Annotated in this window: 105 protein-coding genes and 1 pseudogene (2 of these 106 only partly in view); 54 read left to right on the plus strand and 52 right to left on the minus strand. The window is 60.6% G+C overall.

Annotated features, from left to right (window positions below):
- On the minus strand, window positions 1–2,988 hold the 5' portion of the coding sequence (locus tag Q668_RS04300) for an efflux RND transporter permease subunit (RefSeq protein ID WP_022988377.1). Its footprint begins 123 nt before the window's first position; the window shows 2,988 of its 3,111 coding nt (coding positions 1–2,988); the start codon lies at window positions 2,986–2,988; its stop codon lies beyond the left edge, outside the window.
- A complete protein-coding gene (locus Q668_RS04305) occupies window positions 2,988–4,160 on the minus strand; it encodes an efflux RND transporter periplasmic adaptor subunit (RefSeq protein ID WP_022988378.1) in 1,173 nt (390 codons plus the stop codon). Before Q668_RS04305 ends, Q668_RS04300 begins: the two co-directional genes overlap by 1 nt.
- Before the next feature lie 126 nt (window positions 4,161–4,286).
- Between Q668_RS04305 and Q668_RS04310 the strand changes: the two genes are divergently transcribed.
- Window positions 4,287–4,886, plus strand: coding sequence for a TetR family transcriptional regulator (locus Q668_RS04310; protein ID WP_022988379.1), 600 nt, complete (start codon window positions 4,287–4,289; stop codon window positions 4,884–4,886).
- Here the strand turns inward: Q668_RS04310 and Q668_RS04315 are convergent, their stop codons facing one another.
- Complete coding sequence (locus Q668_RS04315) at window positions 4,887–6,725, minus strand: SLC13 family permease (protein ID WP_022988380.1); 1,839 nt, start codon at window positions 6,723–6,725, stop codon at window positions 4,887–4,889.
- Window positions 6,726–6,995: 270 nt separating this feature from the next.
- Between Q668_RS04315 and Q668_RS04320 the strand changes: the two genes are divergently transcribed.
- Window positions 6,996–8,384 carry a sigma-54-dependent transcriptional regulator gene (locus Q668_RS04320; RefSeq protein WP_022988381.1) on the plus strand — a complete coding sequence of 463 codons (1,389 nt, stop codon included), beginning with the start codon at window positions 6,996–6,998 and terminating at the stop codon, window positions 8,382–8,384.
- Entirely contained in the window at window positions 8,381–9,487 is a 1,107-nt protein-coding gene (locus Q668_RS04325; protein ID WP_022988382.1) for a transporter, read from the plus strand. The genes Q668_RS04320 and Q668_RS04325 overlap by 4 nt, the downstream gene beginning before the upstream one ends.
- 7 nt (window positions 9,488–9,494) lie before the next feature.
- Here the strand turns inward: Q668_RS04325 and Q668_RS04330 are convergent, their stop codons facing one another.
- The 5 genes from Q668_RS04330 to Q668_RS04350 form a co-directional block, all read right to left on the minus strand.
- A complete protein-coding gene (locus tag Q668_RS04330) occupies window positions 9,495–9,968 on the minus strand; it encodes a hypothetical protein (RefSeq protein ID WP_022988383.1) in 474 nt (157 codons plus the stop codon).
- A 4-nt stretch (window positions 9,969–9,972) separates the two neighbouring features.
- Entirely contained in the window at window positions 9,973–10,665 is a 693-nt protein-coding gene (locus tag Q668_RS04335) for a C39 family peptidase (RefSeq protein WP_022988384.1), read from the minus strand.
- 14 nt (window positions 10,666–10,679) lie between these two features.
- Window positions 10,680–11,018, minus strand: coding sequence for a hypothetical protein (locus tag Q668_RS04340; RefSeq protein WP_036219135.1), 339 nt, complete (start codon window positions 11,016–11,018; stop codon window positions 10,680–10,682).
- A gap of 53 nt (window positions 11,019–11,071) precedes the next feature.
- Complete coding sequence (locus tag Q668_RS04345; protein WP_022988386.1) at window positions 11,072–12,007, minus strand: hypothetical protein; 936 nt, start codon at window positions 12,005–12,007, stop codon at window positions 11,072–11,074.
- A 384-nt stretch (window positions 12,008–12,391) separates the two neighbouring features.
- Entirely contained in the window at window positions 12,392–13,984 is a 1,593-nt protein-coding gene (locus Q668_RS04350; RefSeq protein WP_022988387.1) for an isocitrate lyase, read from the minus strand.
- A gap of 343 nt (window positions 13,985–14,327) precedes the next feature.
- Here Q668_RS04350 and Q668_RS04355 point away from each other — a divergent pair, with 343 nt between their 5' ends.
- Genes Q668_RS04355 through Q668_RS04365 form a run of 3 tightly spaced genes read left to right on the plus strand, consistent with a single transcriptional unit; the run spans window position 14,328 to window position 16,550 of the window.
- The gene (locus tag Q668_RS04355; RefSeq protein WP_227498278.1) at window positions 14,328–15,800 is read left to right on the plus strand and encodes a DUF1538 domain-containing protein; all 1,473 of its coding nucleotides are present in this window, start codon (window positions 14,328–14,330) and stop codon (window positions 15,798–15,800) included.
- Window positions 15,797–16,147: a P-II family nitrogen regulator gene (locus Q668_RS04360; protein WP_022988389.1), complete on the plus strand. Its 351-nt coding sequence runs from the start codon at window positions 15,797–15,799 to the stop codon at window positions 16,145–16,147. The genes Q668_RS04355 and Q668_RS04360 overlap by 4 nt, the downstream gene beginning before the upstream one ends.
- A 13-nt stretch (window positions 16,148–16,160) precedes the next feature.
- On the plus strand, window positions 16,161–16,550 hold the full coding sequence (locus Q668_RS04365) for a CBS domain-containing protein (protein WP_022988390.1): 390 nt from the start codon (window positions 16,161–16,163) through the stop codon (window positions 16,548–16,550).
- Window positions 16,551–16,562: 12 nt separating this feature from the next.
- Here Q668_RS04365 and Q668_RS04370 read toward each other — a convergent pair whose 3' ends face one another.
- Together Q668_RS04370 and dauA are read right to left on the minus strand one after the other, a co-directional pair.
- Window positions 16,563–18,509 (minus strand): CASTOR/POLLUX-related putative ion channel, encoded by a 1,947-nt coding sequence (locus Q668_RS04370; protein WP_022988391.1) that lies wholly within the window; start codon window positions 18,507–18,509, stop codon window positions 16,563–16,565.
- 44 nt (window positions 18,510–18,553) lie between these two features.
- A complete protein-coding gene (gene dauA, locus Q668_RS04375; protein ID WP_022988392.1) occupies window positions 18,554–20,284 on the minus strand; it encodes a C4-dicarboxylic acid transporter DauA in 1,731 nt (576 codons plus the stop codon).
- A gap of 100 nt (window positions 20,285–20,384) precedes the next feature.
- Between dauA and Q668_RS04380 the strand changes: the two genes are divergently transcribed.
- From Q668_RS04380 to Q668_RS04390, 3 genes are read left to right on the plus strand one after another with little or no spacing between them, the layout of a single operon-like run.
- Window positions 20,385–20,573 (plus strand): hypothetical protein, encoded by a 189-nt coding sequence (locus tag Q668_RS04380; protein WP_022988393.1) that lies wholly within the window; start codon window positions 20,385–20,387, stop codon window positions 20,571–20,573.
- Window positions 20,574–20,595: 22 nt separating this feature from the next.
- The gene (locus Q668_RS04385; RefSeq protein ID WP_022988394.1) at window positions 20,596–21,591 is read left to right on the plus strand and encodes a ChaN family lipoprotein; all 996 of its coding nucleotides are present in this window, start codon (window positions 20,596–20,598) and stop codon (window positions 21,589–21,591) included.
- A 15-nt stretch (window positions 21,592–21,606) separates the two neighbouring features.
- Window positions 21,607–22,317 (plus strand): SIMPL domain-containing protein, encoded by a 711-nt coding sequence (locus tag Q668_RS04390; protein ID WP_022988395.1) that lies wholly within the window; start codon window positions 21,607–21,609, stop codon window positions 22,315–22,317.
- Between the two features lie 5 nt (window positions 22,318–22,322).
- Here Q668_RS04390 and Q668_RS04395 read toward each other — a convergent pair whose 3' ends face one another.
- Window positions 22,323–23,390 carry a beta-N-acetylglucosaminidase domain-containing protein gene (locus tag Q668_RS04395; protein WP_022988396.1) on the minus strand — a complete coding sequence of 356 codons (1,068 nt, stop codon included), beginning with the start codon at window positions 23,388–23,390 and terminating at the stop codon, window positions 22,323–22,325.
- Between the two features lie 214 nt (window positions 23,391–23,604).
- Here Q668_RS04395 and Q668_RS17750 point away from each other — a divergent pair.
- The 6 genes and pseudogenes from Q668_RS17750 to Q668_RS04420 form a co-directional block, all read left to right on the plus strand.
- Window positions 23,605–23,688 (plus strand): annotated as a pseudogene (locus Q668_RS17750) (ATPase); the annotation flags it as partial.
- A 184-nt stretch (window positions 23,689–23,872) separates the two neighbouring features.
- Complete coding sequence (locus tag Q668_RS04400) at window positions 23,873–24,949, plus strand: TRAP transporter substrate-binding protein (protein WP_022988398.1); 1,077 nt, start codon at window positions 23,873–23,875, stop codon at window positions 24,947–24,949.
- Window positions 24,950–25,054: 105 nt separating this feature from the next.
- Entirely contained in the window at window positions 25,055–25,600 is a 546-nt protein-coding gene (locus Q668_RS04405) for a TRAP transporter small permease subunit (RefSeq protein ID WP_022988399.1), read from the plus strand.
- A complete protein-coding gene (locus Q668_RS04410) occupies window positions 25,597–26,892 on the plus strand; it encodes a TRAP transporter large permease (protein ID WP_022988400.1) in 1,296 nt (431 codons plus the stop codon). Before Q668_RS04405 ends, Q668_RS04410 begins: the two co-directional genes overlap by 4 nt.
- A gap of 176 nt (window positions 26,893–27,068) precedes the next feature.
- Window positions 27,069–28,388: an SAM-dependent methyltransferase gene (locus tag Q668_RS04415; protein ID WP_022988401.1), complete on the plus strand. Its 1,320-nt coding sequence runs from the start codon at window positions 27,069–27,071 to the stop codon at window positions 28,386–28,388.
- Complete coding sequence (locus tag Q668_RS04420; RefSeq protein ID WP_022988402.1) at window positions 28,388–29,512, plus strand: NAD(P)/FAD-dependent oxidoreductase; 1,125 nt, start codon at window positions 28,388–28,390, stop codon at window positions 29,510–29,512. Before Q668_RS04415 ends, Q668_RS04420 begins: the two co-directional genes overlap by 1 nt.
- A gap of 91 nt (window positions 29,513–29,603) precedes the next feature.
- Here Q668_RS04420 and Q668_RS04425 read toward each other — a convergent pair whose 3' ends face one another.
- The 4 genes from Q668_RS04425 to Q668_RS04440 form a co-directional block, all read right to left on the minus strand.
- Window positions 29,604–30,572 carry a porin gene (locus tag Q668_RS04425; protein WP_022988403.1) on the minus strand — a complete coding sequence of 323 codons (969 nt, stop codon included), beginning with the start codon at window positions 30,570–30,572 and terminating at the stop codon, window positions 29,604–29,606.
- 34 nt (window positions 30,573–30,606) lie between these two features.
- On the minus strand, window positions 30,607–31,251 hold the full coding sequence (locus tag Q668_RS04430) for a DUF2057 domain-containing protein (protein ID WP_227498279.1): 645 nt from the start codon (window positions 31,249–31,251) through the stop codon (window positions 30,607–30,609).
- A 171-nt stretch (window positions 31,252–31,422) separates the two neighbouring features.
- Window positions 31,423–33,099 (minus strand): choice-of-anchor I family protein, encoded by a 1,677-nt coding sequence (locus tag Q668_RS04435; RefSeq protein WP_022988405.1) that lies wholly within the window; start codon window positions 33,097–33,099, stop codon window positions 31,423–31,425.
- Between the two features lie 154 nt (window positions 33,100–33,253).
- Window positions 33,254–33,727, minus strand: a complete 474-nt coding sequence (locus tag Q668_RS04440; protein WP_022988406.1) for a Dps family protein — start codon at window positions 33,725–33,727, stop codon at window positions 33,254–33,256.
- A gap of 224 nt (window positions 33,728–33,951) precedes the next feature.
- Here Q668_RS04440 and Q668_RS04445 point away from each other — a divergent pair, with 224 nt between their 5' ends.
- Complete coding sequence (locus Q668_RS04445) at window positions 33,952–34,227, plus strand: DUF2061 domain-containing protein (protein WP_022988407.1); 276 nt, start codon at window positions 33,952–33,954, stop codon at window positions 34,225–34,227.
- Between the two features lie 36 nt (window positions 34,228–34,263).
- Here Q668_RS04445 and Q668_RS04450 read toward each other — a convergent pair whose 3' ends face one another.
- Window positions 34,264–35,703 (minus strand): dihydrolipoyl dehydrogenase, encoded by a 1,440-nt coding sequence (locus tag Q668_RS04450; RefSeq protein ID WP_022988408.1) that lies wholly within the window; start codon window positions 35,701–35,703, stop codon window positions 34,264–34,266.
- 182 nt (window positions 35,704–35,885) lie between these two features.
- Between Q668_RS04450 and Q668_RS04455 the strand changes: the two genes are divergently transcribed.
- Entirely contained in the window at window positions 35,886–36,557 is a 672-nt protein-coding gene (locus Q668_RS04455) for a LysE family translocator (protein ID WP_022988409.1), read from the plus strand.
- Here Q668_RS04455 and Q668_RS04460 read toward each other — a convergent pair.
- A complete protein-coding gene (locus Q668_RS04460; protein ID WP_022988410.1) occupies window positions 36,502–37,554 on the minus strand; it encodes a 3-deoxy-7-phosphoheptulonate synthase in 1,053 nt (350 codons plus the stop codon). The genes Q668_RS04455 and Q668_RS04460 overlap by 56 nt on opposite strands.
- Window positions 37,555–37,920: 366 nt before the next feature.
- Here Q668_RS04460 and Q668_RS04465 point away from each other — a divergent pair, with 366 nt between their 5' ends.
- Entirely contained in the window at window positions 37,921–38,715 is a 795-nt protein-coding gene (locus Q668_RS04465) for a secretin N-terminal domain-containing protein (RefSeq protein ID WP_052009669.1), read from the plus strand.
- On the opposite strand, the gene Q668_RS04470 is transcribed toward Q668_RS04465, so the two are convergent.
- Together Q668_RS04470 and Q668_RS04475 are read right to left on the minus strand one after the other, a co-directional pair.
- Window positions 38,716–39,219 (minus strand): DnaJ domain-containing protein, encoded by a 504-nt coding sequence (locus Q668_RS04470; protein WP_022988412.1) that lies wholly within the window; start codon window positions 39,217–39,219, stop codon window positions 38,716–38,718.
- Between the two features lie 2 nt (window positions 39,220–39,221).
- Window positions 39,222–39,998, minus strand: a complete 777-nt coding sequence (locus Q668_RS04475) for an IclR family transcriptional regulator (RefSeq protein WP_022988413.1) — start codon at window positions 39,996–39,998, stop codon at window positions 39,222–39,224.
- A gap of 196 nt (window positions 39,999–40,194) precedes the next feature.
- Here Q668_RS04475 and Q668_RS04480 point away from each other — a divergent pair, with 196 nt between their 5' ends.
- The 4 genes from Q668_RS04480 to Q668_RS04495 all read left to right on the plus strand — a co-directional run bounded on the left by Q668_RS04480 (window position 40,195) and on the right by Q668_RS04495 (window position 48,929).
- Window positions 40,195–41,337 (plus strand): efflux RND transporter periplasmic adaptor subunit, encoded by a 1,143-nt coding sequence (locus Q668_RS04480; RefSeq protein ID WP_273132492.1) that lies wholly within the window; start codon window positions 40,195–40,197, stop codon window positions 41,335–41,337.
- 12 nt (window positions 41,338–41,349) lie between these two features.
- Window positions 41,350–44,460, plus strand: coding sequence for an efflux RND transporter permease subunit (locus tag Q668_RS04485; RefSeq protein ID WP_022988414.1), 3,111 nt, complete (start codon window positions 41,350–41,352; stop codon window positions 44,458–44,460).
- A gap of 291 nt (window positions 44,461–44,751) precedes the next feature.
- Window positions 44,752–45,849 (plus strand): efflux RND transporter periplasmic adaptor subunit, encoded by a 1,098-nt coding sequence (locus Q668_RS04490; RefSeq protein ID WP_022988415.1) that lies wholly within the window; start codon window positions 44,752–44,754, stop codon window positions 45,847–45,849.
- Window positions 45,849–48,929, plus strand: a complete 3,081-nt coding sequence (locus Q668_RS04495; RefSeq protein ID WP_022988416.1) for an efflux RND transporter permease subunit — start codon at window positions 45,849–45,851, stop codon at window positions 48,927–48,929. Before Q668_RS04490 ends, Q668_RS04495 begins: the two co-directional genes overlap by 1 nt.
- Here the strand turns inward: Q668_RS04495 and Q668_RS04500 are convergent.
- Window positions 48,899–49,855 carry an AraC family transcriptional regulator gene (locus Q668_RS04500; protein WP_022988417.1) on the minus strand — a complete coding sequence of 319 codons (957 nt, stop codon included), beginning with the start codon at window positions 49,853–49,855 and terminating at the stop codon, window positions 48,899–48,901. The two genes, Q668_RS04495 and Q668_RS04500, sit on opposite strands and share 31 nt — an antisense overlap.
- Before the next feature lie 155 nt (window positions 49,856–50,010).
- Between Q668_RS04500 and Q668_RS04505 the strand changes: the two genes are divergently transcribed.
- From Q668_RS04505 to Q668_RS04520, 4 genes are all read left to right on the plus strand, one after another.
- Window positions 50,011–50,322, plus strand: a complete 312-nt coding sequence (locus Q668_RS04505) for a DUF3301 domain-containing protein (RefSeq protein WP_022988418.1) — start codon at window positions 50,011–50,013, stop codon at window positions 50,320–50,322.
- A gap of 135 nt (window positions 50,323–50,457) precedes the next feature.
- The gene (locus Q668_RS04510) at window positions 50,458–51,777 is read left to right on the plus strand and encodes a substrate-binding domain-containing protein (protein ID WP_022988419.1); all 1,320 of its coding nucleotides are present in this window, start codon (window positions 50,458–50,460) and stop codon (window positions 51,775–51,777) included.
- Window positions 51,778–51,822: 45 nt separating this feature from the next.
- Window positions 51,823–53,118, plus strand: a complete 1,296-nt coding sequence (locus tag Q668_RS04515) for a pyridoxal phosphate-dependent aminotransferase (protein WP_022988420.1) — start codon at window positions 51,823–51,825, stop codon at window positions 53,116–53,118.
- Window positions 53,119–53,166: 48 nt separating this feature from the next.
- Window positions 53,167–53,991, plus strand: a complete 825-nt coding sequence (locus Q668_RS04520; RefSeq protein WP_022988421.1) for an inositol monophosphatase family protein — start codon at window positions 53,167–53,169, stop codon at window positions 53,989–53,991.
- A 485-nt stretch (window positions 53,992–54,476) separates the two neighbouring features.
- Here the strand turns inward: Q668_RS04520 and slmA are convergent, their stop codons facing one another.
- The 9 genes from slmA to Q668_RS04565 form a co-directional block, all read right to left on the minus strand.
- The gene (gene slmA, locus Q668_RS04525; protein WP_036219146.1) at window positions 54,477–55,064 is read right to left on the minus strand and encodes a nucleoid occlusion factor SlmA; all 588 of its coding nucleotides are present in this window, start codon (window positions 55,062–55,064) and stop codon (window positions 54,477–54,479) included.
- Between the two features lie 236 nt (window positions 55,065–55,300).
- Entirely contained in the window at window positions 55,301–56,110 is an 810-nt protein-coding gene (locus Q668_RS04530; protein WP_022988423.1) for a thiazole synthase, read from the minus strand.
- A 58-nt stretch (window positions 56,111–56,168) separates the two neighbouring features.
- Complete coding sequence (gene thiS / locus Q668_RS04535; protein ID WP_036219231.1) at window positions 56,169–56,369, minus strand: sulfur carrier protein ThiS; 201 nt, start codon at window positions 56,367–56,369, stop codon at window positions 56,169–56,171.
- A 17-nt stretch (window positions 56,370–56,386) separates the two neighbouring features.
- On the minus strand, window positions 56,387–56,785 hold the full coding sequence (locus Q668_RS04540; RefSeq protein WP_022988425.1) for a DUF423 domain-containing protein: 399 nt from the start codon (window positions 56,783–56,785) through the stop codon (window positions 56,387–56,389).
- A complete protein-coding gene (locus tag Q668_RS04545) occupies window positions 56,772–57,575 on the minus strand; it encodes a symmetrical bis(5'-nucleosyl)-tetraphosphatase (RefSeq protein WP_022988426.1) in 804 nt (267 codons plus the stop codon). Before Q668_RS04545 ends, Q668_RS04540 begins: the two co-directional genes overlap by 14 nt.
- On the minus strand, window positions 57,568–58,398 hold the full coding sequence (gene rsmA / locus Q668_RS04550) for a 16S rRNA (adenine(1518)-N(6)/adenine(1519)-N(6))-dimethyltransferase RsmA (protein ID WP_022988427.1): 831 nt from the start codon (window positions 58,396–58,398) through the stop codon (window positions 57,568–57,570). Before rsmA ends, Q668_RS04545 begins: the two co-directional genes overlap by 8 nt.
- Window positions 58,395–59,405: a 4-hydroxythreonine-4-phosphate dehydrogenase PdxA gene (gene pdxA, locus Q668_RS04555; RefSeq protein ID WP_022988428.1), complete on the minus strand. Its 1,011-nt coding sequence runs from the start codon at window positions 59,403–59,405 to the stop codon at window positions 58,395–58,397. The genes rsmA and pdxA overlap by 4 nt, the downstream gene beginning before the upstream one ends.
- Window positions 59,402–60,745 (minus strand): peptidylprolyl isomerase, encoded by a 1,344-nt coding sequence (locus Q668_RS04560; protein WP_022988429.1) that lies wholly within the window; start codon window positions 60,743–60,745, stop codon window positions 59,402–59,404. Before Q668_RS04560 ends, pdxA begins: the two co-directional genes overlap by 4 nt.
- Before the next feature lie 69 nt (window positions 60,746–60,814).
- Entirely contained in the window at window positions 60,815–63,136 is a 2,322-nt protein-coding gene (locus Q668_RS04565; RefSeq protein WP_036219234.1) for an LPS-assembly protein LptD, read from the minus strand.
- Between the two features lie 240 nt (window positions 63,137–63,376).
- Between Q668_RS04565 and Q668_RS04570 the strand changes: the two genes are divergently transcribed.
- The 8 genes from Q668_RS04570 (at window position 63,377) to trpC (ending at window position 70,902) form a co-directional block, all read left to right on the plus strand.
- On the plus strand, window positions 63,377–64,423 hold the full coding sequence (locus Q668_RS04570; RefSeq protein ID WP_022988431.1) for an aminoglycoside phosphotransferase family protein: 1,047 nt from the start codon (window positions 63,377–63,379) through the stop codon (window positions 64,421–64,423).
- Entirely contained in the window at window positions 64,420–65,094 is a 675-nt protein-coding gene (gene murU / locus Q668_RS04575) for an N-acetylmuramate alpha-1-phosphate uridylyltransferase MurU (RefSeq protein WP_022988432.1), read from the plus strand. Before Q668_RS04570 ends, murU begins: the two co-directional genes overlap by 4 nt.
- Window positions 65,095–65,188: 94 nt before the next feature.
- Window positions 65,189–65,875 carry a ribulose-phosphate 3-epimerase gene (rpe, locus tag Q668_RS04580; protein WP_022988433.1) on the plus strand — a complete coding sequence of 229 codons (687 nt, stop codon included), beginning with the start codon at window positions 65,189–65,191 and terminating at the stop codon, window positions 65,873–65,875.
- A complete protein-coding gene (locus tag Q668_RS04585; protein ID WP_022988434.1) occupies window positions 65,872–66,552 on the plus strand; it encodes a phosphoglycolate phosphatase in 681 nt (226 codons plus the stop codon). The genes rpe and Q668_RS04585 overlap by 4 nt, the downstream gene beginning before the upstream one ends.
- Before the next feature lie 236 nt (window positions 66,553–66,788).
- Complete coding sequence (gene trpE, locus Q668_RS04590; RefSeq protein ID WP_022988435.1) at window positions 66,789–68,276, plus strand: anthranilate synthase component I; 1,488 nt, start codon at window positions 66,789–66,791, stop codon at window positions 68,274–68,276.
- Window positions 68,277–68,292: 16 nt separating this feature from the next.
- The gene (locus Q668_RS04595) at window positions 68,293–68,871 is read left to right on the plus strand and encodes an aminodeoxychorismate/anthranilate synthase component II (protein WP_022988436.1); all 579 of its coding nucleotides are present in this window, start codon (window positions 68,293–68,295) and stop codon (window positions 68,869–68,871) included.
- Window positions 68,872–68,887: 16 nt separating this feature from the next.
- Window positions 68,888–69,916, plus strand: coding sequence for an anthranilate phosphoribosyltransferase (trpD, locus tag Q668_RS04600; protein ID WP_022988437.1), 1,029 nt, complete (start codon window positions 68,888–68,890; stop codon window positions 69,914–69,916).
- Window positions 69,917–70,080: 164 nt separating this feature from the next.
- On the plus strand, window positions 70,081–70,902 hold the full coding sequence (trpC, locus tag Q668_RS04605; protein ID WP_036219150.1) for an indole-3-glycerol phosphate synthase TrpC: 822 nt from the start codon (window positions 70,081–70,083) through the stop codon (window positions 70,900–70,902).
- A 133-nt stretch (window positions 70,903–71,035) separates the two neighbouring features.
- Here trpC and Q668_RS04610 read toward each other — a convergent pair whose 3' ends face one another.
- The 5 genes from Q668_RS04610 to Q668_RS04630 form a co-directional block, all read right to left on the minus strand.
- Entirely contained in the window at window positions 71,036–71,647 is a 612-nt protein-coding gene (locus tag Q668_RS04610; protein ID WP_022988439.1) for a DUF4202 domain-containing protein, read from the minus strand.
- Between the two features lie 63 nt (window positions 71,648–71,710).
- Complete coding sequence (locus Q668_RS04615) at window positions 71,711–72,328, minus strand: glutathione S-transferase family protein (protein ID WP_022988440.1); 618 nt, start codon at window positions 72,326–72,328, stop codon at window positions 71,711–71,713.
- A 77-nt stretch (window positions 72,329–72,405) separates the two neighbouring features.
- Complete coding sequence (locus Q668_RS04620) at window positions 72,406–73,146, minus strand: alpha/beta fold hydrolase (RefSeq protein ID WP_022988441.1); 741 nt, start codon at window positions 73,144–73,146, stop codon at window positions 72,406–72,408.
- A gap of 1 nt (window position 73,147) precedes the next feature.
- Window positions 73,148–74,248, minus strand: coding sequence for a M14 family zinc carboxypeptidase (locus tag Q668_RS04625; RefSeq protein ID WP_022988442.1), 1,101 nt, complete (start codon window positions 74,246–74,248; stop codon window positions 73,148–73,150).
- A gap of 82 nt (window positions 74,249–74,330) precedes the next feature.
- Window positions 74,331–75,308 (minus strand): META domain-containing protein, encoded by a 978-nt coding sequence (locus Q668_RS04630; protein ID WP_022988443.1) that lies wholly within the window; start codon window positions 75,306–75,308, stop codon window positions 74,331–74,333.
- Between the two features lie 150 nt (window positions 75,309–75,458).
- On the opposite strand from Q668_RS04630, the gene Q668_RS04635 reads away from it, so the two are divergent.
- The 6 genes from Q668_RS04635 to modC all read left to right on the plus strand — a co-directional run bounded on the left by Q668_RS04635 (window position 75,459) and on the right by modC (window position 80,217).
- A complete protein-coding gene (locus Q668_RS04635; RefSeq protein WP_022988444.1) occupies window positions 75,459–76,196 on the plus strand; it encodes a glutathione S-transferase family protein in 738 nt (245 codons plus the stop codon).
- 108 nt (window positions 76,197–76,304) lie between these two features.
- Window positions 76,305–76,541, plus strand: a complete 237-nt coding sequence (locus Q668_RS17420) for a hypothetical protein (RefSeq protein ID WP_227498281.1) — start codon at window positions 76,305–76,307, stop codon at window positions 76,539–76,541.
- A gap of 240 nt (window positions 76,542–76,781) precedes the next feature.
- Entirely contained in the window at window positions 76,782–77,714 is a 933-nt protein-coding gene (locus Q668_RS04645) for an alpha/beta hydrolase (protein ID WP_022988446.1), read from the plus strand.
- On the plus strand, window positions 77,648–78,451 hold the full coding sequence (gene modA / locus Q668_RS04650; protein ID WP_036219152.1) for a molybdate ABC transporter substrate-binding protein: 804 nt from the start codon (window positions 77,648–77,650) through the stop codon (window positions 78,449–78,451). Before Q668_RS04645 ends, modA begins: the two co-directional genes overlap by 67 nt.
- A gap of 15 nt (window positions 78,452–78,466) precedes the next feature.
- Entirely contained in the window at window positions 78,467–79,144 is a 678-nt protein-coding gene (modB, locus tag Q668_RS04655) for a molybdate ABC transporter permease subunit (RefSeq protein WP_022988448.1), read from the plus strand.
- Window positions 79,141–80,217: a molybdenum ABC transporter ATP-binding protein gene (gene modC, locus Q668_RS04660; RefSeq protein ID WP_022988449.1), complete on the plus strand. Its 1,077-nt coding sequence runs from the start codon at window positions 79,141–79,143 to the stop codon at window positions 80,215–80,217. The genes modB and modC overlap by 4 nt, the downstream gene beginning before the upstream one ends.
- Before the next feature lie 2 nt (window positions 80,218–80,219).
- Here modC and crp read toward each other — a convergent pair whose 3' ends face one another.
- Window positions 80,220–80,861: a cAMP-activated global transcriptional regulator CRP gene (crp, locus tag Q668_RS04665; protein WP_022988450.1), complete on the minus strand. Its 642-nt coding sequence runs from the start codon at window positions 80,859–80,861 to the stop codon at window positions 80,220–80,222.
- 172 nt (window positions 80,862–81,033) lie between these two features.
- Between crp and Q668_RS04670 the strand changes: the two genes are divergently transcribed.
- The 3 genes from Q668_RS04670 to Q668_RS04680 all read left to right on the plus strand — a co-directional run bounded on the left by Q668_RS04670 (window position 81,034) and on the right by Q668_RS04680 (window position 83,343).
- On the plus strand, window positions 81,034–81,456 hold the full coding sequence (locus Q668_RS04670) for an OsmC family protein (protein WP_022988451.1): 423 nt from the start codon (window positions 81,034–81,036) through the stop codon (window positions 81,454–81,456).
- A 99-nt stretch (window positions 81,457–81,555) separates the two neighbouring features.
- Window positions 81,556–82,347 carry an adenosylmethionine decarboxylase gene (gene speD, locus Q668_RS04675; RefSeq protein WP_022988452.1) on the plus strand — a complete coding sequence of 264 codons (792 nt, stop codon included), beginning with the start codon at window positions 81,556–81,558 and terminating at the stop codon, window positions 82,345–82,347.
- A gap of 138 nt (window positions 82,348–82,485) precedes the next feature.
- A complete protein-coding gene (locus tag Q668_RS04680) occupies window positions 82,486–83,343 on the plus strand; it encodes a pirin family protein (RefSeq protein WP_022988453.1) in 858 nt (285 codons plus the stop codon).
- A 3-nt stretch (window positions 83,344–83,346) separates the two neighbouring features.
- On the opposite strand, the gene Q668_RS04685 is transcribed toward Q668_RS04680, so the two are convergent.
- A complete protein-coding gene (locus tag Q668_RS04685) occupies window positions 83,347–84,213 on the minus strand; it encodes a phosphoribulokinase (RefSeq protein WP_022988454.1) in 867 nt (288 codons plus the stop codon).
- Window positions 84,214–84,231: 18 nt separating this feature from the next.
- The gene (locus Q668_RS04690) at window positions 84,232–87,984 is read right to left on the minus strand and encodes a DUF1631 family protein (RefSeq protein ID WP_022988455.1); all 3,753 of its coding nucleotides are present in this window, start codon (window positions 87,982–87,984) and stop codon (window positions 84,232–84,234) included.
- A gap of 92 nt (window positions 87,985–88,076) precedes the next feature.
- Here Q668_RS04690 and Q668_RS04695 point away from each other — a divergent pair, with 92 nt between their 5' ends.
- A complete protein-coding gene (locus Q668_RS04695; protein ID WP_022988456.1) occupies window positions 88,077–89,147 on the plus strand; it encodes an aminopeptidase in 1,071 nt (356 codons plus the stop codon).
- On the opposite strand, the gene argA is transcribed toward Q668_RS04695, so the two are convergent.
- The 7 genes from argA to coaBC all read right to left on the minus strand — a co-directional run bounded on the left by argA (window position 89,121) and on the right by coaBC (window position 98,245).
- Window positions 89,121–90,428, minus strand: a complete 1,308-nt coding sequence (gene argA, locus Q668_RS04700) for an amino-acid N-acetyltransferase (protein ID WP_036219239.1) — start codon at window positions 90,426–90,428, stop codon at window positions 89,121–89,123. The two genes, Q668_RS04695 and argA, sit on opposite strands and share 27 nt — an antisense overlap.
- Window positions 90,429–90,442: 14 nt before the next feature.
- Window positions 90,443–91,612, minus strand: coding sequence for an acetylornithine deacetylase (gene argE, locus Q668_RS04705; protein WP_022988458.1), 1,170 nt, complete (start codon window positions 91,610–91,612; stop codon window positions 90,443–90,445).
- A gap of 23 nt (window positions 91,613–91,635) precedes the next feature.
- Window positions 91,636–92,880 carry a hypothetical protein gene (locus Q668_RS04710; RefSeq protein WP_022988459.1) on the minus strand — a complete coding sequence of 415 codons (1,245 nt, stop codon included), beginning with the start codon at window positions 92,878–92,880 and terminating at the stop codon, window positions 91,636–91,638.
- 26 nt (window positions 92,881–92,906) lie between these two features.
- Window positions 92,907–93,803: an acetylglutamate kinase gene (gene argB, locus Q668_RS04715; RefSeq protein ID WP_022988460.1), complete on the minus strand. Its 897-nt coding sequence runs from the start codon at window positions 93,801–93,803 to the stop codon at window positions 92,907–92,909.
- A gap of 39 nt (window positions 93,804–93,842) precedes the next feature.
- A complete protein-coding gene (locus tag Q668_RS17670) occupies window positions 93,843–96,476 on the minus strand; it encodes a phosphomannomutase/phosphoglucomutase (protein WP_022988461.1) in 2,634 nt (877 codons plus the stop codon).
- Between the two features lie 96 nt (window positions 96,477–96,572).
- Window positions 96,573–97,034 (minus strand): dUTP diphosphatase, encoded by a 462-nt coding sequence (gene dut / locus Q668_RS04725; protein WP_022988462.1) that lies wholly within the window; start codon window positions 97,032–97,034, stop codon window positions 96,573–96,575.
- Window positions 97,031–98,245: a bifunctional phosphopantothenoylcysteine decarboxylase/phosphopantothenate--cysteine ligase CoaBC gene (coaBC, locus tag Q668_RS04730; RefSeq protein WP_022988463.1), complete on the minus strand. Its 1,215-nt coding sequence runs from the start codon at window positions 98,243–98,245 to the stop codon at window positions 97,031–97,033. Before coaBC ends, dut begins: the two co-directional genes overlap by 4 nt.
- A gap of 179 nt (window positions 98,246–98,424) precedes the next feature.
- Here coaBC and radC point away from each other — a divergent pair, with 179 nt between their 5' ends.
- The 3 genes from radC to rpmG all read left to right on the plus strand — a co-directional run bounded on the left by radC (window position 98,425) and on the right by rpmG (window position 99,721).
- Window positions 98,425–99,099 (plus strand): RadC family protein, encoded by a 675-nt coding sequence (gene radC, locus Q668_RS04735; protein WP_011786974.1) that lies wholly within the window; start codon window positions 98,425–98,427, stop codon window positions 99,097–99,099.
- A 218-nt stretch (window positions 99,100–99,317) separates the two neighbouring features.
- The gene (rpmB, locus tag Q668_RS04740; RefSeq protein WP_011786975.1) at window positions 99,318–99,554 is read left to right on the plus strand and encodes a 50S ribosomal protein L28; all 237 of its coding nucleotides are present in this window, start codon (window positions 99,318–99,320) and stop codon (window positions 99,552–99,554) included.
- Window positions 99,555–99,565: 11 nt separating this feature from the next.
- Window positions 99,566–99,721, plus strand: a complete 156-nt coding sequence (gene rpmG / locus Q668_RS04745) for a 50S ribosomal protein L33 (RefSeq protein ID WP_008173465.1) — start codon at window positions 99,566–99,568, stop codon at window positions 99,719–99,721.
- A gap of 66 nt (window positions 99,722–99,787) precedes the next feature.
- On the opposite strand, the gene Q668_RS04750 is transcribed toward rpmG, so the two are convergent.
- From Q668_RS04750 to Q668_RS04760, 3 genes are all read right to left on the minus strand, one after another.
- Window positions 99,788–100,648, minus strand: a complete 861-nt coding sequence (locus Q668_RS04750; RefSeq protein WP_022988464.1) for an endonuclease/exonuclease/phosphatase family protein — start codon at window positions 100,646–100,648, stop codon at window positions 99,788–99,790.
- A 64-nt stretch (window positions 100,649–100,712) separates the two neighbouring features.
- Complete coding sequence (locus Q668_RS04755; protein WP_022988465.1) at window positions 100,713–101,348, minus strand: thiol:disulfide interchange protein DsbA/DsbL; 636 nt, start codon at window positions 101,346–101,348, stop codon at window positions 100,713–100,715.
- Window positions 101,349–101,502: 154 nt separating this feature from the next.
- Window positions 101,503–102,111 (minus strand): c-type cytochrome, encoded by a 609-nt coding sequence (locus Q668_RS04760; RefSeq protein ID WP_036219153.1) that lies wholly within the window; start codon window positions 102,109–102,111, stop codon window positions 101,503–101,505.
- A 181-nt stretch (window positions 102,112–102,292) separates the two neighbouring features.
- Here Q668_RS04760 and yihA point away from each other — a divergent pair, with 181 nt between their 5' ends.
- The gene (gene yihA, locus Q668_RS04765) at window positions 102,293–102,937 is read left to right on the plus strand and encodes a ribosome biogenesis GTP-binding protein YihA/YsxC (RefSeq protein WP_022988467.1); all 645 of its coding nucleotides are present in this window, start codon (window positions 102,293–102,295) and stop codon (window positions 102,935–102,937) included.
- Between the two features lie 185 nt (window positions 102,938–103,122).
- Here yihA and Q668_RS04770 read toward each other — a convergent pair whose 3' ends face one another.
- A complete protein-coding gene (locus Q668_RS04770) occupies window positions 103,123–103,785 on the minus strand; it encodes a TetR/AcrR family transcriptional regulator (RefSeq protein ID WP_022988468.1) in 663 nt (220 codons plus the stop codon).
- Window positions 103,786–103,959: 174 nt separating this feature from the next.
- Between Q668_RS04770 and Q668_RS04775 the strand changes: the two genes are divergently transcribed.
- The 4 genes from Q668_RS04775 (at window position 103,960) to coaD (ending at window position 108,343) form a co-directional block, all read left to right on the plus strand.
- Window positions 103,960–105,405, plus strand: coding sequence for a coniferyl aldehyde dehydrogenase (locus Q668_RS04775; RefSeq protein ID WP_022988469.1), 1,446 nt, complete (start codon window positions 103,960–103,962; stop codon window positions 105,403–105,405).
- 5 nt (window positions 105,406–105,410) lie between these two features.
- Window positions 105,411–106,001, plus strand: a complete 591-nt coding sequence (locus tag Q668_RS04780) for a hypothetical protein (RefSeq protein WP_022988470.1) — start codon at window positions 105,411–105,413, stop codon at window positions 105,999–106,001.
- Between the two features lie 25 nt (window positions 106,002–106,026).
- Window positions 106,027–107,619, plus strand: coding sequence for a GMC family oxidoreductase N-terminal domain-containing protein (locus tag Q668_RS04785; RefSeq protein ID WP_022988471.1), 1,593 nt, complete (start codon window positions 106,027–106,029; stop codon window positions 107,617–107,619).
- Between the two features lie 241 nt (window positions 107,620–107,860).
- Window positions 107,861–108,343 (plus strand): pantetheine-phosphate adenylyltransferase, encoded by a 483-nt coding sequence (coaD, locus tag Q668_RS04790; protein ID WP_022988472.1) that lies wholly within the window; start codon window positions 107,861–107,863, stop codon window positions 108,341–108,343.
- Between the two features lie 76 nt (window positions 108,344–108,419).
- Here coaD and Q668_RS04795 read toward each other — a convergent pair whose 3' ends face one another.
- From Q668_RS04795 to Q668_RS04810, 4 genes are all read right to left on the minus strand, one after another.
- The gene (locus Q668_RS04795; protein WP_022988473.1) at window positions 108,420–109,712 is read right to left on the minus strand and encodes a DUF945 family protein; all 1,293 of its coding nucleotides are present in this window, start codon (window positions 109,710–109,712) and stop codon (window positions 108,420–108,422) included.
- Between the two features lie 43 nt (window positions 109,713–109,755).
- Window positions 109,756–111,897 carry a polyphosphate kinase 1 gene (gene ppk1 / locus Q668_RS04800; protein WP_022988474.1) on the minus strand — a complete coding sequence of 714 codons (2,142 nt, stop codon included), beginning with the start codon at window positions 111,895–111,897 and terminating at the stop codon, window positions 109,756–109,758.
- Between the two features lie 40 nt (window positions 111,898–111,937).
- Window positions 111,938–112,969, minus strand: a complete 1,032-nt coding sequence (gene hemB, locus Q668_RS04805; protein WP_022988475.1) for a porphobilinogen synthase — start codon at window positions 112,967–112,969, stop codon at window positions 111,938–111,940.
- Between the two features lie 173 nt (window positions 112,970–113,142).
- The gene (locus Q668_RS04810; RefSeq protein ID WP_022988476.1) at window positions 113,143–113,364 is read right to left on the minus strand and encodes a hypothetical protein; all 222 of its coding nucleotides are present in this window, start codon (window positions 113,362–113,364) and stop codon (window positions 113,143–113,145) included.
- A gap of 272 nt (window positions 113,365–113,636) precedes the next feature.
- On the opposite strand from Q668_RS04810, the gene Q668_RS04815 reads away from it, so the two are divergent.
- The gene (locus Q668_RS04815; protein ID WP_022988477.1) at window positions 113,637–114,266 is read left to right on the plus strand and encodes a TetR/AcrR family transcriptional regulator; all 630 of its coding nucleotides are present in this window, start codon (window positions 113,637–113,639) and stop codon (window positions 114,264–114,266) included.
- Window positions 114,267–114,268: 2 nt separating this feature from the next.
- Window positions 114,269–115,343 carry the 5' portion of an isovaleryl-CoA dehydrogenase gene (locus Q668_RS04820; protein WP_022988478.1) on the plus strand. 617 nt of this gene lie beyond the right edge of the window, so 1,075 of the gene's 1,692 nt are visible here — the first part of the coding sequence; its start codon is at window positions 114,269–114,271; its stop codon lies beyond the right edge, outside the window.

Below are 115,343 nucleotides of genomic sequence, written 5' to 3' on the forward strand. Positions count from 1 at the left end.
TTCCTGGCGGGAAACCGCACCCGCACCGGAACTGAACGCCAGCGGCAGGGAGCCCACGATGAACGTCAGCGCCGTCATCATGATCGCCCGGAAACGCTGACGGGCTGCCGCGCTGGCTGCCTCAAACGAACTCATGCCGGCTTTGCGGTTCTGGGCCGCGAACTCCACGATCAGGATCGCGTTCTTGGCCGCCAGGCCAATCAATACCAGCAGGCCCACCTGGAAGTAGATATCGTTCGGGAAACCGCGCCACAACGACGCCAGGGCTGCCCCGAACACACCAAAGGGAACAGCGGTGGCCACCGCCACCGGCAGGCCCCAGCGCTCGTACTGGGCCGCCAGGATCAGGAATACCAGCAACAGGCCCATGCCGAAGGCCAGGGTGCCGGAATCGGCGGAGTCCTGCAGCTGATAGGCTTCGCCGGTCCAGCCCAGCAGGGTGTTGCGGTCAAATTGCTCCGCCGCCACTTCCTGCAATGCCGTCAGCGCTTCACCGGTGGTGTGGCCCGGGGTCGGGTCTGCCAGCAACTTGGCCGCCGGGTACACGTTGAACCGGTTGAGGATATCCGGGCCACTGGTGCGTTCCAACTCCACCAGCGAACTCAGCGGAATCATCTCGCCATAGTTGGAGCGCACGAACACCTTGCGCAGATCATCCGGGTGGCTCCGGAACTCACCTTCGGACTGCAGGTTAACCTGCCAGTTGCGGCCCTGCAGGGTGAAGTCGTTCACGTACAGGCCACCGAAGGTGCTCTGCATGGTGGTGAAGATCTGGTCGATGGGCACGCCGGCGGCCTGGGCTTTTTCCCGGTCGACGTTGGCTCGGTACTTCGGAATACCCGTGTCCAGGGTGACCCGCACGTTGGTCAGCTCCGGCCGGGCATTGGCGGCCTGGGTGAAGCCGTCGGCCATGGCCTTGATTTCAGCCGGGGTGCGGCCGCCACGGGCCTGGATGTAACCTTCCACACCACCGGTGGTAGACAAGCCCTGAATGGGTGGCGGGGTGAAGGCAATCACGAAGGCTTCCGGCATGCCGAAGCCAATGCCCATCACCTTCTTGGCGATGTCAGCCGCCGCCTGGCCTTCGCCTTCCCGTTCCGCCCAGTCTTCCAGGGTCACAAACGCCACACCGCTGTTGGTGCGCAGGGCGCTGGAGATGATGTCAAAACCGGCAAAGGCCACCACGTCTTTCACTTCCGGCATGGCTACCATCTTCTGCACCAGCTCGTCCCGGGTCTGCTCGGTCCGGCTCAGGGAAGAGGTGGGCGGCAGTGAATAGGCGGTCAGCACAAAGCCCTGGTCTTCCTGGGGCACCAGCCCGGAGGGCATCGCCTTCATCAGGAAGACCGTACCGCCCAACATGGCGGCAAACAGCAGTACGCCGACAACCGCGTGCCGCAGCAGCCAGTCCACCACGGCAGAGAAGCCGGCGGTGAGCTTGTCGAAGCCGGCATCAAACCAGCGGAACACCGTCAGCTGCTTGCCCTCATGGCCCAGTAACAGGGCACACATGGCCGGAGTCAGGGTCAGCGCCACGATACCCGAGATCACCACCGACACCGCAATCGTTATCGCAAACTGCCGGTACAGCTCGCCACTCAGGCCACCCAGGAAGGCCACCGGCGCGAAGACCGCCACCAGCACCAGGGTAGACGACACCACCGCCCCGGAAACCTGGCCGATGGTAGCCACGGCGGCGTTGTAGGCCGACATGCCCTCTTCCTTCATCAGGCGCTCGGCGTTTTCCATGATGATGATGGCGTTATCCACCACCACCCCGATGGCCAGTATCAACCCGAACAGGGTCAGCAGGTTGACCGAGAAGCCCAGCGCCTGCATGCCCGCAAAGGTTCCGACAAGCGAGACCGGAATCGCAATCAGCGGGATCAGGGTCGCGTTGATATGCTGCAGGAACAGGAAGGTGACCAGTACCACCAGCAACACCGCCACAATGAAGGTATTGATCACTTCCTGGATGGAAATGTCGATAAAGCGGGTGGTGTCGTATGGAACGTTGTATTCCAGCCCCGCCGGGAAACGGCCAGCGATTTCCTTCATCGCTTCGTCGACCGCCTCGGCGGCATCCAGGGCGTTGGCACCGGGCTGCAGGTAAACCCCCATAGGTACGGTAGCGCCACCGTTGTAGACCGCAGCAAAGTCGTAGTTCTGGGCTCCCAGCTCAATGCGGGCAACATCCTTCAGGCGCAGGGAGGCACCCTGCTCGTCACTGCGCAGGATCACTTCGCCGAATTCTTCCGGGCTGGCCAGCCGGCCGGGCGCAGACACACTGAAGGTGAAGGCCTGGCCTTCCGGGGCCGGTTCGGCACCGATACGGCCGGCGGCAAACTGGGCGTTCTGGCCCCGCAGGGAGTTGGCCACATCACCGGGGGTCAGTTCGTACTGGGCCAGCTTGTCGGGCCGCAGCCAGATTCGCATGGAATAGTCCTGGGCACCGAACAATGAGGCATCACCAATACCCGGCAGGCGCACCAGCTCGTCCAGCACGTTGAGCAGGGCATAGTTGGAGATTTCCACCACATCCATGGAGTTGTCCGGAGACGACAGGGTAATCACCTGCAGGATGGAGGTAGAGCGGGCTTCCACCTTCAGGCCCTGGTCCCGCACCGACTGGGGCAGCCGTGCCAATGCCTGCTGCACCCGGTTGTTGACGTTGATGGTGGCCTGGTCCGGATCGGTGCCGATTTCAAACGACACGGTTACCCGGAAGCTGCCGGAGTCGGTGGCGCTGGATTCCAGGTAGATCATGTCGTCTACGCCGTTGATCTCCTGCTCCAGTGGGGCCACCACGGAATCGGCGATAACATCGGCACTGGCGCCGGGGAAGCGGCCATCGACCACCACCTGGGGTGGCACCACGTTGGGGTACTGTTCCACCGGCAGGCCAAGCAGTGCCAGGGCACCACCCAGGGTAATAATAATGGAGACGACCGTCGCGAAAATCGGGCGGTCTATGAAGGTGCGTAGCATCAGTCAGTACCCTCCCCGTCTTCGGCATTGGTCACATTCACCGGTGCGCCGTCACGGAGGTTGGTCAGCCCACTGACAATAAAGCGGTCACCGGCTTCCAGTCCTTCAAGCAGAATCTGCCGGCCCTGGGATACCGGGCCAAGTTCAACCGCCTTTGCGCGGGCCTTGCCTTCGTCGTCCACCACATACACCACCGGGCCTTGCGGGCCCTGGGCGACCGCTTTTTCCGGCACGGTGATGATGTCGTCAAACGACTGCAACTCCACCCTTACCCGGACAAACTGGCCAGGCACAACCATCTGCTCCGGGTTCGGGAACACGGCCCGGGCCGACACCGAACCGGTGCGCGGGTCGAGGGTCGAGGCGGTGAAGTCGATGCGGCCATCCAGCGGGTATTCGCTGCCGTCCGCCAGCACCAGGCGGGCGTTCACGTTCTGCTCTTCGCCGGCACTGGCCATGCCTTCACGGGCAACCCGGCGAATGGTGGCGTCGTTTTCCGGCAGCGCGAAGCGCACATGAATCGGGTCCAGCTGCACGATGGTGGTCAGCAGGGTGCCGGTATCAATCAAGCTGCCTTCCGGGAAGTCTTCCAGGCTGGTAACCCCGCTGATCGGTGCGGTCACCTCGGTATAGCCCACGTCCAGCTCGGCCTGGGTCATGCCGGCATTCGCCACGGCCATATTGGCCTGGGCCAGCTCCAGGGCAGACTGCGCCGAGTCACGGTCGCGCTCGCTAACCGCATTGCGCTCGTAAAGCGAGGAAATCCGGTTCCACTCCCGCTCGGCCTGGCGCAGGTTGGCTTCCGCTACCTGGCGCTGGGCTCGGGCACGCTGAAGCGCCGCCTCGGCCGGCTTGCGATCAATCCGGAACAGGGCATCGCCCTCACTCACCATCTGCCCTTCGTCGTACAGGCGCTGCTCCAGAATACCGCTGATCCGGGCGCGCACTTCCACTTCCCGGGCACCACGGGCACGGCCAGCGTAGTCCTGGCGAACACTGGCGTCAGTCAGTTCAGCGGTTTCCACCACCACGGCTGCCGGTGGCATGCCGCCCCCACCCTGCTGTGCTGCCTGATCGTCGTTACTGCAGCCCGCCAGCACTAACAGGGCAGACAAACCTGCAAGGATCAGCCCGTTACGGGCCAACGGTCGATGAGAGCTTTCGAAGGGCATGTGCGTTCTCCTGAACACCGGATCGGAAAAATTAAGAGCGCGATAACATACATTCATTCGTGTATGTATGTAAACTGTTCTCGTTTATACTCCTTTGCCAAACACACAGACCACCACACGAGAACCATGGCACGAAAAACAAAAGCAGAAGCGGAAGCCACCCGGGAAGCCATCATGGACTGCGCCGAGCAGGTGTTCATGGACAAGGGCGTAGCCCGCGCCTCACTGGAAGAAATCGCCCGGGCAGCCGGCGTTACCCGGGGCGCCGTTTACTGGCACTTCCGTAACAAGCAGGACATCCTTCATGCCATGCTCGAGCGGGTACGGGCACCACTGGGTGAAATGATAGACGACGCCAGCCGGGGCGGGCACAGCGTGGAGAACCTGAAAGAACTGTGTGTCGTGGCCCTGCGCAAACTGGCGGAAGATGCCCGGTACTTCCGGGTGTATTACATTCTGTTCCACCGGAATGAATCCGACCAGGCCCTGAACAAGCACCGGGAACTGGCGGATGAAGGCCTGGCCTTTGTCAGCAGCATTTTCAGTATCCCGGAAATCCGCAAACAACTGCGCCCGGGCCTCACCCCGGAGCAGGCGGCCTACCTGCTCCACACCCAGATGCTGGGCCTGTTCTTTGACTGGCTGGCGACACCGGAACGCTGGCGCCTGGCCGAAATCGCTCCGGTGCTGGTCGATAGCTTTTTCAAAGGCCTGTTACAGGACTGATCAGTTCCATACCCACAGAATCATCGGCACTGCGGTGGCCGTCACCACCGCAGAGAGTGGCAAACCCAGCCGCCAGTAATCCCCGAAACGGTAACCACCCGGCTCCATGACCAGGGCATTGGACTGATGCCCGATAGGCGTCAGGAAGGCACAGGAAGTACCCACCGCAACCGCCATCAGGGCAGCATCCGGCGACAAACCAAGCTGGGCCGAGATACCGAGGGCAATGGGCGCCACCAACACCGCTGCCGCCGCATTGTTAACCACGTTAGACAGCAGCATGGAACCCACCAGGATAATCGTGAGTGCCACCCAGGGTGCCTGCCCGGCGGCCACATCCAGGATCTGGCCGGCAATGAGCGCGGCACCTCCGGTGCTTTCCAGGGCCTGCCCCACCGGGATCATTGCCGCCAGCAACACAATCACCGACCAGTCGATGGCCCGGTAGGCTTCTGAGGTGTCCAGCAAGCGGGTAAGCACCATGGCCACGGCACAGGCCACCAGGGCCACCGGTGGTGTCAGCCAGCCGGACAGGATGACGGCAATCGCTGCCAGGAACAGCCCGCCAGCCAGCCAGAGATTGCTCTGCCGCCCCAGACTCAACTCCCTTTCCGCCAGTGGCAGGCAACCCAGCTGCTGCAGGGTGCCCATCAGGGTGTCTTGGTAGCCCTGAACCAGCAGGATGTCGCCGGAACGAAAACGGATATCGGCCAGGCGCTTTTTCAGGCGATGCCCCTGCCGGGCAACCGCCACCACGTTCAAACCGTACCGCTCCCGCAGGTTCAGCCGGTTAGTGGTGCGGCCCACCAGCTGCGACGAAGGCGTGATAATGGCCTCGGTCAGGCGAACGTCACCGGTAGCAATCTGCGTTTCCGCGGACTCGCCGGCAGGTCTCGCCTTGCGAGGGTCTTCCCCAGCCTGTTCGTCCGAATCGTCGCTTTCCTCTTCCCCGACCACATTGGCGAGGGCGAGCCCGGTGAAATCCACAAACTCCTGCAGGCTTTCCGTATCCGCCTCAACCAGCAGCAGATCCCCTTCCCGCAACACGCTGTAGGTGGACGGTGCCGGAGAGGTTTTGTCACCCCGGATCAGGGCCAGCACCACCACACTCTTGTCGCCCTCTCCGGCTGTCAGCAGGTTGTGCAAGGTACTACCGGCATAGTCGGAACCCTCAGGCACCCGCAGTTCGGTCACGTAGTCCCCCACACTGAACAGCTTGTCGCCGGCAGCAGGATCGTCCCGCTTCGGCGTCAGGCGCCAGCCTATCAGCCCGATAAACAGGATACCGGCCACAGTGATGGCCAGGCCCACCGGGGCGAAATCCACCAGGCCGAACGAACCTGCCTCCCGGTAGCTGGCAATGATGATGTTCGGCGGTGTACCGATCAGGGTGATGGTGCCACCCAGCAGTGAGCCGAACGCCAGGGGCATAAGCAGCAAGGAGGGCGACCGGCCGGATTTACGGGACATCCAGATAGCCACCGGCATCAAGAGCGCAAGGGCCCCTACGTTGTTGATAAACGCAGAGCACAGGGCCACAACCAACGTCAGGGTAATCACCTGCAACACGGCGTTACGGCCTACCTTGCCGAGCAGCCGTGCCACGGCATCGACCACCCCGCCATTGACCAGCCCCTGACTGATGACCAGCACCGCCGCCACGGTAATCACCGCCGGGTGGCCGAAGCCTGCGAACAACTGGTCAGACGGCACGAGCCCGGCCATAGCCACTGCCAGCAAGGCCAGCATGGACACCACATCAAAGCGCAGCCGGTTCCAGACAAACAGCCCGAGGGTGATGCCGAGCACCAGAAACACAATCCATTGGTCAGACAACATCAAATCACTGCTCCACTTCGATGTCCGTGTCGACAATATTTACAAACCGGACGGGCAGGTTAAGGGGCCATACCGGCAAGCCTCTGAAACACGGGAAGGTTCCAGAACTGGTTCGAAAACTGCTTGTAACCTGCTCGAGGATTCAGCCGCCCTGAACCCGGGCAGGCCACAGGGCCGTGGACGACTATAGCAGTTCCCGCAGCAGTACCCGAAAGATCCCCTGATCATAAAAGCCGTCGATTGTTCAGCCACTTTGCCGGAGCAAAGACCATGGAGCAGAAGCGACCGCTTGTCTGGCTGTCAGCGGATTCCCGTCAGGATACAACCGGCCTGCCTGTCGAAAAACACTGGCAGGCCACCTTTGTGAACGCCGCCAGCCCGCCGGTTGCCCTGCACCCCGGGTGGGTTGGCAAGCCTGTCGGCGTATGTAACCTGGCCGGGCTGTCACCGGAACAGGCAGAGGGTGTGCGGCACTGGCTGGAGCTGTTGCCGGTACGCTGCTGGCTGGCGCTGGTTCAGCCCTCCCAGAAGGAGCAACCCGAGATACAGCGGCTGATCAGGGATTATTGCCAGGACTACCACACCCTGCCCGCCGACTGGCCGCGCCTGAACAACAGCCTGGGCCATATGTGGGGTATGAGCCGGCTGAACCAGGCCGACAACAGCGCCGGACACCTCGGCTACCAGGACGTTGTGCTGGAAGGCCCGTCTGAAACCATCCGGCGCACACGAAGCCTGCTGCGCCGGTTTGCCGCCACCGGTGAGCCGGTGCTGATCTACGGCGAAAGCGGAACCGGCAAAGAAGCCGCAGCGGAATTTGTTCACCGGCATTCAGACCGCCAGCACCAGCCGCTGGTCAAGGTTAACTGCGCGGCACTCCCGCCGTCGCTGACCCAGAGTGAACTGTTCGGCCATGAGCGTGGCGCTTTCACCCACGCCCTAAAGGCCCGCAAAGGCCGGATTGAAGCCGCCGATGGTGGCACCCTGGTACTGGCCGGTGCCGACGAACTGACCCCGGAACAGCAGTCCGCCATTCTCCGTTTTCTCCAGGAAGGCCAGATTGAACCCGTAGGTTCTAACCGGGTGATCACCGTTGACACACGGGTTATTGCCATCTGCAATACGCCGCTTGACCAGCTGGTCCGGCAACACCAGTTCCGGGAAGACGTGTTCTACCGGCTGGGCAACCTGACCGTCACCCTGCCACCTTTACGGCAACGGCTGGAAGACCTGCCCTACCTGGTGGACCGAATACTGGAAACCGGGGGCGGGAAAAACTACCGGATCGGCAATGCCACGCTGATTGCCATGGCTCGGCACAGCTGGCCTGGAAACCTGCGAGAACTTCAGAACCGCCTTAGCCAGGCGATGTTGCTGGCAAGGAGCCTGCGTTTGGAGCCCGAAGACCTGGGCCTGCTGGGCGCACCGCTGACCAGCCATCCCGACCGGCTCTCGCTGGAGGCCTACCGCGCCAAGGCCGACCAGGAAGCCATCAGCACCAGTCTTTCCCTGACGCACCAGAACATCTCGGCGGCCGCCCGGCTGCTGAAGATTTCACGGGTGTCCCTGTACCGGTTGCTGGAGAAACACCAACTTCAGCATCTGTCCAACCACAGCTCCCACCAAAACCCTGACCGGGGTAACGGAGAAGGATCATGAACACAAAACTGTCCGCTCTGGCACTCGCCGCCGCACTGATACCCCTTGCTCACGCAGAACCACCAACGCCGGAATTTACCTCCGGTGGAATCAGCAGCCGAACCAGCCCGCAGCAACCGGTTGGAACAACCGTTAAAGCCGAGGCGGATGCCCGGGCCCAGGATGCGGCCACGGATATTGCCTCAATCACCGCAGACCGGGGCATTGTCACCCGGCCGGGGCGGTTTACCATCGAGCCGTCATTTTCCCACGCCCACAGCAACGCGACCCGGGTCGCCATTGAGGGCTATACCGTGATTCCTGCCTTGTTGATCGGGCTGATCAACATCTCGGAAGTGCAGCGGGATATCTTCGTGGGTGCAGTCTCCCTGAAGTACGGTTTTACCAGCCGGTTTGAGGCCGGTTTTCGGGTGCCATACCTGAGCATCAACGAAGACTTGCGGGAGCGGGAGGTTTTCGACGGGACTCCGGTCGATTTTGTCCGGGAATCCTCCGGTGACGGACTTGGAGATGTCGAGCTTTCCCTGCGTTACCAGCTGAACGATGGCCTGGATGGCTGGCCCTACCTGATCGGCACCTTCCGGGCCAAGGCCCCGACCGGGGACGGCCCTTATGATGTCGAGCAGAAAGTCCTCACCGACAACAAAGGCAACCCGATTGGTTTCGAACTGGCTGAGCGCCCAACCGGCTCCGGCTTCTGGTCCGTAGAACCCGGAATATCCTTCATCTACCCGTCAGACCCTGCCGTGCTGTTCGGCAATCTGAGCTACGTGTGGACCATCGAGGAAGACCAGGGCTTCGAGAACGGCGGCACGGTCGACCCCGGCGATGTGGTGCGCTTCGGTTTCGGCATGGGCTTCGCGTTCAACGAACGCACCTCGTTCAGCCTGGGCTATGACCACTCAGTGATCCGCAAGACCACCCTGGAGTTCGGCAACGACCTGTTTGCCGCCAACTTTGACCGCATCCAGGTGGGCTCACTGGCCTTCGGACTGTCCCACCGGGTATCAGACTCCACAACCCTGAGCCTGACCGTCGCGGTGGGGGTAACAGACAGCGCGCCGAACAGTGAAATCACCCTGAAACTGCCGATCAACCTGTAAGACAGCCTCAGGGCAACAGGGGCAAGCCGGAATCCCTCGGAAACCGGTAAGCCCCGCCCAGATTGTTCAGCTCGATATTGAGGGTGCGGATGTGCTGGATGGTGGTGCTGTCCAGGCTGTTCTGCAGCACCGTCATCCAGCCGCCATTACCCACCGGGGCCGAAGTCAGCGACATCCCGGCAGCACCCGTGGCCTGAACGTTCATAACGGTTTCCATCTGTTGCATCTGTTGGGTTAACCGGTCGCTGTTCATGGCCTGGTTCAGGTCCGGAATATTCAGCCGGTTCACCACCAGGGTTTCACCGTTCACAGCCACCAGCTGTTCCAGGCCGATAGCAATCTCCAGGCCATCCAGCACGAAACCGCCACGCAGCATCGCCAGCTCGGAATCCGGCAGGGCTTGCACGGGCAGCTTCAGCTCCGCCCCTGCTGTGCCGGCAAGTATCAAGAAGGCAACCAGAAAGCACGCTTTGCGTTTCATAGCCTCACCAATCCTGTGTACTGGGCCAGTACGGCAGGGTATGACCCAAAGCCGGGCTTCCCAGCCCCTTGAACAACGGCGCCCGGGCCAGCCCCGGCCAGTCATTTTTTGCCAGGAAGCCCGCCCGCCCCTGATCCAGGTGGCTGCGGATTACAAACGCCGAGCCATCCCAGTGTTGTTCGAACTCCGCCACGCTGTAGGCTTTCAGGCCCCGGGCCGGATCGCCCACCAACACCTCTGTATCACTGATGCCCTTGATCACCACGAAATGCCGGTAGCCACCCAGGGTTACCAACGCAATCACCGGAACCCGCACCTGGTCGCGGATACCCGCCAGCGGCATTCTGAACCCATCCGCCTGATAACCCTCAGCCTCCAGGTAACGCTTCATATCCAGCATCGAGAAGCCTTGCTGGCGCACCTTGTCCTGATCCGCCAGGGCCAGCATATTGGCAAATACTTCCTGCTCGGTAACCGGGCGGTCGTAGTGGAACGACAGTAAAGATGCCAATGCCGCCGAGCCACAACTGAAATCATATTGTTGCCGCATCACGTCCGTAAAACGCCAGTCCTGAAAACTGCTGACCGATACGGGAATATCACCACCGGTTCCCGGTACCAGAATCGTACCGGCAAAAATGGTGGACCAGAGCGCACAGCCCAAGGCACCAGCCAGCACCTTTGCCTGAATCGCCATAGCCCACCTCCGGATTACTGGTTAAGAAGAATGTTGATCTGGGTGCTGTCCTGGATCACCACCTGGTTACCGGTGTTCTGGATAACCGTGGCCACACCGCTCATGTTCTGGAACGCCTGGTCAGAAATCCGGTTATCACCTGTCAGAATATTTCCCGACAATACGTTGTCGCTAACCATGGCATTCTGCTCGGTGTCATTCAGTTGCCACTGGACGGGAATGCCCTGTCGGCCACTGGCCTCTTCCAGTTGCCCGGCGTCCATGGGCTCGAAGCCTGCCCAGTCCTGGGCGACGGCCAGGGCCGGCAATCCCGCCAGCACAGTTATCAGCATTCTGTTCATGATTCTGGCCATGACACATCTCCCGACAAGCCAGGGCTGCCCGGAAAAGGCAGCCCTGCTTTGCCTCAGTTTGTGCCACCTGCGCTCAGGTTGGACATCACGCTCACGTTGGCCTGGGTCACACTGCCAACGCCGGCGTTCTGGGCAATGGCGCCCACACCGGTGAAGTTGGCAGATCCACCGGAGATCTCGTTGGAGGTCCGGGTGTCAACGTAGGAGCCACCACCATTGGCATCGCCATAGGTGACGTTGCTGCCGGTGACCGAACCACTCAGCTCGGCGTCGTTCATGAACACTTCCATCGACAGGTTCAGCGTAGTGGTGCTGTTGTCAGAGTTGTCACTGCTGTCGCTGTTGTTGGAGTCAGTGTTGGTGGTGGAGTTGTCCGAACTGTCACTGGCGATCTTGAACGAATCATTCACGCTGGTGCTGTTGTCGGAACTATCGGAGTTGTCCGAGTTGTCAGAGTTATCTGAGTTATCAGAATTGTCTGAATTATCGGAGTTATCGGAGTTATCGGAGTTGTCTGACATATTGTTGCCGGTGTCCGCGATCTTGAACGAATCGGAGACACTGGAACTGTTGTCGGAGTTATCCGAGTTGTCCGAATTATCGGAGTTATCACTGTTATCGGAATTATCCGACATGTTGTTGCCGGTATCGGCAATCTTGAACGAGTCAGCAACACTGGAGCTGTTGTCGCTATTGTCGCTGTTATCGGAATTGTCGCTGTTATCGGAGTTATCCGAGTTGTCCGACATGTTGTTACCCGTGTCGGAAATCTTGAAGGCATCATTCAGACTGCTGCTGTTGTCTGAACTGTCGGTGTTGTCAGTGGTTGTATTGGTGGTTGAGTTGTCGTTACCGGAATTGGTATTTCCGGATCCCTCATCAGCATTCACGTTCGGGCTGCCGTCACCACCCAGATCGGCGTATGCGCCTGCGGAAAGGCCCAGGCCCAGAGCGATAGCAGCTGCCAGCAGAGTTTTTTTAGTTTTCATGATGTCATGTCCTTTTGATGGGATTGGCTTAACGGGATCCGCCCCAGTCCCTCAGGTAGTCGGGTAAGCCAAGGTCCAGATCCGTACAACGGTAAGAGCGATTACCGTGCCAACTCCAGGTCAAGTCCCATAACATACTGAATAAAAAGCCACTTTCGACACTCAGTACAATCCCCGGATTTCCAGCCGACCTCCAACCTGTTGCAGTGCTGAAACAGCCTGTCGCCTCTGTACCACTGCAGAAAGTCTCTTGGCACCAGAAATCAGTCACATAGCCCGAAACGCCGGTGTCAAAAAACAAAAACCCCGCAGGGCGCAAGCCATGCGGGGTTTTCTGTGGTCGGTGAGGGCTGCGCCCTCACCGGAACATCATGGACCGGTCGATTAACCGAACTGGTTCATGGTGTTGTCTTTACCACCGGCCTTCAGAGCCGCTTCACCAGCGAAGAACTCTTTGTGGTCATCACCGATGTTGGAACCGGCCATGTCCTGGTGCTTCACAGTAGCGATGCCCTGACGGATTTCCTGACGCTGTACACCAGCAACGTAGGCCAGCATGCCTTCGTCACCGAAGTAGCCCTTGGCCAGGTTGTCGGTAGACAGAGCCGCAGTGTGGTACGTCGGCAGAGTGATCAGGTGGTGGAATACACCTGCTTCACGGGACGCATCACGCTGGAAGTTACGGCACCACTCGTCAGCCAGCTGACCCAGCTCGGTGTTGTCGTACTCGGCGCTCATCAGCTTGGCACGGTCGTAGGCAGATACGTCCTTGCCTTCTTCCTTCCATGCGTCGAATACCTGCTGACGGAAGTTCAGAGTCCAGTTGAAGGACGGGCTGTTGTTGTAAACCAGCTTGGCGTCGGGTACCACTTCCTTGATGCGGTTAACCATGGCAGCGATCTGGCCAACGTGCGGCTTCTCGGTTTCGATCCACAGCATGTCTGCGCCGTTCTGCAGGCTGGTGATACAGTCCAGAACAACACGGTCTTCGCCAGAGCCAGCTTTGAACTGGAACAGGCCAGAGGCCAGGCGCTTCGGCTTCAGCAGCTTGCCGTTGGACTTGATCACAACGTCGCCGTTCTCGATCTGGGAAGCGTCGTCGATGTACTCACCGTCCAGGAAGCTGTTGTACTGGTCGCCCAGGTCACCCGGCTCGTTGGTTACAGCGATCTGCTTGGTCAGGCCAGCACCCAGGGAGTCAGTACGGGCAACGATAACACCGTCGTCTACACCCAGCTCCAGGAACGCCAGGCGAACCGCGTTGATCTTGGACAGGAAGTCGGCGTGCGGAACAGTTACTTTACCGTCCTGGTGGCCACACTGCTTCTCGTCAGATACCTGGTTCTCGATCTGGATACAGCAAGCACCGGCTTCGATCATCTGCTTGGCCAGCAGGTAGGTCGCTTCGGCGTTACCGAAACCAGCGTCGATGTCGGCAATGATCGGCACAACGTGGGTTTCGTGGTTGTCGATCTGCTTGATCAGCTCAGCAGCCTTGGCGCTGTCGCCAGCTTCTTCAGCTTCGTCCAGGGCGCGGAACAGGTGGTTCAGTTCCCATGCGTCAGCCTGGCGCAGGAAGGTGTACAGCTCTTCGATCAGGCCGGAAACAGCAGTCTTCTCGTGCATGGACTGGTCAGGCAGCGGACCGAACTCGGAGCGCAGGGCAGCAACCATCCAGCCAGACAGGTACAGGTAACGACGCTTGGTGGTACCAAAGTGCTTCTTGATGGAGATCATCTTCTGCTGGCCGATGAAACCGTGCCAGCAACCCAGGGACTGGGTGTACTGGGAAGAGTCAGCATCGTACGCAGCCATGTCTTCACGCATGATCTTGGCGGTGTACTTGGCGATGTCCAGACCAGTCTTGAATTTGTTCTGGGCGCGCATGCGGGCAGCGTGCTTCGGGTTGATGGCGTTCCAGGTCGGGTTCTGCTTCAGGATGGAAGCGATTTGGTCGACGTCTTGTGCGTAAGGCATGGTCTCTATCCTTTCTACGTTTGTGTTCAAAAGGTTCGGAACGCTGCTGCCTGCAGCTTCCGAGGCCAACCACCTGTCTGACAAACCCGGCAGGTGGTGACGTTGGGCGTAACTTTAGTGCTTTCGAATTTATAATTGAAATTTATATGGTGTATTTTCGGCATTTTTTCTGTGAATACCCATCAGCAGGTCTAAATGCCTGAAAAATACCCCCTGCACGCGGGCTGAACTCTTTGATTGCCCCCAGCATATCCCATGCTAGGATTAACCGGACTGACCTGGATCAGCCACAGCGTCCACCTGGCACCTACAAGGGCTCTCCGTGTTTTATATCCGGTCATTTTTGCATTCGTTGTTACACGCCCTGAAAAATCTGTCACCCATCGTCGTGGTGGTCGGTTTCTTCCAGCTGGTTATTCTGCAGCAGGTGCCGGATGACCTCGGCAGCATGGCCATCGGCCTGTTAATTGTTGCCGTGGGCGTGGCATTGTTCTTACAGGGACTGGAGCTGAGCATTTTCCCGGTGGGCAAAAGCCTGTCGAACCAGTTCGCCCGCAAGGGCTCCCTGGCCATACTGCTATCGTTCGGCTTTGCCATGGGGTTTTCAGCGGTTATTGCCGAGCCCGCGCTGATTGCAGTGGCAGAGCAGGCCCAGACCATCAGTGAGGGGCGAATTGACGGCCTCACCCTGAGGATACTGGTGGCTGTCTCTGTCGGTTTCGTCGTTGCCCTGGGGGTTTTCCGCACCATTTTCGGCTACCCGCTGCACTGGTTCATGATCACCGGCTACGTCATCGTGGTGATTGTTACCTGGTTTGCGCCGGAGGAAATTGTCGGACTGGCCTATGACTCCGGCGGGGTGACAACCAATGTGGTGACGGTGCCCCTGATTGCCGCGCTTGGCATTGGCCTGGCGGCCTCGATCCGGGGCCGGAACCCGTTGATTGACGGCTTTGGCCTGGTGGCGCTGTCCGTCATGGTGCCCATGATCACCGTACAGGTGTACGGCATGGTGGTTTACTCCGGCGGCACCGGGGCCGCAGCCATGGAGGCCATCACAGCACAGGTTACAGAAGCCCCGGCGAAGTCCGGCATAATTGCGGCCCTGCTCGACCTGGCCGGTATGTTGAGGGATGTGCTGCCGATCATCATCACCGTTCTGTTCTTCCAGTACCTGGTGTTACGCCGGAAGCTGAGCAATCCGAAAAAGATTGCCTTCGGCTTTGCGCTGGTGATCCTCGGCCTGTATGCCTTTGTTGTCGGTTTGAAACTGGGCCTGTTCCCCATCGGCACCAGCATGGCCGAGCAACTGATGGCCATGGACAGCTATGCGCCCGTGTACCTTTTCGCCCTGATGATCGGGTTTGCCACAACCATGGCAGAACCGGCACTGATCGCCATCGGCAAGCAGGCGGAAGAAGCCGCCGCGGGTGCCCTCAACGGCAATGCCATTCGCCTGTTGGTAGCTGTGGGGGTGGCCGTTGGCATCACCATTGGTGTGCACCGGATCATCACCGGAGATTCCATTCACTATTACATTATGGGCGGCTATATCCTGGTGATTCTGCTCACCCTGCTCGCCCCCCGATACATCGTGGCACTGGCCTATGACCTTGGCGGCGTGACCACCTCGGAAGTCACGGTACCGCTGGTAACGGCCCTGGGGATTGGACTGGCCAGCAGCATAGAGGGCCGTAATGTCCTGATCGACGGTTTTGGCCTGATTGCCTTTGCCTCGATCTTCCCGATCGTTACTGTGATGACCTATGCCATCGTGTCCCAATACCGATCTGAACGCAGGAAGGAAACCCAATGAAGTTCTCTGCACTGGTAGCAATTGTCCCTGAAGACCTGGAACAGGACTGCATCGATGCAGCCCGCGAACTCGGCGCCGGCGGCATTACCGTCATGACCGGCCGCGGCATCAGCAACACCGCCAAGAAGACGTTCTTCGGCCTGACCTACGACGGCAGCCAGAGCGTGCTCCTGATGGTGCTGGAAAAAGGCCTGTCGCTGGAGATTCTCAAAGCCCTGCAGAAGGTGATCATGCCGGACCCCGCAGACTCCCAGGGCCTGATCTTTACCGTTCCGCTGGAGCACCTGGGTGGCATCGACATGGCCCAGGTGGAAAAATTCGAACAACACCTGAAAGACTCAATCTGATCGGAGAGCGCTCATGAAACTGGTCAAAGATGTGATGGTCACCGACATCATCAAGATCTCGCCCTTCGCAACCCTGCGGGAGGCACTGACGCTGATGAAGCGCCACAACGTGAAATCCCTGGTGGTCGAGCGCCAGAGCGAACACGATGCCTGGGGGCTGATCACCTATACCAACGTGCTCAAATCGGTGATTGCAGAGGATGGCGATATCGACCTGCTGAATGTCTACGATGTCTGCGCCAAGCCGGTGATCAGCGTGGGCGAAAACCTCGCCTTGAAGCATGCCGCCACCCTGATGTCCGAGTATCGGGTCAAGCGACTGCTGGTACTGAAAGACAACGAGCTGTGCGGCTTTGTGGTGATGGACGACATCATGGATGCCCTGCTCGATACCATCGACTGAACCGGCCCGGCCTCAGGTCTGGCACATCACCAGCAACTGGTCTCCCTCTTGCAGGTCCAGGTACTGTTTACGGGGCGGGTTCATGACCAGGTGGCGCCCCCGCTCATCGGCCCGGGCCCTGAATACACCCAGCGCAATCTCGCCCCGGGCCGCGACTGTTTTCTCCAGTAACTGGAAGGTCGCGCTGGCCGGCAGCGGGTAGTCGTGGGGATCACGGAACTGGATCTCGGCGCCGCCGGCCGTGAACAGCTCGTCGAGCACCACCCGCAATTCCCTTCGTAAAGCCACCTGGGCCAGGACGTGGCTCAGAATCATCGGGCTGATCAGCATTTCACTTTGATGGCCATACAACAGGTGGCGGTTGTCCGGATCACTCAGCTCCATAATAACCTGGGGCCGGCGGGTGGATTCCGACAGAATATCTTCCAGCTGCAGGTAACCCACCATGGCACGGGCATCGGCCTCTTCCCCGGAGCCTATCCGGTCGCTGCTCAGCAACATCACGGTGTCGTAACTGGCCGGCGCCAGCTTGCGCAGGTCTTCTTCCACCATGTAATCGGCTTCCAGCAGGCGGCCATTGATCCGTTCAAGGTCCACGCCATAGCGGGACATCTCACGCTGACGCTCTTCCAGCGGGGTTGCCGATACCATGTCCAGCTGGAACTGTCGCCCCGCGTAGCTGCCAAACTCCGCCGCCAGGCTCGGCACCCGTCGGTTCCAGCCGAGAACCAGCACCCGGTGAGGCCCCTGCTGGCGGCTCGGCTGCACAGAGCCGCTGATGCGTTCCACTGCAGCCAGGGGGTCCACCTTGGTATCCGGCCCCGTGTGTTCATAGTCGCTGGCCATCAGCACTACCCGGTCTTCGTTACGGATCACCGTGTCTGACGGCGCCAGCAGGTTAACCTGCCAGCCTTTGGCTGCCGGCTGCAACAAGCCCAGCACGACGGCATGGGGCCGCTGCGTTGCCAGCTCGCTCAGGGTCAGGCCCTCGGCGGTTTCGCCACCCCGCACAAAGATCTCGTTGCCTTCACCGGCGGTCAGCAATTCGTTGTAAACCTCGGACAGGTTCGGGTTCAGCACGTTCTGCACCACCAGGCGGCTAATGGTGGCATCACCGGCCACCACCTCGACCGAGCCGGGATAGGCCCGCTCGACCACCGGGAGCTTTCGCATGTCCTGGATTTCTGCCACCACAAACGGCAACGGAGAACTGAAATGGCGGGCCTGGGCGGCGATAGACAACAGGGCTTTGACGGTTTCGATATCGGAGGTCACCAGGCTGCCGGCATCATGGCCCTGGCTGGGCACAATCACTGCCGCAGCGTCCAGGCAGGCGACCCGGTGCAGGGCTTCGGGCTGAATAGCCGAACCGCTTCGCAGGATCACTTCCCGGGCCCGGCGGCCCACGCCCGGCTCGTTGATCAGCTCGTGCAGCTGTTCGCCACTGGCTTCTTCCGCCAGTACAACCAGCCGCAGTTTCTGGGTATCGTGCTTTTCCAGAAAGCGCTGCATCCGGCCGGATGAACCAAACAACTCGGCCACCAGCGGCGGGGTCTGGGCTGTCCAGCCCAGCACCACCACATGGTTTTTCAGGGTAACCGGGGTCAGGCCCCGCTCCAGGTCTTCCATCTTGGCAATCAGCCAGCGGGTGAGGATGGCCACCAGGGTGCCCATAAACACCACATAGCCGGAGATGGTCAGCAGGGTAGACACAATGCGCTGCCAGGTGCCGACATCGTCCCCCAGGTAGCCGGGGTCGGTCAGGCGAAGGAAGGCCCACCAGATAGCGGAGCCGGCATCCTTGAACTCACCGGCCGGCGGCAACACCACCAGCAGGCCGCCAATCAGCGAAATCAGGCCAATAAAACCGCCCACCACCAGTAACTGGAAGCCGGCACCTTTGACCAGCTGGCGCTCAACAACAAACTTGATTCGATCAACAATCCGGAACGGAAGCATGCCTGCCCCTTGCATCAACTATGCGGGGCAGTTTATCGCAGTTTTCAGGCTTCGCCAGAAACAACGCCATTCAGGGCCGCTTCCAGTGTGGGATAAAAGCGGCTGATACCGGGCTCCGGCTTTACGCCAGCCCTCGCCAGCGTGCGCAAAGGCTGGAACTGCAAGTCCGCAATCACTATTTCCGTGCCGGTATTCCGGCAGCTGGAAATCAGCTTGTTCAGGGCCGACAAACCGCCCGCATCCAGTATGGTGACACCGTCCATATACAGCACCAGGCCCCTGGCCTGCCGGGACAGGCCTGCCAGCTCGCCAAACACCCGGTCTGCCGCCGCAAAGAACAGCGGACCGTTGATCTTGAATACCTGCCAGCCCTCGGGCAGCTCCGCCTGTACGATGCGCTTGTTACCGGTAATATCGGTCACCTTGGTCATCTGCGCCATCTCCCGCATGAACAGCACCGCCGCCAGCAAAACGCCGGTCGTGATAGCAATCACCATATCCAGCGCCACGGTCAGGCCAAAGCAGGTCAGGAACACCAGGATATCGCTGCGGGGCGCGGTTTTCAGAAGGTGAACCGCCTTCGGTGCTTCACTCATGTTCCAGGCCACCATCACCAGCAACGCAGCCATGGCGGGCATGGGCAGGTAGGCCAGGATGCCGGCCAGCGACACCAGCGCCAGCAACACCACCAGGGCATGGATCATCGCCGACACCGGTGATTCGGCGCCGGCCCGGTAGTTGGCTGCCGAACGGGCAATGGCGGCGGTGGCGGTAATGCCACCAAAGAACGGCACCAGAATGTTACCGATGCCCTGCCCCATTAATTCGCTGTTGGCGCTGTGGCGCTTGCCGGTCATGCCATCGAGCACCACGGCGCACAGCAGGGATTCGATGGCGCCCAGCATGGCAATGGCAAAGGCCGCCGGAATCAGCTCCCGGAACAGTTCCCAACTGAGGCCAAGCGGTTGCCCGTCGGCACCCGCCTGCTGCCAGGGCCAGGCAAAGTCCGGCAGGAACGGCGGAATACCGGTACCGGTGCTGCCATCCGGCAGCAGATAGCTGAAACGGGAGCCGATGGTTTCAACGGCAGCCCCCTGGCTGTTCATCCACAACGCCAGCAGGCTACCCACCACCACCGCCGGCAGGTGCGGCGGCACCGGGGTTTTCAGGCGGGGCCAGAGCAGCATGACCGCCAGCGTAGCCAGAGCCACCAGGGTGCTCATGGCATCCAGCGCCGGTAATTGCTGGCCCAGCACCGCCAGTTTGTCCCAGTAATGCTCCGGCATGGTCTCGACTGGCAAACCGAAAAAGTCCTTCACCTGCAGGGTGGCAATCACCACGGCAATACCCGCGGTAAAGCCCAAAGTGACGGACTCGGGTATATACTCGATAAAGCGCCCGAGACGCATCAGCGCCATAATCACCAGCAACACCCCGGACATCAGGGTGGCCAACAACAAGCCACCCAGGCCATAGCTCTGTGCAATCGGGTAGAGAATAACCACAAAGGCCGCGGTCGGGCCGGAGATACTGAACCGGCTGCCGCCGAACAGGGCGATCACAAAGCCGGCAATAAAGGCCGTGTACAGCCCGTACTGGGGCGCAACGCCACTGGCAATCGCCAGCGCCATGGCCAGGGGAATGGCGATAATGCCGACCGTGATGCCGGCCATCGCATCTTTCAGGAAACGGCCACCGGTGTAGCGCTCGTCAATACAGGCCTCACGGACAGCGTGGGCGAATCTGAGCGAAAAAAGATGAGCACGGTGGGACATCGCTGGCGGCTCCTGGTTGCGAACGAGACGTTATCATTATATGCTCATTACGATTACATTCAATGTTAACCTGATTAACATAGCATGAGCGTTGATACCTATGCCCAAGGAAAACCGAACCGCACGCCTCACCCTGCTGATTGACCCGGAAAAGAAAAAGGTCTTTGAAGCCCTGTGCAAAGAGGAAGATGTAACGCCGTCCCAGAAGGTCCGGCAGTTTATCCGGGAATATGTGGAAGCCCGGCTGGGCCCGGACTGGCGCGAAGACTCCCGCCAGAAAACCGACTGACCGGCAAAGCGTATAAGCCCCTATGAAACCTTTATTCGCCAGCCTCCTGTTAACACTCGCCACCGTCACCGGGTGCGCCGCTGTGCCGGCGGACAACATTCCGGCACGGCCCGGCAGCCAGTACGATGCGGTGGTTGTGGCAGCGAAGAACGGCACTCCGGTTACCGTTGAAGAGCTGGCCCGCCAGCTGGCCGATACCGATATCTTAGTGATCGGCGAGTACCACGGCCACCACGCTTCCCACCTGCTCCAGGCCCGGCTGCAACAAGCCCTGCACCGGCAAAACCCCGCCCAGATCCTGAGCATGGAACAGTTCAACCTGGACCACCAGGCTGCCGTGGATGCCTACCTGGCCGGCACAACCGGCGAAACCGAAATGCTGGAAGACGCCAACGCCTGGGACAACTACAAGGCCTCCTACCGGCCGCTGGTGGAATTTGCACGCCAGCATCAGTTACCGGTGATCGCCGCCAACGCACCGGCGGATACGGTTCGCTGTGTCGGCCGGGAGGGTAAGGCTTACCTGGACAGGTTGCCGGAAGCGCAGCGCTCAGCCCTGCCGCAGCAGGCCTTCCTGGACACCCCGGAATATCGGGACAAGTTCATAGACGCCATCAGCGGCAGCCATGGTACGGAACAGGCTGAACTCTCCGGGCGCATGCTCAACACCTACCAGGCCCAACTGCTCCGGGATAACACCATGGCGCACCGGATGGTGGAAGCGCTCCGCAACCGGCCCGGGCATCAACTGGTGCATACCACCGGCACCTTCCACAGCGAGCAGCGCCTTGGTACCGTGGCGGTGCTGGAACAACGTGCACCGGAACTGGATATCACGGTAATCTCGCCTGTCGAATGGCCGGCCAACGAAGCAGACATGCCGCTGGCAAAGCACCGCCACAAAGGCGACTATCTGTACTTTATCCAGCCCATGCCCCGGGAATTCCGAGACCCGGAACGGGAGCGAGAGGCCATGCAGGCCCGGTTCGGCCAGCGCACCACGACCAACTGTGATTAATCACAAGGAGTAAGCATGAAAGTTGTCTCTGCCCTGATCATCGGCCTGTGTGCCATTTTTGCCGCGTCTCTGCTCAGCGAAGGACTGATGGGGCTGCGCACGGCCGACCGCTACGTGACGGTCAAGGGCGTGGCGGAACGGGAGGTGCAGGCAGACCTTGCATTGTGGCCAATCCGCTTTGTCGCCACCGGCAGCACGCTGGACGAAGCCCAGAACAAAACCCGCAGCAGTCGCGAAGCCATCATGGCCTTTCTGAAACTGCAGGCGATTGAGGAGTCGTCGGTTGAACTGCAGCGGCTGGATGTTACCGATACCCGCGCCAATCCATACTCCAGCAACAACAACGAGCAGCAGTACATCATCAACCAGACCCTGATGGTGCGCAGCACCGACATAGACCGTATCCGCCAGGCGGCACAGAACGTGAGCGAACTGGTGGATTCCGGTGTGGTGCTGTCGTCGGACTACGGCCCCGGCGGCCCCACCTATTTGTTCAGTGGCCTGAACGCTATCAAGCCGCAAATGATCGCCGAAGCCACCGCTGCCGCCCGGGAATCTGCCCAGCAATTTGCCCGGGATGCCGATGCCGAGCTCGGCGGCCTGCGACGGGCCAATCAGGGGATTTTCCAGATCCTCGCCCGGGACCAGGCCCCGGGGGTTTCTGAACAACAGCAGCCGTTAAAAACCGTGCGTGTAGTCTCTACCTTCGACTACTACCTGGAGTAACCGGGTTACTGGGTGGCCACCATTTCGTCGGTAACCTGGTAATCCCCGGCCAGCCAACGCAGAATTTCGTGGGCAGCCGGGTGATCAAAGGCATCGTAGGTGTGCATCAGCGCCTGTTTTTTCTCATCGCTGATACGCCCCAGACCGGTGTCCTGCAGCACCAGCAAGTCTTTGTGCAGCTGCTCCGCCAGCTCCAGCCCCAACACCTCCCTTGCTGCGTGCAAAAACGCCTGGCCATACTGGTAGTCCGGCCCCTGACGATAGGATTCCGCCAGCGTGATGGCCGGAATACTGGTGAGCACCGGTTGCAGGGCCGGGTTGATGGCGTGGCCTGAAAGATAGGCGGCATTGCCCGCAGGGCGACCGGTAAATCCGCGCAGGTGCAGGTGCCGGGACATGCGGTCGCCGTCGTTGACCGGATAGTTGTCCCAGAGCAGCGGCTTGCGGCCCAGCAACTGGCTGATACGTTTGAGGTGGCCCGGTGAAATCTCCCGGGAGCAGACTTCCTCCCCGGTCCAGAAAATCCGCACATCGCGGTCCAGCTCCGCACCCAGGGTTTCCAGGTAATCTGCCGGCCGCTGGCCAAACACACGGTCCAGCACCGGGTCATCGGAATAGTAGGTGGGGCACACGCTGATTTTTGCAGCCGCGGTATGCTCCTGCACCCACCGGATAATTCCGGCCTGGGTTCGGGCCAGTTCCGGGGTATCCGGGTGCATATCGTCGAACAGGATGGCCAGCTCCTGAATACCCAGGCGATCCAGCATTTTCAGCTTTTTCGCCAGGGCATCCCGGGCTACGTCATCGAAGTTGTTGAAAACCTCGAACGGGCTCAGCCCCACGCCGAAACGCACCCCTTCGCGCCGGCAGAATCCGGCAAAATCCGCCAACGCCTCGGCCTGTTCCGGCGGATGCGGCTCCTGCCAGCGCCGGCGCAAGTATGGATCGGCCTTGGGCGCGTACAGGTAGAAACCATAGCCATGGGTGGTCAGGGCATTAACCAGCTGGCGCCGCTCGCCCCAGCTCCACACCGGGCCATAAAATCCTTCGATAATACCCAGCTCTACCGTCATCTCACTCGCTCCCTGACCAAGGTTTCTTATCATCATATACCCTACCCGGGCACAGGTCAGGCCCGGCGAACCAGGAAGAAACAGAAGGGATTGCTACGACTCATCAGGCTTATGATCCCGATCAACAGGCAAAGGGCATGGCAGGCAAAGAATATTGTCTAGACTTACAGACAAACCGACATTTCAACAGCCATTCTGACCGGAGATATGCCGTATGGAAATCAAAACCTTCGCAGACCTGATCGACTGGACCCGGCAACTGCACGCCCACCTGGCGCGTTGCCTGCACGAATCGGCCGGATGAACGATTTGTGAAAACCGTTCGTATAGCTCCGAGGCCTTAGACATATGTCTTAATTCGAGCAACTGCATAGCACAACCATTGTGTTTGTGAACTAGACTGCAAGAACAAGCCGGTCACCCAAAAAGCGGCTGGCTCTGAGCCAAAGACAATTACAACAACATCAGAGGTTAGAAGAGCAATGAAGATCCGTTCTGTTCTATCCGCGGCTGTACTGGCTGTGGCAACGACATTTGCCGCCACACAGGCGCTGGCACAAGACAAATTCACCCTGAAACTGGCCGAAACCTGGGGCCCCAACTTTCCCATTTTCGGTGACACAACCAAGCGTTTTGCCGAAACCGTCGAGAAAATGTCTGACGGCCGGCTGACCATCCGCATCGACTCCGCCAACAAGCACAAAGCGCCGCTGGGCGTGTTCGATATGGTCAAGGCAGGCCAGTACGACATGGGCCACTCTGCCTCCTACTACTGGAAAGGCAAGGTTCCGGAAACCCTGTTCTTCACCAGCATGCCGTTCGGCATGAACGCCATGGAACAGTACGCCTGGTTCTACCACGGCGGCGGCATGGAGCTGATGCAGGAAGTGTATGAGCCCCACAACATGCTGTCGTTCCCCGGCGGCAACACCGGTGTGCAGATGGGCGGCTGGTTCCGCAAGGAAATCAAGTCGCTGGAAGACCTGCAAGGTCTGAAAATGCGCATCCCGGGCTTTGCTGGCGAAGTCTTCGCCGAGGTGGGTGTTAACCCCACCAACATCGCCCCGGGCGAGCTGTATACAGCCCTTGAGCGCAACACCATTGATGCCGTTGAGTGGGTAGGTCCGGCCCTGGATCTGCGTCTTGGCTTCCAGCAGATCGCCGATTACTACTACACCGGTTGGCACGAGCCGGCCACCGAGCTGCAGTTCCTGGTCAATAAGCGTGTATGGGAACGCCTGCCGGCAGACCTGCAGGAAATCATGCGGGTAGCCATGCGCACCGCCTCCTACGACATGCTGGTACATTCCCAGCATGAAAACGCCAAGGCCTGGGCCAACATCAAGCAAGACTACCCGAACGTACAGATCAAACAGTTCCCGGAAGACATCTTCCAGGCCATGTACGATGCCAACAAAAAACTGCTGACAGAAGCGGCGGAAGACAGTGCAATCGCCAAGAAGATCATTGATTCCCAGCTGAGCTACCAGGAGCAGAGCCGGGCTTACACGGATATTTCCGAAAGGGCCTATCTCAACACCATGGCGGAAGTCGAGTAAACTGGGCGCCATGCAGCAACAGAGCCGGGATCGCTCTTGGAGAGGTCCCGGCTTTTTGCTTTCTAATCAGAACAGAAAATCCGCTCTGCGGAGGACGATGTACAGATGCGCTGGATAATAAAACTGGACGAGGGCCTGGCCTGGGTCTCGAAAGTGTGTGGCTGGGTGGCGTGCATTGCCATGATCCTGATGGCCGCCAACGTGTTCTACGACGTGCTCACAAGGTATGTGTTTAACGACGTCTCCATCGCCATGCAGGAAATGGAATGGCACCTGTATTCGGTGGTGTTCCTGCTGGGCATTCCCTATGCCCTGCGCACAGACAGCCACGTTCGGGTAGACGTGTTCTACACCAACTGGAGCCAGAAGCGCAAAGCCTGGGTTAACCTGGTTGGCGCCCTGATTTTTGTAATCCCCTTCGCCTACCTGATCGGCTTCTACGGTTATAGCTTTGCCCAGGACGCCTACCAGATGGGTGAAGGCAGCGGCGACCCGGGCGGCTTGCCACACCGCTGGATTATCAAGGCCGTGATTCCTTTCTCTGCCGTGTTTATGGCGACCGCCGGCCTGAACATGGCCACCTACGCCCTGAGGGTGATGGCAGGTGATAAAGAATACGAAGGCGAGCACAGTGCGGGAGGTCTGGCATGATCGGCATGATTATGTTCGGCGTGGCACTGGTCATGCTGATGCTGGGTTTCCCGGTGGCCTTCACTTTCGGTGGCGTGGCGCTGTTCTTTGGCATCTTCGCTGAAGGCATGGATCTGTTCGCGTTCATGCCCTACCGCATCATGAGTGTAATGCAGAACACCGTCTTGATGGCCGTGCCGCTGTTTATCTTCATGGGCGTGGTGCTGCAGCGCACCAGGCTGGCCGAGCAGCTGCTCACGTCCATGGGCCGGCTGTTTGGCGGCCTGCCGGGCGGCCTGGCTATCTCCACCATCCTGGTGGGAGCACTGCTGGCTGCGTCCACCGGTGTGGTCGGCGCCAGTGTGGTGGCCATGGGCCTGATCTCCCTGCCGGTGATGCTGGCCCATAACTACGACAAGCGCCTGGCCACCGGTACTATCTGTGCGTCCGGCACCCTGGGCCAGATTGTGCCGCCGTCCATTATCCTGATCATTCTGGGGGATGTGCTGGGCCTGCCGGTGGGCGACCTGTTCAAGGCCGCAGTGATGCCCGGCATCGTTCTGATCGGCCTGTACATTATCTACATCCTGGTGATCACCCGCCTCAAGCCCCAGACAGCTCCGGCCATGCCGCCGGATGACAGCATCAGCCGTGGCAAGGAAATACGCGATGCGTTGCTCGCGATTATCCCGCCGCTGGCACTGATTGTGGTGGTGCTTGGCTCGATCTTTACCGGCATTGCCACCCCCACCGAATCGTCCGCACTGGGTGGTGTGGGTGCGGTGGTCCTGGCCATCATCTATCGCCAGTTCTCGTTCAAGATGGTGTGGGATGCGGCCAGGGATACCGTCAGCGTAACCGCCATGGTGTTCGCCATCCTGATCGGTGCTACCGCCTTCTCCATGGTGTTCAGCTACACCGGCGGCGACTACCTTCTGGAAGAATGGCTGCTGATGCTGCCGGGCGAACAGTGGGGCTTCATCATCCTGGCCATGCTGGTGATCCTGGTTCTGGGCTTCTTTATCGACTTCGTGGAGATTTCGTTTATCATCGTGCCGATCCTGGCGCCGGTGGCCGAAGCCCTGGGCATCAACATGCTCTGGTTCGCCATCCTGGTGGCCATGAACCTGCAAACCAGCTTCCTGACGCCACCGTTCGGGTTCGCCCTGTTCTACCTGAAAGGGGTGGCGCCACCGAACGTCAAAACCACCGATATCTACAAGGGCATACTGCCGTTCATCCTGCTCCAGATCCTGGTGCTGGCGATGATCATCATATTCCCTGAATGGTTTGGCATGAGTGCTACTTACTAAGACTTGTACCTTCCGGGATCGGGCACCCGCCCGATCCCGCTTTTCTCCCCGCTTTGCCCTCCGTTTTCGCCAATACCTGACAAATCCTGATCATTTTCTATACTGAGTCAGAAACGCGACTCTCAGCCTGATTTCGGGACCGCACAGGAGCACAGAGAACAAAGGGAGAGCCTGCCGTGACACAGAACACCGCCCGCAAACCGGAATATAGCGGAAGCGACCCAAGAGCCCAGGGCCATGTGCTGACCCTGCCCCTCGAAAACAGCCAGACCGACCGGGAACCCCACAGCTACGAGCGCTGGCTGGTGGCCAAGCTGATGCGTATGGCCGGTTCGCCACCGGTGCGCTTCCGCCTGTGGAACGGCGAGACCATCGAACCGGAGCAGCAGCCCGCCCGGTTCACCCTGAGCCTGGCCGATCCCAAAGCCCTGTATTCACTGGTGGCCAATCCCAACCTGGCGTTCGGAGACCTGTACAGCGCCGGCCGGCTGGAAGTAGACGGCGACCTGCCGGATCTTATGGAAGCCATGTACCGGGCGGTTCATGCGGCCCGGCAGAAGTGGCCGAAATGGCTGGATGCACTGTGGCGCAACCACAACCCCCGGCCTACCGGGATTTCCGAAGCCAGGGAAAACATCCACCACCACTACGACCTGGGCAACGAGTTCTACCGGCTCTGGCTGGATACGGCGGAAATGCAGTACACCTGCGCCTATTACGAACAGGCAGACAACACCCTGGAACAGGCCCAGCTGGCCAAACTGGAACATGTGTGCCGCAAACTGCGCCTGAAACCGGGCATGACCGTGGTAGAAGCCGGTTGCGGCTGGGGCGGCCTGGCACGGTACATGGCCCGCAATTACGGGGTAACCGTGCATGCCTACAACATATCCCGGGAACAGCTGGCCTATGCCCGGGCCGAAGCAGAGCGGCAGGGTCTGGATAACCTGGTCACCTATGTGGAAGACGACTACCGCAACATTGAAGGCCAGTACGATGCCTTCGTCTCCATCGGCATGCTGGAGCATGTGGGCAAGGACAACTACCCCGCCCTGTCGGAACTGATCAAACGCTCCCTCAAACCCGATGGCATTGCCCTGCTGCACAGTATCGGGCGCAACCGGCCGATGCTGATGAACGCCTGGATCGAGAAACGGATTTTCCCCGGCGCCTACCCCCCCAGCATTGGCGAGTTTATGGAACTCTGCGAACACGGCGATTTCTCGGTGCTGGATGTGGAAAACCTGCGCCTGCACTACGCCCAGACCCTGAGCCACTGGATGGACAATTTCACCGCCAGCCAGGACAAGGTAACGGAGATGTACGACGAGCACTTTACCCGGGCATGGCGGCTGTACCTGGCCGGCTCCATTGCCGCCTTCCGGGCCGGCTCATTGCAGCTGTTCCAGGTGGTGTTCACCCACGGCGATAACAATCAGCTGCCCCGGAGCCGGCAGGATCTTTATACCTTCCCAGCCACACCGGAGGGCATTTGATGGATTACTACGATGTGATCATTGTCGGTGCCGGCCCCGCCGGCGCTACCCTGGCCCGGGCGCTGGAGGGCGCCGGCAAGCAGGTGCTGATTATCGACAAGGCCAAATTCCCCCGGGATAAAACCTGCGCAGGCTGGGTGACCCCCGCAGTACTGGCAAGCCTGGATATTGATACCACCGGGTATGGCAATGGCCGCACCCTGCAACCCATTCGCCGCTTCCGCATCGGCATGATGGGCCAGGACGCGGTGGAGAACGACCACGGTGAAGTGGTCAGTTACGGCATCCGCCGCTGCGAGTTTGATGACTACCTGCTTGGCCGGGTGTCCTGCACCAAACAGCTGGGTACGCCGGTAAAATCCATTACCCGTGACAACGGCAACTGGGTAATCAACGAACAATGGCAGGCGCCGTTACTGGTGGGCGCCGGCGGTCACTTCTGCCCGGTGGCCCGGCAGCTGGGCAACGGCCCCGGCAAGCATGAAACCGTGGTTGCGGCCAAGGAAGTAGAGTTCGAGATGACACCGGAACAGGCCCGCGCCTGCGAAGCCCGGGGCGACACGCCGGAGCTCTGGTTCTGCCGGGATCTCAAAGGCTATGCCTGGGTATTCCGCAAAGGCAGCTACCTGAACATTGGCCTGGGCCGGGAAGACAATCACCGACTGACGGATCACCTGGAAGCCTTTGTAGAAGATATGAAGCAAGCCGGCCGCATTCCCGCCGACCTGCCCGGCCGGTTCAAGGGCCACGCCTATCTGCTGTATGCCCACGCCGACCGGCCATTGGTGGACGATGGCGTGCTGCTGATCGGCGATGCCGCAGGGCTGGCCTACACCCAGAGCGGCGAAGGCATCCGCCCGGCCATCGAATCTGCCCTGATGGCTGCGAAAGTGATACAGGAAGCCCCGGATTATTCTGCAGTTTCCCTGCAGTCCTACGGCGAACAGATCGCGGCCCGCTTTGGCAATCGGGCGTCTGAGCAGGAACATGGTTTTGACTTGCCGGAATGGCTCAAGCAACCCATTGCCAGCACGCTGATGCGCTCACACTGGTTTACACGGAAGGTGGTGACAGAGAAATGGTTTTTACACCAGCAGGTGCCGCCACTGGATATGGCGGTGTGAGAAGCACAAAGGCCGGGCAATGATGCCCGGCCTTTGTTTTTCCATGCGCCAACCGTGGGTATGACTGTGGTTGGTGCTTTGGAGGTAGTGCTTAGAACTTCACGCGCATGCCGGCCAGGAAGCCCATGTCGGTGTCGTCTTCATCAGTGTCAGCAATTTCAGCAAACACGCTTACGTTCTTGGCTTCCGGGAACTTATAAGTCACGTTAGCGTACCAGCCAGTTACGTCTTCTTCGTTGTCCTCTTCCTGGTTCTGCATACCGATTGCAACGCCGGTAGTGCTGGTGACGTCGATGGTAGCAGCAACGTTATACAGGGTGGTTTCGCGATCTGTGTTGCTGTCGTCGGTGACACTGTAGTCAGCGGCCAGGCCAAACATGCCAAAGTCGTAACCGGCGCTCAGACCCCAGGTGTCCAGGGAATCACCACCAATCGGAGTGTGCTGCTGGAAAGCGGCAGCCAGTTCCAGACCAGCGATTTCGGTAGCAGCGAACAGATCGAAGAATTCACCGGTGATGCCATCTTTGTCTTCGGCTTCCAGCTCGTAGCTTGCAACCAGGTATACCTGATCCAGTTCTACGTCTACGCGGAAGGTGTCATCGCCGTCTGTGTCTACCGCATCAAACTGATCTTCGTCCAGCGGTGCTTCATAGGCTTCTTCGATGCCGAATTCGTCAGAAGCGAAGTTCTGCTTACCGAAGGAGAAAGAGGTTACGCCGTACTGGATACCAACATATGCCTCTTCAATCGGCTCATCTGTTGACGCGTAATTGTCACCGGCAATTTCTTCTTCATTACCATTGGCGTGATCTTTAAAGTCAAGATCCAGACGGCCAAAGGCTTTCATGTTATTGCCGAGCTCATAGCTTACGTAGTTTTTGATTTCCAGGTCGTCGAAATCAACATATTCATTTTTGTTGTCACCAATTTTCTTACGCAGCTGAATCTGGAAATCACCGTTGAGCTTGTAGGTGAATCCGTCCTTTTCGTAGATGGTCGCAGCGTTTACAGAACCTGCGGCAACAGTAGACACAGCAACAGCCAGAAGAAGCTTCTTCATTTCTTATAACTCCACTTTCAGTTTGGTTTGGTGTTTATCGGTTGCTGGAATCGACCCAGCTGTCCCACTCTTTTCGAGTTTGTTCGTCAGCTTTCAGATACCAGTAGCGCAGCATCCTGCTGACCATTTCCTGATCCGGATCGACGTGCGAATCCAGCAACAACCCTTCCTGGTTGGTTAACGGTGCCGGGCCTGCGGTGGCTGCCGGTGCAGTCACTGCGGCTGCGGCGCCGGAACGGTTATAGGCCGCCAGCTCACGGGCATAGTCCCGCACCAGCTGGAAACCTTCTTTCTTGAGCACATCGGCGGTGAAGGCCACCTGTTCGCCCTGGCTGTCTGTCAGCTGCCAGTCGCCCTGCTGATTGAAACTGTCCATCTCGTTCCGGGAGTCAATGTCAGGTGCGCTCAGAGTCAGCTCGCTGTCAGCAGCGTCAAAACGCACAACAAAGGCGTCGCTGGTTTCCAGCACTTCTTCCCGGCTGATTTCGGTGGTGCACTCCACCACCAGTTGCGCGGTGCCATCGGCCAAGGTCATGACCTGGCCAGCCGAAGCCGTTTGTTCACTGCCCTGAACCGCCTGTACGTTCACGCAGGGCCCCAGAGTCAGCTGTACCTCTGCCAAAACCGGCAGCGGCATCAGGGCCATCATCAAACTGGTAATGCGGGTAAATCTCGTCACGTTCTGAATCCGATGACTAAGGTGTTAACTCAACTGAGACGACACTATGGAGGGGGGTTATGACAGAGCTATTACAAAACGTTATGGGAAAGCTTTTTTTAAGACTCAATGCCCGAAAAAACAAAACCGCACCCGAAGGCGCGGTTTTGATGGGCAATAAAGGCTTCAGTATCAGTTGGCTGAGGCGCCCACCACATCGATGCCATAGAGCGTGGTGGTGCCGCTCACCTCGTTTCCGACTGCCAGGATCGGCTGGCCATTGGGGCTGTTTTCTGCGGTGATAAACGCCAGGCCTTCCGGGCCCAGGTCACCGGCCTGGCCAGCTTCTACCGCCGCCTTGTCGGCAGAGAAATCCCGGTTGTTCAGGTACTGCACAAACTGCGGGTTCTGGGGATTGGTCACGTTGTACACCATGATGCCACCCACCCGCTCCAGGCCGATAAAGGCATAGTTCTGGCCGTTGATCTCGCCAATGGTGACCGCTTCCGGCTCCGGACCTTTGTCGTCTGAACGGTCGTCGACGCCGTTTTCATCGTTAGTCGCATTAAAGCCTTCAGGGATCAGGTTAGCGGTAATGCGCTCGAAGTCGTTGCCGGAATCAAACATCCGCTGGCCCTGCTCGTTCCAGATAGAGAAAGAACGGGCGCCGTAGCTGTAGAGTTCACCGAACACACAGTCTTTCTCTACATCAGTGGCGCTGCTGGACGGATCGCAATCATTAGCCATGCCCAGGATGCCGGTCACTTTCAGACGGCCCAGGTTGGCGCTGTCCTGCAGTTCCTTGCGCTGGGCCTCGGTGCCGAAAGCCTCGCTCAGCTGCAGGTCTTTAACCCGGTATTCTTCACTAAAGCCATCGTAATCCCGAGAGTCACCCTCGTTGGCAGTCACGTAGTAGGTCTTGCCGTTGTAGCCATAGCTGGCCATGGCGTCCGGCATGTACATGCCTTTGATGGGCCAGTTGCGCAGGTTGATGCCGCCATCCTTGTTGCTGGCATCCAGCTCGTTACCCAGCATGCGGTGGTCTTTGAAGCCCAGCGGCAGCACGTCCAGAATGCGTGCGTTTTCGATGTCCAGAACCGCGACGGCATTGTTTTCCTGCATGGCTACCCAGGCGCGGGTGTTATCAACCGAAACCGCAATGTATTCCGGCTCGAAATCCTGGGCGGCAGAGGCACCCGGGCCAAAGATACGGATACCGGATTCGCGCAGGGCCTGTTCGCGACCGTTGAAGGCGCGGAAGTCGGCGGTTTTCACTGTCGCTTTGTCCACACCGTTAGCCAGGTCGATCACGCTTACGGAACCTTCGGGGTCTCGGGTGTAGTCGTCATTCGGTTCACCTTCGTTGGCAACCAGCACTTTTTGACCGTCACGGGTGAAAGTCACCATGTCTGGCAATGCGCCCACGGTCACTTCACCGGCCTTGGACAGGTCAGATGCGTTGTAGAACACAACCTTGCCGTTGTCCTGCTTCACATTGGCTTCGATGGCGACGGCGACCAGGTCACCATACACCGCCACACTGTTAGCGGAGGCGCCTTCGCGGCTGGCGTCGATGGTGTTTACCAGCACCGGTGCAGACGGGTTGCGGATATCCAGTACGTCCACGGTGGCCGCATTGGCATTCACCACAAACAGGCGCTGGTTGGCAGCATCATGAGCGACGATTTCGGCGGCGCTTTCATCGAACACATTGCCCGGAGCCTTGTAGCTTCCCAGTACATTGAGTTCGATCAGACCCGGCAAGGAAGCCTTGGGCTGGGTGTCAGAACCGCTGCCGGTAGCGCAGGCAGCAAGGCCAACGGTGGCGGCCAGAATGGCGGAGGTCAGAAGGGTTCGCTGGAAAATCATGTTTACCTCGGGTTGTGTCGTCGGTGTGTAAATGACGGCCCAAGCTATGGCAAACAGATGACAAAACCGCGTCAGAAAAAAGACAAGTCGATGACGCACATACGAAAATGGCGGCTCCGGGGAGCCGCCATTTCAGGTTACCGTTCTGCCTGGCTTACTGGCCCAGGTAGCTCCGGTACATCCACACGTCTTTCTCCTGCCCGGAGATGTAATCACTCATCAGGGCGGAGGTGCCTTCGTCACCGGCTTCACCGGCCAGCTCCAGCAGTTCGCGCTGCTTGGCAATCAGCTTGCCGAAACTTTCAACAATGTTCTCAACCGCTTCTTTGCCGTTGGATACGTCTTTGCGCTCCGGCACTTCGGCGGTTTCGATGTAGGTGCTGAACGCGTGAGCCGGGCGGTGGCCCAGGGTCAGTACACGCTCGGCAATTTCATCCACTTTCAGCAGAAGGTCGTTGTACAGCTCTTCGAATTTCTCGTGCAGCAGGAAGAAGTTCTCACCCTTGATGTTCCAGTGGTAACCACGCACGTTCATGTAAAAGATCTGGTAGTTGGCCAGCAGATCATTCAGTGAGCTAGCCAGTGCGGCGGTTTTTTCGGTATCCAGACCAATAAAGTTCTTACCCATTTGAACCTCCTGATTCGTCGTCGGGTTATCTCTGGTTACTACTCTAAGTCAGTTCCGGGCCCTGAGCCCAGTTCCATTACTTAATGTCATTAATAGTAAAAGCTTATTCGATAGCCTGAAACCTTATAGCTCGAACCTATCGCAGGATATCGCATAATCTATTTGAAAATAATTCTCGTTTGTCCTTAAATTAAATCATAGACCTGATAAACGCGGAGTTGATCATGAGCACACTGAAACTGTTTGTCCACGAGCACAGCACGAAAGGTGATCAGTCGGTTTTGAAAACGATTACCTTCGCCATCACCCACTTTACCGTGGCCTTCACAGTGGCCTACCTGCTGACCGGTGACATCCTGATCGGCAGCCTGATTGCCATGGTGGAACCGGCCATCAACACCGTGGCCTACTTCTTCCATGAGAAGATATGGGCACGGCACCAGCAAAATGCAAGGGACGCTGCCGCCGCACCGGTAAGCTTGCAACATCACACGTCATAGTGAACTGACACAGGTCAGCTCCCACTGCGGCCCGGGTTAAACACCCGGGCCGCAGTCCATGCAGCCTTCCGCGGGCTCCGGGCCCAGTTTCAGGTTTCTGTTCAGGTCTTTCAGGGCTGATCGCAAGCCCTCTTCAATCACCGGATGGTAGAACGGCATTTCCAGCATGTCGCTCACGGTCATCCGCTTCTGGGCGCACCACGCCAACAGGTGGGCAATGTGCTCGGCCGCAGGGCCGAACATTTCCGCGCCCATGAACAATCCGCTGCCATGCTCGCCATACACCCGCAGCAGGCCCCGGTTCTTGCCGATTACCTTGCTGCGGCCCTGGTTCTCGAAACTTACTTCACCGACGGCAAAGCAGCCCCGACACTTTTCATCCACCTGGTGAATGGTCAGGCCCACCGAGGCAATCTGGGGGTCGCTGAACACCACCGCCAGTGGGGTTTTGCGCAATCCGGTCTGCACCTCCGGATATGCCGCCGCGTTGTCTCCGGCGATGCGGCCTTCATCGGCGGCCTCATGCAGCAACGGCCGATGATTATTCACATCCCCGACGATAAAAATATGGCTGTCGCCACAGCGCAGGGTGTAAGGATCAAACTCCGGCATGCCCCGGTCGTCCAGCTCGATGCCGGCGTTCTGGATGTCCAGGTTGTCGATATTCGGCCGGCGCCCGGTGGCCGCCAGCAGATAGTCGAAGGTTTCCTGATGCTCTTTGCCGTCTTCCAGCCAGGTAATCTGCACACCACCGTCTGTCCGTTCCACCCGGCGGGTTTCGGTTTTCGGGCTGAAGGCAAACTCTTCGCTGAAGGTTTTCAGCGCGTAGTCACGGATTTTCTCATCCCGCAGGCCGCCGATGCCGCCGCTGACGCCGAACAGGTGCACCTTAACCCCCAGCCGGCTTAATGCCTGCCCCAGCTCCAGGCCGATGACCCCGGGGCCGAAGACCGCGACAGAGCCTGGAAGGTCCTGCCAGTCGAAGATGTCGTCATTCACAACCAGCCGGTCCCGGGCTTCCTTGAAGATACCCGGTATGTTGGGGCGGGAGCCGGTGGCGATGATGATACGACCGGCGCGAACCTCGGTATGGTCGCCGACTTCCAGCCGGTGGGCATCCAGAAAGCGGGCATGGCCCATCAGGCGATGTTCTTCCGGCAGTTTCTCCATGGAGCGGACCACTGGCGCCACAAACTTGTCCCGCTCGGCACGTACCCGCTGCATTACCAGCCGGCCATCAATGCGGACATCGCCAACCAGCACACCGAAGTCGCCGGCGGATTTAAGGTCGTGGGCCCGCTCGGCAGCGGCAATCAGCAGTTTGCTGGGCATGCAGCCCACCCGGGCACAGGTTGTGCCGTACTGTTCGCCCTCGATCAACACCACACGGTCGGTTTTCTTTGCCACCCGCTGATAAGCCACCATGCCGGCAGTGCCGGCGCCGATGATCGCTACATCCACGTCACGCTTGTTCATCTGGCCTCCTATGAAAACCGGAAATTCCCGTCTTTTCTGCAGGTTAAGTTATAAGTATAGAAAGCTTACGGAATCCTGACAGGTGAAACCGGAAAAAAATCCTTCTATGCTTGCCGGCAACCACCTTCACAGGTTTACGACCATAACGCTCAACAGGTCACTACGTTAACAGGAGCAAACAGGTGCAGAATTACTGGCTGGAGTTTCTGACGGTCGCACTGGTGCACTTACTGGCGGTTGCCAGCCCGGGGCCCGATTTTGCAGTGATGCTGCGCCAGGCCCTCACTCAGTCACGGCGCAACGCCTTGCTGACCGCCATCGGTATTGGCCTGGGGATTCTGCTGCATGTGGGCTATTCGCTGCTGGGTATCGGACTGATCATCCAGCAGTCGGTGATGCTGTTCACCGTGTTGAAGGTGGTTGGCGCGGTTTATCTGCTGTACATCGCCTGGCACTGCCTGCGGGCCAGGCCGGGCGGAGTGCATGTGGATGCGGCTAAAAAGACCCAACAGACAGGAATGGCAGCCTTCCGGCTCGGGTTTCTGACCAACGCCCTGAACCCCAAGGCAACGCTGTTCTTTGTGTCCCTGTTTTCCGTGGTGATCAACCCGGGCACACCCATTCTGCTGCAGGCAGGCTATGGCCTGTACATGGCACTGGCCACGGGCCTGTGGTTTGCCATGGTGGCGGTGTTCTTTACCCACCCCCGTGTCCGCCGGGGTTTCAACCGGTTCGGACACTGGCTTGATCGGGCCATGGGGGGCATTCTGGTGCTGCTGGCCGGGCAGCTGTTGTTGTCTACAGTGAGCGGATCAGAGCCTCCGTCTGTTCCCAGCCCAGGCACGGATCGGTAATCGAGCAGCCGTAGACCAGCTCTTTACCGTCATCCTGGCGACCGAATTCCAGGAAGCTTTCCAGCATCAGGCCCTTGATGTGCCGGTTGCCATTGCGCTTCTGGGCCATCACATCCCGGGCAATGTCCACTTGCCGCTCGGCCTGTTTGCAGGCGTTGTCATGGCTGCAGTCCACCATCACGGCCGTTGATACCCCGGCTTTTTCCAGCTCTGCCACTGCCTTGGCGATGCTCAGCTCATCGTAGTTGGTCACGCCCCGGCCGCCGCGCAGCACCAGGTGGGTGTCCGGATTGCCAGCGGTGGAAATCATCACCGGCGCGCCACTGTGGGAAATGCCCATGTGGTGGTGAGGGTGCGAGGCAGACTTCATGGCATGGCTGGCCACGGTAATACCGCCGTCGGTGCCATTTTTGAACCCGGTGGGCATGGGCAGGCCGCTGACCATTTCCCGGTGGATCTGGGATTCGGTGGTGCGGGCGCCAATGGCGGTCCAGCTCACCAGGTCACCCAGGTAATCCATCATGAATGGACTCAGGGCTTCAGTGGCCAGCGGCAAACCAAGCTCGGATAAAGCCAGCAATAACTTGCGGGAACGCTCCAGCCCCAGTTTCAGGTCACCGCGGCCAGTACGCTCAGGATCGTACAACAGGCCTTTCCAGCCCACGGTGGTGCGGGGTTTTTCCAGGTAGGCGCGCATCACAATCAGGAACCGGTCACTGACGTCGTCTGACAGCGCTTTCAGGCGGGTGGCGTAGTCCAGGGCAGCCTGTTCGTCGTGAATGGAGCAGGGCCCCATAACAATCAGGGTGCGGTCGTCCTGACCGTGCAGTACAGCGCGGATCTGTTCACGGTAACCGGCAATGGCCCGACCCCGTTGCTCATCGGCAGGAAACTGCTGGCGCAACTCGGCGGCGGTAGGCAACCTGGCTTCCTGGCGGTGCTGGCAGGCGCTGGAGGATTGCGCGTCCAGTGTTTCAGATTTCAGCGGCATGTTCATGTCTGTGTTCCCGTTTCCCTGTGTCAGAATCAAAAAAGCCCCGGCTGGGCTACCAGTCGGGGCTTTTCGGAGTCCGGTGGCAGCCTGGGTTGCTTGCCGGGCTGCCTTCCTCGTAGTGTTCGGTCGATGAAGATCTTACGGGCGGCCCGGGCTCTGGCTAAAATAAAAGCCATAACCAAACCACCAAAAATACACAGCAGAACCTGCGGCCTTCAGTTTTTCACCGAAAGCTTTCAGAACGTTCAATTGACAGGCTGCGTGTAGAGTCTTCATGCTTTTCACTATATACCCGCGGTTTTCAGATTGGCAACCCGCAATCCGGATTATTTTCCGGTGGGTGTCGTTAACGTGGCTTCGGAGGCCCAGATGCACAATCCTTTCGCCCGGTTTTCCACTCTGGCCCTGCTGGCCGTTCTGATACTTGGCCTGGCGGCTCCGGCGGCGGCCCGGGCAGAACAGGAAACCCGCATTTACCAGCTGCAGAACCGCACCGCCGAAGACATGGCGCAGCAGGTACGCACCCTGTACCAGCAAGCTCCGGTGTCGGTAACGGCCCGTGGAACACAACTGGTTGTAAGGGGAGAGCCTGTGTTGCTGGATGAAATCGGCACCCTGGTCGGCTCGCTGGATGTACCTCCGGTACAGATGCGCATTACCGTGCGCTACCAGCAGAGTTCAGACAGCTCGGGTTCCGGTGCTGGTGTCAGCGTAAACCGCAACCGGGTATCCGCCGGGGTCGAGCAAAGCAGCCGTTCCAGCAACTCAAGCTCCCAGCGCCATCTGGTAGTTCAGGACGGGCAATCGGCCCACATTACCTCCGGCAGCGTGCGCACCCTGCCCTTCGCCGTTCAGGGTGGCCGCAACCCGGCGGTGATCCTGGAACAGGTGGAAACCCGCAGCGGGTTTGTGGTCAGCCCCCAGTCAATTTCCGACCAGGCAGTGGAGCTGAACATTGTATCGTTCGAGGAAGACCCGGCAGCACTGCCCGGCTATGAAACCGAGGCGCTGGTGACCATCCGCCGGGTGGAGCCGGGGCAATGGGTGTCTCTGGGCGGGGTCAGCACATCGGAAAGCCGCCAGCAGGGCGGCCTGGTCTATCAGCGCAACAGCAGCCTGGCGGAACAGCTGGCCATCGATGTGAAAGTGGATATCCTGCCCTGATCAGGCGCCGCGTTTGCCGATCAGCAGGTCCCGGGCTTCGTTGAGCTTGGCGGCCAGGTAATCGTTACCACCGCGATCCGGATGCACCTTCTGCATCAGCTTGCGGTGGGCAGCCACCACCTCTTCACGGGTGCAACCCGGCGTCACTCCCAGAATATCGCAGGCTTCCCGCTCGGTCATAGCGCCGGCAACCGGTGCACGCTGGTCACCCGTACCGGCCTGTCCCGAAGCTTCCGGCCCGGAGGAATCGTCCATGGCCTTGCGGAACATCGGCGCGTAGCGCATCAGCGCCGGCAGTTTTCTCAGCAGCGGAATCAGTGCCGCAATACCGGCAGTGATCACGTGCACCCGGCCGGTCAGCACCATAAACAGCAACAGGGCACCGCCGGCCACCAGCACCACTTTCCAGATGGCCGCTTTCTGGCCTTCCGGCGACAGCGCACCCCATTTTTTCAGGATGACAAACACGGTGGCCGCCAGGGCCAGGCCGAGAATCAACTGCATGCTTAACTCTCCCCGATTCGGGCTTCAACCTTCGCCTTGAAGGTTTTCAGGGGTTCAAGGTATTTATCGCGGTGCGTCCTTGCCCGACTCACGGGCACAATTGCTGCCACTGCAAAACGACCAAGGTAAGTGTCCATCGCCACTGAGAATGCCGCAATATCCGGCATGTATTCTTCGAAATCTTCTGCCACGCCGGTCTGGCGGATTTTTTCAAGGTCTGCCAGCAACTGGCGCTTTACTGCCACGCCTTCGCTACCCGACGGCAAAGTATCCCGCAGAATCTTTTCAACCTTGCTGTCTTCCATGCTGGCCAACAGGGCCTTGCCTACCGCAGTGGTATGGAAAGGCACGTGAATCACCCCCATAGCCGGCACCACCCGCAGCTCCCGCTCCGCCACAATGCGCTCGATCACAAGCACCTGGTTGGCTTCCACGCCACAGAACACCAGGGTTTCACCAATCTGGTGGCTGAGTTCTTCCAGCAGGGGACGAGCCACGGAAATCACGTCAATCCGGGTGTGGTAAAGCAGGCGCCCGAGCTCCGGCCCCAGCCGGTAACCGCCTTCAGCCCGCACCATTTCGACAAAACCTTCAGTTTCCAGCGCACCGATAATGCGCTGAATGGTAGAGCGGGGCAAGGCCACGGCCCGGGCGATTTCCGCCAGGCTCAGGCCGTCGGGATACTCTCCGAGTTCGCGCATAATCGCCGCTGCCCGGGCAATCACCTGAATGCCACCCTGGCGACGATCTTCGTGCCCTGTGTCTTCTGTTTGCTGCATGGATTCCTGACTCGTGGGTTTGCGATCACCCGGTATTACGAGCGCGCAGACAGGCTATGTCAAGCAAGGCTCCCGACCCCGGCGCAGTAGAATCCGAAGTTACCCTTGTATCACAATACGGTTACAATCCCGCAATACAATACAATACAATGAACCCATTACCTCCGAACCAACCACAGACGGGGACAACGTTGTGATTTCAAACAAACACCTGCCCGACAGCCGCCTGCTGGCGCTGCTGCTGACCAGTATTTTTGTACTTTCCGGATGCAGCGATCCGGCACCGCAACAACAAAACCAGCGCCCGGCGCCTCAGGTGGGGGTGTATGAAGTGGAAGAACAACCACTGGCCCTGTCTTCCGCCCTGCCTGGCCGCACCCGCGCCTGGCGGACTGCCGAGGTTCGCCCACAGGTGAATGGCATTATTGAAGAGCGACTGTTCGTTGAAGGCAGCGTAGTGGATGAGGGGTCAGTGCTGTACCAGATCGATGACGCTCCCTACCGGGCCGCCCTGGCCCGGGCCAATGCCAGCCTGACCAATGCCCGCAACCTGGCCAAGCGCTACGAAAACCTGGTGGGCACCCGTTCCATCAGCCAGCAGCAGTATGACGACGCCCTGGCTGCCCTGCGCAGCGCCGAGGCGGAATACGAAGCCGCCAGCATCAACATGAACTACACCCGGGTGAAAGCCCCGATCACCGGCAAGATCAGCCGTTCGCGAGTCAGCGAAGGCGCCCTGGTGACCAGCGGCCAGCAGCAGGAAATGGCCACCATCACCCAACTGGACCCGATCTACGTGGACATCGTGCAACCGGTCACCCGCCTCCTGGACCTGCAGAGCGCTATCGAAGCCGGGCTGATTGAAGCCGATGAGAACGACGTGGTTGAAGTCTCGCTGGTGCTGGAGAACGGCCAGGACTATCCGCACACCGGTTTGCTGAAGTTCTCCGAAGTGGTGGTCGATGAGGGCACCGGCTCGGTCACCCTGCGGGCTGAGTTCCCGAATCCGGATGGCAAGCTGCTGCCGGGTATGTTTGTGCGCGCGCTGGTGGAAGAAGGCACCCGCCCGAACGCCATCCTGGTGCCCCAGCAAGCGGTGTCACGCGATACCCGCGGCGTACCAACCGTCTGGGTGCTGGCCGAGGACAACACGGTAAGCGTCCGCCAGATTGAAACCGAGCGCACCGTGGGCAACGCCTGGCTGGTGCAAAAGGGGCTGCAGGCCGGTGAACAGGTGGTGACCGAGGGCGTTCAGCGCCTGGCGCCGGGCATTCCCGTGCAGCCGGCACCGGCAGCCAATGTCGACCTGAAAACCGAATTCGCAACCCAGGCCGAATAAGGAGCTCCGGACATGCCCCGATTTTTTATCGAACGCCCCATATTTGCCTGGGTCGTCGCCCTGATGCTGATGCTCGGCGGCGGACTGGCAGTAAAGAACCTCGCCGTTAACCAGTTTCCGGATGTCGCCCCGCCGGCGATTGCCTTGTCGGTGAATTACCCCGGCGCTTCCGCCCAGACCGTGCAGGACACGGTGGTCCAGGTGATCGAGCAACAGCTCAACGGCCTGGACGGCTTGCGCTACATCTCCTCCGAGAGCAACTCGGATGGCAGCATGACCATCATTGCCACCTTCGAACAGGGCACCGACCCAGACATCGCCCAGGTGCAGGTGCAAAACAAACTGCAGCTGGCCAACCCGCTGCTGCCCGAAGAAGTGCAGCGTCAAGGCATCCGGGTATCCAAGTACAAGGTGAACTTCTTCACCGTCTTTGCGCTGACCAGCCCTGATGGCAAGTACACCCAGGGCGACCTGGCCGATTACATCGTATCCAACATCCAGGACCCGGTTGCGCGAACCCAGGGCGTCGGTGACTTTCTGCTGTTCGGCTCCCAGTACGCCATGCGCCTGTGGCTCGACCCGGAAAAACTCAACAGCTACCAGCTGACCCCGCAGGACGTGATCAATTCGGTGCGCGCCCAGAACGTGCAGGTCTCTGCCGGCCAGCTCGGTGGCCTGCCCACCGCAGAAGGCGTGCAGCTGCAGGCCACCGTTATCGGCAAGCAGCGCATGAAGACCGCCGAAGAATTCGAAAACATCCTGCTGAAAGTGAACCCGGACGGCTCCCAGGTGCGCCTGGCCGAGGTCGCCGAGGTGAATCTGGGCAACGAGAACTACGCCATCACCGGTAAATACAACGGCGCGCCGGCAGCCGGTATGGCCCTGCGCCTGGCCACCGGCGCCAACCAGCTGGAAACCGCTGGCCGGGTAAAAGAAACCCTGGCAGAACTGGAACGCTTTCTGCCTGAAGGCGTAGAGATCGTCTTCCCCTACGACACCACACCGGTCGTGTCGGCGTCTATCGAGACCGTCGCCATGACGCTGATCGAAGCCGTGGTGCTGGTGTTCCTGGTGATGTTCCTGTTCCTGCAAAGCTGGCGCGCCACCATCATTCCCACACTGGCGGTGCCGGTGGTTCTGCTGGCTACCTTTGGCGTACTGTACGCCTTTGGCTTCACCGTCAACGTGATGACCATGTTTGCCATGGTCCTGGCCATCGGTTTGCTGGTGGACGACGCCATCGTAGTAGTGGAAAACGTCGAGCGACTGATGGAAGAAGAGGGGCTGTCGCCCAAGGAAGCCGCCAAGAAATCCATGGACCAGATCTCCGGCGCACTGCTGGGCATCGGCCTGGTGATTTCGGCGGTGTTCCTGCCCATGGCCTTTTTTGGCGGCGCCACCGGGGTGATCTACCGGCAGTTCTCGGTCACCATCATCTCGGCAATGTCGTTCTCTGTGCTGGTGGCATTTATTTTCACCCCGGCCCTGTGCGCCACCTTGCTGAAACCCGGCGACCAGCACGTCAGGAAAGGCTTTTTCGGCTGGTTTAACCGCACCTTTGACCGCAGCGCAGACCGCTACAAATCAGGCGTCAGTTACCTGATCAAACGTAAGGGCCGCTTCATGGGCGTGTACCTGTTGCTGGTCGTGGCTGTGGGCTTCCTGTTCAAGGGCCTGCCCACCGCGTTCCTGCCGGACGAAGATCAGGGCGTGATGATTGTGATGGTGCAGCTGCCCACCAATGCCACGGGCGAGCGCACCGAAGCCGTACTGGCAGAAGCTGGAAATTATTTGCTGGAAGAAGAGTCCGAGGTGGTCAAGAGCGTGATGTCTGTGCGGGGCTTCAACTTCGCCGGCCGTGGCCAGAACTCCGGTATTCTGTTCGTGGACCTGAAGCCCTTTGCTGACCGGGAAAGCTTTGCCCAGAGCGTGTTCGCCCTCGCGGGTCGCTCCGGGGCAAGGTTCGCCCAGATCAAAGACGCCATCGTGTTCCCGATTGTGCCACCGGCCATTCTGGAGCTCGGCAACGCCACCGGCTTTGACCTCTACCTGAAAGACAACGGAGCTATCGGCCACCACGCCCTGATGGCCGCCACCAATGAGTTTATCAGCAGAGCCAATGCCGCGCCGGAGCTGAACATGGTGCGCCACAACGGCCTGCCGGACGAGCCCCAATACCAGGTGATCATCGATGACGAAAAAGCCCGGCTGTTGCAGGTGTCCATTGCCGACATCAATGCCACCATGTCTGCCGCCTGGGGTTCAAGCTATGTGAACGACTTCCTGCACAACGGCCGGGTGAAGAAAGTCTATGTGCAGGGCAAACCGGATTCACGACTGGCACCGGAAGACTTCGACAAATGGTTTGTGCGCAACGCCCAGGGTGAGATGGTGCCCTTTGCCGCCTTTGCCACTGGCGAGTGGGTGTTCGGTTCGCCGCGCCTGCAGCGGTATCAGGGCGTACCCGCTACGCAAATCCAGGGTGCTCCGGCTAACGGTTACAGTACCGGTGATGCCATGGCCGCACTGGAACGCATTGCCGCCGACCTGCCCCAGGGCCTGGGCCTGGAATACACCGGCCTGTCGTTCGAGGAAAAACAGGCCGGCAACCAGGCGATGATGCTGTATCTGCTGTCGATCCTGGTGGTGTTCCTGTGCCTGGCAGCCCTGTATGAAAGCTGGTCGATTCCGTTTGCGGTGATCATGCTGGTGCCACTGGGTGTGCTTGGCGCGGTCCTGGCCACCATGGCCAGAGGGCTGTCCAACGATGTGTTCTTCCAGGTGGGTATGCTGACCACCATGGGACTGGCCGCCAAGAACGCCATTCTGATCGTGGAATTTGCCCGACAGCTTTATGAGCAGGAAGGCAAGCCGCTGCTGCAGGCCACCGCCGAGGCCGCCCGCCTGCGCCTGCGTCCTATCATCATGACCTCGCTGGCGTTCATCTTCGGGGTACTGCCCATGGCCATCGCCAGTGGTGCCTCCAGCGCCAGCCAGCATGCCATCGGCACCGCGGTGGTCGGTGGCACACTGGCCGCGACCATCCTGGCGATCTTCTTTGTACCGCTGTTCTACGTGTTTGTGGTGGGCCTGACCGGAAAGCGGAAATCCGCTGACGATTAACCGCCCAGCCGCTCAGAGTGATGCCGGGCCAGGAGGGCCCGGTCATCCAGCGATGAAAACACCACCCATAGCCGCCCAACCTGCATGGCTGGCACCGAAACCATAGGCGGCATAGGCCGCAATACCCGCACACATCAACCACGGTAATCTAACCCACACCACCTGGCGTAATTGCAATAGTGACAATGTCCTGTCGCTTTTGTAGCATGCTAATCCAAAACGCCTATTGACTTTAACGAACCCCCCCGGCAGGCGTCCGAAACTACAGGAATCCACTCTAGGAACAGACCTATGCGCACCGCATCCCGTTTTGTCATCGTCATCATTTTCCTTGGTGTCGTCCTTGGCGGCATCTTTGGCTACAAATTCATGCAGTTTGGCCAGATGAAGGAAATGCTGTCACAGCCTCAGCCGCCGGCGATCATTTCCGTGACCAAGGCAACCACCGAAAACTGGCAGCCGGCCATCAAGGCGGTGGGCAGCGTAGAAGCCATTAACGGTATTGAGGTGGCCAACGAGGTGCCGGGAGTGATTCAAAGCATCAGCTTTGAATCCGGCGACACCGTTAAACAGGGAGACGTCCTGGTTCGCCTGGATGCCGCTATCGACGAAGCCGCCCTGCGCACCCGTCGGGCCGAGGCTCAACTGGCGCAGCAGGAGTTCAAGCGGATTTCCGACCTACTGCCGCGGCGCGCCGTGTCCCAGTCCCAGTACGACGAAGCCAAGGCCAACTACGATGCCGCCCGGGCACGGGTGAACGAGGCCGAGGCCCAGCTGAACAAAAAGGTGATCAAGGCCCCGTTCGACGGCAAGCTGGGTATCCGGATGGTGGATCAGGGCCAGTACATTGGCACCGGCACTCCGATCGTCGAGATCAACATGCTGCATCCGATCTACGTGGACTACACCCTGTCCGAGAAATACCTGCCGGATGTCGACCAGGGCTATCCGGTGTCTGTCACTGTAGCCGCAGTGCCTGACCGCACCTTTGAGGGTGACGTCAGCGCCATTAACACCTCGGTGAACCCGGAAACCCGCACCGTGCGCATACGCGCCATCCTGAACAACGAAGATAACCTGCTGCGCCCGGGTATGTTTGCCACTGTCCAGACCGGCCAGCCCCGGGATAACGAAGTGGTCACCCTGCCCCGCGAGGCTATTTCCTATAACACTTACGGCAACTTCGTGTTCGTAGTGGAAGAAAACGATGAAGGCCAGCTGGTGGTCAGCCGCCGCAGCGTCACCACTGGCGAAGTCCGTGAGGGCAGGGCCTCCGTAACGTCCGGCCTCGAATCCGGTGAAACCGTGGTTGCCAAGGGCCTGCTCAGGCTCCGGGCCGGCCAGCGGGTTGAGATTCAGGACGAATCCGGCCAGGAGGCGTCTGAGTAATGAAATTCACCGATATATTTGTCCACCGGCCAGTCCTGGCCACGGTGGTCAGCCTGCTGATCCTGCTGCTCGGTGCCCGGGCCGCCATGGAAATGGAAATCCGCCAGTACCCGAAACTGGAGAGCACCACGGTGACGGTCACCACCGCCTACCCCGGTGCCAGCTCGGACCTGATCAAGGGCTTTATCACCACGCCCCTGCAACAGGCCATTGCCGAAGCCAGCGGTATTGATTACCTGACCTCCACCAGCTCCCAGAGCGTGTCCACCATCCAGGCCAAGATGGTGCTGAACTACGATGCCAACGATGCCCTGGCGGAAATCCAGGCCAAGGTGGCCAGCCAGCGCAACGTGCTGCCGGCAGAAGCCGAAGACCCGGTGATCACCTCCACCACCGGTGACGACACCGCATTGATGTACATCGCCTTCTACAGCACCGAGCTGGATGTACCCCAGATTACCGATTACCTGACCCGTGTTGTTCAGCCCAAGCTGCAGGCACTGTCTGGCGTGGGTAAGGCCCAGCTGCTGGGCCGTACCTTCGCCTTGCGGGTATGGCTGGACCCTGAGCGACTGGCTGCGGTCGATATGACGCCGGTAGAGGTGGCCGCCAAGCTGCGCGCCAACAACTACCAGGCCGCTGTGGGCCAGACCCGGGGCAAGTACACCGAAGTAAGCCTGACAACCGATACCGACATCGCCGATCCTGATGCCTTCCGCAACCTGGTGGTGAAACAGTCCGGCGGCACCCTGATCCGCCTGCAGGACATCGCGCGGGTTGAGCTGGGCTCCCAGAGCTACGACCAACTGGCGCTGTACAAGGGCCAGCCGGCCACCTACGTGGCGATCGAAATGGCGCCCGGAGCCAACCCGCTGACGGTAGCCGGACTGGTGAAAGACGAACTGCCCGACATCGAAAGCCAGCTGCCCAGCGGCCTGAATGTACGCCTGGCCTACGATGCCTCGGACTTTATCGACGACTCCATCAACGAAGTTATCCGTACCCTGATCGAAGCCATGATCATCGTACTGGTGGTGGTGTTCCTGTGCCTGGGCTCAGTACGTGCCTCCGTGGTGCCGTCGGTTGCCGTGCCGCTGTCGCTGATCGGCGGTGCCTTTGTCATGCTGATGTTCGGCTTCTCCCTGAACCTGCTGACCCTGCTGTCCATGGTGCTGGCCATCGGCCTGGTGGTGGATGACGCCATCATCATGGTGGAGAACGTGCACCGGCATATCGAGCAGGGCGAGTCCAGGTTCGAGGCCGCCATTAACGGTGCCCGGGAGATGGCCACCCCCATCATCGCCATGACCACCACCCTGGTGGCGGTGTACGCCCCCATCGGCTTTATGGGTGGCCTGGTTGGCTCACTGTTTACCGAGTTTGCCTTCACCCTGGCCGGCACCGTGGTCATCTCCGGCATCGTGGCCTTGACCCTATCGCCCATGTTGTCCGGCAAGGTGCTCAAGCCACACGGCAACCCGGGCAAGTTCGAGCAACTGGTCGAGAAAACCTTCAACGGCCTGGCCAATGCCTATAAAGCAGCACTGACCTCGCTGATGCAGACCAAGTCTGTGGTGGTGTTCTTCGCTGTGGTGGTGCTGGGTTCCATTTACTTCATGGTGATGATGAGCCAGAACGAACTGGCCCCCACCGAAGACCAGGGCATCCTGTTCTATCAGGGTCTGGGGCCGGAAACGTCCACCCTGGACTACCTCTATGAGCACGGCCAGGAAGTGCAGGACCGCATGGCCACCGTGCCCGGCTACAACGAAGACTTCATGATCCTGGGTGTCACCAGCCCGAACGCCGTGTTTGGCGGCTTCAAGATGTCGCCCTGGAGCGAGCGGGAAATCAGCCAGTTCGAGGCCCAGCCGCTGCTGGATGCCGAGCTGAAGAATGTCACCGGCCTGCAAACCGCGGTGTTTCCGCTGCCGGCCCTGCCGGGCTCCGGCGGTGGCCTGCCGTTCCAGTTTGTGATCACCACCGGCGGCAGCTACGAGCAGCTCGACCAGGTGGCCGATGAACTGCTGGGCAAGGCCATGCAGAGCGGCAACTTCATGTTCCTGAAGAAATCCATCAACTTCGACAAGCCGAGCACCCGCATTAACGTGGACCGTGACCGGGTGGCAGACCTGGGCCTGTCGATGCAGGATGTTGGCCAGTCGCTGGCCAGCATGCTCAGTGGTGGTTACATCAACCGCTTCAACATGGAAGGCCGCTCCTACCAGGTGATTCCACAGGTGGACGACCAGTTCCGCGCCAGCCGTGAAGCACTGGATGACTACTACATCCGCGCCGGCAACGGCGAGCTGGTACCGCTCTCCAGTGTGGTCAGCTTTACCGAGGAAGTGGAACCATCCAACCGCTCCCAGTTCAACCAGCTGAACTCGCTCACGCTCGAAGGGGTGGTCATGCCCGGCGTGGCAGCCGGTACCGCCATGGAGTTCATGGAGCAGACTGCTGGAGAAGTGTTCCCGCAGGGCTTCAGCTTCGACTACACCGGCGAATCACGGCAGCTGGCGACCCAGGGCAGCGCCCTGGTGGTGACCTTCTTCCTGTCCTTGCTGGTGATCTACCTGGTACTGGCGGCGCAGTTCGAAAGCTGGCGCGACCCGATCATCATCCTGGTGTCGGTGCCCATGTCCGTTGCCGGCGCCATGGCGTTCATCGTGCTGGGCTTCGCCAGCATGAACATCTACACCCAGGTGGGCCTGATCACCCTGATTGGTGTGGTGTCGAAGAACGGCATCTTGATTGTGGAATTCGCCAACCAGCTACAGAAAGAGCAAGGCCTGAACAAGGTAGAGGCGGTGATTGAGGCTGCAGCTATTCGCCTGCGGCCGATCATCATGACCTCACTGGCACTGATCTTCGCCATGGTGCCGCTGCTGATCGCGGTGGGCCCCGGCGCCGAAAGCCGGTTTGCCATCGGCCTGACCATCAGTGCCGGCCTGGGCATTGGCACCCTGTTCACCGTGTTCGTATTGCCGGCGTTCTACATCCTGCTCGCCCGTGATCATCACGGCTCCGCCGCTGATGAGCACGAAGATCAGGAAAGTGCCGGCGCCAGCAGCTCCTGAGCCTGCAAACGCCGGCGCCACTGAACCGTTTCGCTGGGCAGCTCTCCGAAGTGTTCCCGGTAGAGCGCCGCGAAACGGCCAAAGTGGCTGAAGCCTTCATCACCTGCGTAGCGGGAGATATGGGGCACTGCGCACTGGCAATCCACCAGCCGCCGGCGCACGCGAATCAGCCGGCAGCGCTGGTAATAGCGGTAGGGTGTCATGCCGGTCTGCCGTTTCATCAGGTAGTAGAGATTACGCTCGCTCACTCCGGCGTGGCTGGATAACTCCTGCAGGTCAAAGGGCCAGTCCGGCTCTGTCCGTATCTTGCTGATGGCCTTGAGTAACCGGCGGTCGGGCTCCGGAATGGCTGTCGTTGCTGAGGCAGCAGCGGTGTTTCCGCAAAGTATCCCGTTGATCTCCTGCAACAGGGTTTCCGCCGCCCGGCATCCGTGATCGTGGTCTTGCAGAAATCCGACCTGGAACAGGAACCCGTGGATACAACGGGTGATCGCATCACCAATGGCCGGGCCTGTATGCGGCGCATCGGGCTGGTCTGCCAGCCGGAGCAGGAGCACACGGCTGTCTGCCGCCACCCTCAGGCTGAAGGTTTGATCAGGCGGAATTACCTGAAACGGAAAGACCGTGGTCGCTGCCTTACCGGCTAACACAACCTCACACCGCCCCTGAACCCGGAACACCAGCAAGGGCGAATCCAGGCAGCAGTGTTTCAGGATGAGGTTCTGGCTGACCGACAAAGCGGCAACCATGCCCGCTCCGACTTCCAGCGCCGACAACGAGCCGGCTTCGGCTTTCGGCCGGGACAAATCGCAAACCAGCCCGGCGCAGCCCAGCAAATCCTGCAGGGCCAGCGTCCACTCCCCGCAGGCGGCGCGGTTCAGGCGAAGGTAAGATTCCAGCTCGGAATTGACGATAAAGTTCTGCATACTACTCAGACAGGTAAAAGGTGAGACTGCTGTTGTAAGCAACATTCCCACAAATCCCTAGCCAGATCTTGCAAAACCCCTGCATTCTTTGTGGTTAATAGGGATTTATTGATGCTTATCAAACTCTCACACAGGCAACATAACAGGACACACCCTTGACCCTCGGAACCCTTTTCTGGCTTTTCGTTGCCGGCTTTCTGGTCTGGTACTGGTGGCAGGCCAAGGCCATCAAAGACTCGGTACTGCAAGCCGCTCACCGTTATTGCAAAAGCATGGACGTGCTTCTGCTCGACGATGCCGTGTACCTGCGGGGCCTGTGGTTCAAGCGGGACTCACAAGGTAGCCTGAGGGTATGGCGCCGGTTCCTGTTCGACTTCGCCACCACCGGTGAGGAACGCTATACCGGCCGGGTGATCATGCTAGGCCGCAAGATCGTGCACATGGAGCTGGACCCACACCGGTTCTGACCGAAGACTGCTTACAATTCGCTACCTGAGAATTCCGAATCCAGGCCCTGTCCGACCGGCCTGAAACATAACTGTCATATTTATGTAGCATCCTTGCGCCAGCACAACTTCTTGTCCTGAATAGGTTTTCTGGCGATGTCTTATTCCGTTTCTGCAGCTTTCAAAGCCGGCGCACTGGCGCTGTTGACTGCCCTGCCCCTGTCTTCCACCCTGGCCCATAACCTGGAAATTCACGGCTCCAACACCGTGGGCGCCACCCTGGCACCCATGCTGGTGACCGGTCACCTGGAACACATCGGTAACGGCACCGTTAAGGCCGAACCCACCGGCGTGGAAAACGAAAAGATTCTGAGCATTGCCAGCGAAGGCGGCACCGTGAGCGTGCTGGTGGCTGCCCACGGTTCCAGCACCGGTTTTCGCACCCTGGCCAGCGGCCAGGCCGGCATCTGGGCGTCCTCGCGGCCGGTGAAACCGGGGGAAGCGCAGCAGGTCAGTGCACAGGCCGACCTGACCGCACTGGAAAGCGAGCACGTAATTGCCATAGATGGCCTGGCCATCCTCGTGCACCCGTCCAACCCCGTCAGCAAGATGAGCATACAAACGCTGGGGCAGATCTTTGCCGGCGAAATCCGCAACTGGTCAGAACTTGGCGGCCCGGACCGCGCCATCAGCCTGTACGCCCGGGACGACCGTTCCGGCACCTGGGATACTTTCAAATCCCTGGTCCTCGGTAAAACCTACACGCTGGACAGCAGCGCAATGCGCTATGAATCCAACGACCAGCTTTCCGACGACGTGTCCCGGGACCCGGGCGGCATCGGTTTCTCCGGCCTGGCCTCGGTGCGCAACAGCAAGCTGCTGGCCATTTCCGACGGCAATGCCCCGGCCCTGAAACCGAACCAGCTCACCGTGGCCAGCGAAGACTACCCGCTGTCACGCCGGCTGTTCATGTACACCATGGGCAACCAGACCCCGGAATTCGCCCGCGGACTGATTGAGTTCGCCCTCGGCAATGAAGGGCAGGCGCTGGTGGCCGAATCCGGCTTTATTTCCCAGAACCCGATTGCGGTAAAGCCGGAGCTTGATAGCTCGGTGCCGGACACCTTCAAACGCCTGACCGCCGAGTATCAGCGCCTGACTGTGAACTTCCGGTTCTCGGAAGGCCGCACCAAGCTGGATAACAAAGCCCAGCGTGACCTGCTGCGGGTGATCGATTACCTGGAACAGCATGGCCGCTCCGCGGACGACCTGTTGCTGATCGGCTTTGCCGACGCCCAGAGCCACGAACTGCGGGCCCAGATGATTTCCGAACTGCGCGCGCTGTCCGTTCGCAAGGCCCTGCACCAGACAGGACTGCCCCGGGTGGCCTACACTGGTTACGGACAATACATGCCTGTCGGTGGCAGCGGTAACCAGAGAAACGGCCGGGTGGAAGTGTGGATCAGGGCGCGATAATTTTCCTATACTGCCATTGTCACCACCAACCAACAGACCGGGACAATGGACATCAAAAACGACCACCGCTTCGCCATCAACCTGAACGTTCGGGGCATCCAGCCCTCCTCTACCCTGCGCATCAACGAGCTGAGCAACCAGCTGCGATCGGAAGGTAAGGACATTATCAAGCTGGGACTGGGCCAGTCTCCGTTCCCGGTGCCGGAACGTGTGGTTAACGCCCTCAAAGAACACGCCCACGAGAAAGACTACCTGCCGGTGAAGGGCCTGAAAGGCCTGCGCCAGGCCATTGCCGGTTACATCAACCGGGCCGAGCGTATGCGTTGTACCTGGGAAGACGTACTAATCGGCCCGGGCTCCAAGGAACTGCTGTTCATCCTGCAGCTGGCCTACTACGGCGACCTGCTGATTCCGCGCCCGAGCTGGGTGTCCTACGCCCCCCAGGCCCGCATCATCGGTCGCTCGGTACACTGGCTGCCCACCCACGCAGAGAACAACTGGCAGCTGACGGCGGAAGAGCTGGACATTATCTGCCGGGACGATCCATCTCGTCCGCGCATCCTGATTCTCAACTACCCGTCCAACCCCACCGGCTGCACCTACACCGACGACCAGTTGCTGGCCATCGCCAACGTGGCCCGCAAGTACAACCTGATCCTGTTGTCGGATGAAATCTACGGTGAAGTGCACTTCGAGGGCCGGCACAAGTCCATTGCGCGCTACTACCCGGAAGGTACCATCATCAGCACCGGCATGAGCAAGTGGCTCGGCGCCGGTGGCTGGCGCCTGGGCACCTTCATCTTCCCGCCGGAACTGCGCCCGTTGCAGGACGCCATGGCGATCATTGCCAGCGAGACCTTCACCTCCACCAGTGCGCCCATCCAGCATGCGGCAATCACGGCATTCGACGGCGGTGAAGACATCGACGAGTACCTGAAACAGTCCCGCCGGGTGCTGAAAGTGGTGGGCGAGTACATGTACTCCCGCCTGAGCGCCATGGGCGCCGTGGTTCGTAAGCCCGAGGGAGCTTTCTACCTGTTCCCGGACTTCTCCGCCTTCAGTGAAAAGCTGGCCCGCAAGGACATCAAAACCTCCCAGGCCTTCTGCACCGCCCTGCTGGAAGACACCGGCGTGGCCATCCTGCCCTCCAGTGATTTCGGCTTTGTGCCCGACCACATGGGCGCACGCCTGGCGTTCGTGGATTTCGACGGCACCCAGGCACTGGAACTGGCCGGCGGAAGCTATGCAGACCAGGAGCTGGGGGAGGACTTCGTCCAGGAAGCCGGCCCGCGCCTGGTACTGGCCATGGACAAGATGGAGAAGTGGCTGAACAGCCTCTGATTCTGTCGTGCTAGACTGGCACCCTCATGTTTTCTGACCGGGGGTGCCATGTCTGACTCTGTTTCTCTGCGCGAAATCACCGATTTTGCCGAAGCCCTGGCTGTTGAAGCCGGCGAACTGATCCGCCACGAGCGTGACCAGAACACCCTTCGCACCGACTACAAACACCAGACCGAGCTGGTCACCCATGCCGATGTGATGGCCGATGAGTTCATCACCAACGCCATCCGCGAGCGCTTCCCGGATCATCGCATCCTGTCTGAAGAAACCATGCCGGACCTGTCCCAGGCCGAGTCCCTGGACACCCCGCTGTGGGTCATCGATCCCATCGACGGCACGGTAAACTACGCTTACGGCCACCCCCAGGTGGCGGTGTCCATTGCCTATGCGGAGCGCGGGCAGGTGCAGGTAGGTGTGGTACACGCGCCCTTCCCCGGCGAAACCTTCCGGGCCACCAAGGGCGAAGGCGCTACCCTGAATGGCCAGCCGATCCGCCACAGCGGCGCCACCGAGCCCCGGCAATCCCTGTTCGCCACCGGTTTTCCCTACACCAAGGACAACCTGGAACCGCTGGTACGCCGGCTGGATGCGATGATCCACCAATGCCGCGACCTGCGCCGCATCGGTTCAGCGGCACTGGATATCTGCTGGGTGGCCTGTGGCCGCCTGGATATCTACTACGAAAACGTCAGCCCCTGGGACTTCGCCGCCGCCCGCCTGATCGCCTGGGAAGCCGGCGCCACGGTGGGCCACTTCGGCGATGTACCCGATGACTACCCGGCCGACCTCTGGGGGCGCGACATCCTCATCTCCGCCCCGGCAATATGGGAGCCGGTTCGCGCCATACTCCGTTCGGCGTCTGGTTACGACTGAGCTTCGGGGCTTGGGAGTTGGGGGCGCCTAGCCTTCGAGTTTGGGGGCATAGTCTTGGTAGCCTTCAGGTTGGGCGGTAGGGCGCTGGCTGGATACCCTTTCCCGAAACCGCTACAAGCACATCCATGTGCGCTTCTCTCCGGCCATCCATGGCCTCCGAAATTTCGGGAAAGGGTATCCAGCCAGCGCCTATCTGACTTCACAGGAATCGCGCCGGAAACACCATCTTCGCTTTATGAGAACGCGAACTTCTGACGTAGCGCAGACTTCGCGCAGTTGGGATCGGCCTCCTGCCGGAGTTAGACCGTTGTGGGTGGGGGTTGCCCTTCGCAGAATTTCGTAGGCCATGGATGGCCGAAGACAAGCGCCACATGGATGTGCCGAAGGAGCGCTTCTGCGAAGGGCAACCCCCACCCACAACACCCCCGACCTCGCAGGCTACCAAGACTATGCCCCCGAAACCTGCAGGCTAGGCGTACCAGAACTCAGCCCCAGACGGCCTCGGCAACCAGGCTCCAGGCCTCGTCGAAGTCGGTGGAGGGCAAACGGGAGAACGAGGAGCGGACGAAGCGCTGGATGCGCCCTTCGAGGAACACCATCACGAAATCGGCACCCCGGGCAGCGCTGGTGCGGGGCCGCAGGCCCTGGCGGATTTCGCCTTCTTTCAGAGCCTGGCGGAATTGGGTTTCCAGGCGTTCGAAAAACTGGGACGCTCGCTTGCGCAGCGACTCGTCTTCGCCCATCAGGGCATCGCCGGTCAGCACGCAGCACAGGCCCGGGTTGCGCTCGGCGAACACCAGTACCAGGTGCACCAGCTGCTGCAAACGCACACGAACGTCTTCCTGCTCCTGCAACACCACCTGGCAACGGGAGAAAACTGCTTCCTCGGCAAACTCGATCAGGGCTTCGAACATTTTGCGTTTGCTGGGGAAGTGCCGATACAGGGCGGCTTCGGTTACACCCACGGTTTTGGCCAGGCCAGCGGTGGTGATCCGGGCCCCGGGGTCTTTTTGCAGCAATTCAACAAGGGCCTGCAGGATGGTGTCCCGCCGGCTGGGTTTTTGAGTGGTCATAATCAGGACTACAGCGCTCTGTTTTTTTTGCCACGGAATCCACGGAAAAACACGGAAAAAACGAAAAGATTTTTTTGCCACGAAATCCACTAAAAAACACGAACAAAGATGACTGATTAGAAAACCAAAAGGCCTTTGGCTTTTATTTCGTGTTCTTTAGTGGATTTCGTGGCAAAACAGTCCTTATCCTTTCATTTTTCCGTGTCCTTCCGTGGATTCCGTGGCTAATTATTAAATCAAAAAAAGGTGCCGTCGATCGGCGACGACGCACTGGCGTACAGCTTCTTCGGCATACGTCCAGCAAGGTAGGCCTCGCGGCCGGCTTCGATGGCCAGGCGCATGGCGTTGGCCATTTTGATCGGGTCTTTGGCCTGGGCGATGGCGGTGTTCATCAGTACGCCGTCGCAGCCCAGTTCCATGGCGATGGTGGCGTCTGAGGCGGTGCCTACGCCCGCATCCACCAGTACCGGCACCTTCGCATTCTCGACAATCAACCGGATGTTGTAGCGGTTCTGGATACCCAGGCCGGAGCCAATGGGAGCACCCAGAGGCATGATGGCAACACAGCCCATTTCTTCCAGGCGCATGGCCAGCAGCGGGTCGTCGGAGCAGTACACCATCACCTTGAAGCCGTCTTTGATCAGCTCTTCGGCGGCCGCCAGGGTTTCCGGCATGTTGGGGTACAGGGTTTTGTGCTCGCCCAGCACTTCCAGCTTCACCAGGTCGTGGCCATCGAGCAGTTCCCGGGCCAGTTTGCAGGTGCGTACCGCGTCTTTGGCGGTGTAGCAGCCGGCCGTGTTCGGCAGAATGGTATAGGCATCCGGGGAAACCACGTCCAGCAGGTTGGGCTCGTCCGGATTCTGGCCGATGTTGGTTCGGCGTACTGCTACAGTCACAATCTCGGCACCGCTGGCTTCAATGGCGTGGCCGGTTTCCATCAGGTCGTGGTATTTGCCGGTGCCTACTAGCAAGCGGGACTGGTACACCTTGCCGGCAATTTCCAGGGGTTTGTCTTCGGGGAGCTGAATCTCTGGTGTGTCTGTCATAACCTGCCTGATTTCTGTCGAAATGAGAGTCGGGAGTGGTCGTTCGCAGCAAGGAGGATTAACCGCCTCCGATGGCGTGTACCACTTCCACACGATCACCTTCGCTGAGGGAAAAGTCCGGGTGCTGGCTGCGGGGTACGATGTCTTCGTTCACTTCCACCGCCACGCGTTTGCCGGCCAGTGCGAGTTGCTCAATCAAGGCGGCAATGGTGGCTCCGCTCGGGAGTTCCATGGCTTCGCCATTAACCTTTACCTGCATGGTTGTGATCACCTTTGTTATTTCTTCAGGGCTGCGATGGCCAACAGTGCCCAGCCCACCATGAAACACAGCCCGCCTGCCGGAGTGACCGGCCCAAGCCAGTGGGCTCCTGTCAGCACCAGCAGGTACAGGCTGCCGCTGAACAGCAGGATGCCCACCAGCCAGAAGCCGCAAGCCACAGCCAGGAGTTTCCGGGGCAGGCCGAGTACCGGCATCAGACTGGCCACGACGAGGATCAGGGCGTGGTACATCTGGTAGCTGACCGCGGTCTGGAACACTTCAAGGCCCCGTTCGCTCACCAGGTTACGCAAGCCGTGGGCACCGAAAGCGCCGGCCATGACCGCCAGCAAACCGGCAACGGCGCCGGCTACCAGTGCCCAGCGTACAATCCGGGTGTTGCTGTCAGCTGCAGTCACAGTGAATTTTCTCTCCGGTATCCAGGTTCATCATGGTCAGGGCACCGCCCCATACGCAGCCGGTGTCCAGGCCGATAAACCGTTCGCTGCCGGTTTTACCTTCCAGGGCCGCCCAGTGGCCGAACACCACGGTTACGTCGTCTTTGCGCGGGTAGGTAAACCAGGGTGCGAAACCTTCCGGGGCGTTGGCAGCCGCTTCCTTGGTGGCCAGTTCCAGGCTGCCATCCTGTGCAATAAAGCGCATACGGGTGAAGTAATTGGTGATCACCCGCCAGCGATCCATGCCGGTGAGGGTATCACACCAGCATTCCGGCTGATTGCCATACATTTGGCTGAAGTATTCGCCAGCATTGTCGCCGCAGATCACCGTTTCCACTTCCCGGGCACAGGCCACGGCCTGTTCCACGTTCCAGATATGAGGCAGGCCGGCGTGGGCCATCAGCAGGTTGCGATCGGCATCGTGCACACACAGGTGTTGCTGGCGCAGCCAGTGAATCAGCCGCTCTTGGTCCGGGGCTTCCAGAATGTCGTGCAGGGTATCTTTCTTCTTCGGGCTGTGGCCACCGAGCGCTACCGCCAGCAGGTGCAGGTCATGGTTACCCAGCACCACCACCGCGGAACTGCCCAGGCTTTCGATGTAGCGCAGGGTTTCCAGCGAGGATGGCCCCCGGTTGATCAGGTCACCGGCCACCCAGAGCCGGTCCCGGGACGGTGAAAAATCCACCTTGGCCAACACATCCCGCAGGCGATCATAGCAACCCTGAATATCGCCGATGGCGTAGTCAGTCATTACTTACCTCGTTGTTCCCCGCCGGCGCAGCTCCGCTGTCCACCAGCAAATCCGCAATCTTTACATAGTCCGCCAGGCTCAGGTTTTCCGGGCGTAGTCCGTCGTTGATGCCGAGGGATTGCAACTGCTCCACCGTTACCATCGCCCCCAACGCCTTGCGCAGCGTTTTGCGGCGGGCATTGAAGGCGGTACGTACCACGGCCTGCAGGGTTTTCAGGTCTTTCGCCGGGTGTGGCAGTTCTTTGTGGGGCACCAGGCGGACAATGGCGGAATCCACCTTCGGGGCCGGGCGGAAGGCGCCGGGGCCGACTTCAAACAGCGGCTGCACCTTGCAGAAATACTGGGCCATGATGCCCAGCCGGCCATAGTTGTTGTCGCCGGGTACCGCCGCCAGCCGCTGGACCACTTCTTTCTGCAGCATGAAGTGCATGTCCTGCACCACGCCACTCTGCTCCAGCAGGTGGAAAATCAGCGGGGTGGAAATGTTGTACGGCAGGTTGCCGACAATGCGCAGGGGGCGGTCGGTCATCAGCTCACGAAAATCGAAGCTCAGGGCGTCGGCCTCGTGAATCTGAAATTCCGGGTAGTTGAAAAACTTGGTGCGCAGCACCGGGATCAGGTCCCGGTCCAGCTCCACTACCTGCAGGCGCGGATTGATCGCCAGGATCTCTTCGGTGATGGCGCCCAGGCCCGGGCCGATCTCGACAATGGCATCGTCCGGCTTGGGGTTGATGGAACGGACAATGCGTTCGATCACGCCCGGATCGTGCAGAAAGTTCTGGCCGAAGCGCTTGCGGGCCTGGTGGCCGTGTTTGTTACTCATGATGATTCTCCGGCCTGTGCGGCCTTGCGGCAGCGGGCCATATGCTCGCCCACCCGAATGGCGGTATGCAGGCTGCCTGCGTCGGCTTTGCCGGTGCCGGCCAGGTCGAGCGCCGTTCCGTGGTCGACCGAGGTGCGGACAATAGGCAACCCGAGGGTGATGTTTACGGCACGGCCAAAGCCCTGGAATTTCAGCACCGGCAGGCCCTGGTCGTGGTACATGGCCAAGACGGCATCGGCATTGTCCAGCCAGTGCGGAGTAAACAGGGTATCCGCCGGCAGCGGCCCGGTCAGCCGTATGCCTTCGGCCCGCAATTGTTCCAGGGTTGGCTCGATCACTTCGATTTCTTCCCGGCCCAGGTGGCCGCCTTCACCGGCGTGGGGGTTCAAGCCCGCCACCAGGATGCGCGGCTGCTCAATGCCGAAGAAGGTTTGCAGGTCGGCATTGAGAATACGGGTTACCTGGGTCAGGCGCTGCGGCGTGATGGCCGCCGATACGTCTTTCAGGGGTAAGTGGGTGGTTACCAACGCTACCCGGAGTTCTTCCGTGGCCAGCATCATCACCACCCGTTCAACGCCACACAGCTCCTGCAGGAATTCGGTGTGGCCGCTGAAGGCAATGCCGGCTTCGTTGATCACGCCCTTGTGCACCGGCGCGGTAACCATGCCGTCAAAGTCGCCGTTCAGGCAGCCACTTGCCGCAACTGTCAAGGTATCCAGCACATACTGGCTGTTGGCGGCATCCAGCTGCCCGGCGACCGTTGACTGGCAACCACCCACATGCCGAACCGACAGGTGTCCGGCCCGGGTTTCCGGCACCATGCCCGGTTGCCAGTCATGAAGCTGGACCTCCAGGCCAAGCGCGCTGGCCCGGGCCTGTAACAACTCGCGGCTGGCAATTACCACCAGCCCAGCGTCCCGGGCTTCGGTGGCCAGCTGCAGGCACAGTTCCGGGCCGATGCCGGCCGGCTCGCCCGCTGTCAGCGCCAGGATGACCGGTGTGCTCATGACGGATCTGCTTCCTCGCTTTGCGGGTTCATATCGGCGAACTCGCCCTTGAACTCCACGAAGGCTTCATCACGGACTTCCCGCAGCCAGTTCTGCAGTTCCTGCTCGAACTTGCGCTGATAGATGGCCTGGCGGGCCTGGGATTCGCGGGCCTCGGCGGTGACATCCTGCTTGCGACGTTCCTGAACCTGCAGAATATGCCAGCCGAACTGGGAGCGCACGGGGCCGTAGATTTCACCTACATCGGCGTCCAGCATGGCCTGCTCAAACTCGGGGACCATCTGGCCCGGGCTCACCCAGTCCAGGTTGCCGCCATCGGAGCCGGATACCGGGTCGTCTGACAGCTCACGGGCCAGTTCCGCAAAGTCGGCACCGTCCTGCAACTGGCGGTAGATATCGCGGATCCGCTGCTCGGCCTGGGCCTCGGTCACCGCTGCGGACGGGCGAACCAGTATGTGGCGAACCTTGTGCTGTTCAATAATCTGCTGCTGCTCACCACCACGCTTGTCCATTACCATCACCAGGTGGAAGCCGCTGTTGTTCTCCAGCACGGCAGACGGCACACCCGGCTCCAGGTCCGGCACCACCGGCGCCACCAGCGACGGCAGCTGGCTTTCAGAGCGCCAGCCCATATCACCACCCTCAAGGGCGTTGCTGGCGTCGGATTCGGCAACAGCCACTTCCCGGAAATCCCGGCCATCCAGGATCTGCTGGCGCAGGTTATCCGCCAGGTTACGGGCCTGGCGCACAGACGCCTCGTTACCCGGCTCGTCTACCTGGATAAAGATATAGGCCAGGCGGTATTCAGCACCATCGCTGCCGGCGCCGGCCTGGGCTTGCAGGTAGTTTTCCACTTCGTTGTCGGTAATGCGCACCCGGTTGCCCACCTGGCGCTGCTGCACCCGGCTGGTGAGCATCTCGTTGCGGATCTGCTCCCGGGCCTGCTGGTAGGTCACACCTTCTTCCGCCAGCTGGCTTTCGAACTGGGCCATGGTCATGCCATTGCTGCGGGCGATATTGGCCAGGGTTTCGTTCAGCTCGTTATCGCTGATGCGCATGCCCATTTTGTCCGCCATCTGCAGCTGGACGGATTCAGCAATCAGCTGTTCCAGTACCCGCTGCTCCAGCATCTGGCGTGGTGGCAGGCCGGTACCCTGGGCACTCAGCCGGCCCACAATGGTGTTCACCCGGGCTTCCAGCTGGGTCTGCAGGATGACATCGTCGTCGACAATGGCGACCACCCTGTCCAGCAGCTTGCGTTCAGCCTGTACCGCCAACGACATGGTCATCATGGCCATGGTCAGCAGCAGGGTCAGTCCGTGGCGTACAGTCGCCTTCATAGTCACCTCTTGGTTTGTGCATTCCGGGTCGTCAGCCAGGCAAGGCCCGGCTAACGGTATTGGTTCGTTTTAGCGGCGCTGAGTTCCGAAACGGCGGCGCTCGCGCTCGTCATAGCCGTAGATGGCATCGGCAATGTTGTCAGATGCTCCGCCACTGCCGCCCAGGCCTTTCAGCTCGATCCGGAACAGCAGTCGGGTATCCAGTTCTTCATCGTCGGTCAGGTAATTCTGGTGCACTACCTGCACACTCCAGCAGCAGTTGTTGTATTCCAAGCCGGCCAGGGTACCCACGGTACGGTCCAGTTCCGAATCCCACACCCAGCGGCCGATAGCACTGACCCGGTTGGTGACCGGCAACACGGCACCTACATCGGTCTGTTCAATGTCATCGGGCCGGCTGTAGGTATGGCCCAGCGTTGCCAGGTACCGATAATCCTCGGAATGGAAAATCAGCTGGCTGCGGCCTTCCTCGGTTCTCTGGGTGTCATGGTCCCACAGGCCGGAGCTGCGGATTTCCAGGTTATCAACCGGGTTCAGCACCAGCTCACCGGCCAGCGGCGAGTTACTTCGGTCGGAGGCACCCTGCCCGAACAGGCTCACTTCCCGGTCATCAAAATAGCGCACCTGGCCAATACTGACCCGGGCCCGCTCGGCGCCGGTCAGCAGGTCGTTGAAGCGACTGGTCAGGGCCACGGTCAGCTGGTTGGCATCCCCCACCCGGTCACCGCCGGTGAAGCGATCACGCTGGAACAACTGGTCGAATCGGAAGCTTCTCAGGCCGGTGTCAAAATCCGGGATGTCGTTCTGGTCGGCCTCGGCATCGGCCCAGGCGTAATAAAGCCGGGGCTCCAGGGTCTGGTTATAGGGAATATCGAACAGGCTGGAGCGGCGGTCAAAGTACAGGCCGTTGTCCCACTCGAACACCGGCACCGTGCGATCAAAACTGCTGTTGCCGAGTGTGTAGTCTTCCAGGTCGTAGCGGGTGTAATCCAGGCTCACCGACGGCCGGCTGAAACCCCAGAGCGCGCGCATGGGCAGCGCCAGTTCAGGGATCGCCCGCACCCGCTGGCCATTGGCCCGGTTCAGGCCGGTCAGGTTTTCGTTATCCCGATAGAACCAGGAGTACTGGCTTTCGATGCCCGCCTCGAAGGCCCCCACTTCAGTGGTTCCGGCATACAGCACTTCCGGCAACAGGTTATAGGGTTTGTTGACGTCGGCAATACGTTCGGCAATGGTCTGGTAGCCATTCAGGTAGGCATCAAAATACTGGTTCTGGTCGGAATAACGTACACCACCGCGACGCTGCAGATGAGTCGCCTGGTCAATTTCCAGGGAGCGGTTCAGGTCGCTCAGGTAGTCTTCGTCAGACACCACCGAGTAGTCGCCGTAACCGGTCCAGCCACCGCCGAAGGCTGCCCGGGTCGACAGATCCAGGGCCCAGCGCTGGCCGTCCGCGCCCGGATTCTCGTCTTTGTAGTAGGAATCGTCATCGATGTAGCCCAGCTGCAGCACCGACTCCCCGAACCGGCTCAGATACCGGCCTTCCACTTCGGTAAACAGGCCCCGGCCGTGAATGTACTGGGGCGTGAGTGTGGCGTCGTAGTGGGGCGCCAAGTTCAAGTAATAGGGCAAGGCCAGGAAGGCGCCGCTGCCGGCACTGGACGAGCCGAACTGGGGATACAGAAAACCGGTCTTGCGACGGTCATCAATGGGGAAACTGATGTAAGGCCAGTAGAACACCGGGGCATCCAGCACCTCAAGGCGCACATGCCTGGCGGTACCGAAGCCTTCAGCCTGGTCCAGCTCGATATCCGAGGCAACGATGGCCCAGTCGTTCTGGCCCGGGCCGCAGGTGGTCAGCAGGCCATCGGTAATCAGCACCTGGCTTTCACCAACGCGCGACAGGGACGATGCCTCGCCGCGCATCTCGGATTCGTGCAGCAGGAAGGTAGCCGTGTTGATATCCAGCTGACCGCTTTCGGTGGAGTAGCGAGCGTCTTTACCGGTCAGCAGGAAGCCTTCGCCCCGGCTGACCAGCGGCCCCTGCAGGTTCAGGCTGCCGGAGCGGGTGTCGTATCGTGCCTCGGAGCCGGAGGCCTGGAAGCTGCCCTGGCGCAGCCGCACATCCCCCTGCAGGTACAGCTCCGCATCCAGCTCGTAGCGGGCACTGAGCGCACTGGCCTCCAACGGTGCTTCGGTCTCACCAGCCGGCAGCACTGGCATGGCGCCGCCGGCAGTGCCGGAAGGCAGGTAGCCGCCATCGCAGAAGACCGGCAAAGCAGCCTGTACTTCCGCCGGTAATTGGCTGCGGGGCCGCCAGTCGATCTCGGCCGCACTCGGTGCCTGCTTGCCGACATCCTGGGCCAGGCCAGCTGCCGGTGCCAGGGCCATCGCCAGCAAAAGCCCGCCGCAGAGGGGCTTGAACCATAACAGGTGACGGTAACGGCTGGGCACGACGGCAATATTCCTGTTCCGGATAAATGGCGACTGACACTAAAAACAGCTGCCTAGTTTACACGCGCCCCCCGGGGTTGTTAACGGAAACCCCGCTGCAAATCCGTTTTACCCTCTTTATACTCCTCTGCTAACGTTCCCGGACACCAAAGACAACTCAGGACGCACCCGACAACCATGGATACCCGCCTGCAACTGCTGACCGACTGGGTCAGGCAAATTCCCGGTTTCAACAGCGCCAGCCCGGAACCGGTTTCCGGTGACGCCAGTTTCCGCCGTTACTTCCGGGTTTGGCGGGAAACGCCGGGCCAGCCCCGAACACCGTTTATTGTCATGGATGCTCCGCCGGCACATGAAGACTGCCGGCCCTTCGTCGCCATCGCCGAGCACTGGCACGGCCACGGCGTGCATGTACCGGCCATCGAGGCGCTGGATCTGCAGCAGGGGCTGTTGCTGCTGGAAGATTTCGGTGATCGGCTGATGCTGGCAGAACTGGACGGCGACAGCGCCGACACCCTGTACCGCCAGGCACTGGACGAGCTGGTGCGAATCGGGCAAATGCCACCGCCCGCGAATTATCCGTTGCCAGCCTATGATGACGCCCTGCTGGACCGGGAGATGGCCCTGTTTCCGGACTGGCTGCTGGAACAGCACCTGGAGCTGAAGCTGGACAACCAGGACCGGGCGTTGCTGGAAACCGCCTTCGGCCTGCTGAAAGAAAGCGCCCTGGCCCAGCCGGAAGTGACCGTGCACCGCGACTACCACTCCCGCAACCTGCTGATCCGCCCGGGCCAGGCCGCCCCCGGGGTGATCGACTTCCAGGATGCCGTGACCGGCCCGGTAACCTACGATGCGGTCTCCTTGCTGAAAGACTGCTACGTGCGTTGGCCGGAAGCCGATATCGCTAACTGGCTGGAACATTATCGCCAGGCAAGCCTGGACGCCGGTCTGCACCGGGCCGATGCCGACACCTTCCGGCAGTGGTTTGAGCTGATGGGCATGCAACGGCACCTGAAAGCCGCCGGCATCTTTGCCCGGCTGGCCATCCGGGACGGAAAGGCCGGCTACCTGGCCGACATTCCCAGAACCGTCAGCTACATCCGCGACGCCAGCGCCCGCCAGCCAGCCTTCCGGCACTTCCACGAATGGCTGTGCGAGGTGGTGATTCCCGCCATCGAAGAACGCATTGGCCCGTTGCCGGCTGCGGAGGCCCGCCAGCCGTGAAAGCGATGATCCTGGCGGCAGGCAAAGGCGAGCGCATGCGCCCGCTGACCCTCACCACCCCGAAACCCCTGCTTGAAGCCGGCGGCAAACCGCTGATTGCCTACCACCTGGAAAACCTGCACCGGGCCGGCTTTCGCGACGTGGTCATCAACCACGCCTGGCTCGGGCAACAGATCGAACAGGCCCTGGACACCGGCGAGGCATTCGGCCTCACGATCCGTTATTCACCGGAAGGCGAACCACTGGAAACCGCCGGCGGCATTGTCCGCGCCCTGCCCCTGCTGACCGGCGGCGGGGAAGACTGGTTCCTGGTGATCAACGGCGACATCTGGACAGACTTCCCACTGGCCGAACTGCAACCGCCCGCCACTCCGGATTGCGATGCGCTGCTGGTCGTCACCGACAACCCGGCTCACCATCCTGACGGCGACTTCGCCCTGCAACAGGACGGCACCCTGGCCAGCGAAGGCACGGACAAACTTACCTTCACCGGCATCAGCCTGCTGCACCGGCGGCTGTTTACCGGACTGGACGACAACGCCGGCAAACTGGGGCCTGTGCTTCGCCGCGCCATGGTGGCCGGGCGGGTGCGGGGCCTGCACCATCGCGGCCAGTGGATGGACATAGGTACTCCGGAGCGATTAGCAGAACTGGATCGCAAATTGCGCTGATATCCGTAGCACCCGCGCTGCGAAAAGCCGCGCCAAGCTGGTAGACTTGCCCCATTCCATTCAGCCGACGAATCACCTGATCGAGAGAGCCACGATGAACCCCTATCTGATTGCGCCGTCCATCCTCTCCGCCAACTTTGCCCGGCTGGGCGAAGAAGTTGATAACGTACTTGCCGCCGGCGCCGATGTGGTGCACTTCGATGTCATGGACAACCACTACGTGCCCAACCTGACCATCGGCCCCATGGTGTGCGAAGCCCTGCGCAAGCACGGCGTAACCGCCCCCATCGATGTGCACCTGATGGTATCGCCGGTAGACGACCTGATCCGCATGTTCATCGACGCCGGCGCCAGCTACATCACCTTTCACCCGGAGGCGAGCAAGCACATTGACCGCTCCCTGCAACTGATCCGCGACGGCGGCTGCAAGGCCGGCCTGGTGTTCAACCCAGCCACGCCCCTGAGCTACATGGATTACGTGATGGACAAGCTCGACATGGTGCTGCTGATGTCGGTGAACCCGGGCTTTGGTGGCCAGAAGTTCATCCCCGGCACCCTGGATAAACTCCGGGAAGCCCGCAAGAAAATTGATGCCAGCAACTACAACATCCGGCTGGAAATCGACGGCGGCGTGAAGACCGACAACATCCGGGAAATCGCCGAAGCCGGCGCCGACACCTTCGTGGCCGGTTCCGCCATTTTCAACACGCCGGATTACAAAGCCACCATCGATGCCATGCGCGCCGAGCTGGAACAGGCCCGCAAGGTGATTGGCGGATGAGCCTGAAAGGTCTGTTCAACCCCCGCTGGCCCGGCGTTGCCCTGTTCGACCTGGACGGCACCCTGGTAGACAGCGCGCCAGACCTGGCCGCGGCGGTCGACCAGATGCTGGAACACCTGGGCCGCAAGCCCGCCGGTCTGGAGAAAGTGCGCAACTGGGTCGGCAACGGTGCCGGCATCCTGGTGCGCCGGGCCCTGGCTGACAAAACCGACTGGGAACCCGCGGCACTGAAAGACGAAATCCTTTACAACGACGCGCTTGAAATCTTCTACCACGCCTACGGCCAGATTAACGGCCGCAATGCCGTCGTGTTCGACGGCGTAACCGAGTGCCTGAACCACCTGCGCTGCAAAATGGCCGTGGTGACCAACAAGCCGGACCGATTCGTGGCCCCGCTGCTGAACAAGACCGGGCTGGACCAGTACTTCCGGATCTGGGTGGGCGGCGATACCCTGGAAGTGAAGAAACCGGACCCGGCACCGCTGCTCTACGCCATGGAACAACTGGGCGGCACCCGGGGCACCACCGTGATGGTGGGTGACTCCGCCGCAGACGTTAACGCCGCCCAGGCCGCCGGCATTCCCTGCGTGGCCGTGCGCTATGGTTACAACTTCGGGGGCTCGGTAAACAGCCTCGGTGCCGACGCGGTTGTTGATTCGCTGGCCCAGCTTTTGTAATCTCGCAAGGACGTTTTACTTTGAACACATCATTTCGGGAGATTCCTGCCGTGCAGGGACTGAATCTGACTGCAGCGCGAGGCATCCTGACAACCCGCGCAACACGATGGTGGCGATGGCGCACCGGCTGAGCAAGCCACGGGGCTGATGGCACACGCCTGCATGCCCGCACCACCTGTCACAACGGTGTAACACCGTTCTGACAAAACGCAGATCAGATTTCAGGAAACCGAACCATGACACCCGAGCAATTCCGCGAGCTCGCTGAAGCCGGCTATAACCGCATCCCTGTGTACCGCGAAGTACTGGCGGACCTGGACACTCCCCTCAGCACCTATCTGAAACTGGCCAGCGGGCCCTATTCCTACCTGTTCGAATCGGTACAGGGCGGCGAAAAATGGGGCCGCTACTCCATCATTGGCCTGCCCAGCCAGGAAGTGCTGAAAGTCTTTGACCACCGCATTGAAGTGAGCCGTAACGGCGAAGTGGTCGAGCAGGCGGACGTGGACGACCCGCTGGCATTCGTCGATGAATACCAGCAGCGCTTCAACGCCCCGGACCTGCCGGAACTGCCCCGCTTCAACGGCGGCCTGGTGGGCTACTTCGGCTACGACACCGTGCGCTACATCGAGAAGCGCCTGCGCCACAGCTGCCCGCCCGACAAGATCGGCACGCCGGATATCCTGCTGATGGTGTCCAAGGAACTCGTGGTGTTTGATAACCTGCGCGGCAAGTTGCACCTGATTGTCCACGCAGAGCCATCCGCGAACGGCGCCTACGAACAGGCCCAGGCCCGCCTCGACGAACTTGAAAACCAGCTGCACCGGCAGACTGCCAACGCGCCCCGCACCCCGGAGCACCTGCATGGCAAGCTGATCGATGAAAGCGATTTCTTGTCCGGCTTCAGCCAGGAAAAGTTCGAAGCGGCGGTGAACAAGATCAAGGGCTATGTGCTGGACGGCGACGTGATGCAGACTGTCATCTCCCAGCGCATGTCGATCCCGTTCGAGGCACCGCCCCTGAACCTGTACCGTTCGCTGCGGGTACTGAACCCGTCGCCGTACATGTATTTCCTCGACCTGGGCGACTTCCACATTGTTGGCTCGTCTCCGGAAATCCTGGCCCGGGTAGAAGACGAAGAAGTGACGGTGCGCCCCATCGCCGGCACCCGCAAGCGCGGCGCTACCGAGGCCGAAGACAAGGCGCTGGAAAACGAACTGCTGGCCGACCCGAAAGAAATCGCCGAGCACCTGATGCTGATCGACCTGGGCCGCAACGACGCCGGCCGCGTCTCGGAAACCGGCACGGTAAAGCTCACCGACAAGATGATTGTCGAGCGCTATTCCCACGTGATGCACATTGTCTCCAACGTGACCGGTCGCCTGAAACAGGGCACCAGCTGCCTGGACGTGCTGCGCGCGACCCTGCCCGCCGGCACCCTCAGTGGCGCCCCGAAAATCCGGGCCATGGAAATCATCGACGAGCTGGAGCCGGTGAAGCGCGGCGTTTACGGCGGCGCCGTGGGCTACCTGTCGTTTAACGGCAACATGGACACCGCCATCGCCATCCGCACTGCCGTGATCAAGGACAATACCCTGCACATCCAGGCCGGCGCCGGCGTGGTGGCAGACTCCATTCCCCGCCTCGAATGGAAAGAAACCATGAACAAGGGCCGGGCCATCTTCAAGGCTGTGGCCATGACCTACAACGACTACGACCACTGAGGCGGAGGAACAGATTATGTTGCTGATGATCGATAACTACGATTCCTTCACCTACAACGTGGTGCAGTACCTGGCCGAGCTGGGTGCCGATGTGCAGGTGTACCGCAACGATGAAATCACCATCGAGCAGATCGAGGCCCTGAAGCCCGAGCGGCTGGTAATTTCTCCGGGCCCCTGCACGCCGAATGAAGCCGGCATTTCCATGGAGGCGATCCGCCACTTTGCCGGCAAGCTGCCGATCCTGGGCATTTGCCTGGGCCACCAGTCCATCGGCCAGGTGTTCGGGGGCGACATCATTCGCGCCGGCCAGGTCATGCACGGCAAGGTTTCCCCGGTATATCACAAAGACACCGGCGTGTTCCGGGGCCTGAACAACCCGCTGCAGGCAACCCGTTACCACAGCCTGGTAATCGACAAGGACACCCTTCCCGAGTGTCTGGAAATTACCGCCTGGACCCGCAACGACGACGGTTCCGTTGAAGAAATCATGGGCGTGCGCCACAAGACCCTGCCCATTGAAGGTGTGCAGTTCCACCCCGAGTCGATCATGACCGAACAGGGTCATGAACTGCTGCGCAACTTCCTGAGAACATAATAAAGAGGCCCTCCACATGGATATGAAACAAGCCCTCAGCCGCATCGCCTCCAACCTGGACCTGTCCCGGGAAGAGATGAAGGATGTGATGCGCATCGTGATGAACGGCGAAGCCACCGACGCCCAGATCGGCGCCTTCCTGATGGGCCTGCGCCTTAAGAGCGAAACCATCGACGAAATCACCGGCGCCACCGAAGTGATGCGCGAACTGGCTACCAAGGTGGCAATCAACGCCAGCCCGCTGGTGGACATCGTGGGTACCGGTGGCGATGGTGCCAACCTGTTCAACGTCTCCTCGGCATCCGCCTTTGTAGTGGCCGCCGCCGGCGGTTATGTGGCCAAGCACGGTAACCGCGGCGTGTCCTCCAAGAGCGGCAGCGCCGACCTGATCGAAAAGGCCGGCATCAACCTGGACATGAAACCGGAAGAAGTGGCCCGCTGCGTCGAACAGATCGGCGTCGGCTTCATGTTCGCCCCGGCCCACCACGGTGCCATGAAACACGCCATCGGCCCGCGCCGGGAGCTGGGCTGCCGGACCATCTTCAACATCCTCGGCCCCATGACCAACCCGGCCGGCGTCACCCGCCAGCTGATCGGTGTGTTCACCAGGGAACTGTGCCGCCCGATGGCGGAAGTGATGCAACGTCTGGGCGCGGAACACATCATGGTGGTCTGCTCCAAAGATGGCCTGGATGAAATCAGCCTGGCGACAGTGACTCACGTTGCTGAACTGAAAGACGGCGAAATCACCGAATACGACCTGACCCCGGAAGACCTGGGCATCAAGAGCCAGTCGCTGGTGGGTCTGACGGTAAACGGTGCTGACGAGTCACTGGCGCTGATCAAAGCCGCCTTCGGCCGCAGCCACGACGAAACTACCGAGAAAGCCCGCGACATGATCGCCCTGAACGCCGGCGCGGCTATCTATGTTGCCGGCTTGGCCAAGACCACCAAAGAAGGCGTGGATATGGCGCTGGACGCGATGGGTTCTGGCCTGGCGGCCGGCAAGATGTCTGAGCTGGCTGACTTTTCTCAGTGCTTTTAATCCCGGCCTGTTGAATTCGGTGCCGGACGACCGGCTGGGGAGGGGCGTTCCAAAACACGCCCACAAGTACGTCCCTGTAGGGCTTGACTGCAGCCATCCCTGGCTGCAGACAGTTTTGGAACGCCCCTCCCCAGCCGCTCTCGCAAACTATTTACGGGCCTGCTATGACTGACAGACATTTGGATAAGACTCCCACTATTCTTCGGAAAATCGTTGACCGGAAATGGGAGGAAATTGACGAACGGAAGCCGAAGGTTTCCATTGCTGACCTGAAGGCTATCGCGGGTGACCAAGCCCCGGCACGTGGGTTCGCGAACGCACTGCGGACTCGCATTGAAGCGCAGAAGCCTGCCGTGATCGCCGAGATCAAAAAAGCCTCTCCGAGCAAAGGCATCCTGCGCGATCCGTTTGAACCGGAACGTATTGCCGAGAGCTACGAGAAAGGCGGCGCAGCCTGCTTGTCAGTGCTTACCGACCACGATTTCTTCCAGGGCCATGAAGACTACCTGAAAGCCGCCCGAGCGGCCTGCAGCCTGCCGGTGATCCGCAAGGACTTCATGGTGGCGCCCTACCAGGTGTATGAAAGCCGGGCCATTGGTGCCGACTGCATCCTGCTGATTGCCGCGTGCCTGACCAAGGACCAGATGCAGGAACTGGAAGGCATTGCCAATGAGATCGGGCTGGATGTGCTGGTGGAAGTGCATGATGGCGAGGAGCTGGACGATGCGCTAACCCTGAGCACGCCGTTGGTGGGTATCAACAACCGGAACCTGCACAACTTTGAGGTCTCTCTGGAAACCACCTTTGAACTGCACCACCGTATTGCCAATGACCGACTGACGATTACCGAAAGCGGCATCATGACCCGCGCCGATGTGGAAGCCATGACCAGCCGGGGCATTTACGGGTTCCTGGTGGGGGAATCCTTTATGCGGGCGCCGGAACCCGGGGAGAAATTGCAGGAGCTTTTCTTCCCGGAGGGCTAACCTCACAGTCAGAACAGGCTGGCGGGTACCTTCTGCCAAAATCGTGCGTAGCCAGGGATGGCGGAGCCGAGCGTACAGGGAGGTATTTACAGCGTATTTTGGCAGAAGGTACCCGCCAGCCTGTGCACCCGGATCAACTCTCCGGCTCAGCCAGGGCCTCCTGTAGCAATTCCAGCAGATGCGCGGGCATGCCTTCCGCCAGTTTAAGCGCGGCTTCGTGGGCCCGGGGGCTCATTTTGTCCCAGGTGCGGCGCACGATGCGCAGCCACTTTTCCTTGTCGAAATCCGGATTGTCTTCAAAGAACCCGGCAAAGTACCGTTCCAGAAACACCATGCAGGCCACATCTTCCAGCAGCTGGGTGTCTTCGTCTTCCCGAAGCTTGCGCTTGGTGATGATCGTCTCTACCCGCTCGCATTCTTCCTGCGGGTAGCCGCTTTCCGCCATAATCTCCGCCGCCCGGCGGCCATGCATCCGGCCACAGGCCAGGCGCCATTGATAGTAATTCTTGCGGCCCTCACCATAGTCACTCCGGGGCATGGTCCAGCGCTCCAGGTGCTGGGCCCGGCAGGCAATCTGCATGCGCTCTGAAGGTTCCGGTTCCAGCGCGAACAGCCAGCGGGTCATGTGCAGGCTGTAGGCGTATTCCCTGGGCAGTTGCTGGCCGTCTACCTGCTCAGTATTCGGGTCTGCCTGATTGGCCCGGTCGATGGCTTCCAGTGTGTTCATCAAGGTTTGTTGCGTCATACCATGTCCTGTTGCTGATCCTGACCGGGTTGTGGCTTTGTTGGGCAATCCTGGCTGCTGGCATCAAGCCTGGGCCGAAGGCCGGGCCTTGATGCGGTCGAACCAGGCCTGCAGGTTGGTCTGCTCCGGCTTGATACGGATATTCACCACCCGGGCGAAGGCTACGGTGGTGAAGGCATTGATGTCGGCCGCGGTAAAGCGGTCGCAGCAGATGTAATCCTTGCCTTCCAGGTGCTTGTTCAGGAAGTGCATGAACTTTTCCACGCCCTGCCCGCATTCTTCGCCCCATTCCTTGATGGGGTTCATCCGGTCCTTGAAGTAGCCGGTGGTGTGCTGGAAACACATGCCGGTGGGCATGAAGAAATAGAACTCCAGCCAGCGCAGCCACTGCTCTACCTGAGCTTTCTCGGCGGCAGTCTCGCCCATCAGTTTCGGGGTATCCGGGTAGGCTTCCTCAAAATAGCGGCAGATGGCCATGGTTTCGGCAATGCAGGTGCCGTCGTCCAGTTCCATCACCGGGACTTTCTTCATGGGGTTTCGGGCCACGAATTCCGGCGTCAGGTTTTCGCCTTTCTGGATATCTATCTCAATAAATTCCGCCTTGTCCAGCAGGCCTTTCTCGGCCATGAACATACGCACGCGGCGGGGGTTGGGTGCAGTCCGGGTTTCGAAAATCTTCATCTTGTTATTGGCTCCCTGGCAGAAAAACGGGCTTTGAATACAGCAGGTTGACCGGAAAAAACGGTTGCGTCAAGAAACTATCGGGTGCCGGGTATCCAGTCACCCATTTGCCGGATTACCCACTCCGGCTCATCCAGCGGCAGGTCGTGGCCGGCATCCGGGTGCAGCTTCAGGGTCCAGCACCAGCGCCGTTCCAGTTCGGCACTGCAGTACCAGCTGGCAATCCGGTCGCCCTTGCTGGCCAGTATCAGGGCATCGGCCATCGGGCGCTTTTCCAGGGGTTTGAAACGGGCAGCCGCCAGCAACTGGTTGCGGGCGTTGGTGAACGAGACCGGGCGCTGGCGCTGGATGCTGCACCAGGCCTTGCACAGGCTCAGGGGAATATCCCGGTTGGAGGTCAGGCGCAGGATGTCCCGTTCCCGATGGAACAGTTCACGGCGAACCAGTAAACGCAGGATCTTCGGCCAGGCCGCCGGCTGCATTCGCTGCCAGGGCCGGCTGAAACCGGAACTGGTGTTGATCAGCACCAGGCGCTGTAATTCCCCGGGCTCGGCATGCTGGGCCCAGTCCAGGGCCACCATGCCGCCCATAGACAACGCCAGGATGCTGAACGGCCGGGGAATATGGCTCAGCTGCCGGCACACCTGCTCGCGAATAGCGCGCACTGTGGCCGGGCTGGCTTCCCGGTAATGGATGCCCGTGCCGGGCAGGTCCACCAGGTGGAAATGCTGGCCCGGAAAGGCCGCACGCAAACGCTCGGGAAAGTCGCCCCAGTGTGCCCGTTCCCGGGTAAGACCCCGCAGGAGGATCCAGTGCATGTTATCGGTTATCCCTGTACCAGTGCATGATGGCGGCTTCCCTGAGCATGGACTCTTCATCGCCCTCCGGCAACCAGTTCCGGTAACTGGCGGCCGCATTCACCAGGAAGTCCATCCAGCTCAGATGGCTGCGCAATACCCGCTGATGGCGGTGAGGCACCAGAGGGTTGAATAACCCGTCCAGCCGCAGCAGCTGGCGCGGGCGCTTGCGCACCCATTTCCAGGAGCCCATTTCCAGGGTCAGGGGCAGGAACACCCCGTCACTGCTGCGGTTGACCTGCTTGTAGAAGTAATCCCACAGGTCACCGTGAGTCAGGTAATGCGCCGACTGGGGTTCGAAACGATAGTGGTGATTGGGGTAAGCCTGTTCCCAGATCAGCTTGAGGGCCATCACCGACCCGATGCGGCGCATGGGCCGGCGGCGATAGGCATAGGGAAACCAGATCTGGTCCTGCCAGCCGAAACCGGAGTGGCAGTCCAGCGCCACGCTGAAGGGCCGGCCCGGCAGCAGGTCCTGAATCACCGCTTCCAGTGCAAGGTTCTCCGGCTCCATGCCCTGCTCCGGATCGCCGGTGTACCAGGGCATTCGCGGCGACAGGCGCTGGCCACCCAGCAGGAAGGCGCTCTGGTCCTGGGCGGTAATCGGCGCGTTGCGCATCAGGTCGACACCGTTGGGATTGCCCCGCTGGTTCAGGTACATACCGCCGGGGTTCAGGATCGGCAGCAGGGTGATGCGGACTTTCTCCAGCAAGGCGTTCAGGTGGTCATCCCAACCGAGCCGGGCCAGGAAGGAATCGAGCCAGGCCATCACCACCTGGCTACCAATGCGCTCTAAGCCGTGAACTCCGCCGACAATCAGCACCGCCGGCACATCGTCCCGGGTGGAACCAAGGTCCACCCGGTAGATGGGCAAGTGCAGATCCCGCACGGCAACCTCGCCGGCGACGGTGGTGGCGACCTGTTCGGGGGCTTCGGCCAGCTGTCGCTCCAGCTGCACCAGTTCCGGCAGGAAGCTGCGCAACAGGCGCTTCTGGTTGCGGTCGCGGCCGGCCTGTTGTTCGGGAATGGCACTGTGGGGGGTGAGGGCCCGCAATTCGGTCATGGCTGGTCTCTCTGCAGCATCGACCTGTCAGGGTAGACGGCAAATGCTGCAGAAATTTGACCGGACGGGCCGGGGAAGAGAGTTACAGGTTGTCGGTCGTCGCCGGGAACGCCTTGATCACCTCACCGTTGCCGGTTTCCAGCAGCAATTCACCCTGGCGACCGATGCGGCCATCCACCACCTGCCCCAGCAATTCCAGGTACTTGCGCTCCTGGTTCATCAGCGACGGCGCGCAGGCCATCATGGTGCTGCCCAGGGTACTGAACGACAATCCATCATCACTCAAACGGTAGTTGCCCATAAACCGGTTGCAGGATGCACGCCCGGCGACCCGGCCATTGCCCAGGAACTGCAAGGTAACCATGGAGCGGTCGATCAGCCCGGCACCGGCCAGGTCTTCTACCACCCACTGCACACCCCGGAACAGCCGCTCCCGGTCGCCGCCACAGCCTTCAAAGCTGTTGCCGTCCAGGGTCAGCCGGATCTGGGACGGATACTGGCGTTTGTCCAGGCCCACTTCACACAGCTGGTGTGCCACCCGCACTTCCAGCGACTGCGCTTCGGTTTTCGCTTCAAACGTCCGGCCGTGTCGATTGGCCAGGGTTTCGGTCAGCCAGATCTCGTTCAGCGCTTGCTGCTGGTACGGCGGGGTCAGGGTCATCCGGTTGTTCTCGATCAGCGCCGACCAGTCCGGGTCGGCACCGATGGCCTCAAACCGGGATTCTATCGCGCCCGGTTCCAGGCATTCCGGCAGCAGATCACCCTTGAGTGTCAGCGTTGCCCGCTTGCCTTCGGCCAGGAAGCGGGTGGAGGTATCGCCCGGAGCCACGTAGAGGGCACCGGTGTCGGTGGGGGACGGTTTCAGCAATACGCGGCGGTCCAGATAATCAAGGCCCAGAAGCTGGCCATCTTCAGCCGGGGCAACCCGGATATCCAGCTGGCCGCAGCGATAACTGCCATAGTCCGACAGGGCCAGGGTTTTGGGTTGGGAAGCGCAGGCTGCCAGTACAAGGCTGCAGCCGGCAAGAATGGTCAGCGAAAAAATTCGTCCCTTAAACATCACAACATCCTATTTTGGTCCAGACTCCGGGGCGCTAGTCTAAAGATTCCGGGCCATTTTCACCATGCCCAGTCACACGGAACCGGCCTGTTGTGGTACCGGGGCCGCACAGGGTAACCTTGCGCCATCTATTTCAGGGGAATCATCACCATGGCCGTGAAACTCTACCAATTCTGCATCTCCCACTATTCCGAAAAGGTTCGCTGGGCCCTGGATTACAAGGACATCAAGTACCAGCCGGTCAACCTGCTACCCGGGCAGCACAGCAGAACCATCAAGAAGCTTACCCGGGCCGGGTCCTCGGTGCCGGTGCTGGACCACGATGGCCAGATTATCCAGGGCTCTTCAGAGATCCTGGACTACCTGGATAAAACTTTCCCGGAACCCGCCCTGATGCCCGAAGACCCGGCCCTGCAGGAACAGGTTCGCAGCTGGGAGACAAAGCTGGACGAACTGGCTGGCGCGGCCATCCGCACCTGGGTCTACCACTACTTCCTGCAACGGCCGAAGGTAGTGGTGCCGCTGCTGGCTGCCGGCACACCGTTCTACAACCGCATCCTGCTCAGCCTGGCCTTCAGCCGGGTGGACGAGATCATGCGCAACTGGATGAAGATTAACCAGAAGACCGCCGATGCCGCGCAGGAAACCCTGGAGCAACTGATTACCGAACTGGCAGAGGTGTACGAGCAGCAGCCGTACCTGGTGGGTGACCGGTTCACCCGGGCTGACCTGACCGCTGCAGCGCTGCTGGCCCCGCTGTTCCAGCCCGAACAATATCCCGTGCCCTGGCCCAGGCCGGCAAAGATCCCGAAACCGGTGCAGGCCTGGCTGGCAGACTGGCGCCCGAAACTGGAGCCGGTGGTGCAGGTGTACCACAAGCACCGCTAACCCCGGGGCGATTGGCCGAAAAGGCCACCTCCGCTGTCGCAACAGGACAGTGCATTTATTGTTGGTTATGCCAAGATAAAACCTGAATAAAAACAAAACAGGTTTCCCATGGCATTACTCGACATGATGCGGGCCGTACTGGAAGACAGCGGCCTGCTGGCACTCTGGCACACACTGGCCCCGTGGCTGGCCCTGGATGAGCGGCAGCTGATTTTCATGGTGGCCACCCCCATCTTTATCGGTATTACCTTCTGGGAGTACCGGAAAATCCGTCACGATCCGAAACTGATGGATACCATGGCCGCAATCCGGAATACATTGACCGCAACTACGGCGGCACCCTGATCATCTGGGACCGGCTGTTCGGCACCTTTGCCCCGGAAAACGATGCCAATCCACCGGAGTACGGCATCACCCGGCAAATCCATTCCACCAACCTGATTGTGCTCTGGACCCACGAATATGTGGACATGTTCCGCGACATGAGCCGCCCGGGCGGTCTACTCTCCCGTCTCGGACATTTGTGGCGACCACCGGAGTGGCAGCGCCCGACCATCAGCAACAGCGAACAACCGGGCACCCTGCATGAGCGAAACCACCCTGAACCTGACCGCCACTGACGGACACCGGATAACCGGCACCCTTTTTTGCCCGGACACCCCCTGCGCGGCTTTAGTGATCAGCCACGGCATGGCCGAGCACGGCAACCGCTATGCCGGCCTGGCCCGCTGGCTGGGTACTCAGGGCGTGGCGGTGGTCACCTACCACCACCGGGGCCATGGCCCGGACTGCCGTCCGGAAGACCTGGGCCACTACGCAGACCACCAGGGCTGGCAGAAAGTGGTGGACGATCTCGGCCTGGTGGTGGATCACATCCGCCAGCAGTTCCCGCAGCGGCCGGTCACCCTGCTGGGCCACAGCATGGGGTCGTTCATCGCCCAGAGCTATGCTGCGCAGCACGGTGACAAGCTCGACACACTGGCGCTCAGTGCCACCAACCGCATTCACAAACCCCGGCTGCGGGCGTCCGCCGCACTGGTCTGGCTGATCCGTCTGCTGCGCGGCCGCCGGCACCACAGCAAACTCATAAGCGCCATGACCTTCGGCCAGTTCAACCGGCACTTCCGCCCTAACCGTACCGACTGCGACTGGCTCAGCCGGGACCCGCAACAAGTGGACCGCTACCGGGCAGATCCGCTGTGCGGGTTCGAGTGCAGCGCCGGCCTGTGGCATGATTTCATCACTGGTATGCTTGGCATCAATCCCGGACAATGGCCGCAGGATCTTCCGGTACACCTGTTTGCCGGCACCGATGACCCGGTGGGCGAGATGGGCAAGGGTATCCGCCAGCACTTCCGGGCGATCCGCGAAGCCGGCATCCAGAAGGTGACCTTCCGGCTGTTTGACGGAGGCCGCCACGAGATGCTGAATGAACTCAATGCCGAGGACGTATGGCAACACCTTCTGCAATGTATTCCGGTTTGGGAAAACGCCTGCACCGAGCCCTTGCCGGCCTGATCGGCATTGCCCTGCTTGTTTTCCAGTCTGCAGCCCTCGCAGAAACGGCCACCCTGGCGGTAGCCGCCAACTTCACCGGCACCATGAACCGGCTGGCGCCGTTGTTCGAACAACAGACCGGTCACCAGTTGCGCATCAGCTACGGCTCTACCGGCAAACTCTATGCCCAGATCCGCCATCGCGCGCCGTTTGATGCCTTTATGGCAGCTGACCAGGAACGACCGCAGTTACTGGAACAACAGGGGCTGGCGGTCGCCGGCACAGGATTTGACTATGCCGAGGGCCGGCTGGCGCTTTGGAGCAGAACCCCCGATCTGTTTACCGATGGCACGGCCTGGCTGGCCCGACAACCCGAGCGGCTGGCCATCGGCAACCCGAAAACCGCCCCTTACGGCATCGCTGCCATGGAAGTGCTGCAGAATCTCGGGCTCGCACAAGCCCTCCGCCCCGCGCTGGTCAGCGGCGACTCCATTGCCCAGACCTTCCAGTTTGTCGCCACCGGCAATGCCGTCGCAGGGTTTGTAGCACTGGCCCAAACGCGGGCATGGAAGGAGGAAGGCTCCCTGTGGCTGGTACCGAATGATCTGCATACGCCCATCCGGCAACAGGCTGTTTTGCTGGGCCACGGCGAGGATAACCCGGCGGCCCGGGCGTGGATGTTGTTTCTCGCCAGCGAACCGGCACAGGCGATCATCCGTGAAGACGGCTACGATATTCCTGAACAGCCCAACCACTGAACTGGCGGAGACTTCATGAGCCCGGAATGGCAGGCCGTCTGGCTAACCCTGAAACTGGCAGGCATCACCACCGCACTGCTGCTGGTGATTGGCACGCCCATCGCCTGGTGGCTGGCCCGCACCGGGCACTGGCTGCGCCAGCCGGTTTCGGCCGTGGTTGCACTGCCACTGGTGCTGCCACCCACGGTGCTGGGTTTTTACCTGCTGATCGTTATGGGCCCGGACGGTGCCCTGGGCCGCCTGATGGAGAACCTCGGGCTGGGACTCCTGCCCTTTACCTTCGAAGGCCTGGTGCTGGCGTCGGTTATCTATTCCCTCCCATTTACCGTCCAGCCCTTGCAAACTGCTTTCCTGACCATCAACCAGAGCCTGCTGGAGACCGCCGCCACCTTGCGGGCTTCACCCCGGGATCGTTTTTTCTCGGTTGTGATTCCGCTGGCGCGACCGGGCTTTCTGACCGCCGCGGTGCTGACCTTTGCCCACACTGTGGGTGAATTCGGGGTGGTGCTGATGATTGGCGGCAACATTCCGGGAGAAACCAAAGTACTCTCGGTCGCCATCTTCGACCATGTGGAAGCCCTTGAGTACACCCAGGCCCACTGGCTGTCTGCCGGCATGGTGGCGTTTTCCTTTGTGGTGCTGGTCAGCCTGTACGCCCTGAATGGCCGCTACCAGCCGGGAGTGGTGAAATGACCGGTACCGTCAACGCCTGCCTCCGGTGCCAGCTGGGGGACTTCACCCTGGATGTAGACCTGACCCTGCCCGGCTCCGGGATAACCGCGATCTTCGGCCACTCCGGGTGCGGCAAGACCACCCTGCTGCGCTGCATCGCCGGCCTGCAGCCTGCCGAGGGTCACCTGAGCGTGCTGGGCGAACCCTGGCAGGCCGGAAAGCTCAGCCGGCCCGTGCACCACCGGCCCCTGGCCTATGTGTTCCAGGAAACCAACCTGTTTCCCCACCTGTCGGTGCGTAAAAACCTGCTGTACGGATACCGGCGGGTGCCCAAAGCCCACCGGAAAATTGAACCTGAACAGGTGCACCAGTGGCTCGGCCTGTCGCCCCTGCTGGAGCGGATGCCGGCCGGGTTATCCGGCGGGGAGCGCCAGCGGGTGGCCATCGGCCGGGCCCTGCTCACCAGCCCCCGACTGCTGCTGATGGACGAGCCGCTGACGGCCCTGGACCAGCAGAGCAAACAGGACATCCTGCCGTACCTGGAACGGCTGCGGGACAGCCTGGAGCTGCCGGTGCTCTACGTATCCCACTCCACCGCCGAGGTGGCCCGGCTGGCAGATCATATCGTGATGATGGATCAGGGCCGGGTGGTTGCCCAGGGCCCGCTGCAGGAAACCCTGGCCCGCACCGATCACCCGTTCCGGCTGGAAGAAAATGCAGGGGTTATTCTGGAAGGCAAGATTATCGAGGTGGATACCCGCTGGCACCTGTGCCGGCTGGCGTTCGATGGCGGCGAACTCTGGGTGCGCCACCATGATCACCTGAGTGAGGGAATGACTGTGCGGGTACAGGTACTGGCCCGGGATATCAGCCTTGCCCTGGAGGAAAATCCGGATCAGAGCATCCAGAACCTGTTACCGGCCTGTATCGACCAGATTGATACCGAGGTAACCCCCGGCACCAGCCTGGTACGCCTGGGAGCCGGGCCAACCGCTTTCCTGGCCCGCCTGACCACCCGCTCCCTGCACCAGCTGCAACTGGAGCAGGGCCAGCAGGTTTGGATGCAGATTAAATCCGTCGCCCTGATGGACTGACCTTACCGGGTGCCGAACACCACCATGGTCTTGCCTTTCACCCGCACCAGGCCCTGGTCTTCCAGGGTTTTCAGTACCCGGCCCACCATTTCCCGGGAACAGCCGACAATGCGGCCGATTTCCTGGCGGGTGATCTTGATCTGCATGCCGTCCGGATGGGTCATGGCATCCGGCTCCTTGCACAGGTCCAGCAGGGTACGGGCCACCCGACCGGTTACGTCCAGGAAGGCCAGGTCACCCACTTTGCGAGTGGTCTGGCGCAGGCGCGTTGCCATCTGCTCACCGATGAAATACAGCACCCGCGGATCCTGCTGGGCGATTTCCCGGAACTTGGTGTAGCTGATTTCCGCCACTTCACACTCGGTCTTGGCCTTGACCCAGGCACTGCGGGAATCCATGTTATCAAACAGACCCATTTCGCCGAAAAAGTCCCCGGCGTTCAGGTAGGCCATGATCATCTCCCGGCCATCGTCGTCTTCAATGATAACGGTCACCGAACCTTTGACGATGTAGAACAGGGAGTCACTTTTGTCGCCTGCATAAATGATGGTGCTTTTGGCGGGATAGCGCCGGCGATGGCATTGGGAAAGAAAATAATCGAGATGTTTGGTCTTCTGCTCAACCGGCTTGACGATAGTAGCCATAATGCGAGACGTGCCTCCTCAGAGTCTGGCAGTGCTTATCTTTTTATATCCCCGCTTTTCCCTGCAGGTTAGGGTTTTTACTGATGTGCCCGGCAACTTATAACAAGAAGGCCGGTTGCGGGCAACTGTGCTAGCATTCCCGGCCATACCCGAATAGCCGATGGAGACACCGATGAAAGCTACCGTTGACTGGACCGGCAATGCCAGCTTCAAAGCTACCAGTGGCACTGGCCACACCGTACAACTGGACGGACCACCCGACCACGGCGGCCAGGACCTGGGCCCCCGCCCCATGGAAATGCTGCTGATGGGCGTGGGTGGCTGCTCGTCGTTTGATGTCATGAGCATCCTGAAAAAGAGCCGCCAGGACGTCACCGCCTGCCACGCCGAGCTCGAGGCCGAGCGGGCCGATGCCGTGCCTTCCGTGTTCACCAGGATTCACCTGCACTTTGTGGTAACCGGCCACAACCTGAAAGAAAAGCAGGTAGAACGGGCAGTTAGCCTGTCGGCAGAAAAGTACTGTTCGGCATCGATTATGCTGGGTAAGGCAGGCGTGGAAATCAGCCACAGTTACGAGATCCACGAGGCGGAATAACCGGCTGGAAAAAGTCATTGCAACGACTATCCAATGACACATACGGTATGCATAATACGCAACTTTCTTAAAGGTCTGCGCAAAAGGTGATCAACTATTATGGAAACCAAACTCCAGCTACACGGTTTCAACAACCTGACCAAGTCCCTGAGCTTCAATATTTACGATATCTGTTACGCGCAGACCGAAGAACAGCGTGAAGCCTATATTGATTACATCGACGAGATGTACAACGCCGAGCGCCTGACCCAGATCCTTTCAGACGTGGTCAAGATCATCGGCGCCAACATCCTCAACATTGCCCGCCAGGACTACGAGCCCCATGGCGCGTCTGTCACCATGCTGATTGCCGAGCACGAAGTGACCGACAGTGAAGCCAATAACGAGGAATCGCCGGGCCCACTGCCAGACACCATTGTTGCGCACCTGGACAAGAGCCACGTAACCGTTCACACCTACCCGGAAAGCCATCCCCACGACGGCGTAAGCACCTTCCGGGCGGATATCGACGTGTCCACCTGCGGCCTGATTTCACCGCTGAAGGTACTGAACTACCTGATCCACAGCTTCGATTCCGATGTCGTGACCGTGGACTACCGGGTGCGCGGCTTCACCCGTGATGTAGACGGCACCAAGCACTACATCGACCACGACATCAACTCGATCCAGAACTACCTGACCGAAGACACCCAGAACGCCTATCAGATGATCGACGTGAACGTGTACCAGGAAAACCTGTTCCACACCAAGATGATGCTGAAGGACTTCAACCTGGACAACTATGTATTCGGCGTGAACGCCAGTGAACTGGACCCGGCCGAAGCCCAGTCCATCGAAGACCGCCTGCGCCGCGAAATGCTGGAGATTTTCTACTCCCGAAACGTGGAGTAATCCGGCCCTGCCGGCGGCCTGGACGGGCCGCCGGCCCGCTCCTTCAGTTTTTTTGATCCCTCCCGCCAGAATTCTGCGTTTTCATCCTGCCCGTCGCCCCGGTTTAATGGAACCATTGCTAACCGAGAGGACGACACCATGACGCATCGCGCCCTGAAACAGGTCATCCCCGCACTGGAAACCTCCGATGGTGCCGGGGTAAGAATCAAACGCTCCCTGGGCCAGCGCCAGAGCATCCGCATGGATCCGTTCCTGATGCTCGACGAGTTCGGCTCTGACCAGCCCCAGGATTACATTGCAGGCTTTCCCGCCCACCCGCACCGGGGGTTCGAGACGGTCACCTACATGATCGAAGGCCACATGTTGCACGAAGACCACCTGGGTAACCGGGGCAACCTGCGCAACGGCGGCGTACAGTGGATGACCGCCGGCCGGGGCATTGTGCACTCGGAAATGCCGCAGCAGGAATCCGGCCTGATGCGCGGTTTCCAGCTGTGGCTGAACCTGCCGGCGGCGGAAAAAATGAAACCGGCCGGCTACCGGGATATCCAGCCCGAAGACATTCCTGCCTTCAGTCAGGGCGGCGCCACCGTCAAGCTGATTGCCGGCGAGATGACCCTCAGCGGTGGCCAGGTGTCCGGTGCGGTCACCGGCGGCAGTACCGATGCCATCTACGCCGACATTCACCTGGAGCCCGGCAGCCAGCTGTCATTGCCGGTACCGGCCAGCCACAACGCCATGTTGTACCTGTACGAAGGCGAAGCCGGGCTGGTCACGGGTAACGAACGCACCCGACTGCAGGCATCGGCAGCCAGTGTGCTGGGTGACGGCGACGAGATTATGCTGGCGGGCGGCACCCGGCCCGCCCGGCTGCTGCTGATTGCCGGCAAACCCATCGGCGAGCCGGTGGTGCAATACGGTCCGTTTGTGATGAACACCCGGGAAGAAATCGAACAGACCCTGAGGGATTACCAGAGCGGCCGCCTGACCGCCTGATCCTCAGGCGAAGGCCTTGCCGGCCATCAGCCTCTGCACCATGGGCCGGACGATCAGGTCCATGGCCAGAGGCATCTTGGTGCCGGGAATCACCAGGGTATCGTGGCGGGACAGGCGGCTGTGGGGGATCAACTGCAACAGCCTGGCAAAGTCGACATCGGTAGCTTCCCGGAAGTGGATCACCACCATGCTTTCATCTTCGGTAGGCACATCCCGGGCAATAAACGGGTTCGAGGTATCCACCAACGGGATACGCTGGAAGTTGATGTGGGTATGGGAGAACTGCGGCACGATATCGTGCACGTAGTCGTCCATACGGTTGATGATGGTTTTGACCACCGCATCGGGGCTGTAACCGCGCGTGTTGGTGTCCCGGTGGATTTTCTGGATCCATTCCAGGTTAACGATGGGCACCACGCCGATCAACAGGTCCACATACTGGGCAATGTTATAGTTTTCGCTGACCACCCCGCCATGCAAGCCCTCGTAGAACAGCAGGTCGGTATCCGCCGGCAGTGACTGCCACGGGGTGAAGGTTCCGGGCTTGAAACCGGCCGCTATCAGCTCCCGGTCTTCATCGTGGACATAGTGGCGATAACGGCCGTTGCCGGTATGGCTGTAGTCGTACAGCAAGGCTTCGAGGCGGTCGATGTGGTTGGCCGCCAGGGCGAAGTGGTTGCGTTCCCCGAACTGCCCCTTCGCCGCCAGCCGGGCCATCTGCTCCCGGGTGTAACGGTGGAAGCTGTCACCGCTGACCATGGCCGCACTGATGTCTTCACTGGCAAACAACCGGCTGAAAATCTGGCCGGTTGTGCTGGTGCCGGCCCCGGAAGACCCGGTCACCGCAATAACAGGATGGCGTTTGGACATAGACAGCAAGGCTCCCGGTCAGGTCAGGCTGTCGAGCAGCCGCGGCTTCTCGATCACAAAGCCCTGAGCATAGTCCACACCCAGCTGTCGCAACAGGTCCAGCACGTCCCGGGACTCCACCTGCGAGGCAATCACCTCCCGCTCCATGTAGTGGGCCATGTCGACCATGGACTTCACCATGGTCTGGTCAGTCTCGCTGGCCACCAGCTGGCTGGTGAAGGCGCTGTCGATCTTGATCAGATCCACCGGCAGCGAACGCATGAACTGGAACGAGCTGGGGCCACTACCGAAGTCACCCAGACAGAACCGGCAACCCAGCTCCTTCATTTCCGCCATGAAGTCGGCCACCGCCTGCAGGTCGTTGATGGCCGAAGCTTCTGTCAGTTCGAACCAGAGCCGTTCAATGGGCGCATCCTGCTTGCTGAGCTTTTCGTAGATAAATTCCAGCAGCGACTGGTCATTCAGGGAGTGACCGGACAGGTTGATACAGATTCCACCCACCGCGCCGGGGTCCGGCGCCTCTTCCCGCAACCAGTCCAGCATGTGGCCCACCACCCAGCGGTCCACCACCTGCATCCGGTCATAGCGTTCGGCCATGCGGATGAAGTCCCGGCCAGTAATCAGCTGCCCGCTGTCGTCGTACATGCTGATCAGCACTTCGTACTGGGACGGCATCCTGGCTTTGCCATGCAGCGGGATAATCTTCTGGCAGCGCAGCAACATGCGCTCGTCGCCCGGGTCCCGCAGGTTCGCCAGCCGGGCAGCAATCTGTTCCTGGCGGTCCTGGTCGGCCTTGTCCGGCGCATACTCGGCAATGGTGCCCTCGCCTTTCTTGCGGGCGGCGGTCAGCGCCTGCTCAGAGGCCCGCAACCAGCGCTCGCCATTGACCAGCACCGGCAGATCCGGCACCAGCCCCACGTTCGCCGACAACGCATACTGGTTGCCGCCGAATTCGAACACATCGGTTTCGATGGCGCTGATCAGCGCCTTGGCAATGCTGTTGCCCTTGTCCGCCGGCACCAGCATGGCAAATTCGTTACCCGCCAGGCGCGCCACCGGCCGGCCACCCTCCGCCTGCCGGCACAGGATATCCGCCAGGCGTTTCAGTACTTCATCACCGGCCTGGTAGCCGGCCGTGTCGTTCAATAGCCGGAAACCCCGAAGATCCAGGTACAGCAAGGCCAGGTTTTCTTCCCGTCCCGCCAGTTGCTGGTCGAGCATACGCTCGAATTCCCGGCGGTTCAGCAGGCCGGTCAACTGGTCATGGCTGGATGCCCAGGACAACTGGTCGTACACATCCTTGACCATGCGGTCGATACTTTCATCCACCAGCGGCCGATCGTACTCGGCATCCGGCACAATCACGCCACGGCGCATCTGGCGGGCCAGGTCTTCCAGGCCCAGCTCCACCACTCTCATGCCCTGATGGTTCACAAAGACAAAGCGGCCGAAGCCCCGGGCAACCCACACCAGCCTGATATGCTGGGGCTGTTCCGGCTGGCTCAGGTCCTTCAACCATTGCCCGCCCTGCAACTGCTGGGCGCGGGTAATCCACCGCTGGAGGTTGCGCCGCTCCAGTTCGCTCAGGCTATCCTGGTCCTGTGCTGCCGCATCTTGCTCCGGCTCGGCCTCGGGCACATCCACCATTTCAGGCGGCTGCTCCGGCGACCGCACCAGGAACCGTTTGAGTTCTTCCCGAATCCGGGACGAGGGCATATGGTTACCGGAAATAGACGCCAGGCCATCCTGGATCAGCCGCAGCAGTTCCGGCAGGTTGATCTCCATCTGCGGGTCTTCACCGAAAGCCTGCAGGGAGTCGATCACCTCCAGGTAATCAGCCCACGCCTGGCTATCCGGGCCCTGGCGAATCCAGGTCAGCGACAGCAGGTCACGCCAACCGCCTTCCAGCAGGGTCATCAATGCCCTGGGCACCCGGCAGCCGGCAATCTTGCGGTTGACCGCTTCAGTGACCGCCGCCCGGGACTCGGATACTTTCTGGGCACCCTCTGCCGCCGCCGTCACCCGTTCAACATTGCGGCGATAAATCTGGTTCTGGCGTTCGATCAGCCCGTCCAGCTCGGCAAGCGTTTGCTCGAACATCGCCGGGTCCTGCTCGAACTCGGTGGCAATACGGTGCACCAGCTCATCAACCCGGCGCTGCACCACCGGGTTGATCCGGCCGCCCCGGATACCCAGCTGGGCCAGCCGGTTCATCACTTCCCGAACCGGGCTGCCATGGTCCTCGAAAAACGCAGGATCACGCATCACCACCTTCAGTACCGGCACTTCCAGCCGGCGCATAATGGCCTGGGCGTGTTCACTGAGTTTCGGGCTGGACAACACACTCTGGAAAAAGCGGTCAACCACATCGAGGGTTTCCTGCTGCTCCTCGTTCAGGCCGGCGTCTTCGCCATTTTCCCGAACCTTGCCCAGCACCCGCTCTTTCAGGGATGCGGTATCGTCTTCGTCGCCGACAACCTGCAGCTGCAGTTCCTGCAGATCACGGTACAGCTCACCCGGCGACAGCGGCCGGGCATCGGCGGGGAACATCCCGGTTGCCGGTTCTCCGGCGCCCGCCCGACTGGCCTGGAGAGTGCTCAACAGGTTGCGGACCGTGGCGAACGCCGTCCGGGCCGACTGGGAATAACCACGGAAGTCACCGGTTAGCCGGTTAGCGGGGTCGCTGTTCTGGTCCGCAGTATTTTGCTGATCGTCCACAGCCGGTTTCGACTCTTCGGCCGGCTTCGGCTCCGGCGGCGTCTTGGTTGGCCGGGGATCGGGCTGTTCACTGAGGTAGCGGGACAGATCGAGATCCGGCAACACACCATGGCGAATCAGTATGTTGTTCAGCTCCCGGTACATGGGCCCGAGTTCCTTCAATACCGTCAGCTCGAAAACCTTCAGGCAAATTTTTTCCACATCCCGGGACAGGTTGAGCTGCCCCAGGGCGTTATGGAACGCCTCGCTGACCAGGGCCGGCCCCAGCGGATTATGGTGGCCGGTGCGGTTGGCCACCTGCAGGTGATCCAGGCGCAGCTTCAGCTGCAGCAAGTCACCGCGATAGCGGGTGTCGGCCCGGGTCACCATCACCCGTACCGCCAGCCATTCCTCGAATTCGTTCTTGTCGACTACCGACAGCGCCGCGCCGGGCGCGCCCTTGGGTTCAGGCTTCAGGGGTGACTGCAGGCTGGCCGCCATCTGGTGCCAGATGACCCGCTGGCGGCTGTGGATCTGCCCGGCGGCTTCCAGGTATTCGTTGGCCTGCTGGTCATGGGAAGCCTTCTTGGCAGCGACCTGGAGTTCCTCGGCCATCTGCACGATGCAGGCATCCATCAGCGGTTCGATATAGTGGGTAATCGCCCGGGCAGCCTGGTGCAGGACAAACTGGACCCGGTCAGAAGGTGCTTTGAGGGAGGAGCGATCCTGTTCCCGGCTGGCGCCGCACAGCTTGAGCATGGCGTTGACCGCCTCGGGGTCCGATCGGGTAAAACTGACGCCCATGGCCCCGTCGGTACGGCGGGTGGGGGTCACATGGAGCTCGTAACGGCGGTTAACTTCCAGCCCGCGAAAACGCACCACCAGTTCTTTCGGCGCATCACCCGAGAACGCCCGTTCGATCTTGCCCGAGGTTTCGGCAGAATAACGAATGTACATGCCCTCGGCACAGAAATCGGCAATCTGGCACGGCAACGGATTACCGGTCCCGATATCAAGCTGGGCTGCGAGTTTAATGGCCTGTCGGGTACTGCTGCGACGTTCTTTGGGTTCCATGGACATCCTGGCCGGTTACCGGTTCGACGGCGATGGCTGACAATGTATTTGCTCAGTGACCGTGCGAGTGTTTCATCATAACATTCCGTGTCATGAAACAGCTTATTCAGATCAATCTTCTTTTACTACTCCTGGCGGGTATTTCCGGGTGTTCAACTTTCGGCTACTACAGCCAGGCCATCGGCGGCCAGCTGTCGCTGATGATGCGGGGCGAGCCGGTAGAGCGCCTGCAAAAGCAGCCGGATACAGCACCGGAATTGCGGCAGAAACTGGAGCTTGCCGGAGCTGCCCGCCGCTTCGCCCGCACCCGGCTCGACCTGCCCGTGGGCGATGCATTTACCGAATTCGTGGAACTGGACCGGCCCTGGGTGGTGGTCAACCTGGTTGCCGTGCCCGAATTCTCCCTGGAGCCCCACCGCTGGTGCTATCCGGTGCTCGGCTGCCAGGCGTACCGAGGCTACTTCAAACTCGAACAGGCACGCAAGGAAGAGGCACGGTTCCGCCAGCAGGGCTACGACACCTTTATCGGCGGGGTAACGGCCTACTCAACACTGGGCTGGTTTGATGACCCGCTGCACACCGGCTTTACCCGGCTTACTGATGACCGCATGGTGGCGCTGATGTTCCACGAACTGGCCCACCAGGTGGTGTACATCGCCGAAGATACTGCCTTCAACGAAAGCTTTGCCACGGCCGTGGAGCTGGAAGGCCTGCGCCTGTGGCTGGAGCAGCAAAACAGTGCGGAAGACTTTGACCGTGCCCTGCTGCGACAGCAACACCGCAACCGCACCCTGGCACTGGTTGAGGCCACCACGGCAAAGCTGGAGCAGCTGTACAAGCAGCAGGATACGCTGACACCGCAACAACTGCGTGAACGCAAGGCAGAACACCTGGAGCAACTGGCGCAGGCCTACGCCCGGCTGGCCGACGACTACCCGGAGCCCGGCCCCTTCGGAGCGCCGCCGGTACAGCTGAACAACGCCAACCTGGCACTGTTCCGGCAGTACAACCAGCATGTGCCGGCGTTCCGGCAACTGTTGCGGGAGCTGGACTACAACTTCGGGGAATTTTACCGCCAGGTAGAGCAGCTGTCCGGCCAGCCGGAACCACAACGCCGGGCCCGGCTGGCAGGGTTATCACATCGGTTTGACGAACACCTTTGAGTTGCGCTGGGTATTGTAGGAGGCCAGCTTGGGCCCCGGCAGGTTCTGCACCGCCGTGGGCTCGAACCCCCGCTCCCGGAACCAGTGTTCGGTCTGGGTGGTGAGCACAAACAGTTTGCGAATGCCCTGGCTGCGGGCCAGCTTCTCCACCATGGCCAGGATATCGTCACCCCGGCCTGCCCGGCGATAGGAAGGGTCAACGGCGAAGCATGAAAGCTCGCCTGCGCCTTCATCAGGGTAATTGTAGAGGGCGGCGCAACCCACAATGGTGCCGTCCCGCTCGGCCACCACAAACCGGTCGATTTCGGTTTCCAGCATTTCCCGGGACCGGCGCACCAGTATGCCCTGCTCTTCCAGTGGCTGGATCAGCTCCAGTATCCCGCCAATGTCTTCCACCCGGGCCTGGCGGATCTGCTCGTAGTTGTCCCCGCTCACCAGGGTGCCGGAGCCGTCCCGGGTGAACAGCTCTTCCAGCAAGGCGCCGTCTTCGGCGTAGCTGATAATGTGGGCCCGGCGCACCCCTTTAACACAGGCATCACAGGCAGCTTTCAGCAGCGCGGCATCGTGGCCGGTCACGGTATTGTCGTTCAGCCGCTCGGAAGCCTGGCGCGCCGACAATTCACGGATCAGCGAGCCGTCTTCATCCAGCAGGCCTTCGTCATCAATGAAGACGATCAGTTTTTCTGCCTGCAGCGCCGCGGCCACCTGGCTGCCGACATCCTCGTAGGACAGGTTGAAGGCATCGCCGGTGGGCGAATAGCCCATGGGCGGCAACAGCACGATGTGACCCAGCTCCAGCATCTGCTCGATACCCCGGCTGTCGACCCGGCGCACCCGGCCGGTGTAGCCGTAATCAATACCATCCAGAACCCCGACCGGCTTGGCGGTAACATAGTTACCACTGCTGACACGAATCCGGGCGTTGTGCATGGGCGAGTTCACCAGCCCCATGGACAGCTGGCTTTCAACGTAGGCACGCAAGCCGCCAATGGCCTCCATCACCAGCGGCAGGTGGTCGTCGGGAGTGACCCGGAGCCCGCGGGAGAAGGTGGATTCCAGGCCGGCATCATCCAGCCGCGACTGGATCTGCGGGCGGCCGCCAAAGGCCACCACCAGGCGCACGCCCAGGCTGCTGAGCAGGGCGATGTCATGAATGATGTTGATAAAGTTACGGTGCTCTATGGCATCACCGGGCATGGTCAGTACCACCGTGCGCCCGCGATGGGCGTTGATGTACGGTGATGAGTGCCGGAACCCGTGCAGCCATTCGTTTGATTTCAATCCGGTCTCCCTGTTCATCCGATACAGAACTGCCTGATCAATCCCCGCAGAATATCCACCGTGGGCTGTAATTGCGACAGTTCCAGGTACTCATCTGGTTGGTGCGCCTGGTCAATGGAGCCGGGGCCCATCACCAGGGTTTCCAGGCCCAGCTTCTGCAGCCAGGGCGCTTCGGTGGCGAAGGCGACAGCATGGGCGGTGTGCCCGGTGAGCTTTTCGCAGGCTTGCACCAGTGCCGCATCCGCCGGCGTCTCGAACGGTGGCACACCATCGAACAACGGCTCGAAACTGAGGGCCAGCTGGCGCCGCTCCGCCAGCGGCTGGATGCGGTTCAGGATAGCCTGGCGTAGGTTATCCATGTCCATGCCCGGTAACGGCCGCAGATCAAAGTGCAGCTCGCAGCGGGCACAGATACGGTTCGGGTTGTCGCCACCGTGGATACAGCCAAGGTTAAGGGTGGGCACCTGCACCTTGAAAGCCGGGTTTCGGTACTTCTCCTGCCACTGGCCACGCAGGGCCAGCAGTTCGGTCATGGCCTCGTGCATACCCTCCAGGGCATTGCGGCCTAAATCCGGGTTCGAGGAATGGCCGGACTGCCCCTCAAAGGTCAGCCGCTCCATCATGATGCCTTTGTGCATGCGCACCGGCCGCAGGCTGGTGGGTTCGCCAATCACGGCATAGCGGGCCCTGGGCTTGCCCGCCTCGGCCAGCGCCCGGGCCCCGTTCATGGAGCTTTCTTCGTCGGCGGTGGCAAGGATAATCAGGGGCTGCTTCAGGGGCTGGTCGATAAAGGCTTTCGCCGCCTCGATGGCGAGCGGGAAAAACCCTTTCATATCGCAGGTACCCAGGCCATACCAGCGATCGTCTTTTTCGGTCAGGGTGAAGGGGTCGCTGTGCCAGCGTTTGTCGTCAAAGGGCACGGTATCCGTGTGGCCGGACAGCACCAGGCCGCCGGGGCCGCTGCCCAGGCTAGCCACCAGGTTGTATTTCCCGGGCATACCCGGCACATCCAGGATCTCGACGGCAAAGCCCAGCGCTTCCAGCCATTCCGCCAGGGTGCGAACCACCGCCTCGTTGCTGTGGTCCCAGTCCGGCGACGCACTGCTGATCGATGGCTGGGAAATCAATCGGGCCAGCATCTCCCGGATGCCCGGCACGCTGGCTTTACTGTCTGTGTGCACCATCCTCGCCTCCCGGCTTGTTGGCGTCAGTCTGCCCGGCCGCGCCGCCAGACTTCGAATTGGCTGATGGCGCGAATCAGTATCGGATAGGATACTTCGCCGCCGCCCACCGAACGGGTGATGTCCATTTCCCTTTCCCGGACAATGTCGAGCCGGCCTTCCACCTGGTTACCGTTCGACAGAGTTATACGAACCTGCCGGCCGATCCAGCCCGCAGCGTTTTCGGAATCTTCTTCATACCACCCCTGCTTGCCCGGCTCTTCCTGGACAGCGACCGGCTCCATGGCTTCAGCCGGCAGAGGCGGCTCAACCACTTCAATGGTGGTCAGGTAGACATCCGGAACCGTGGCGCCATTGTAGGTTACCGGCCAGGCGGCCTCCGGGCTGCCTTCGGTGCGAACCGGGATATCCGGTGTACCGGTGGTGGCCGCAACCGGGAATACCAGCTCGCCGCCTTCGGTCAGCCACTGTCGATACAGTGCAACGAGTTGGTCACTGGCCTGGTATCCCCGGGCCCGAAGCCCGGCATCCAGTGCAGTTGCCGCCTTGCCTGCCCATTCGTTCACCGTGAGCCCGGTTTCCCGGCCACAGTAGGCTGACAAACGGCGCATCAGGCCACCATCCCGCAAAGTAACACTGGCATTGTCCTGCGCTCCGGCCAGGGTCAGCTCCGAATCCAGCAGTTGCAAGCGGGTATCGGGCCAGTGCACTTCCAGGCTGCCGGTATCCACCGTATTCAGTTCCGCGTGCAGGCCTTCGCTGTCCTGAATCAGCAACAGGTCACCGCGGATGGCTTCAATACCCATGCGGGTCAGGTCGCCGCTGCCCAGCTGCTGGCGCGGATCCGGCGCACAGGACAGCACAACCAGCGGAGCCGGTGCATCCTCGGCTTCAGCGCCGGCGGTTACCCAGTTGCGGAACATCACCGGTTCCAGAACCATGCTGGCCTGCTCTACCTTCAACTGCCAGTCAGATGGCAGCGGCTCCGGGTACATCAGTGCCGTCAGCAGGCTCACCGGCGAGCCGGTGTCCAGCTCCACCAGGCCCAGCTCCAGTGGCTGGGTCAGCCGGAAGTCCTGCCAGCCCGCTTGTTTCAGCAGTAACCGGCCATCCAGTGCCGAGCTGATGTTGCCTCGCTGCAATACACCGATCTCCGAGAGTGCCGTGCGCGCCTCCGCCAGCCGCTGATCCGCCAGCCACCAGGCACCGGCCTTGAAGCCGACAAACACCACCAGGGCCAGAATGATCAGAAAGGACAGCAGGCGCTTCATGCCACGGTTACTCCCGGTTATCGGCTTCAGTTACGGGAAATCAGGGTACCGACACCTTCGTCGGTAAAGATTTCCAGCAGACAGGCATGGGCCACCCGGCCATCAATGATGTGGGAGGTACGCACGCCGTTTTCCACCGCACTCAGGGCGCAACGGATTTTCGGCAGCATGCCGCCGTGGATGGTGCCGTCTTCGATCAGGTCGTTGACCTGCTGCGCAGTCAGGCCGGTCAGCACCTTGTCGTCCTTGCTCTTCAGGCCGGAGACGTTGGTCAGCAGGATCAGCTTCTCCGCCTTCATGGCCTCGGCCACCTTGCCGGCCACCAGGTCTGCGTTGATGTTGTAGGACGCACCGTCCGGGCCGACACCGATGGGCGCAATCACCGGAATCACGTTGCTGCGGGTGAGCATGTCGATCACATCCACATTCACGCTGGCCACTTCGCCGACATGGCCGATATCAATGATTTCCGGGCGTTCCAGCTCCGGAGAACGATCCACCACTTCCAGCTTGCGGGCACGGATCAGGTTGGCGTCTTTTCCGGTCAGCCCCACGGCGGTGCCGCCCTGGGCGTTGATCAGGGAAACGATTTCCTTGTTGACCTGGCCGCCGAGCACCATCTCTACCACGTCCATGGTCTCGGAGTCGGTCACCCGCATGCCGTTCACAAAGCGGGACTGGATGTTCAGCCGCTCCAGCAGTTCACCGATCTGGGGGCCACCACCGTGCACCACAATGGGATTGATACCGACCAGCTTCATCAACACCACGTCGCGGGCGAAGCTGCTCTTCAGGTCTTCGTTTTCCATGGCGTTGCCGCCGTATTTGATCACAACCGTCTTGCCGGTAAACCGTTGGATATAGGGCAGGCCCCGGCTCAGTACCGAGGCCACCTGCATTGCTGTTTCACGATCCAGCGCCATGGTGATGTGTTAATCCTTACTGTCAGAGAATGGTTTGAATCAGAAATCGGCCACCAGGTCCGGTGCCGCTTTCTGCAATTGTTCCCGGAACACGGACTTGATCCGCTCCAGGGCGTCCTCGTTTTCGGCCTCGAACCTCAGCACCAGCACCGGCGTGGTGTTGGATGCCCGGCACAGGCCCCAGCCATCGGTGTAGTCTACCCGCAGGCCGTCAATGGTACTGACGTTGCCGTCGCCGAAATCAGCCTGCTGCTCCAGGCGTTCGATAATGGCAAACTTGTCGCTCTCGGTAACCTGTAAATTCAGCTCAGGGGTGCTGATGTCTTCCGGGAAGTCCTCGAACACCTCATCGCTGTGGCGATCTTCAATCCCCAGGATTTCCAGCAAGCGGGCGGCGGTATACAGGCCGTCATCAAAGCCGTACCAGCGCTCGGCAAAGAAGATGTGCCCGCTCAGTTCGCCCGCCAGCAAGGCACCGGTTTCCTGCATCTTGGCTTTCATCAGGGAGTGGCCGCTCTTCCACATAATGGGCCGGCCACCGGCTTCGGAAATCACCCCAGCCAGGCGGCGGCTGCATTTGACGTCATACAGCACATCGGCACCCGGATTGCGGGACACCACATCCCGGGCGAACAGCATCAGCAGGCGGTCGGGCCAGATAATCTTGCCACTGTTGGTCACCACGCCAAGCCGGTCGCCATCGCCGTCAAAGGCCAGGCCGATATCCGCGCCGGTCTCCTGCACCTTCGCGATCAGGTCCTGCAAGTTCTCGGGCTTGCCCGGGTCCGGATGGTGGTTGGGGAAGTCACCGTCCACGTCACAATGCAGCGGTGTCACTTCGCAACCCAGTTCTTCCAGCAACATGGGGCCAAGCTCACCGGCAATTCCGTTGCCGGCATCCACAACCACCTTGAGGGGGGCGGCCACGGCAATATCACCGACGATCCGGTCCAGGTAGGCCCGGCGCACGTCTTCCCGGGACAGCTCACCCTGGCCGGCACTGAAGTCGGTATTCTGGATGCGGTCATACAGCTTCTGGATAGCATCGCCGGACAGGGTTTCGCCCCCCAGCATAATCTTCAGGCCGTTGTAGTTGGCCGGATTGTGGCTGCCGGTCACCATCACACCAGAGCCGGTTTCCAGGTGGTGGGCGGCAAAGTACAGCACCGGAGTGGGCACTGCGCCCACCTCGATCACGCTACAACCGGTGGAGAGCACACCCCGTGCCAGCGCATCAGCCAGGCCCGGGCTGGAATGCCGGCCGTCGTAACCGATACACAAAGACGTAACGCCCCGGTCGGTCGCCTCAGAGCCGATGGCCCGGCCAATAACCTCGACAACGTCCTCGGTCAGGTTGTCGCCGACAATGCCGCGGATATCGTAGGCCCGGAAAATTTCCGGCCGCACGTCCACCTGCGTGGTCTCAGCCAGAACCGGTTCATCCTCGTCAAACAGTTCGTCGTCGAACATCGGGGCATCACCAAAGCCGAGGACGTCTTCATCGCCATCCATCATATCTACATCGGGAATATCGTCCTGGAACATGGGAGCGGCGCTATCGGAGGCAAGAGCGCTGGCCCGGGCGGGCTTGCCGTTGCCATTTTCACCCGCCTTGTTTACCCGGCTGTCTACCGCCAGCGACAGCCGGTGCAGCACTTCGCCGGCTGAGGCCACCGTATCCCAATGCAACGCCGGCAGGCGCAACCGTTCACCGACAAAGGCCTTATGGGCCCACTGGATCAGTGCAGACATATCTTCACGGATACTGCGCTGGGCTGCCGCCAGCAGCATCCATACCAGTACCGCTGCCAGCAGGGCCGGAATACCGATCAGCAGTGCCAGTGCCATGGGGCTGACCACCGGTTCCGGTGCAGAGGCTGCCTGGTACACAACGGACCAGTCCGGGTTGGTCAATGTGCGGGTTTCTGAGGGCCCGTTTCCGTTACCGGCGCTGGCAACGGTTCCGGAACTGCCGGAAATGGTCTGGACCAAGGCCAGCTGACCGCCCAGCCGGCCATTGGAGACCGTCAGCATCGGTTGCAGAATGTCAGCATCAAAGACAGCCAGTACGGTTCCGACGACCGCATTGCTCACCGGATTCCGCACCGGCGCAGCAAACTGGATATACCAGACACCATCCCGGGGGAAGGCGTCTGGCTGCAGCGGCAAACCTTTTTCGGCCCGACGAGCCAGCTCAGCACCGGCAAACCCCAGCAAGGAGCCGTTATTACCAGCCCGCGGGATATCACCATAGGGGAAGACAAACACCGAACTGGCGCCGGGCAAGGCGGTTTGCAGCTGGCTGGCCAACGCCTCGGTACCGGTGTCTCCAGCCAGGCCCCGGAGCACATGGGGCTGGTTGGCGATGGCCTGAACCTGTTCCTGCTGGGCGGTAAAATACTGATTCAGGCGCTGCTGGGCGCTGTCGGCTTCCACCTGACGCGATGCTTCATGGCGCTTTTCCGCCGCCGGCATCACCGACAGGAAATACACGGCGAGCACAGCGACTACACCGGCCAGTAACACTGCCAGTGCTTGCTGCAACGCAACCGACCCCAGACGACGCCCCCTTTTGGCCACCGGCTCCTGTGACTTGCTACTTTGCTCTACTGGGCTCTGTTCCGGCGTCTGGTCCTGGGCGGACTCTTTGCTCTTCTTTTTACCGAATTTCATAGTGCATCCCGCAGTTATTTTTGAGTCCCGATGCTGCCTTGCTCTGCGAAGTATAGCTGGCAGCCGTGCTGACGGCTCTCAGCCTTTAGGGTGTGGTCAGTGGCTCCCGGTAGAGCCAAATCCGCCGGCACCCCGTTCGCTGGCATGGAACTCCGACACCACTTCAAACTCCGCCTGAACCACCGGAACCAGCACCAGCTGGGCAATGCGCTCGCCCACTTCAATGGTGAACGGGGTCTGACCCCGGTTCCAGCAGGACACCATCAGCTCGCCCTGATAGTCCGAATCGATCAGCCCCACCAGGTTACCCAGCACAATACCGTGTTTGTGGCCCAGGCCACTGCGAGGCAGGATCATGGCCGCCAGCGCCGGGTCTTCGATATAAATCGACAGGCCGGTGGGGATCAGGTGGGTTTCCCCGGGCGCCACCGTCAGCGGCTGCTGGACACAGGCCCTGAGGTCGAGGCCGGCAGAACCGTCGGTTGCGTATGAGGGAAACGGGATCCCGGTTCCGATACGGTCGTCCAGAATCCGGACCTGTAAATTCTTCTTGGTCATGAGTTTTCAATCCTGTCACTGTGGCTGGCAATGAGCGTAACCAGTCGCTCTGCGATGGCCTGTTTGCTGTCCGGGCCGATGGACTCCTGGCCTTCCGGCCAGAAAACCGTAACGGCATTCTGGTCGCTGTTAAAGCCCAGCCCCGGCGCAGAGACATCATTGGCCACAATCATGTTCAGTTTCTTGCGCTGCATTTTGTCGGTAGCGTAGCGGGCGACGTCTGTGGTTTCCGCCGCAAAGCCCACGGTAAAGGGCGCATCAGGCCTGGCCGCGATGGTGGCCAGGGTATCCGGATTGCGCACCAGCGCCAGGCTCATGGCTTCGCTGGTTTTCTTGATCTTGTCGCCGGCGCAGCTTTCCGGCCGGTAGTCCGCCACGGCGGCGGTGGCGATAAAAACATCGCAACCTTCGGTGACCGCTTGCTCGGACGCCCGCAGCATATCCCCTGCCGTCACTACCGGGCGCACTTCCACGCCCTCCGGGGCCGGCAGGTTTACCGGGCCACTGACCAGCACCACCCGGGCACCGGCCGCAGCTGCGGCACGGGCGATGGCGTAGCCCATCTTGCCGGAGCTGTGATTGGAGATGTAGCGCACCGGGTCAATGGGCTCCCGGGTTGGTCCCGCAGTGATCACCAGCCGTCGACCGGCAAGCGCTCCCGTAGCCGGGGGTTCCGGCGGCGCCATAACCATCCGGGCCAGGGCTTCCGGCTCCAGCATCCGGCCCGGGCCGGTATCGCCACAGGCCTGCTCGCCCTGATCTGGCCCCCACAGGGTAATCTGTGGATCTTCTGAGAGCAGCTGAACGTTGCGTTGGGTGCGGAAATTTTTCCACATGGCCTGGTTCATGGCCGGCGCAACCGCGATCGGCGCCTCGGTAGCACAGCACACAGTGGTCAGCAGGTCGTCTGCCATACCCTGGGCCAGCCGGGCCAGGAAATCGGCAGACGCCGGCGCGACCACCACCTGGTCGGCCCACTTGGCCAGCTCGATATGCCCCATGCCGGCTTCCGCCTCCGGGTCCAGCAGGGACGTACGAACCGGCTCGCCGCTGAGCGCCTGGAAAGTCAGTGGCGTTATGAACGCTTCGGCACCACGGGTCATCACAACCCGCACTTCCAGCCCGGCTTTTTTCAACAACCGGACCAGTTCGGCACTCTTGTAGGCGGCAATGCCACCGGTGATTCCCAGCAGAATTCGCTTGGCAGCCATGTGGGCTCCGTAATCCCGTAAAATGAAAGGGTTATAAGATAGCACGCCGCGGGCCGGCAGGCAGCCTGCGCGGCCACCCCGTTCGTTTACCAAATGTTACCTTTTCAGGTAACCTTTGTAATTCTGAGAACCCGATGCAGGACGCATCGCCCGTATCAAACCAAAGCAAGGAAGCCCGGATGACCGATTCCAGCTGGCCCACCGACGAGCGGCCCAGAGAACGCCTGCTCGCCCATGGCGCCCAATCCCTGTCTGACGCCGAATTACTGGCCATTTTTCTGCGCACCGGCACGACCGGCATGCCAGTGATGGCGCTGGCACGACACCTGATTGACGAATTCTCCGGCCTGCGGGGGCTGATGACCGCCTCCCGCCGGCAGTTTCTGCAAGTGAAAGGCCTGGGTACCGCCAAGTACGCCCAGGTGCAGGCCGCTATGGAAATGGCCCGGCGGGTCATGGACGAACCCCTGCGCCAGGGTGATCCGCTGCGCTCACCGGCAGACACCCGGCGCTTTCTCACCAGCCGGCTGGGCACCTATCCCCACGAAGTATTCGCCGGACTGTTCCTGGACAACCGCCACCGGGTCATCCAGTACCGGGAGCTGTTCCGAGGCACCATCGACGGCGCCGCAGTGTATCCGAGGGAAGTGGTGCGCCAGGCCCTGGAAGACAACGCCGCAGCCGTCATTTTCGCCCACAACCACCCCAGTGGCGTGGCCGAGCCCAGCCAGGCCGACATTTCCCTGACCCGCAGATTGAAGGAAGCGCTGGGATTGGTGGATATCAGGGTTCTTGACCATATGGTTATTGGCCACGGTGAGGTAATATCGCTGGCCGAACGAGGGTTGATGTAACCGCTGCGGGGTCGCCACCGGAAAACTGGACAATTTCCCAACAATTTTTTGCGTTGGCTGGCCAGTTCTGGTATAAAAGCGTCCCTTTCTGGCGGCGTCTGGCGAGCAGCGTTCAGTTTAGAGGCGCGAACCGGTAGCAGTTATGGCTCCGGAGCAACCAGAGACGCATTAAATAACGAATTCGTATAGATAGACCATTGCTCAGGTCGGAGGCAAGTATGTCCAGAGTTTGTCAGGTTACCGGTAAGCGTCCGGTTACCGGTAACAATGTATCCCACGCGATGAACCACACTCGTCGTCGTTTTCTGCCGAATCTGCAGAACCACCGTTTCTGGGTTGAGTCCGAGAAGCGTTTCGTGAAGCTGCGCGTATCCACCAAGGGCATGCGCATCATCGACAAAAAAGGCATTGACGCTGTGCTGGCCGATCTTCGTGCCCGCGGCGAGAAAGTTTAAGGAGCCGCATCATGCGCGAGAAAATCAAGCTGGTTTCATCAGCAGGTACTGGTCACTTCTACACGACCAAAAAGAACAAGCGTAACACCCCGGAAAAAATCGAGATCAAAAAGTACGATCCGGTTGTCCGCAAGCACGTTGCGTATAAGGAAGCCAAGATCAAGTAATTGATCCTGCCTCCACGAAAAACCCGGCCATGGCCGGGTTTTTTTGTGCCTGAAGCTGGAGCAGGATCAGAAGGTTTGCAGGTATCCCTTGGGCAGCGCGACGTCCATGGCGATCGGCAGGTGGTCCGACACCGGATAGCTCACCACCTCCGAACCGCGGATCTCCAGCGACGGACTCACCAGGATATGATCCAGCGCCTTTTCCGGCCGCCAGCTGGGGAAGCTGTGGGCGGTATCCGGCAGCGGAATCAGGTCGGTTTCTTTCAGGGGCGTCCTGGTCAGCAGTTGTTCTGCATGGGCATTCATATCCCCCATCAGCACCACATGCCGGTAGTCGGCAATCAGCTCCCGGATATACCCCAGCTGGCGCTGCTGCGCCGACTTACTCAGGGACAGGTGCATCAGCACCAGCACCAGGGGATCATCCTCTGCCCCGTAACGGGCAATGATGGCTCCCCGGCCCGGAATCACTCCCGGCAACTTGTGCTCGGTCACGTCCAGCGGCCGGAACCGGCTCAACAGGCCATTACTGTGCTGGGCAATCTGCCCCAGATTACGGTTCAGCTGCTGATGCCAGTACGGAATGCCTGCCGCCTCGGCCAGGTATTGCACCTGGTTTATATAACCACTGCGAAGACTGCCACCATCGCACTCCTGCAAAGCCACCACATCGTACTGGCTGAGCAGGGTTGCGATTCGATCCAGGTTCTCGATGCGCCGGCGGTTAGGCAGGAAGTGTTGCCAGCTGCGGGTGAGGTAGTGGTGATATGACGAAGTATTGATGCCCACCTGGATATTAAAGGTGAGCAAACGGATATGGCGGTGGGCCTCAAACTCGGGCACATGCTCGCTGCCCGAGCAGGCACCCCGGGGGCTTTCTTGCGATTTCAGAATCCCGTTCAGCTGATTGCGAATCCGTTTATACATGCGCGCAAATCCCCGGACTGCTCCAGAAAACGGCCAGCGTCAGCGCTGGCACGCGGCCACCGTATTACTCGGCTCCTGCCTGCTCCTGCTCGGCCAGGTATTCGACTACCTGAAGAACATTCTCGTGGCTGCCAGCCATGGAGGCACTGACCACATACTTGCCATTTACCAGCATAGTCGGTGTTCCGGTGATTCGCGCACCACGGATCTTGGACTGCGCCTGCTGCACCCGGGCACGTACGCCGAAGCTGTTGTAGGTGTCGACAAATTCCTGGGCGTCCACCCCGTAGTCAGCCACGAAATCCGCCAGTGTCTCTGCAGAATTCAGCGGGCGACGCTCCCCGGCCAGCGCATTGAACAGGGCGTCGTGCACCTTGTCGAGTTCACCCATGGCTTCAAGGGCGTAGAAAGCGTAGGCATGGGGCTCCCAGCTTTGTCCCAGGGCCGCCGGCAGGCGAACGTAGTTTACATACTCCGGCGCCTTCTCTTCCCAGGCTTCCGCCAGGGGCTTGAAGTTGTAACAGTGGGGGCAGCCATACCAGAACACCTCGGCCACCTCGACACCGCTGTCTGAGGCGGTACGAACCGGGTTATCCAGCGTGCGGTAATGTTTGCCATCCTGCCAGGACTGGGCATTTGCCACGCCTGAAACAAGCAGGGCAGCTGCAAGAAATACAACAGAGCCAAAGCTTCTGATCATCGAAAATCTCCGAGCCATGATTTTGAGTTATCGGGAATTATGACCCAGCATACGGAAAAAGTTCCACCGCAGGCCATGGGCAAATCGTTACAGAAAGGTAAATAGCAAAAACCCCGCCGAAGCGGGGTTTCTGACGCAGCGTTACCAGGAACGATCAGTTCAGGCCGGAAACGTAGTTGGCAACTGCCTCGATTTCCGCGTCGGTCAGCTTGGAGGCCACATCCATCATGATGGCTGCGTTGGCACCGCCAGCGCGTTCACCGGAACGGTAGGCATTCAGCTGCTTGGCAACGTACTCGGCAGTCTGGCCACTCAGTGCCGGATAGCCCGCAGGCTCGTTACCGGTACCACGAGGGTTGTGACAACCGGAACAGGCCGGAACACCGGAAGCCATGTTGCCGCCACGGTACAGGGCCTGGCCCTGTTCCACCAGCTCTGGATCAGCCTGGCCAACCACCATGTCCTGCTCGTTGAAATAGGCTGCCAGGTCCTGGAGATCCTGGTCAGACATGGCGTCCAGCAGGCCTGTCATTTCAGGAATCGGACGGTCGCCGTTCTTGATATCTACCAGCTGCAGGTATGTGTAACGCTCGCCGATACCGGACAGCTTCGGATACACAGCCATTACTGGCTTGGCTCCGCCCTGTCCGTGGCAGCCGGCACATACCGCTGCATTCTGTTCACCCGCTGCCGGATCTCCTGCCCCGTGAGCCATTGCTGTCAGGCCAACTCCGAGAACAACTCCTGCGATCAGTCTTTTCATGCTCGCTCCGCTTCTCTCATCTTTGCATCTTGAAAGTATTCTTCGTTGTGCAACCGGCAAGCACTGACAAAACAGGCGCATAACCGGGGCTAAAGCGGTAACGCGAGGCGTCCCGCCCTGAATTGGTGTAGCATTATACATTAATCGCCGATAACTGAAATCCAAAGGAACGCCAACCGTCGTGGACTCTGATCTGACTCAAAAAAGCCTCTCATTCAACAGCGCCCGATTTCTGATCAGTGCGTCACGGCTGGATGAATGCCCACCGGATTTCGGCGCTGAAGTGGCCTTTGCCGGCCGCTCAAATGCCGGCAAATCCAGCGCCCTGAACGCCATCACCGCCAACGGCAAGCTGGCCCGCACCAGTAAAACGCCGGGGCGCACCCGGCTGATCAACTTTTTCACCCTGAATCGCGAAAACATGCGCCTGGTGGATCTGCCCGGCTACGGCTACGCCAAGGTTTCCCGCGACATGAAAGACGACTGGCAGAAACACCTGGGCCACTACCTGAACGAGCGTCGCTGCCTGCGCGGCCTGGTTTTGGTGATGGATATCCGCCACCCGCTGACCGACTTCGACCAGATGATGGTGGACTGGTGCGAACACAATAACCTGCCCCTGATGATCCTGGCCACCAAGGCCGACAAGCTGAAATTCGGGCAAGCCAAGACTGCCATGCTGGGCATCGCCGGCAAACTCAAGCCTTTTAGCTGCGTACAGCACCTGATCATGTTCTCGGCCACCTCGAAGCGGGGCGTTGACGAATGCCGCGAGGCCCTGACCGACTGGCTGGAAGCGCCTGAAGCGGAAGAGACAGAAGAATAAGCAGAAGAAAAAGAAAAAACCGGCCTGCAAAGACGCAGGCCGGCGAAACGTCAGGGTTTGCGACGTGCTAAACCTGAGAACTCACTCAGGAGACGCAGAAAAGTCCGATTTCCCACGTCACTACCTGTGACACCGCACTCTTCCAAAAGTTCAACATCTGCTCAAAAAATAACCGCCAGCTACAATCAAGCCGGCACTGCCTCCGGCAAAACCGGGCGATACTTCTCTCGCAGTACCATCACCCGCTCACGGTATTCAGGCGTCAGGTACGGTATTTCCAGCGTCAGCACCTGGTAAATGCCCTGCTTCAGCTCGGTCAGAGTCAGGCTGGCCGACTCCTCGCTGGCGTGGGCCGTTTTCAGGAATGCCATCCAATTAGTGATTACCAGCCAGACATTCAGTGACATGGCCGAACGCAGCTCTTCGGGCTGAGGCTCGATAATGCCCGCTTCCGCCAGCTTGCCGAAAATCCGGTTAATGGCGGCCAGGCAGCGGTTGGTAAATTCCCGGTAGTCCCGGCGCAGGCGCGGATCGCTGTCGAGCAGGTATTCAAGGTCCCGGTGGAAGAACCGGTAACTCCAGAGTCCGTCAAAGACCGACTCCAGGTAAAAGGTCAGGTCTTCCAGCGTAATGGCCCGGTCTTCGGGGATATCCAGATAGTAATCCACCAGATTTTCATATTCCTGGAAGATCTCGTAAAGGATGTCGGACTTGTTCCGGAAGTGGTAATACAGGTTGCCCGGAGAAATGGCCAGGTGCGCGGCAATATGGTTGGTGGTGATATTGCGCTCACCCCGCTCGTTGAACAGCTCCAGACTGGAAAGCAGAATTTTGTCTCTGGTTTTCATTCGCCCGCCGGTGTTTGTTGTTATCTGTCTCGCAGATGGCCCGATGGGCTATCCACCGCTTCTTGACTGCCTAGAGTATATACTCTAATAATAGCCGCAAGTGCAAATCCACCGGATTGCAGCCACCGATAACAACAAGCTGTACAGGCAGGCCTGACGGCAAGGGGAGAGAAAATGGGAGCCACCGTTGTTCAGCTCACCGAGAGCAAGAAACAGATCCAGCACACCCACCGGGTTTTCGAAGAGCAGAAAAAAGCCTTCCGCGCCAACCCGATGCCATCCCTCACCGAGCGCAAGGAAAACCTGAAACGCCTGAAGCGCGCCCTGCTGAGCAACCAGGACCGGCTCACCGATGCCATCGACCGGGACTTCAGCTGCCGTTCGAAGGATGAATCCCTGATTGCCGAAGTCATGCCGTCCATTCAGGGCATCAACTACACCCTGAAGAACCTGGGCGACTGGATGAAGCCGTCCAAGCGCCATGTCTCGGTACTGTTCCAGCCGGCCAGCAACAAGGTGCACTACCAGCCCAAGGGCGTGGTGGGCGTGATCGTGCCCTGGAACTACCCCCTGTACCTGGCCGTGGGCCCGCTGGTGGCCTCGCTGGCTGCGGGCAACCGCACCATGATCAAAATGTCCGAGTACACGCCGCATACCTCGGCCCTGTTCAAGGAAATCATCGAATCCATGTTCCCGGAGGAAATGGTCTCAGTGATCACCGGCGAAGCAGACGTCGCCGCAGACTTTTCCCAGCGCCCGTTTGATCACCTGCTGTTTACCGGCTCCACCTCGGTGGGCAAGCTGGTGATGCGGGCCGCCGCCGAAAACCTGACTCCGGTGACCCTGGAACTGGGCGGCAAATCGCCCGCCATTGTGTCACCGGATGTCCCCATGGAAGACGCCGCCCAGCGCATCGCCTTCGGCAAGGCCTTCAACGCCGGCCAGACCTGCGTGGCACCGGACTACGTGCTGTGCCCGGCCGACCGGGTGCAGGCCTTCGTGGATGAATTCCGCGCCCGGTTCGCCGAAATGTACCCCAGTCTGCGGGACAACGACGACTACACCGCCATCATCAACGAACGCCAGTACGACCGCTTGCAGGGTTACCTTGAAGATGCCCGGAGCAAGGGCGCCGAACTGGTTGAAATCAACCCCGCCAATGAAGACATGAAGGAAGGCACCCGCAAGATCCCGCTGACCCTGGTGCTGAAAACCACGCCGGACATGAAAGTGATGCAGGACGAGATCTTCGGCCCGATCCTGCCGGTGATCAGCTACAGCGGCCTGGACGAAGCCATCCACTACATCAACGAACGGCCGCGTCCGCTGGCCCTGTACTTCTTCGGCTACGACAAAACCCAGCAGCAGCACGTGGTGGACAACACCCACTCAGGCGGCATGTGCATCAACGATGCCCTGATGCACGTAGCGCAGGACGACCTGCCCTTCGGCGGTATCGGCGACTCCGGCATGGGCCACTACCACGGCCGCGAAGGCTTCCTGACCTTCTCGCACCACCGGGCCATCTTCACCAAGCAGAAGTTCAACAGCGGCAAATACGTGTATGCACCCCACGGCACCGCTGCCCATCGCATGATCTACAAATTCTTTATCCGGTGAGCCCCATGAACCGACGCAGTTTCCTGAAAACCGGGGTAGGCGGCGCCGTCTTCCTCGGCACCGTCAGCCTTACCGCCGGCCTGTCCGGCTGCGCCACCGCGCCAGCCGGGCGAGTCAGTGCGGTCGACAGCCGCATGGACGCCAGCTACCGCTTCCAGTTTCTGAGCAAGGACGACATCGCGCTGTTCGAAGCCCTGTTACCGGCCATGTTCGCCGGCGCCCTGCCGGAAGAACCGAACCAGCGCCAGTTTGCCGTTGCGGCCACCATCGAGCGTATCGACCAGGGCATCGTCAAGTTCGGCGCCCCCAACCAGAAAGAACTGCGCAAGCTGTTCGACCTGCTGAACTTTGCCCCCACCCGGGTCACCCTGGCCCGGGTCTGGTCCGACTGGCCATCCGTGACCACCGGCGAAGCCGACGCCTTCCTGAACCGCTGGCGCAACAGCCGGATCGGCCTGCTCAACAACGGCTACATCGCCCTCAGCAAGATCTGCAACGTGGCCTTCTACGGCCACCAGAACCAGTGGCACCTGACCGGATACCCCGGGCCACAGGAATGGATCGTGAACGTCTTACCCCAGTTCAAAAACACCTGAAAGACCCCGGATTACGGAGCGCAGTATGTCCATGAATGATCCCATTGCCCGGGGCCTGGCCGCCGGCTGGAAGGTTACCGACGCCAGCACCCTCACCAGCAACCAGACCGCAGAAGCCGATGTGGTCGTCATCGGCACCGGTGCCGGTGGCGGCACCACCGCGGAAATCCTGGCCCGGCAAGGCCTGGCCGTTATCCTGGTGGAAGAAGGCCGGCTGTATTACCAGAAAGACTTCAAGATGGACGAGCTGACGTCCTACGCCAACCTCTACCAGGAAGGCATGAGCCGGACCACCGCCGACGGTGCCATCGCCATACTGCAGGGCCGCTGTGTAGGCGGCTCCACCACCGTCAACTGGACCAGCAGCTTCCGCACTCCAGACGAAACCCTCACCTACTGGAGCCGGCAATTCGGCCTCGACGGCCTGGCACCAGACGCCATGGCTCCCTGGTTCCAGGGCCGGGAAGAGCGCCACACCATGGCGCCCTGGCAAACCGACCCCAACCTGAACAACGACATCCTGCGCCAGGGTTGCGAAAAACTCGGCTACTCCTGGCAGGTGATTCCCAGAAACGTCAAAGGCTGCTGGAACTCCGGCTACTGCGGCGTAGGCTGCCCCACCAACGCCAAGCAAGGCGCCCTGCTGACCACCATCCCCGGTGCCCTCGACAACAACGCCCGCATGTACCACGGCCTGCGCGCCGAAAAACTGGTCATGAACCAGGACCGCATCGACCACCTGCAGGCCAGCGCCATGGGGCCAGACGGCGTAACCCCCTCCGGCGTCACCGTCACCCTCAAGGCCCGGCACTTTGTCGTCGCCGCCAGCGCCATCGGCTCACCGGGCCTGCTACTGCGCTCGCAACTGCCCGACCCGCACCAGCGCGTGGGCAAACGCTCCTTCATCCACCCGGTCAACGCCACCGTCGCCCGCATGCCGGCCAACGTAGACCCCTTCTACGGCGCACCCCAGTCCATCTACTCGGACCAGTTCAACTTCAGCCAGGGCGTAGACGGCCCCGTGGGCTACAAACTCGAAGTACCCCCCCTGCACCCGGCCATGGCCGCCGGCGTCGTCCCCGGCCACGGCCCGGACCAACTCGCCGACCTCAGCCAGCTGGCCAGAATGCAATCCGTCATCGCCCTGCTGCGTGACGGCTTCCACGAACAAAGCCCCGGCGGCACCGTCACCCTGCGCGACGACGGCAGCCCGGTACTCGACTACCCGGTAACCGACTACTTGTGGCAAGGCATCCGCCAGGCCTACCTGCACATGGCCGAAATCCAGTTCGCCGCCGGCGCCGAAGCCGTCCGCGCCATGCACCTGGATTCCACCTGGTCCAAAACCTGGGCCGAAGCCCGCGCAGCGATCGCTGAACTCCCCATGAAACCCCACCGAGCCCGCCTGTTCACCGCCCACCAGATGGGCGGCTGCAGCATGGGCAGCAACCCGGAAGACTCCGTGGTCAACGGCTTCGGTGAACACCACCACGTTCCCAACCTCAGCATCCACGACGCTTCCATCTTCCCCACCAGCATCGGCGCGAACCCGCAGTTGTCGGTTTATGCATTGGCGGCGAGGAACAGCACCAGATTGGCCCAGAAACTGACAAGCTGACGAAGTTTCCGGGGAAGGCTGCACTTAGTTAGGGGCGCGGGCTGGGTGGCTCTGTCCGGGAATGTCGGAGGCCATGGATGGCCGGAGTCAAGCGCACAGGGATGTGCTTGTAGCGTTTCCCGGACAGAGCCACCCAGCCTGCGACCTGCACCCATTCATAAAACCGATCACCCAAAGCCCCGGACTACAGCACACCTATGGTTCCTGCTATGCTACCGCCCACAAACAAAAGGAGCTGCGCATGCCAAAAGTCATCTACCCGGGCACCTTCGACCCCATCACCAACGGCCACACCGACCTCATCGAACGGGCCGGCCGCATGTTTGACGAAATCGTCGTCGCCGTCGCCTACAACCCGAAAAAGCAGCCACTACTTAACCTCGAAGAACGCTGCGAACTGGTACGCAAAGCCACCGCCCACGTACCCAACGTAACCGTCACCGGCTTCAGCAACCTGCTGGCCGAATTTGTGCGGGAACAGAACGCCACCGTCATCCTGCGTGGCCTGCGCGCAGTCTCCGACTTCGAATATGAATTCCAGCTCGCCGACATGAACCGCCGGCTGGCCCCGGAAATCGAAAGCGTGTTCCTGACCCCGGCCAACCACCTGTCCTACATCTCCTCCACCCTGATCCGGGAAATCGCATCCCTGGGCGGAGACATCTCGGAATTTGTCGATCCGGCGGTGGCCGAGGCACTGAAACAGAAATTCAGCCAGGCCTGAGCCCGGCTGGCGAGAAGAAAGGCAAAAGCGGGAAAACAATAGCGGAACCGCTGCCACCACAGGCAGCGGTCTGAACTCAGAGCAGCGGTGGCAGCGGAATCTGCAGCCCGTTGATGTCCAGCACCAGATCTTCCATGCGGCCATCCATCACCAGCCGGTCACCCTCCTGAACCAGCAAACCCTGCTTGATCAGCGGCGCTACCTGCATGCGCACGGCAGCATAATCTTCGGCCAGTGCCATCGGCATGGAAAAATCCAGCTCGCCGGTCAGGCCCTGCATCACCATCAGCATGGCGTCCTTTTCAGCACCGGACAATTCCGGATGAGAGATATCCAGGCTGCCCTGCACCGGCCCTTCCGGCGTTTCCAGGCTCAACTCGCGGATTCCGGCCGAAAAACCCGCAGCGGCCAGGTCACGGATCGACTCATTAAACCGCTGCATCACCGCCATCTGCTGCTCGAAGCTGGCACCACCGCCAGCCCCGGCCTTGACCGTCATCGCCTGCAGGTCTGTCATGGCCGAACTGAAGGCATTCCAGCCAGCCACATCCAGGTTATCCACCGAAACCGCCATCCGCTGGGGGCCGAATGCGTCACTGCCGACGCTCACCGACGCCACATCCAGCTCCAGGGTTGAATCCAGCCGACGATCCTGGTCCTTCGCCTCGCTGGCACTGGTCATGGCCAGGCCATTCAGGACCACGGGTTCCACACCCGGGCTTTGTACCGACAGGGACTCCACCGACAAGGTGCCGGTTCCGGTCCAGATATCACCACTTAACCAGGTCAGGCTTTGCTCCAGGTGGGCATCTTCCACCGTCAGATCCAGCTCCGGCCCGGACAGCGACAGTGCCGGCCACACCAGCATCAGATCAGCCTGCTCACCCAGACTGCCCACACTGATGCTGGCCAGGCCACCGCTGCTGCGCAGGGACTCGCCCGATGCCGGGTTGTCGATCGCCATTGCCGGCGCTTCCAGCACCAGGGTGGCCGAGCCCCAAATCCGGGTTTCCAGGGTCAGGCGGGGCTTTTCACCACGAAACCAGTTGGCGCCCTCCGGCTGCCAGCCGGCGTCCGGGCGGAAATCCATCAGGCTGCCGGTCACCCCGTGGGACACCTTCACCCGGAAGCCTATCCGGTAACTGTCGCCCCGGGCCGGGTCGGTAATGGTCAGGGTGCCAGCGGCTTCGGAGGCCAGCACACCACGCTGATACTGCTGGGTTTCCAGGTGCACAAAAGGCTGGGCAGCGTTTACTTCCAGGGCAGCCCGGAACCACTGCTGCTCGGTCACATAGCCCACGCCCCAGGGCGCGAGGCCGGCTCCGGCCAGAATCACTCCGCCGGCAACCAACCACTTGTTGAATTTCAAAATCAGAGTCCTATTATCTGGGTAGTTATTGTTGTATCCGGGCTCAGACCGGCTTGCTGGTCAGGCGCTCCAACAGCACCAGCTGGGACGCAAAGGGCTCTTCGCCCTCGGCCGGCTGGTTCTGGATATAGCTGCCATCGGGCTGCAACACCCAGGCCTGGCAGTTATCCGCCAGGTAGGTATCCAGGTCTTCCCGCAACCGGGCCACCAGTGCCGGCTCTTCCACCGGGAATGCGGTTTCTACCCGGTGCAGCAGGTTGCGTTCCATGCCGTCAGCACTGGAACAGTAAACTTCCGGACGGCCATTATTATCGAAGTAATACACCCGGGTATGCTCCAGGAACCGGCCAATCACCGAACGCACCCGGATGTTATCCGACAGCCCCGGCACTTCCGGCCGCAGGCAGCAGATGCCCCGGATAATCAGGTCAACCTTCGCGCCGGCCTGAGAGGCCCGGTACAGGGCCTTGATCATCTGCGGCTCGGTCAGGGCGTTGAACTTGAAGATAATCCGGCCCTTGTCGCCATAGCTGGCCTCGCGCTCGATCAGGCTGATCAGCCGGTTGTGCAGGGTAAACGGTGCATGGAACAGCTTCTTGATCTTGAGGGCCTTACCCATACCGGTCAGCTGCTGGAACAGCTTGTTGACATCATCGCCAATAGACTCGTCGCAGGTCATGAAGCTGTAATCGGTGTACAGCCTGGCGTTGCCGGCATGGTAGTTACCGGTACCCAGGTGCACATAGCGGCGCAGGCGCCCTTCTTCCCGGCGCACAATCAGGATCATCTTGGCGTGGGTTTTGTAGCCCACCACGCCATACACCACGATCACCCCGGCTTCCTGCAACCGGCTGGCCAGCTCCAGGTTTTCCGCCTCGCTGAAACGGGCCCGCAACTCGATCACCACGGTCACTTCCTTGCCGCGCCGGGCGGCATCGGCCAGCGCTTCGACAATTTCCGAATCGGCACCGGTCCGGTACAGGGTCTGCCTGATGGCCAGCACATTCGGATCTTTTGCGGCCTGGCGCAGCAGGTCTACCACCGGGCTGAAATTCTCGTAGGGATGCAACAACAGGATCGGCCGTTTGCGGATGGCATCGAACATGGATTCCTTGCTGCGGATCTGGCGCGGAATGGACGGCGAGAAGCTGGAGTAGGTCAGGTCGGGCCGGTCTACCAGGCCACCCACGGCCATCAGGCGGGTCAGGTTCACCGGGCCATGCACCTGGTACAGGTCACGCTCGGTCAGCCCGAACTCCCGCAACAGAAACTGCACCAGTTCTTCCGGGCAGTTATCGGCTACTTCCAGGCGCACACCGTCACCAAAGCGACGACTGAGCAGCTCGCCGCGCAGGGCCGACGCCAGGTCTTCCAGGTCATCTTCCAGCTCAAGGTCAGCGTTACGGGTCAAACGGAACTGGTAACAGCCTTTGACTTCCATGCCGGGGAACAGCTCATCCGCGTGGGCGTGGATCATCGACGACAGGAACACCAGGTTCTCACCACCTTCGCAGACTTCATCCGGCAGGCGCACCAGACGGGGCAGCGACCGGGGCGCCGGCAGGATGGCCATGCCGGTTTCCCGGCCAAAGGCGTCTTTGCCATCCAGTTCCACGATAAAGTTCAGACTCTTGTTCACCAGGCGCGGGAACGGGTGTGACGGGTCCAGCCCGATGGGGCTGACCACCGGCAGAATCTCTTCTTCAAAGTAAGTACGCACCCACTCTGCCTGGGCCGGGGTCCATTCCCGGCGCCGCACAAAGTGGATGTTTTCCTGCTCCAGCTCGGGAATCAGGACATTGTTCAGGATGTCGTACTGCTCATGGATATACTCGTGGGCTACCCGGCTGATCTCCGCCAGCACCTGGTCCGGCTGCATGCCGTCCACACCCACGGTTTCCCGGCCGTACTTCATTTGCTGACGCAGGCCCGCCACCCGGATCTCGAAGAACTCGTCCATGTTGCTGCTGAAAATGCAGCAGAAAATCAGCCGGTTGATCAGCGGGTGCGTGGTGTCCAGCGCCTGCTTCAGTACCCGGTAGTTGAACTGGAGCTGGCTCAGTTCCCGGTTGAAGTAGTTCTCGCTGGCGTCCAGGTTCACTTCCTCGCCTACCGGCGGAAGCTCAACCGGCGCAGGCACGCTCAGTTCGGCATCGATTGTCTGCTTGGCTGTTTCAGTGGTCATCGCTATCCATATCCGTTGTCTGGGCAGGCGGTCGCCTGCGTCACGCCCGCGCGCGGTCTCTCATCAGTCTCGCAGCGCGCACGGCAAAATAAGTCAGAATGCCATCGGCACCGGCCCGGCGCATGGCCATCAGGCTTTCCATCATCACCGCATCGCCATCCAGCCAGCCGTTCTGGGCCGCCGCCATGTGCATGGCGTACTCTCCGCTGACCTGGTAAACAAAGGTCGGCACCTGCAGTTCGGTTTTCACCCGGTGCACGATGTCCAGGTACGGCATGCCCGGCTTGATCATCACCATATCGGCACCTTCCGCCAGGTCCATGGCCACCTCGTGAATGGCTTCATCGCTATTGGCCGGGTCCATCTGGTAAGTGGACTTGTTGCTCTTGCCCAGGTTGGCGGCGGAACCGACCGCATCCCGGAACGGGCCGTAATAGCTGGAGGCATACTTGGCAGAGTAGGCCAGAATGCGGGTATTCACATAACCGGCACCTTCCAGGGCTTCACGAATGGCGGCTACCCGGCCGTCCATCATGTCGGAGGGCGCCACCACATCGGCGCCGGCGTCGGCGTGGGACAGGGCCTGGTTCACCAGGGCTTCTACGGTCACGTCGTTGAGCACGTAACCGTCGTTATCAATAATGCCGTCCTGGCCATGGGTGGTGAACGGGTCCAGCGCCACATCGGTAATCACACCCAGTTCCGGCTGGGCTTTCTTGAGCGCCCGCACCGCACGCTGGGCCAGGCCATCGGAATCCCAGGCGCCAGAGCCGGACAGATTCTTTTTCTCCGCCGGCACCACCGGGAACAGCGCCACCGCAGGAATGCCCAGCTCAACCAGCTCCGCCGCCTGCTCGACCAGCAGGTCAATACTCAGTCGCTCCACACCCGGCATGGACGGCACCGCCTCACGCTGGTTCTCGCCTTCGAGCACAAACACCGGGAAGATCAGGTTGTCGGCCGACAACTGGTTTTCCCGCACCAGGCGCCGGGAAAAATCACTGGCACGGTTGCGGCGCAGACGGGTAGCCGGATAGGCTCGATTGGAAAGCGGCTGGCGTGGCTTGGGCATGAAATACCTCCTGAACATGGATGGCCTTGGAAAGTCATGACATCATACACCCGGTGAGCCGCCTGTTGCAGGGCCGAGGCAAGTCTGCAGTACTCAGATGACAATTCAATGACAAAAACCAGGACGGCGCCAAACCGGCCGCCCTGGTAAAGAAGGGAAATCGGGGAAGGAACTCAGATGGAACGGTTGTTAAAGCCCACTTCCACCTTGCGAGGGGTATCAGCCCGGAAGCTGGTATCCACTGCCTGGATCTTGCCGCCACCCTGCAAAAAGGCTTCGATATCTGACTGCAGCTGGGCCCTTACCCGGGCACGGCCGGCAACAGAATGGTTATCCTCACTGTCGCTGACCCAGTTACCGGACTGCTCCAGATTGCTTTCGTCGAATTCACTCATGCTCTTTTCTCCATCAACGAAAACAGATTTTCAGGTGCCCTGTACGCCCTCCCGGGCAGCACCCCGTCTCGACTGCCGGCCGCCTGCGGCCCCGTCTTGGCGTCTTTATAATCCGGTTTCGTTGACGGCGCTATTTCCTGACAACCACTTTTTTGTAACGTTTTGTAAACAGGCGCATGCCATTGATTTTGAAGGGCCAATCCCATCACCTGCCAGGCCCTTCAAATTGACACAAAGAATGAATAATGATTCACTGCTTGCAAGGAGCCGGCATGGCTTATCGTGAAACTGAAAAAATGCGCCAACGCAAAGCCCAGGCGCGCCAGAAGATCATCGAAAGCACCTGGGAATGCGTGGCAGACGGCGGTTTCCAGAGCGCCCGAGTTACCCGAATTGCCGGCCTCGCCGGCGTGGCAACCGGCACGATTTACCGGCACTTCGAATCCCGGGAAGACCTGTTTGCGGAGATTTTCCGGCTGGCGACCCAGCGCGAAGTCGACAAGGTAGCCGAAGCCCTGGCCATAACAGGCAATGCGGTACAGCGTCTGGACCACGCCCTGCGCCAGTTCGCCCACCGGGCCCTGAAAGGCCCTATGAAAGCCTGGGCGCTGATTGCCGAGCCGGTGGACCCGAAAGTAGAAGAAGAACGACTGGCGTACCGCAGGGCCTACGCCAACCTGTTTGAACAAGCCATCCGGGAAGGCATCGCCGAAGGCACCATCCCGGAGCAGAACACCCGCCTGGCCGCTACATGTCTGGTGGGCGCGATATCCGAAGCCCTGGTAGGCCCGTTGTCGCCAACCCAGACAAGCGAGCTACCGGACAACGACAACAATGACAATGAACTGGTCGACACCATCGTCTGTTTCTGCCTACGGGGGTTGACCGGCACCAGGAGCTAAACATGAACAACCCGCAGCGCAAAACCGGGTCCGCCACCGACAACCGTTACCTGTCGGCCACCCATGAGGTCATCAACCAGCCCCGGCCGCTGGAGAACTACAACCTCTACGAACAGGACACCGCGCTGCGGGAAGCCGTTCTGCGGGAAGGCGCAGGCTTCGCCAACGACGACCTCACCCGCTTTGGGGCCTGGGCCGGCCTGGCCGACACCATCGAACTCGGCAACCAGGCCAACGCCAACAAACCCGGCTTCCGCACCCACGACCGCTACGGCCACCGGACTGACGAAGTCACCTTCCACCCGGCCTACCACGAACTCATGCGAGTGGCCCTGGAAAATGGCCTGCACAGTTCACCCTGGACCAACCCCGGCAAAGGCGCCCACGTTGCCCGCGCCGCCAAGTACTACCTGCACTCCCAGGTAGAGGCGGCCCACTGCTGCCCGGTGACCATGACCTTCGCAGCCATCCCGTCCATCCAGAACCAGCCGGACCTGGCCAAACTCTGGGCCCCGAAAATCCTGGCCAACGAATACGACAGCCGAAATGTACCGGACAGCAAAAAAACCTCCGTCACCATCGGCATGGCCATGACCGAAAAACAGGGCGGCAGCGACGTCCGCGCCAACACCACCATGGCCTACCCGATAGGCCAGCAAGGCCCCGGCCAGCCCTACGAACTGGTCGGCCACAAATGGTTCGTCTCCGCCCCCATGTGCGACGCCTTCCTGGTCCTGGCCCAGACCACCAGCGGCCTGTCCTGCTTTTTGATGCCCCGCTGGCGCCCGGACGGCACCAAGAACCCCTGGCAGGTGCAGCAGCTCAAAAACAAAATGGGCAACGTCGCCAACGCCTCCAGCGAAGTGGAAATCCGCGGCGCACTGGCCTGGATGGTCGGCGAGGAAGGCCGCGGCGTAAGAACCATCATCGAAATGGTCGCCATGACCCGCTTCGACTGCATGATCGGCAGCGCCGCCGGCATGCGCCAGGCCGTCGCCCAGGCCACGCACCACTGCCACAACCGCAGTGCCTTCGGCGCAACCCTCAGCGACCAGCCACTGATGCAAAACGTCCTGG

This window comes from Marinobacter sp. ES-1 (assembly GCF_000475255.1).
Classification (GTDB): Bacteria; Pseudomonadota; Gammaproteobacteria; order Pseudomonadales; family Oleiphilaceae; genus Marinobacter; species Marinobacter vinifirmus.

Bases quoted from the DNA above. Each gene is read 5' to 3' on its own strand.
- Q668_RS04305 (WP_022988378.1), bottom strand. From the start codon at position 4,160: ATGCCCTTCGAAAGCTCTCATCGACCGTTGGCCCGTAACGGGCTGATC.
- Q668_RS04310 (WP_022988379.1), top strand. From the start codon at position 4,287: ATGGCACGAAAAACAAAAGCAGAAGCGGAAGCCACCCGGGAAGCCATC.
- Q668_RS04315 (WP_022988380.1), bottom strand. From the start codon at position 6,725: ATGTTGTCTGACCAATGGATTGTGTTTCTGGTGCTCGGCATCACCCTC.
- Q668_RS04320 (WP_022988381.1), top strand. From the start codon at position 6,996: ATGGAGCAGAAGCGACCGCTTGTCTGGCTGTCAGCGGATTCCCGTCAG.
- Q668_RS04325 (WP_022988382.1), top strand. From the start codon at position 8,381: ATGAACACAAAACTGTCCGCTCTGGCACTCGCCGCCGCACTGATACCC.
- Q668_RS04330 (WP_022988383.1), bottom strand. From the start codon at position 9,968: ATGAAACGCAAAGCGTGCTTTCTGGTTGCCTTCTTGATACTTGCCGGC.
- Q668_RS04335 (WP_022988384.1), bottom strand. From the start codon at position 10,665: ATGGCGATTCAGGCAAAGGTGCTGGCTGGTGCCTTGGGCTGTGCGCTC.
- Q668_RS04340 (WP_036219135.1), bottom strand. From the start codon at position 11,018: ATGGCCAGAATCATGAACAGAATGCTGATAACTGTGCTGGCGGGATTG.
- Q668_RS04345 (WP_022988386.1), bottom strand. From the start codon at position 12,007: ATGAAAACTAAAAAAACTCTGCTGGCAGCTGCTATCGCTCTGGGCCTG.
- Q668_RS04350 (WP_022988387.1), bottom strand. From the start codon at position 13,984: ATGCCTTACGCACAAGACGTCGACCAAATCGCTTCCATCCTGAAGCAG.
- Q668_RS04360 (WP_022988389.1), top strand. From the start codon at position 15,797: ATGAAGTTCTCTGCACTGGTAGCAATTGTCCCTGAAGACCTGGAACAG.
- Q668_RS04365 (WP_022988390.1), top strand. From the start codon at position 16,161: ATGAAACTGGTCAAAGATGTGATGGTCACCGACATCATCAAGATCTCG.
- Q668_RS04370 (WP_022988391.1), bottom strand. From the start codon at position 18,509: ATGCTTCCGTTCCGGATTGTTGATCGAATCAAGTTTGTTGTTGAGCGC.
- dauA (WP_022988392.1), bottom strand. From the start codon at position 20,284: ATGTCCCACCGTGCTCATCTTTTTTCGCTCAGATTCGCCCACGCTGTC.
- Q668_RS04380 (WP_022988393.1), top strand. From the start codon at position 20,385: ATGCCCAAGGAAAACCGAACCGCACGCCTCACCCTGCTGATTGACCCG.
- Q668_RS04385 (WP_022988394.1), top strand. From the start codon at position 20,596: ATGAAACCTTTATTCGCCAGCCTCCTGTTAACACTCGCCACCGTCACC.
- Q668_RS04390 (WP_022988395.1), top strand. From the start codon at position 21,607: ATGAAAGTTGTCTCTGCCCTGATCATCGGCCTGTGTGCCATTTTTGCC.
- Q668_RS04395 (WP_022988396.1), bottom strand. From the start codon at position 23,390: ATGACGGTAGAGCTGGGTATTATCGAAGGATTTTATGGCCCGGTGTGG.
- Q668_RS04400 (WP_022988398.1), top strand. From the start codon at position 23,873: ATGAAGATCCGTTCTGTTCTATCCGCGGCTGTACTGGCTGTGGCAACG.
- Q668_RS04405 (WP_022988399.1), top strand. From the start codon at position 25,055: ATGCGCTGGATAATAAAACTGGACGAGGGCCTGGCCTGGGTCTCGAAA.
- Q668_RS04410 (WP_022988400.1), top strand. From the start codon at position 25,597: ATGATCGGCATGATTATGTTCGGCGTGGCACTGGTCATGCTGATGCTG.
- Q668_RS04420 (WP_022988402.1), top strand. From the start codon at position 28,388: ATGGATTACTACGATGTGATCATTGTCGGTGCCGGCCCCGCCGGCGCT.
- Q668_RS04425 (WP_022988403.1), bottom strand. From the start codon at position 30,572: ATGAAGAAGCTTCTTCTGGCTGTTGCTGTGTCTACTGTTGCCGCAGGT.
- Q668_RS04435 (WP_022988405.1), bottom strand. From the start codon at position 33,099: ATGATTTTCCAGCGAACCCTTCTGACCTCCGCCATTCTGGCCGCCACC.
- Q668_RS04440 (WP_022988406.1), bottom strand. From the start codon at position 33,727: ATGGGTAAGAACTTTATTGGTCTGGATACCGAAAAAACCGCCGCACTG.
- Q668_RS04445 (WP_022988407.1), top strand. From the start codon at position 33,952: ATGAGCACACTGAAACTGTTTGTCCACGAGCACAGCACGAAAGGTGAT.
- Q668_RS04450 (WP_022988408.1), bottom strand. From the start codon at position 35,703: ATGAACAAGCGTGACGTGGATGTAGCGATCATCGGCGCCGGCACTGCC.
- Q668_RS04460 (WP_022988410.1), bottom strand. From the start codon at position 37,554: ATGAACATGCCGCTGAAATCTGAAACACTGGACGCGCAATCCTCCAGC.
- Q668_RS04465 (WP_052009669.1), top strand. From the start codon at position 37,921: ATGCACAATCCTTTCGCCCGGTTTTCCACTCTGGCCCTGCTGGCCGTT.
- Q668_RS04470 (WP_022988412.1), bottom strand. From the start codon at position 39,219: ATGCAGTTGATTCTCGGCCTGGCCCTGGCGGCCACCGTGTTTGTCATC.
- Q668_RS04475 (WP_022988413.1), bottom strand. From the start codon at position 39,998: ATGCAGCAAACAGAAGACACAGGGCACGAAGATCGTCGCCAGGGTGGC.
- Q668_RS04485 (WP_022988414.1), top strand. From the start codon at position 41,350: ATGCCCCGATTTTTTATCGAACGCCCCATATTTGCCTGGGTCGTCGCC.
- Q668_RS04490 (WP_022988415.1), top strand. From the start codon at position 44,752: ATGCGCACCGCATCCCGTTTTGTCATCGTCATCATTTTCCTTGGTGTC.
- Q668_RS04495 (WP_022988416.1), top strand. From the start codon at position 45,849: ATGAAATTCACCGATATATTTGTCCACCGGCCAGTCCTGGCCACGGTG.
- Q668_RS04500 (WP_022988417.1), bottom strand. From the start codon at position 49,855: ATGCAGAACTTTATCGTCAATTCCGAGCTGGAATCTTACCTTCGCCTG.
- Q668_RS04510 (WP_022988419.1), top strand. From the start codon at position 50,458: ATGTCTTATTCCGTTTCTGCAGCTTTCAAAGCCGGCGCACTGGCGCTG.
- Q668_RS04515 (WP_022988420.1), top strand. From the start codon at position 51,823: ATGGACATCAAAAACGACCACCGCTTCGCCATCAACCTGAACGTTCGG.
- Q668_RS04520 (WP_022988421.1), top strand. From the start codon at position 53,167: ATGTCTGACTCTGTTTCTCTGCGCGAAATCACCGATTTTGCCGAAGCC.
- slmA (WP_036219146.1), bottom strand. From the start codon at position 55,064: ATGACCACTCAAAAACCCAGCCGGCGGGACACCATCCTGCAGGCCCTT.
- Q668_RS04530 (WP_022988423.1), bottom strand. From the start codon at position 56,110: ATGACAGACACACCAGAGATTCAGCTCCCCGAAGACAAACCCCTGGAA.
- thiS (WP_036219231.1), bottom strand. From the start codon at position 56,369: ATGCAGGTAAAGGTTAATGGCGAAGCCATGGAACTCCCGAGCGGAGCC.
- Q668_RS04545 (WP_022988426.1), bottom strand. From the start codon at position 57,575: ATGACTGACTACGCCATCGGCGATATTCAGGGTTGCTATGATCGCCTG.
- rsmA (WP_022988427.1), bottom strand. From the start codon at position 58,398: ATGAGTAACAAACACGGCCACCAGGCCCGCAAGCGCTTCGGCCAGAAC.
- pdxA (WP_022988428.1), bottom strand. From the start codon at position 59,405: ATGAGCACACCGGTCATCCTGGCGCTGACAGCGGGCGAGCCGGCCGGC.
- Q668_RS04560 (WP_022988429.1), bottom strand. From the start codon at position 60,745: ATGAAGGCGACTGTACGCCACGGACTGACCCTGCTGCTGACCATGGCC.
- Q668_RS04565 (WP_036219234.1), bottom strand. From the start codon at position 63,136: ATGGCCCTGGCACCGGCAGCTGGCCTGGCCCAGGATGTCGGCAAGCAG.
- Q668_RS04570 (WP_022988431.1), top strand. From the start codon at position 63,377: ATGGATACCCGCCTGCAACTGCTGACCGACTGGGTCAGGCAAATTCCC.
- rpe (WP_022988433.1), top strand. From the start codon at position 65,189: ATGAACCCCTATCTGATTGCGCCGTCCATCCTCTCCGCCAACTTTGCC.
- Q668_RS04585 (WP_022988434.1), top strand. From the start codon at position 65,872: ATGAGCCTGAAAGGTCTGTTCAACCCCCGCTGGCCCGGCGTTGCCCTG.
- trpE (WP_022988435.1), top strand. From the start codon at position 66,789: ATGACACCCGAGCAATTCCGCGAGCTCGCTGAAGCCGGCTATAACCGC.
- Q668_RS04595 (WP_022988436.1), top strand. From the start codon at position 68,293: ATGTTGCTGATGATCGATAACTACGATTCCTTCACCTACAACGTGGTG.
- trpD (WP_022988437.1), top strand. From the start codon at position 68,888: ATGGATATGAAACAAGCCCTCAGCCGCATCGCCTCCAACCTGGACCTG.
- trpC (WP_036219150.1), top strand. From the start codon at position 70,081: ATGACTGACAGACATTTGGATAAGACTCCCACTATTCTTCGGAAAATC.
- Q668_RS04610 (WP_022988439.1), bottom strand. From the start codon at position 71,647: ATGACGCAACAAACCTTGATGAACACACTGGAAGCCATCGACCGGGCC.
- Q668_RS04615 (WP_022988440.1), bottom strand. From the start codon at position 72,328: ATGAAGATTTTCGAAACCCGGACTGCACCCAACCCCCGCCGCGTGCGT.
- Q668_RS04620 (WP_022988441.1), bottom strand. From the start codon at position 73,146: ATGCACTGGATCCTCCTGCGGGGTCTTACCCGGGAACGGGCACACTGG.
- Q668_RS04625 (WP_022988442.1), bottom strand. From the start codon at position 74,248: ATGACCGAATTGCGGGCCCTCACCCCCCACAGTGCCATTCCCGAACAA.
- Q668_RS04630 (WP_022988443.1), bottom strand. From the start codon at position 75,308: ATGTTTAAGGGACGAATTTTTTCGCTGACCATTCTTGCCGGCTGCAGC.
- Q668_RS04635 (WP_022988444.1), top strand. From the start codon at position 75,459: ATGGCCGTGAAACTCTACCAATTCTGCATCTCCCACTATTCCGAAAAG.
- Q668_RS17420 (WP_227498281.1), top strand. From the start codon at position 76,305: ATGGCATTACTCGACATGATGCGGGCCGTACTGGAAGACAGCGGCCTG.
- Q668_RS04645 (WP_022988446.1), top strand. From the start codon at position 76,782: ATGAGCGAAACCACCCTGAACCTGACCGCCACTGACGGACACCGGATA.
- modA (WP_036219152.1), top strand. From the start codon at position 77,648: ATGGCAACACCTTCTGCAATGTATTCCGGTTTGGGAAAACGCCTGCAC.
- modB (WP_022988448.1), top strand. From the start codon at position 78,467: ATGAGCCCGGAATGGCAGGCCGTCTGGCTAACCCTGAAACTGGCAGGC.
- modC (WP_022988449.1), top strand. From the start codon at position 79,141: ATGACCGGTACCGTCAACGCCTGCCTCCGGTGCCAGCTGGGGGACTTC.
- crp (WP_022988450.1), bottom strand. From the start codon at position 80,861: ATGGCTACTATCGTCAAGCCGGTTGAGCAGAAGACCAAACATCTCGAT.
- Q668_RS04670 (WP_022988451.1), top strand. From the start codon at position 81,034: ATGAAAGCTACCGTTGACTGGACCGGCAATGCCAGCTTCAAAGCTACC.
- speD (WP_022988452.1), top strand. From the start codon at position 81,556: ATGGAAACCAAACTCCAGCTACACGGTTTCAACAACCTGACCAAGTCC.
- Q668_RS04680 (WP_022988453.1), top strand. From the start codon at position 82,486: ATGACGCATCGCGCCCTGAAACAGGTCATCCCCGCACTGGAAACCTCC.
- Q668_RS04685 (WP_022988454.1), bottom strand. From the start codon at position 84,213: ATGTCCAAACGCCATCCTGTTATTGCGGTGACCGGGTCTTCCGGGGCC.
- Q668_RS04690 (WP_022988455.1), bottom strand. From the start codon at position 87,984: ATGGAACCCAAAGAACGTCGCAGCAGTACCCGACAGGCCATTAAACTC.
- Q668_RS04695 (WP_022988456.1), top strand. From the start codon at position 88,077: ATGAAACAGCTTATTCAGATCAATCTTCTTTTACTACTCCTGGCGGGT.
- argE (WP_022988458.1), bottom strand. From the start codon at position 91,612: ATGGTGCACACAGACAGTAAAGCCAGCGTGCCGGGCATCCGGGAGATG.
- Q668_RS04710 (WP_022988459.1), bottom strand. From the start codon at position 92,880: ATGAAGCGCCTGCTGTCCTTTCTGATCATTCTGGCCCTGGTGGTGTTT.
- argB (WP_022988460.1), bottom strand. From the start codon at position 93,803: ATGGCGCTGGATCGTGAAACAGCAATGCAGGTGGCCTCGGTACTGAGC.
- Q668_RS17670 (WP_022988461.1), bottom strand. From the start codon at position 96,476: ATGAAATTCGGTAAAAAGAAGAGCAAAGAGTCCGCCCAGGACCAGACG.
- dut (WP_022988462.1), bottom strand. From the start codon at position 97,034: ATGACCAAGAAGAATTTACAGGTCCGGATTCTGGACGACCGTATCGGA.
- coaBC (WP_022988463.1), bottom strand. From the start codon at position 98,245: ATGGCTGCCAAGCGAATTCTGCTGGGAATCACCGGTGGCATTGCCGCC.
- radC (WP_011786974.1), top strand. From the start codon at position 98,425: ATGACCGATTCCAGCTGGCCCACCGACGAGCGGCCCAGAGAACGCCTG.
- rpmB (WP_011786975.1), top strand. From the start codon at position 99,318: ATGTCCAGAGTTTGTCAGGTTACCGGTAAGCGTCCGGTTACCGGTAAC.
- rpmG (WP_008173465.1), top strand. From the start codon at position 99,566: ATGCGCGAGAAAATCAAGCTGGTTTCATCAGCAGGTACTGGTCACTTC.
- Q668_RS04750 (WP_022988464.1), bottom strand. From the start codon at position 100,648: ATGTATAAACGGATTCGCAATCAGCTGAACGGGATTCTGAAATCGCAA.
- Q668_RS04755 (WP_022988465.1), bottom strand. From the start codon at position 101,348: ATGATCAGAAGCTTTGGCTCTGTTGTATTTCTTGCAGCTGCCCTGCTT.
- Q668_RS04760 (WP_036219153.1), bottom strand. From the start codon at position 102,111: ATGAAAAGACTGATCGCAGGAGTTGTTCTCGGAGTTGGCCTGACAGCA.
- Q668_RS04770 (WP_022988468.1), bottom strand. From the start codon at position 103,785: ATGAAAACCAGAGACAAAATTCTGCTTTCCAGTCTGGAGCTGTTCAAC.
- Q668_RS04775 (WP_022988469.1), top strand. From the start codon at position 103,960: ATGGGAGCCACCGTTGTTCAGCTCACCGAGAGCAAGAAACAGATCCAG.
- Q668_RS04780 (WP_022988470.1), top strand. From the start codon at position 105,411: ATGAACCGACGCAGTTTCCTGAAAACCGGGGTAGGCGGCGCCGTCTTC.
- Q668_RS04785 (WP_022988471.1), top strand. From the start codon at position 106,027: ATGTCCATGAATGATCCCATTGCCCGGGGCCTGGCCGCCGGCTGGAAG.
- coaD (WP_022988472.1), top strand. From the start codon at position 107,861: ATGCCAAAAGTCATCTACCCGGGCACCTTCGACCCCATCACCAACGGC.
- ppk1 (WP_022988474.1), bottom strand. From the start codon at position 111,897: ATGACCACTGAAACAGCCAAGCAGACAATCGATGCCGAACTGAGCGTG.
- hemB (WP_022988475.1), bottom strand. From the start codon at position 112,969: ATGCCCAAGCCACGCCAGCCGCTTTCCAATCGAGCCTATCCGGCTACC.
- Q668_RS04810 (WP_022988476.1), bottom strand. From the start codon at position 113,364: ATGAGTGAATTCGACGAAAGCAATCTGGAGCAGTCCGGTAACTGGGTC.
- Q668_RS04815 (WP_022988477.1), top strand. From the start codon at position 113,637: ATGGCTTATCGTGAAACTGAAAAAATGCGCCAACGCAAAGCCCAGGCG.